The 115,343-nt window shown below is 43.9% G+C and carries 106 protein-coding genes, 5 pseudogenes and 2 riboswitches (2 of these 113 running past the window's edge); of the genes and pseudogenes, 25 read left to right on the forward strand and 86 right to left on the reverse strand.

Annotated features, from left to right (window positions below):
* The 11 genes from G9G53_RS07480 to G9G53_RS07530 all read right to left on the reverse strand — a co-directional run.
* Nucleotides 1–877 carry the 5' portion of a FecCD family ABC transporter permease gene (locus G9G53_RS07480; RefSeq protein WP_069011774.1) on the reverse strand. It extends 170 nt beyond the left edge of the window, so only the first 877 of its 1,047 coding nucleotides appear in the window; its start codon is at nucleotides 875–877; its stop codon lies beyond the left edge, outside the window.
* A gap of 1 nt (nucleotide 878) precedes the next feature.
* On the reverse strand, nucleotides 879–1,943 hold the full coding sequence (locus tag G9G53_RS07485) for a FecCD family ABC transporter permease (protein ID WP_069011772.1): 1,065 nt from the start codon (nucleotides 1,941–1,943) through the stop codon (nucleotides 879–881).
* Between the two features lie 224 nt (nucleotides 1,944–2,167).
* Complete coding sequence (locus tag G9G53_RS07490) at nucleotides 2,168–3,148, reverse strand: ABC transporter substrate-binding protein (protein ID WP_165146569.1); 981 nt, start codon at nucleotides 3,146–3,148, stop codon at nucleotides 2,168–2,170.
* 37 nt (nucleotides 3,149–3,185) lie between these two features.
* Nucleotides 3,186–4,901 carry an ABC transporter ATP-binding protein gene (locus G9G53_RS07495; protein ID WP_165146572.1) on the reverse strand — a complete coding sequence of 572 codons (1,716 nt, stop codon included), beginning with the start codon at nucleotides 4,899–4,901 and terminating at the stop codon, nucleotides 3,186–3,188.
* 37 nt (nucleotides 4,902–4,938) lie between these two features.
* Complete coding sequence (locus G9G53_RS07500; RefSeq protein ID WP_165146575.1) at nucleotides 4,939–5,946, reverse strand: ABC transporter substrate-binding protein; 1,008 nt, start codon at nucleotides 5,944–5,946, stop codon at nucleotides 4,939–4,941.
* A 220-nt stretch (nucleotides 5,947–6,166) separates the two neighbouring features.
* The gene (gene rbsB / locus G9G53_RS07505; RefSeq protein WP_165146578.1) at nucleotides 6,167–7,087 is read right to left on the reverse strand and encodes a ribose ABC transporter substrate-binding protein RbsB; all 921 of its coding nucleotides are present in this window, start codon (nucleotides 7,085–7,087) and stop codon (nucleotides 6,167–6,169) included.
* A gap of 34 nt (nucleotides 7,088–7,121) precedes the next feature.
* Nucleotides 7,122–8,090 carry an ABC transporter permease subunit gene (locus G9G53_RS07510; RefSeq protein WP_013310465.1) on the reverse strand — a complete coding sequence of 323 codons (969 nt, stop codon included), beginning with the start codon at nucleotides 8,088–8,090 and terminating at the stop codon, nucleotides 7,122–7,124.
* A 1-nt stretch (nucleotide 8,091) separates the two neighbouring features.
* Nucleotides 8,092–9,573, reverse strand: a complete 1,482-nt coding sequence (locus G9G53_RS07515) for a sugar ABC transporter ATP-binding protein (RefSeq protein ID WP_029517485.1) — start codon at nucleotides 9,571–9,573, stop codon at nucleotides 8,092–8,094.
* A gap of 30 nt (nucleotides 9,574–9,603) precedes the next feature.
* A complete protein-coding gene (gene rbsD, locus G9G53_RS07520; protein ID WP_029517484.1) occupies nucleotides 9,604–10,038 on the reverse strand; it encodes a D-ribose pyranase in 435 nt (144 codons plus the stop codon).
* A 1-nt stretch (nucleotide 10,039) separates the two neighbouring features.
* Entirely contained in the window at nucleotides 10,040–10,918 is an 879-nt protein-coding gene (rbsK, locus tag G9G53_RS07525) for a ribokinase (protein WP_029517483.1), read from the reverse strand.
* Complete coding sequence (locus G9G53_RS07530; RefSeq protein ID WP_029517482.1) at nucleotides 10,911–11,939, reverse strand: LacI family DNA-binding transcriptional regulator; 1,029 nt, start codon at nucleotides 11,937–11,939, stop codon at nucleotides 10,911–10,913. Before G9G53_RS07530 ends, rbsK begins: the two co-directional genes overlap by 8 nt.
* Nucleotides 11,940–12,151: 212 nt before the next feature.
* On the opposite strand from G9G53_RS07530, the gene G9G53_RS07535 reads away from it, so the two are divergent.
* Nucleotides 12,152–12,880, forward strand: coding sequence for a DsbA family oxidoreductase (locus G9G53_RS07535; protein WP_029517481.1), 729 nt, complete (start codon nucleotides 12,152–12,154; stop codon nucleotides 12,878–12,880).
* A 94-nt stretch (nucleotides 12,881–12,974) separates the two neighbouring features.
* Here G9G53_RS07535 and G9G53_RS07540 read toward each other — a convergent pair whose 3' ends face one another.
* Together G9G53_RS07540 and G9G53_RS07545 are read right to left on the reverse strand one after the other, a co-directional pair.
* Nucleotides 12,975–13,763, reverse strand: a complete 789-nt coding sequence (locus G9G53_RS07540; RefSeq protein WP_029517480.1) for an SDR family oxidoreductase — start codon at nucleotides 13,761–13,763, stop codon at nucleotides 12,975–12,977.
* Between the two features lie 203 nt (nucleotides 13,764–13,966).
* On the reverse strand, nucleotides 13,967–14,968 hold the full coding sequence (locus tag G9G53_RS07545; RefSeq protein ID WP_029517479.1) for a copper amine oxidase N-terminal domain-containing protein: 1,002 nt from the start codon (nucleotides 14,966–14,968) through the stop codon (nucleotides 13,967–13,969).
* A gap of 251 nt (nucleotides 14,969–15,219) precedes the next feature.
* Between G9G53_RS07545 and G9G53_RS07550 the strand changes: the two genes are divergently transcribed.
* Nucleotides 15,220–16,137 carry an AEC family transporter gene (locus tag G9G53_RS07550; protein WP_165146581.1) on the forward strand — a complete coding sequence of 306 codons (918 nt, stop codon included), beginning with the start codon at nucleotides 15,220–15,222 and terminating at the stop codon, nucleotides 16,135–16,137.
* 341 nt (nucleotides 16,138–16,478) lie between these two features.
* Here the strand turns inward: G9G53_RS07550 and G9G53_RS07555 are convergent, their stop codons facing one another.
* The 3 genes from G9G53_RS07555 to G9G53_RS07565 form a co-directional block, all read right to left on the reverse strand.
* Nucleotides 16,479–19,550: a X2-like carbohydrate binding domain-containing protein gene (locus G9G53_RS07555; RefSeq protein ID WP_165146584.1), complete on the reverse strand. Its 3,072-nt coding sequence runs from the start codon at nucleotides 19,548–19,550 to the stop codon at nucleotides 16,479–16,481.
* A gap of 448 nt (nucleotides 19,551–19,998) precedes the next feature.
* Nucleotides 19,999–21,171 (reverse strand): M20 metallopeptidase family protein, encoded by a 1,173-nt coding sequence (locus G9G53_RS07560; protein ID WP_069011749.1) that lies wholly within the window; start codon nucleotides 21,169–21,171, stop codon nucleotides 19,999–20,001.
* A gap of 169 nt (nucleotides 21,172–21,340) precedes the next feature.
* Entirely contained in the window at nucleotides 21,341–21,850 is a 510-nt protein-coding gene (locus G9G53_RS07565) for a GNAT family N-acetyltransferase (protein WP_029517475.1), read from the reverse strand.
* Nucleotides 21,851–21,966: 116 nt separating this feature from the next.
* Here G9G53_RS07565 and xerS point away from each other — a divergent pair, with 116 nt between their 5' ends.
* Nucleotides 21,967–23,067, forward strand: a complete 1,101-nt coding sequence (gene xerS, locus G9G53_RS07570) for a tyrosine recombinase XerS (protein WP_029517474.1) — start codon at nucleotides 21,967–21,969, stop codon at nucleotides 23,065–23,067.
* A gap of 4 nt (nucleotides 23,068–23,071) precedes the next feature.
* On the opposite strand, the gene mobB is transcribed toward xerS, so the two are convergent.
* The 3 genes from mobB to G9G53_RS07585 all read right to left on the reverse strand — a co-directional run bounded on the left by mobB (nucleotide 23,072) and on the right by G9G53_RS07585 (nucleotide 25,329).
* Nucleotides 23,072–23,620 carry a molybdopterin-guanine dinucleotide biosynthesis protein B gene (gene mobB / locus G9G53_RS07575; RefSeq protein ID WP_039273233.1) on the reverse strand — a complete coding sequence of 183 codons (549 nt, stop codon included), beginning with the start codon at nucleotides 23,618–23,620 and terminating at the stop codon, nucleotides 23,072–23,074.
* Nucleotides 23,617–24,894, reverse strand: a complete 1,278-nt coding sequence (locus tag G9G53_RS07580) for a molybdopterin molybdotransferase MoeA (RefSeq protein WP_165146587.1) — start codon at nucleotides 24,892–24,894, stop codon at nucleotides 23,617–23,619. The genes mobB and G9G53_RS07580 overlap by 4 nt, the downstream gene beginning before the upstream one ends.
* Before the next feature lie 195 nt (nucleotides 24,895–25,089).
* The gene (locus G9G53_RS07585; RefSeq protein WP_029517471.1) at nucleotides 25,090–25,329 is read right to left on the reverse strand and encodes a helix-turn-helix domain-containing protein; all 240 of its coding nucleotides are present in this window, start codon (nucleotides 25,327–25,329) and stop codon (nucleotides 25,090–25,092) included.
* Between the two features lie 88 nt (nucleotides 25,330–25,417).
* On the opposite strand from G9G53_RS07585, the gene G9G53_RS07590 reads away from it, so the two are divergent.
* A complete protein-coding gene (locus G9G53_RS07590; protein ID WP_016820733.1) occupies nucleotides 25,418–25,633 on the forward strand; it encodes a helix-turn-helix transcriptional regulator in 216 nt (71 codons plus the stop codon).
* A 269-nt stretch (nucleotides 25,634–25,902) separates the two neighbouring features.
* On the opposite strand, the gene G9G53_RS07595 is transcribed toward G9G53_RS07590, so the two are convergent.
* From G9G53_RS07595 to G9G53_RS07605, 4 genes are read right to left on the reverse strand one after another with little or no spacing between them, the layout of a single operon-like run.
* Complete coding sequence (locus tag G9G53_RS07595; protein ID WP_165146590.1) at nucleotides 25,903–26,637, reverse strand: hypothetical protein; 735 nt, start codon at nucleotides 26,635–26,637, stop codon at nucleotides 25,903–25,905.
* Between the two features lie 5 nt (nucleotides 26,638–26,642).
* The gene (locus G9G53_RS26715; RefSeq protein WP_256026089.1) at nucleotides 26,643–26,774 is read right to left on the reverse strand and encodes a hypothetical protein; all 132 of its coding nucleotides are present in this window, start codon (nucleotides 26,772–26,774) and stop codon (nucleotides 26,643–26,645) included.
* Nucleotides 26,747–27,295 carry an accessory gene regulator ArgB-like protein gene (locus G9G53_RS07600; RefSeq protein ID WP_029517469.1) on the reverse strand — a complete coding sequence of 183 codons (549 nt, stop codon included), beginning with the start codon at nucleotides 27,293–27,295 and terminating at the stop codon, nucleotides 26,747–26,749. Before G9G53_RS07600 ends, G9G53_RS26715 begins: the two co-directional genes overlap by 28 nt.
* Nucleotides 27,246–27,959: a hypothetical protein gene (locus tag G9G53_RS07605; RefSeq protein WP_029517468.1), complete on the reverse strand. Its 714-nt coding sequence runs from the start codon at nucleotides 27,957–27,959 to the stop codon at nucleotides 27,246–27,248. Before G9G53_RS07605 ends, G9G53_RS07600 begins: the two co-directional genes overlap by 50 nt.
* A 265-nt stretch (nucleotides 27,960–28,224) precedes the next feature.
* Here G9G53_RS07605 and G9G53_RS07610 point away from each other — a divergent pair, with 265 nt between their 5' ends.
* The gene (locus G9G53_RS07610) at nucleotides 28,225–28,452 is read left to right on the forward strand and encodes a helix-turn-helix transcriptional regulator (protein ID WP_029517467.1); all 228 of its coding nucleotides are present in this window, start codon (nucleotides 28,225–28,227) and stop codon (nucleotides 28,450–28,452) included.
* Between the two features lie 139 nt (nucleotides 28,453–28,591).
* On the opposite strand, the gene G9G53_RS07615 is transcribed toward G9G53_RS07610, so the two are convergent.
* From G9G53_RS07615 to G9G53_RS07635, 5 genes are all read right to left on the reverse strand, one after another.
* Entirely contained in the window at nucleotides 28,592–29,347 is a 756-nt protein-coding gene (locus G9G53_RS07615; protein WP_029517466.1) for a DUF4247 domain-containing protein, read from the reverse strand.
* 13 nt (nucleotides 29,348–29,360) lie between these two features.
* Nucleotides 29,361–29,867, reverse strand: a complete 507-nt coding sequence (locus tag G9G53_RS07620; RefSeq protein WP_029517465.1) for a DUF4178 domain-containing protein — start codon at nucleotides 29,865–29,867, stop codon at nucleotides 29,361–29,363.
* 24 nt (nucleotides 29,868–29,891) lie between these two features.
* Nucleotides 29,892–30,299 (reverse strand): DUF350 domain-containing protein, encoded by a 408-nt coding sequence (locus tag G9G53_RS07625; protein ID WP_013310484.1) that lies wholly within the window; start codon nucleotides 30,297–30,299, stop codon nucleotides 29,892–29,894.
* Between the two features lie 131 nt (nucleotides 30,300–30,430).
* Complete coding sequence (locus tag G9G53_RS07630) at nucleotides 30,431–31,099, reverse strand: PspA/IM30 family protein (RefSeq protein WP_010348252.1); 669 nt, start codon at nucleotides 31,097–31,099, stop codon at nucleotides 30,431–30,433.
* 88 nt (nucleotides 31,100–31,187) lie between these two features.
* A complete protein-coding gene (locus tag G9G53_RS07635; protein ID WP_029517464.1) occupies nucleotides 31,188–32,210 on the reverse strand; it encodes an NADH:flavin oxidoreductase/NADH oxidase in 1,023 nt (340 codons plus the stop codon).
* Nucleotides 32,211–32,515: 305 nt separating this feature from the next.
* Here G9G53_RS07635 and G9G53_RS07640 point away from each other — a divergent pair, with 305 nt between their 5' ends.
* The gene (locus G9G53_RS07640; protein WP_029517463.1) at nucleotides 32,516–33,322 is read left to right on the forward strand and encodes a polysaccharide deacetylase family protein; all 807 of its coding nucleotides are present in this window, start codon (nucleotides 32,516–32,518) and stop codon (nucleotides 33,320–33,322) included.
* A 193-nt stretch (nucleotides 33,323–33,515) separates the two neighbouring features.
* On the opposite strand, the gene G9G53_RS07645 is transcribed toward G9G53_RS07640, so the two are convergent.
* From G9G53_RS07645 to G9G53_RS07655, 3 genes are all read right to left on the reverse strand, one after another.
* A complete protein-coding gene (locus tag G9G53_RS07645) occupies nucleotides 33,516–34,184 on the reverse strand; it encodes a 3D domain-containing protein (RefSeq protein WP_165146593.1) in 669 nt (222 codons plus the stop codon).
* A gap of 6 nt (nucleotides 34,185–34,190) precedes the next feature.
* Nucleotides 34,191–34,359: riboswitch (cyclic di-AMP (ydaO/yuaA leader) on the reverse strand.
* A gap of 230 nt (nucleotides 34,360–34,589) precedes the next feature.
* The gene (locus tag G9G53_RS07650; RefSeq protein ID WP_029517461.1) at nucleotides 34,590–35,312 is read right to left on the reverse strand and encodes an amino acid ABC transporter ATP-binding protein; all 723 of its coding nucleotides are present in this window, start codon (nucleotides 35,310–35,312) and stop codon (nucleotides 34,590–34,592) included.
* Nucleotides 35,299–36,762, reverse strand: coding sequence for an ABC transporter substrate-binding protein/permease (locus tag G9G53_RS07655; protein ID WP_029517460.1), 1,464 nt, complete (start codon nucleotides 36,760–36,762; stop codon nucleotides 35,299–35,301). Before G9G53_RS07655 ends, G9G53_RS07650 begins: the two co-directional genes overlap by 14 nt.
* Nucleotides 36,763–36,910: 148 nt before the next feature.
* Between G9G53_RS07655 and G9G53_RS07660 the strand changes: the two genes are divergently transcribed.
* A complete protein-coding gene (locus G9G53_RS07660) occupies nucleotides 36,911–38,089 on the forward strand; it encodes a M20 family metallopeptidase (protein ID WP_165146596.1) in 1,179 nt (392 codons plus the stop codon).
* Between the two features lie 42 nt (nucleotides 38,090–38,131).
* Nucleotides 38,132–39,202, forward strand: a complete 1,071-nt coding sequence (locus G9G53_RS07665) for a hypothetical protein (RefSeq protein WP_165146599.1) — start codon at nucleotides 38,132–38,134, stop codon at nucleotides 39,200–39,202.
* 87 nt (nucleotides 39,203–39,289) lie between these two features.
* On the opposite strand, the gene glgA is transcribed toward G9G53_RS07665, so the two are convergent.
* The gene (gene glgA / locus G9G53_RS07670; protein WP_029517457.1) at nucleotides 39,290–40,732 is read right to left on the reverse strand and encodes a glycogen synthase GlgA; all 1,443 of its coding nucleotides are present in this window, start codon (nucleotides 40,730–40,732) and stop codon (nucleotides 39,290–39,292) included.
* Between the two features lie 21 nt (nucleotides 40,733–40,753).
* Nucleotides 40,754–42,676, reverse strand: coding sequence for a 1,4-alpha-glucan branching protein GlgB (gene glgB, locus G9G53_RS07675; protein WP_165146602.1), 1,923 nt, complete (start codon nucleotides 42,674–42,676; stop codon nucleotides 40,754–40,756).
* 235 nt (nucleotides 42,677–42,911) lie between these two features.
* Here glgB and G9G53_RS07680 point away from each other — a divergent pair, with 235 nt between their 5' ends.
* Nucleotides 42,912–44,138 carry a glucose-1-phosphate adenylyltransferase gene (locus tag G9G53_RS07680; protein WP_029517455.1) on the forward strand — a complete coding sequence of 409 codons (1,227 nt, stop codon included), beginning with the start codon at nucleotides 42,912–42,914 and terminating at the stop codon, nucleotides 44,136–44,138.
* 86 nt (nucleotides 44,139–44,224) lie between these two features.
* Here G9G53_RS07680 and G9G53_RS07685 read toward each other — a convergent pair whose 3' ends face one another.
* The 5 genes from G9G53_RS07685 to G9G53_RS07705 all read right to left on the reverse strand — a co-directional run bounded on the left by G9G53_RS07685 (nucleotide 44,225) and on the right by G9G53_RS07705 (nucleotide 49,642).
* Complete coding sequence (locus tag G9G53_RS07685; protein ID WP_029517454.1) at nucleotides 44,225–45,649, reverse strand: sensor histidine kinase; 1,425 nt, start codon at nucleotides 45,647–45,649, stop codon at nucleotides 44,225–44,227.
* Entirely contained in the window at nucleotides 45,646–46,344 is a 699-nt protein-coding gene (locus G9G53_RS07690; protein WP_007432526.1) for a response regulator transcription factor, read from the reverse strand. Before G9G53_RS07690 ends, G9G53_RS07685 begins: the two co-directional genes overlap by 4 nt.
* A gap of 1 nt (nucleotide 46,345) precedes the next feature.
* Nucleotides 46,346–47,680, reverse strand: a complete 1,335-nt coding sequence (locus tag G9G53_RS07695; protein WP_165146605.1) for a hypothetical protein — start codon at nucleotides 47,678–47,680, stop codon at nucleotides 46,346–46,348.
* Complete coding sequence (locus G9G53_RS07700; RefSeq protein WP_029517452.1) at nucleotides 47,677–48,402, reverse strand: phosphonate ABC transporter ATP-binding protein; 726 nt, start codon at nucleotides 48,400–48,402, stop codon at nucleotides 47,677–47,679. Before G9G53_RS07700 ends, G9G53_RS07695 begins: the two co-directional genes overlap by 4 nt.
* 82 nt (nucleotides 48,403–48,484) lie before the next feature.
* Complete coding sequence (locus G9G53_RS07705; RefSeq protein ID WP_069011733.1) at nucleotides 48,485–49,642, reverse strand: MFS transporter; 1,158 nt, start codon at nucleotides 49,640–49,642, stop codon at nucleotides 48,485–48,487.
* 440 nt (nucleotides 49,643–50,082) lie between these two features.
* Between G9G53_RS07705 and G9G53_RS07710 the strand changes: the two genes are divergently transcribed.
* Nucleotides 50,083–51,000 (forward strand): hypothetical protein, encoded by a 918-nt coding sequence (locus G9G53_RS07710; RefSeq protein WP_039273282.1) that lies wholly within the window; start codon nucleotides 50,083–50,085, stop codon nucleotides 50,998–51,000.
* Between the two features lie 66 nt (nucleotides 51,001–51,066).
* On the forward strand, nucleotides 51,067–51,831 hold the full coding sequence (locus G9G53_RS07715; protein WP_029517450.1) for an HAD family hydrolase: 765 nt from the start codon (nucleotides 51,067–51,069) through the stop codon (nucleotides 51,829–51,831).
* 31 nt (nucleotides 51,832–51,862) lie between these two features.
* Here G9G53_RS07715 and G9G53_RS07720 read toward each other — a convergent pair whose 3' ends face one another.
* The 8 genes from G9G53_RS07720 to pdhA all read right to left on the reverse strand — a co-directional run bounded on the left by G9G53_RS07720 (nucleotide 51,863) and on the right by pdhA (nucleotide 63,214).
* Nucleotides 51,863–54,187, reverse strand: a complete 2,325-nt coding sequence (locus G9G53_RS07720; protein ID WP_165146608.1) for a type IA DNA topoisomerase — start codon at nucleotides 54,185–54,187, stop codon at nucleotides 51,863–51,865.
* Between the two features lie 526 nt (nucleotides 54,188–54,713).
* Complete coding sequence (locus tag G9G53_RS07725) at nucleotides 54,714–56,201, reverse strand: glutamate synthase subunit beta (protein ID WP_069011727.1); 1,488 nt, start codon at nucleotides 56,199–56,201, stop codon at nucleotides 54,714–54,716.
* 238 nt (nucleotides 56,202–56,439) lie between these two features.
* The gene (locus G9G53_RS07730) at nucleotides 56,440–56,928 is read right to left on the reverse strand and encodes a dihydrofolate reductase (protein WP_069011722.1); all 489 of its coding nucleotides are present in this window, start codon (nucleotides 56,926–56,928) and stop codon (nucleotides 56,440–56,442) included.
* A gap of 17 nt (nucleotides 56,929–56,945) precedes the next feature.
* Nucleotides 56,946–57,740: a thymidylate synthase gene (gene thyA / locus G9G53_RS07735; RefSeq protein WP_069011721.1), complete on the reverse strand. Its 795-nt coding sequence runs from the start codon at nucleotides 57,738–57,740 to the stop codon at nucleotides 56,946–56,948.
* A 252-nt stretch (nucleotides 57,741–57,992) separates the two neighbouring features.
* Nucleotides 57,993–59,414 (reverse strand): dihydrolipoyl dehydrogenase, encoded by a 1,422-nt coding sequence (gene lpdA, locus G9G53_RS07740; protein WP_039271311.1) that lies wholly within the window; start codon nucleotides 59,412–59,414, stop codon nucleotides 57,993–57,995.
* A gap of 3 nt (nucleotides 59,415–59,417) precedes the next feature.
* Nucleotides 59,418–61,031, reverse strand: a complete 1,614-nt coding sequence (locus tag G9G53_RS07745; RefSeq protein ID WP_165146611.1) for a 2-oxo acid dehydrogenase subunit E2 — start codon at nucleotides 61,029–61,031, stop codon at nucleotides 59,418–59,420.
* A gap of 34 nt (nucleotides 61,032–61,065) precedes the next feature.
* Entirely contained in the window at nucleotides 61,066–62,046 is a 981-nt protein-coding gene (locus tag G9G53_RS07750; protein WP_013310510.1) for an alpha-ketoacid dehydrogenase subunit beta, read from the reverse strand.
* Nucleotides 62,047–62,146: 100 nt separating this feature from the next.
* Complete coding sequence (gene pdhA, locus G9G53_RS07755) at nucleotides 62,147–63,214, reverse strand: pyruvate dehydrogenase (acetyl-transferring) E1 component subunit alpha (RefSeq protein ID WP_029517443.1); 1,068 nt, start codon at nucleotides 63,212–63,214, stop codon at nucleotides 62,147–62,149.
* Between the two features lie 255 nt (nucleotides 63,215–63,469).
* Between pdhA and G9G53_RS07760 the strand changes: the two genes are divergently transcribed.
* Complete coding sequence (locus tag G9G53_RS07760) at nucleotides 63,470–64,204, forward strand: alpha/beta hydrolase (protein WP_025724149.1); 735 nt, start codon at nucleotides 63,470–63,472, stop codon at nucleotides 64,202–64,204.
* Nucleotides 64,205–64,347: 143 nt separating this feature from the next.
* Here G9G53_RS07760 and G9G53_RS07765 read toward each other — a convergent pair whose 3' ends face one another.
* On the reverse strand, nucleotides 64,348–64,812 hold the full coding sequence (locus G9G53_RS07765) for a low molecular weight protein-tyrosine-phosphatase (protein ID WP_029517442.1): 465 nt from the start codon (nucleotides 64,810–64,812) through the stop codon (nucleotides 64,348–64,350).
* Between the two features lie 148 nt (nucleotides 64,813–64,960).
* On the opposite strand from G9G53_RS07765, the gene G9G53_RS07770 reads away from it, so the two are divergent.
* Both G9G53_RS07770 and G9G53_RS07775 read left to right on the forward strand, forming a co-directional pair.
* Nucleotides 64,961–65,602: a thiamine diphosphokinase gene (locus G9G53_RS07770; RefSeq protein ID WP_029517441.1), complete on the forward strand. Its 642-nt coding sequence runs from the start codon at nucleotides 64,961–64,963 to the stop codon at nucleotides 65,600–65,602.
* Between the two features lie 279 nt (nucleotides 65,603–65,881).
* Nucleotides 65,882–66,379 carry a C40 family peptidase gene (locus tag G9G53_RS07775; protein WP_069011717.1) on the forward strand — a complete coding sequence of 166 codons (498 nt, stop codon included), beginning with the start codon at nucleotides 65,882–65,884 and terminating at the stop codon, nucleotides 66,377–66,379.
* Between the two features lie 72 nt (nucleotides 66,380–66,451).
* On the opposite strand, the gene G9G53_RS07780 is transcribed toward G9G53_RS07775, so the two are convergent.
* The 26 genes from G9G53_RS07780 to metH form a co-directional block, all read right to left on the reverse strand.
* Complete coding sequence (locus G9G53_RS07780; RefSeq protein ID WP_165146614.1) at nucleotides 66,452–67,144, reverse strand: response regulator transcription factor; 693 nt, start codon at nucleotides 67,142–67,144, stop codon at nucleotides 66,452–66,454.
* A 142-nt stretch (nucleotides 67,145–67,286) separates the two neighbouring features.
* On the reverse strand, nucleotides 67,287–68,348 hold the full coding sequence (locus G9G53_RS07785; RefSeq protein WP_165146617.1) for a ThiF family adenylyltransferase: 1,062 nt from the start codon (nucleotides 68,346–68,348) through the stop codon (nucleotides 67,287–67,289).
* Nucleotides 68,345–69,112, reverse strand: coding sequence for a thiazole synthase (locus tag G9G53_RS07790; protein WP_165146620.1), 768 nt, complete (start codon nucleotides 69,110–69,112; stop codon nucleotides 68,345–68,347). The genes G9G53_RS07785 and G9G53_RS07790 overlap by 4 nt, the downstream gene beginning before the upstream one ends.
* A 2-nt stretch (nucleotides 69,113–69,114) precedes the next feature.
* Nucleotides 69,115–69,318 carry a sulfur carrier protein ThiS gene (gene thiS, locus G9G53_RS07795; protein ID WP_029517436.1) on the reverse strand — a complete coding sequence of 68 codons (204 nt, stop codon included), beginning with the start codon at nucleotides 69,316–69,318 and terminating at the stop codon, nucleotides 69,115–69,117.
* Nucleotides 69,315–70,463 carry a glycine oxidase ThiO gene (gene thiO, locus G9G53_RS07800; RefSeq protein ID WP_165146623.1) on the reverse strand — a complete coding sequence of 383 codons (1,149 nt, stop codon included), beginning with the start codon at nucleotides 70,461–70,463 and terminating at the stop codon, nucleotides 69,315–69,317. Before thiO ends, thiS begins: the two co-directional genes overlap by 4 nt.
* A gap of 64 nt (nucleotides 70,464–70,527) precedes the next feature.
* Nucleotides 70,528–71,121, reverse strand: coding sequence for a thiamine phosphate synthase (locus tag G9G53_RS07805; RefSeq protein ID WP_029517434.1), 594 nt, complete (start codon nucleotides 71,119–71,121; stop codon nucleotides 70,528–70,530).
* Between the two features lie 264 nt (nucleotides 71,122–71,385).
* Nucleotides 71,386–71,494: riboswitch (TPP riboswitch) on the reverse strand.
* Nucleotides 71,495–71,588: 94 nt separating this feature from the next.
* The gene (locus tag G9G53_RS07810; RefSeq protein WP_029517433.1) at nucleotides 71,589–73,142 is read right to left on the reverse strand and encodes an ABC-F family ATP-binding cassette domain-containing protein; all 1,554 of its coding nucleotides are present in this window, start codon (nucleotides 73,140–73,142) and stop codon (nucleotides 71,589–71,591) included.
* A gap of 184 nt (nucleotides 73,143–73,326) precedes the next feature.
* Nucleotides 73,327–74,316 carry a hypothetical protein gene (locus tag G9G53_RS07815; RefSeq protein ID WP_165146626.1) on the reverse strand — a complete coding sequence of 330 codons (990 nt, stop codon included), beginning with the start codon at nucleotides 74,314–74,316 and terminating at the stop codon, nucleotides 73,327–73,329.
* Nucleotides 74,303–74,857, reverse strand: coding sequence for a hypothetical protein (locus tag G9G53_RS07820; protein ID WP_165146629.1), 555 nt, complete (start codon nucleotides 74,855–74,857; stop codon nucleotides 74,303–74,305). The genes G9G53_RS07815 and G9G53_RS07820 overlap by 14 nt, the downstream gene beginning before the upstream one ends.
* A gap of 1 nt (nucleotide 74,858) precedes the next feature.
* Nucleotides 74,859–75,254: a hypothetical protein gene (locus G9G53_RS07825; protein ID WP_165146632.1), complete on the reverse strand. Its 396-nt coding sequence runs from the start codon at nucleotides 75,252–75,254 to the stop codon at nucleotides 74,859–74,861.
* 40 nt (nucleotides 75,255–75,294) lie between these two features.
* On the reverse strand, nucleotides 75,295–75,774 hold the full coding sequence (locus G9G53_RS07830; protein ID WP_023988985.1) for a hypothetical protein: 480 nt from the start codon (nucleotides 75,772–75,774) through the stop codon (nucleotides 75,295–75,297).
* 51 nt (nucleotides 75,775–75,825) lie between these two features.
* On the reverse strand, nucleotides 75,826–77,910 hold the full coding sequence (locus G9G53_RS07835) for a hypothetical protein (protein WP_165146635.1): 2,085 nt from the start codon (nucleotides 77,908–77,910) through the stop codon (nucleotides 75,826–75,828).
* Nucleotides 77,900–79,735 carry an ATPase, T2SS/T4P/T4SS family gene (locus G9G53_RS07840; RefSeq protein WP_165146654.1) on the reverse strand — a complete coding sequence of 612 codons (1,836 nt, stop codon included), beginning with the start codon at nucleotides 79,733–79,735 and terminating at the stop codon, nucleotides 77,900–77,902. The genes G9G53_RS07835 and G9G53_RS07840 overlap by 11 nt, the downstream gene beginning before the upstream one ends.
* Nucleotides 79,736–80,593, reverse strand: a complete 858-nt coding sequence (locus G9G53_RS07845; protein ID WP_165146657.1) for a hypothetical protein — start codon at nucleotides 80,591–80,593, stop codon at nucleotides 79,736–79,738. It abuts the gene before it with no gap.
* A complete protein-coding gene (locus G9G53_RS07850) occupies nucleotides 80,590–81,303 on the reverse strand; it encodes a hypothetical protein (RefSeq protein WP_165146660.1) in 714 nt (237 codons plus the stop codon). The genes G9G53_RS07845 and G9G53_RS07850 overlap by 4 nt, the downstream gene beginning before the upstream one ends.
* Before the next feature lie 22 nt (nucleotides 81,304–81,325).
* On the reverse strand, nucleotides 81,326–82,312 hold the full coding sequence (locus tag G9G53_RS07855; RefSeq protein WP_165146663.1) for an SAF domain-containing protein: 987 nt from the start codon (nucleotides 82,310–82,312) through the stop codon (nucleotides 81,326–81,328).
* 42 nt (nucleotides 82,313–82,354) lie between these two features.
* Nucleotides 82,355–83,848 (reverse strand): serine/threonine-protein kinase, encoded by a 1,494-nt coding sequence (locus G9G53_RS07860; protein ID WP_165147153.1) that lies wholly within the window; start codon nucleotides 83,846–83,848, stop codon nucleotides 82,355–82,357.
* Between the two features lie 180 nt (nucleotides 83,849–84,028).
* Entirely contained in the window at nucleotides 84,029–85,087 is a 1,059-nt protein-coding gene (locus G9G53_RS07865; protein WP_165146666.1) for an SAM-dependent methyltransferase, read from the reverse strand.
* Between the two features lie 22 nt (nucleotides 85,088–85,109).
* On the reverse strand, nucleotides 85,110–85,883 hold the full coding sequence (locus G9G53_RS07870) for an ABC transporter ATP-binding protein (protein ID WP_165146684.1): 774 nt from the start codon (nucleotides 85,881–85,883) through the stop codon (nucleotides 85,110–85,112).
* Nucleotides 85,880–86,194: a thioredoxin family protein gene (locus G9G53_RS07875; RefSeq protein ID WP_029517421.1), complete on the reverse strand. Its 315-nt coding sequence runs from the start codon at nucleotides 86,192–86,194 to the stop codon at nucleotides 85,880–85,882. The genes G9G53_RS07870 and G9G53_RS07875 overlap by 4 nt, the downstream gene beginning before the upstream one ends.
* Nucleotides 86,191–86,529, reverse strand: coding sequence for a cyclic-phosphate processing receiver domain-containing protein (locus G9G53_RS07880; protein ID WP_029517420.1), 339 nt, complete (start codon nucleotides 86,527–86,529; stop codon nucleotides 86,191–86,193). Before G9G53_RS07880 ends, G9G53_RS07875 begins: the two co-directional genes overlap by 4 nt.
* A 71-nt stretch (nucleotides 86,530–86,600) precedes the next feature.
* The gene (locus G9G53_RS07885; RefSeq protein ID WP_185156338.1) at nucleotides 86,601–87,449 is read right to left on the reverse strand and encodes a deoxyribonuclease IV; all 849 of its coding nucleotides are present in this window, start codon (nucleotides 87,447–87,449) and stop codon (nucleotides 86,601–86,603) included.
* Nucleotides 87,439–88,257, reverse strand: a complete 819-nt coding sequence (locus G9G53_RS07890; protein WP_025724124.1) for an Fpg/Nei family DNA glycosylase — start codon at nucleotides 88,255–88,257, stop codon at nucleotides 87,439–87,441. The genes G9G53_RS07885 and G9G53_RS07890 overlap by 11 nt, the downstream gene beginning before the upstream one ends.
* Nucleotides 88,258–88,330: 73 nt before the next feature.
* Entirely contained in the window at nucleotides 88,331–89,179 is an 849-nt protein-coding gene (locus G9G53_RS07895; RefSeq protein WP_081317588.1) for a TIGR01457 family HAD-type hydrolase, read from the reverse strand.
* 464 nt (nucleotides 89,180–89,643) lie between these two features.
* Nucleotides 89,644–90,573 (reverse strand): ribonuclease Z, encoded by a 930-nt coding sequence (gene rnz, locus G9G53_RS07900; protein WP_165146687.1) that lies wholly within the window; start codon nucleotides 90,571–90,573, stop codon nucleotides 89,644–89,646.
* 79 nt (nucleotides 90,574–90,652) lie between these two features.
* Entirely contained in the window at nucleotides 90,653–94,093 is a 3,441-nt protein-coding gene (gene metH / locus G9G53_RS07905; protein ID WP_165146690.1) for a methionine synthase, read from the reverse strand.
* Nucleotides 94,094–94,374: 281 nt separating this feature from the next.
* On the opposite strand from metH, the gene G9G53_RS07910 reads away from it, so the two are divergent.
* A complete protein-coding gene (locus tag G9G53_RS07910; RefSeq protein ID WP_069011697.1) occupies nucleotides 94,375–94,917 on the forward strand; it encodes a 1,2-dihydroxy-3-keto-5-methylthiopentene dioxygenase in 543 nt (180 codons plus the stop codon).
* A 99-nt stretch (nucleotides 94,918–95,016) separates the two neighbouring features.
* Here the strand turns inward: G9G53_RS07910 and G9G53_RS07915 are convergent, their stop codons facing one another.
* The 4 genes from G9G53_RS07915 to G9G53_RS07930 form a co-directional block, all read right to left on the reverse strand.
* Nucleotides 95,017–95,811, reverse strand: coding sequence for an HAD family hydrolase (locus G9G53_RS07915; protein ID WP_029517414.1), 795 nt, complete (start codon nucleotides 95,809–95,811; stop codon nucleotides 95,017–95,019).
* 155 nt (nucleotides 95,812–95,966) lie between these two features.
* Nucleotides 95,967–96,476, reverse strand: a complete 510-nt coding sequence (locus G9G53_RS07920) for a hypothetical protein (RefSeq protein WP_025724118.1) — start codon at nucleotides 96,474–96,476, stop codon at nucleotides 95,967–95,969.
* A gap of 120 nt (nucleotides 96,477–96,596) precedes the next feature.
* Nucleotides 96,597–96,803: a DUF896 domain-containing protein gene (locus tag G9G53_RS07925; RefSeq protein WP_013310543.1), complete on the reverse strand. Its 207-nt coding sequence runs from the start codon at nucleotides 96,801–96,803 to the stop codon at nucleotides 96,597–96,599.
* A gap of 108 nt (nucleotides 96,804–96,911) precedes the next feature.
* Entirely contained in the window at nucleotides 96,912–97,280 is a 369-nt protein-coding gene (locus tag G9G53_RS07930) for a LysM peptidoglycan-binding domain-containing protein (protein ID WP_039271343.1), read from the reverse strand.
* Nucleotides 97,281–97,466: 186 nt separating this feature from the next.
* Between G9G53_RS07930 and lexA the strand changes: the two genes are divergently transcribed.
* From lexA to G9G53_RS07955, 5 genes and pseudogenes are all read left to right on the forward strand, one after another.
* The gene (gene lexA / locus G9G53_RS07935) at nucleotides 97,467–98,093 is read left to right on the forward strand and encodes a transcriptional repressor LexA (protein ID WP_013310545.1); all 627 of its coding nucleotides are present in this window, start codon (nucleotides 97,467–97,469) and stop codon (nucleotides 98,091–98,093) included.
* Nucleotides 98,094–98,372: 279 nt separating this feature from the next.
* Complete coding sequence (locus G9G53_RS07940) at nucleotides 98,373–98,675, forward strand: hypothetical protein (protein WP_029517411.1); 303 nt, start codon at nucleotides 98,373–98,375, stop codon at nucleotides 98,673–98,675.
* Between the two features lie 235 nt (nucleotides 98,676–98,910).
* Nucleotides 98,911–99,075, forward strand: coding sequence for a hypothetical protein (locus tag G9G53_RS07945; protein ID WP_013310546.1), 165 nt, complete (start codon nucleotides 98,911–98,913; stop codon nucleotides 99,073–99,075).
* 40 nt (nucleotides 99,076–99,115) lie between these two features.
* Nucleotides 99,116–99,256, forward strand: a complete 141-nt coding sequence (locus tag G9G53_RS07950) for a hypothetical protein (protein WP_165146693.1) — start codon at nucleotides 99,116–99,118, stop codon at nucleotides 99,254–99,256.
* Between the two features lie 229 nt (nucleotides 99,257–99,485).
* Nucleotides 99,486–100,025 (forward strand): annotated as a pseudogene (locus G9G53_RS07955) (GNAT family N-acetyltransferase).
* 221 nt (nucleotides 100,026–100,246) lie between these two features.
* Here the strand turns inward: G9G53_RS07955 and tet are convergent.
* Nucleotides 100,247–101,624 (reverse strand): annotated as a pseudogene (gene tet / locus G9G53_RS07960) (Tet(L)/Tet(K)/Tet(45) family tetracycline efflux MFS transporter).
* Between the two features lie 600 nt (nucleotides 101,625–102,224).
* On the opposite strand from tet, the gene G9G53_RS07965 reads away from it, so the two are divergent.
* Nucleotides 102,225–102,545, forward strand: a complete 321-nt coding sequence (locus G9G53_RS07965; RefSeq protein ID WP_029517409.1) for a hypothetical protein — start codon at nucleotides 102,225–102,227, stop codon at nucleotides 102,543–102,545.
* Nucleotides 102,546–103,544: 999 nt separating this feature from the next.
* Here G9G53_RS07965 and G9G53_RS26395 read toward each other — a convergent pair.
* The 6 genes and pseudogenes from G9G53_RS26395 to G9G53_RS26400 all read right to left on the reverse strand — a co-directional run.
* Nucleotides 103,545–103,649 (reverse strand): annotated as a pseudogene (locus tag G9G53_RS26395) (YjcZ family sporulation protein); the annotation flags it as partial.
* A 139-nt stretch (nucleotides 103,650–103,788) separates the two neighbouring features.
* Nucleotides 103,789–103,887: an IS3 family transposase gene (locus G9G53_RS26895; protein ID WP_416145682.1), complete on the reverse strand. Its 99-nt coding sequence runs from the start codon at nucleotides 103,885–103,887 to the stop codon at nucleotides 103,789–103,791.
* A gap of 441 nt (nucleotides 103,888–104,328) precedes the next feature.
* Nucleotides 104,329–104,718, reverse strand: coding sequence for a hypothetical protein (locus G9G53_RS07975; RefSeq protein WP_039271255.1), 390 nt, complete (start codon nucleotides 104,716–104,718; stop codon nucleotides 104,329–104,331).
* Between the two features lie 20 nt (nucleotides 104,719–104,738).
* On the reverse strand, nucleotides 104,739–105,875 hold the full coding sequence (locus tag G9G53_RS07980) for a hypothetical protein (protein ID WP_165146696.1): 1,137 nt from the start codon (nucleotides 105,873–105,875) through the stop codon (nucleotides 104,739–104,741).
* Nucleotides 105,876–106,128: 253 nt separating this feature from the next.
* Nucleotides 106,129–106,932: a discoidin domain-containing protein gene (locus G9G53_RS07985; protein ID WP_029517404.1), complete on the reverse strand. Its 804-nt coding sequence runs from the start codon at nucleotides 106,930–106,932 to the stop codon at nucleotides 106,129–106,131.
* A 170-nt stretch (nucleotides 106,933–107,102) separates the two neighbouring features.
* Nucleotides 107,103–107,237 (reverse strand): annotated as a pseudogene (locus tag G9G53_RS26400) (NucA/NucB deoxyribonuclease domain-containing protein); the annotation flags it as partial.
* Between the two features lie 36 nt (nucleotides 107,238–107,273).
* On the opposite strand from G9G53_RS26400, the gene G9G53_RS07995 reads away from it, so the two are divergent.
* Entirely contained in the window at nucleotides 107,274–107,579 is a 306-nt protein-coding gene (locus G9G53_RS07995) for a hypothetical protein (RefSeq protein WP_029517403.1), read from the forward strand.
* A 1,371-nt stretch (nucleotides 107,580–108,950) separates the two neighbouring features.
* Here the strand turns inward: G9G53_RS07995 and G9G53_RS08000 are convergent.
* Together G9G53_RS08000 and G9G53_RS08005 are read right to left on the reverse strand one after the other, a co-directional pair.
* Nucleotides 108,951–109,903, reverse strand: a pseudogene (locus G9G53_RS08000) (GH25 family lysozyme).
* The gene (locus G9G53_RS08005) at nucleotides 109,881–110,273 is read right to left on the reverse strand and encodes a phage holin family protein (protein ID WP_238794834.1); all 393 of its coding nucleotides are present in this window, start codon (nucleotides 110,271–110,273) and stop codon (nucleotides 109,881–109,883) included. Before G9G53_RS08005 ends, G9G53_RS08000 begins: the two are co-directional and overlap by 23 nt.
* 623 nt (nucleotides 110,274–110,896) lie before the next feature.
* On the opposite strand from G9G53_RS08005, the gene abc-f reads away from it, so the two are divergent.
* The 3 genes from abc-f to G9G53_RS08020 form a co-directional block, all read left to right on the forward strand.
* A complete protein-coding gene (gene abc-f / locus G9G53_RS08010) occupies nucleotides 110,897–112,384 on the forward strand; it encodes a ribosomal protection-like ABC-F family protein (protein WP_029517849.1) in 1,488 nt (495 codons plus the stop codon).
* Between the two features lie 937 nt (nucleotides 112,385–113,321).
* On the forward strand, nucleotides 113,322–114,938 hold the full coding sequence (locus tag G9G53_RS08015) for a spore germination protein (protein WP_029517851.1): 1,617 nt from the start codon (nucleotides 113,322–113,324) through the stop codon (nucleotides 114,936–114,938).
* Nucleotides 114,939–114,950: 12 nt separating this feature from the next.
* Nucleotides 114,951–115,343, forward strand: partial view of a Ger(x)C family spore germination protein gene (locus G9G53_RS08020; protein WP_029517852.1) — the beginning only. 834 nt of this gene lie beyond the right edge of the window; only the first 393 of its 1,227 coding nucleotides appear in the window; its start codon is at nucleotides 114,951–114,953; its stop codon lies beyond the right edge, outside the window.

Genomic DNA, 115,343 nt, shown 5'->3' on the forward strand with positions numbered 1-115,343 from the left:
TCGGGCCCACCAGCTTTCTCGCCAAATGTGGAGCCACCAAACCGACAAAGCCGATACCGCCACTAACCGAAACACTAGAACTGGCCAATCCAACCGCAGCAGCCAGAAGGAGAATACGTTCCTTTTCGATAGGTGTACCCAACCCCGATGCGGTCTGATCCCCCAGATTAAGCACATTCATCACATTTGCTTTGTAGTATACAAAAGGAAGTAATACAATCAGCCAAGGCAACAGAGCCATTACGAATTTCCAGTTTGAGCCCCAGATGCTTCCTGCTAACCAATTAGCTACAAACGTGTAGCTTTCAGGTGTCAGCTTAAGAGTCATAATGATCATCGCAGCACTGATACCCGCCGCTACACCAATCCCGCTCAGCAGTAGCCTTGTTGGGGAAATTCCTTCGCCTTTCTTGTAAGAAAGCGCGTAGATCAGAATAGCAGCTGCTCCTGATCCAATCAGCGCAAGAGCGGGAAGTAAAAACAATGAATTTGTAGTTTGCATTGATGGAAAAAGCAATACAAACAGCATGACCATCAGCCCGGCGCCCGCATTAATCCCCAGAATACCAGGGTCCGCTAGACCGTTACGCGAAACTCCCTGCATAATGCAGCCAGAAACAGCGAGGCCTGCACCGATTAGAAGGGAAATAACCATTCGTGGCAATCGGAATTCAAATAGGATTAATTCCTGCTGTGGAGTCCCTTGCCCAAATAAAGTTCTAAATAGCTCCATTGGCGAAAGCCGGATGGTTCCCGTATTTGCACTTATGGTGAACGCAGCAATGAGCAATATGAGCAGAATGACAACAACCATCCAATCATGGATTTTTTTACGATGACTAGCTTTGGCAATAGCCCCATTCGTAACGTTATTCATTTTACAGTGCCCTCCTTTCCATACGTGCCAGATAAAGGAAGAACGGAACCCCAATTAAGGCAATAAGTACACCCACTGGTGTCTCCTCAGGCGCATTAATCATACGGGCTGCCAGGTCGGCAAACACAATGAGTAAAGCTCCCATAATGGCCGAGCACGGAATAATCCAGCGATAATCGACGCCAACCAGCTTGCGGGTTATATGGGGAATAATCAATCCCACAAAACCTATAGAGCCAACCAATGACACTGCTGCACCCGCCAGAATCAGAACAAGAATCATCCCGACTACCTTTACCACCCCAGTTCGCTGACCAAGACTCAATGCAATTTCGTCTCCCAGACTAAGCAGCGTAATGGAGCGCGACAACATGAGAGCGCCGATAAAAGCTGCCACAACCCAAGGCAAAACTATACCGAGCTGAACCCACTTGGTTCCACTAAGCCCTCCGGCATACCAAAAAGCCAAATCCTGTCCAACATTAAAGTACAAACTGATCGCATCTCCTAAGGCAGACAGCAATGCCGTGACAGCTGCACCCGCCAATACAAGACGAACTGGCGTGAGACCTGATTTGGATATAGAACTTGTACCATATACCATCACAACAGCCAGAGCTGCACCAACGAAGGAATACAACATTAATTGTAAAAAAGAAGAACCCGGAAAAAGTGCAAAGCAAATCGCCATCGCCAAGCTGGCTCCCGAGTTCAGTCCAAGCAAGCCCGAGTCAGCAAGTGGATTTCGAGTCATTCCTTGCATAATTGCACCTGCAACGGCAAAGCAAACACCGATTAAAACCCCACCCAGAATTCGAGGTAGACGGATTTCCCAAATAATTTGATGGTTTTGCAACTCGGGTTTAAAATGAAAAACAGCGTTCCATACCTCTTCTAGCCTAATAGAGGCTGCACCAAAAGATAGGGATAGCGCGATACCGAACGCTAAAATTCCAAGCCCAACTGTCAGGATAAGCGTAGCCGCCCAAGGTCGCGAGTGGAATTGAGTCGGCGACTGGTTATGTTTACTTTGAGCGGGGCCATCTGATGATTCTGATAATTTCATAACTATTGTTCACCCTTACTGTTGAATAGTATGTAGCTATCACGAACTGTGTTGAAGATGATGTTGATAATGAGAATTATTATCACGCAATCTTTACTATTGTAAATTAATGTGGCAATAGCTTCAATAGCAAATTTCGAGGAGTGCCTAATGCTCTACCCTATTGTGAAAAAATAAAGCCCTTCGGCATAAATACCAAAGGGCTGCGAACAACACCGAAACGACTACTTCTGTGCGGCGTTCTCTTTATTCCGCTGGACGATCATATCTGCGATTTCCTCAGCTTGTCCTACAATGGCAATCGGGTCGAAGTACCAATATCGATCCTCCTGAAGCTCAAAAACCTTACCTTGCCGGACCGCATTTAGTGATTTCCATATGCTGTCTCCTTTGTAACCCCTCAAATCCTTGTTAACCGTCAGAAAGATATAAGAGCCTGCATATTGATTAATGACTTCTTTTGACACCGACTTCCATTGAGTCCCACCTAATAATTCTTTTTGGACAAGCGGCGGAGGTGTCAAATTGAGTCCTCTGTATACGGCCTGTCCTCCTCTGCCAAAATTATCACCATATACATAGTATTCTTTATCCGAAGCTTCCATTACGGTGAACGTATCCTCAGGCTGAATAATACCCTTTAGCTTGTCACGTGCAGCCTGCATCCGCTGATCGTATTGGGCAAGCCATGTTTTGGCTTCCTGTTCTTTTCCAAGTAGCTCACCAAAAGCTGTCAGTTCCTCATGCACATTTTTATACGTTCCATAAGGAATGACGATGGTCGGAGCAATTTTACTATATTTTTCATATTCAGAAGCATCTTTGGAACCAATTAGAATCAAGTCAGGCTCCAGAGTCAATACTGTTTCAATGGATACGCTGCCGCGATCTCCAATGCTTGCAATGCCCTGCACAAGCTCCTTCGAAAACGGATTATCCAGATAATATTTAACACTTCCCACAGGTTTAATCCCTAGTGCTAGTAAATCATTCTGGTACATATCTACTACAATCCGCTGAGGGTGAACCGGAATCTTAATATCTCCATGAATCGTTTTGACTGTTTTCATTTCCTCTGACTTTTGTTCACTAGAATTTTGATTCTGCTTTTCATCCGGTTGCTTCACGTTTCCACTACAGGCGGTAAGAACTAAAATGACTGACAGAAGCATCATCACAATCCACATTTTCTTTGTCAAGCCCAATCTTCCTCTCTCTATTTACGGTGTCATATCGGCCTATTTACGTTCCATATTGAGCTTGGTGCAGGCGACTATACGCTCCTTTTACTGCCAATAACTCTTCATGTCTGCCTTGCTCGGCAATTCCTTGATCTGCAACTACGATAATGCGGTCAGCATTTTTGATTGTTGCCAGACGATGGGCGATAACGAGTGTCGTGCGACCTTGGGAAAGCTCTGCCAGCGCCTGCTGAATCGCGGCTTCTGTCTCTGTATCCAACGCTGATGTCGCTTCATCTAAAATGAGAATAGGCGGATTTTTAAGGAACATCCGGGCAATAGACAAACGTTGCTTTTGACCACCGGAGAGCTTTACACCTCGCTCACCGATCATTGTACCCAGACCATCCGGATATGAGCGAACAAGGTCTTCAATCTGAGCTCGACGAGCAGCATCCCAGATTTCTTCTTCCGAAGCATCAAGCTTACCGTAAGCAATATTTTCACGAATCGTTCCATCAAAGAGGAATACATCCTGCTGTACGATACCAATCATGGATCGCAGCGAATCCAGCTTCATTTCACGGATATCCATCCCATCAATGGTAATGCTACCTTCCTCAACATCGTAGAAGCGAGGCAACAAACTGCAAAGTGTCGTTTTACCTGCTCCTGAAGGACCTACAAGTGCTACGGTTTCACCTGCATGGATAGATAGGTCTACTTTGCGTAATACCTTATCTTTGCTTTCGTAACCAAACGTTACACCTGCAAATTGAATATCTCCATTAAGATGGCTAACCGCCTTGGCCCCAGGCAGATCTTCTACATCCGATTCACTTTCCAGCAAATCCAGGTACCGTCGGAAGCCGGCAATCCCTTTCGGATACGTTTCGATGACAGAATTAATTTGTTTAATTGGCCCCAGGAATACATTAGACAGCATCACAAATGCGATAAATTCCCCGTAGGTCATCTGTCCTTCGATAACAAACCATGTTCCACACACAAGCACAAACAATGAAACCAGCTTCATTAGTATAAAACTAATCGAGGAATTCCAGGCCATAATCCGGTACGCGATCAGCTTCGTTTTACGAAAACGTCCATTATTCTCAGCAAAACGTTCCATTTCATGTGCTTCGTTGGAGAACGCTTGAACAACGCGAATCCCGCTGACATTATTTTCAATGCGAGCGTTATAATCCGCAATATCAGAAAACATACGATGGAAAGCAGCAGACATTTTACGGCTGAAATAAAGAGACAAGTAAATCATGAGGGGTACAATGATGAAAGTCAGTACAGCCAGCTTCCAGTTAATGCTAAGCATGATACCAAAGGCTCCCCCCAGTGTCATCAACGCGATGAACAAATCTTCGGGTCCGTGGTGGGCAATTTCCCCAATATCCATCAGGTCGTTGGTCATACGGGAAACGAGATGCCCTGTTTTGTTATTGTCAAAAAAGCGAAAAGATTGCTTTTGTACCCGATCAAATAGCTTTTTACGCATGTCCGATTCGATGTTAATACCCAGCTTGTGCCCCCAATAGGTAACTACGTAATTCAGCGCAGCACTTATGACATAAATACCGAGTAGAGCTAGACAGGCATATAAAATCCATTTCCAGTTCCCACTGGGTAGCAAATCATCGACCACCCGGTTGACTGCAAGCGGAAAAGCTAACTCCAGCAGTGCTGCCAGCAAGGCACAAGAGAAATCAATGATGAACAAAGTCCGGTAAGGACGGTAGTATTCAAAAAACCGTCTAAGCATAGTCATGACTTCTCCTTTCTAATTTCAATTGAACTGATCACTTCGGATCAACGGAAAACATTTTGACGGCCTCATCCAGAGATTGGTCAACGGCTAGCGGTGAGTACGTAAACCACGGATCTGCTTTGATGAAATACACTTTGTGGTTCTTGACAGCCGGAAGATTTCTCCACAGTGCACTTTGTTCAATTTGCTTAAGCATTCCGTCCTTGCTCGCTTCATCATAAACCAGCATAATAATTCGGTCTCCTGATAGTTCAGGCAGCTTTTCCATTGAAATAACATCATAAACATAATTAAATCTCGGGTCCTTCGCCAGCTTCTGGCGTATGTACTCAGGAGGATTCAATTCCAGTGAACGGTAAATAACATGTCCTACATTCCGCGCTCCGTATACCCTTAACACATTCTTATCGTAGGCCATATAAATCGTAACCGTTTCATCTTTTTTGAATTTTCCAGCCAGCTTCTTTCGACCTTCTTCAGCCTTTTTGTTGAAACTAGCGATCCACTGCTCGGCTTCCTTCTCCTTACCCAGCACGGCTGCGACATTCCGCAGTTGCTCAAATAAGTCGCCATCTCCAAACGAAACGACCACGGTTGGAGCAATTTTCTCCAGCTGCTCCTTCACTTCTGGCGTGGTATATTCTGTTGTGATGATCAGGTCCGGTTGTAACTCCAGCACCTTTTCTACATTTGTCGGGTTCCCAATATTCGCAACTCCGTCAATCTTACCTTTTAAATAGTCGCCTTCCAACAAGTGGGAAGCAGCACCTGCAGGCTTAACTCCCAAGGCCAGCATAGCATCCAAATATTGTGTCGTGACAACTCGCTGTGGATTTGCAGGGATACTGATCTTATTACCAGTAGCATCAGTATATTCGCGCATGACAACCGTTTTGGATTGTCCGGAAGGATCATTAGTGCTGGTCTTGTCATTTGTCTGGTTGTTGCTAGCTGCGTTTCCACATGCACTCAATACAACCATCAAAAGAACCACAAGACAAAGCGTGGATTCCCATTTTAATCTGTATCTTTGTTGCACAATATACGTCCTCCTTAGATATATACAATTCATAATATGATAGTGATTCTCATTATCATATAATTGTTATTCTATCTTTTACCGTCTCTTCTTACAATACAAAAATAAAAAACTTCCATTTATGTGTATGTATCGTCATCGTAGAATAGCCAAAAAAAAGAACTGATGCGCATTACAGCATCAGTCCGAATAGCTTAATATGTTGGGTCAAGCGCCCTTTTTATTTCGATTGATCCACTAACTCCAGCTTAGCGGGAATGGATGTTTTCACGGTTTTACCTTGAAGTACATCCTTGGCTGCCTGCACCGCCAATTGACCAATAAGCTCGGGTTGCTGAGCTACGGTGGCTGTCAGTTTCCCTTCCTTAATTGACTTAAGCGCATCCTCGTTACCGTCAAAACCGATGACTGGAATGTTTTTACCTGAGCTTTGGATTGCTTCGATCGCACCCAACGCCATTTCATCATTGTGGGCAAATACTGCCTGAACGTCCGGGTTGCCTTGCAGCAGATTTTCCATCACGTTCAAACCTTTCGTCCGATCAAAATCGGCCGATTGTTTAGCTATGACTTTCAGATCCTTATCTGCTACTTCATGAAATCCTTTTCCGCGTTCACGGGTAGCGGATGCTCCTGGAACACCTTCCAGCTCGATCACTTTGGCACCTTTTCCAACTTGATCAATCACATATCGGGCAGCCATTCGTCCTCCCTCTACGTTGTCTGAAGCGACAAGTGCTTTTACGTCTCCTTTGTCAGCAGAACGGTCCAGTGTAATCACCGGGATGTTCAATGCATTCGCTGATTGTACCACTGTGGAGATGGCCGACGAATCTGTCGGATTTATAAGTAACGCGTTTACTCCCTGTTGAATCAGATCATCCACGTCATTACTTTGTTTCGCCGAATCATTTTGTGCATCCACAACAATAACCTGCATTCCTTGTTTTTTGGCCTCTGTCACAACTCCGTCTTTGAGAGAAACGAAGAATGGATTATTCAGCGTTGAGATCGATAAGCCGATTTTAATGTCCTTCAGGTTTGCAGCCGTTTTAGGTTTCGCCCACTCGGGCGGTTCCAAGGAACACCCTGTCATGAGCAGGAGCAGCAAGGCAGTCATGATTAATGTAAGCTTTTTCATATTTATGTGTCTCCTTCTACGCAGATTAGGTGTATTATGCGGATTTTTTACGGTCAATCAATACAGCAATAGCGATGACGATCCCTTTTACCACCATTTGATAAAATGAGTTAACCCCCAGCAAGTTCAAGCCATTGTTTAGCGTACCGATGATAAGCACACCAATTAATGTACCTACGATTCGTCCGCGTCCTCCCGAGAGGCTTGTTCCACCTAATACGACAGCCGCAATGGCGTCCAATTCATAAGAAGTACCTGCTGTCGGTTGCGCCGAGTTCAAACGTGAAGTCAAGATAGCTCCCGCCAACGCGGAAAGCATTCCAGCCAGAGAATAAATCCAGATTTTTACACGCGGTACTTTAATACCAGATACAATTGAAGCCTTCTCGTTACCACCAATGGCATACGTTTTGCGTCCGAATGGTGTTTTATGCAAAATGATCCATAGAACAGCAAAGGTAATGAGCATCGTAATCGCTGGAACCGGAATACCGAACTGATAGCCACGTCCGAACAATTGAAATACCAGACTGTCTCCGAGTCCTGTAATAGGGTTACCGTTGGTATAAACGAGTGTCAATCCTCTGAAAATAGTCATGGTTGCTAGTGTAGCAATAAACGGTGCCATTTTACCTTTCGTAATCATCAAGCCGTTGACCATCCCCATCACGCCACCCAATGCACAACCGATGATAATCGCCAAAATAGGATCGAACCCGGCCAGCATCATATTTGCGACAAACGCACTGGATAGTGCTAATATGGAGCCGACTGACAAATCAATTCCGCCTGTGAGAATAACGAAGGTCATACCGAACGCAATCAACGCATTAATGGATACCTGGCGCAATAAGTTCAAAATATTAAGCGGTTCCAAAAAGCTGGGATTTAAGACCGATACAATGATTACCAAAATAATGAGCCCCAACAATGGGCCAAGCTTCTGTGTGATTTGTGACATTTGAAAGCCTTTGCTGCTTTTTGATTCATTCATAGTTGTCATATTACTGTCCTCCTGTAGCTAGCGTCATAATATTTTCTTGTGTGGCTTCTTCCCTGCTCAGCTCTCCGCTGATCTTTCCCTCGTGCACTACGACAATACGATCGCTCATGCCGAGTACCTCAGGGAGTTCCGAGGATACCATGATAATCGCGACTCCACGTTCGGTCAACTCGTTCATCAACTGGTAGATTTCCCGCTTGGCTCCCACATCCACACCTCTCGTCGGTTCGTCAAGGATAAGTACATTCGGACCAATACCTACCCATTTGGCAATAACCACTTTTTGCTGGTTACCACCTGACAAACTGCGAACCGTTGTTTCACCCGATTGGGTTTTAATTTGTAAGCGCTTAATTAAAGTGTTAACAAAATCCAACTCTTTTTTACCTGAAATAAATCCTTTTGAGGTAAAGCTGAAGAGATTTGGCAGCACCATATTTTCCCGAATGGAAAAATCCAGAACCAAGCCCTCATCTTTTCGGTCTTCTGTAATGAAGCCAATCCCTAGTTTCACCGCGTCATCCGGCTTGCGAATAGTCACCTTTTTTCCACGTACATGGATCTCACCACGATCCAAAGCATCCAGTCCAAATAACGCCCTCATGATCTCGGTTCGTCCCGAGCCCATCAAGCCTGAAAAACCTACAATTTCACCAGACCGCACAGTAAAATTCACATTTTCAAACAAGCCTTTATGCGTGGCATTTTTGACCTCCAGCACCACTTCTCCCAAAGCGGGCGTTCTTACCGGATAGCGTTCAGTCAGCTCTCTACCTACCATTTTCCGTACAACTTCATCAAAATTCGTATCGGGAATCGCCTGAGTATCCACCGTTTTCCCGTCACGCATGATGGTAATCCGATCACAGATCGCGAATATTTCCTCCATCCGATGTGAAATATACACGATCGAAACACCATCTTTTTTCAAAGAAGTAATAACCTCGAACAGCTTCTGAATTTCACGTTCGGTTAAGGCGGCTGTCGGCTCATCCATCACGATAACTTTAGCATCCGTCATGAGTGCTTTGGCTATTTCAATCATCTGCTGTTGACCCACTGAACACTCGCCTGCTTCACCGTTCAATGGAAGGTTTACCGAAAGCTTGCTGAATTGCTCATTTGCTAACGCTTTCATTTTAGAGCTGTCTAGTAAGCCCCATTTGGATGTCATTTCCTTGCCGATAAACAGATTTTCCAGCACGGTCATCTCCGGCCACACATTCAGTTCCTGGTGAATAAAAGCAATTCCTTTTTGCTCCGCTTCTTTGGGGTCGGCAAAATAGGTTTCCTGGCCGTCAATGATGATCGTTCCCTCATCTCGCCGATGCAGTCCGATTAAAATATTCATCAGCGTTGATTTTCCTGCACCATTTTCACCCATGAGGGCATGTACTTCTCCTTCACGAAGATCAAAGTCAACACCACTTAATACCTGATTGGTTCCAAAGGCTTTGTGAATTCCTTTCATTTGAATCTGCATGCTGTACCCTCCTTTTTATTCAACATTGATTTATCCAAAATGAACTCCTGCCTGCAAAATACAATTGGCAAATGGCTTAGCCTCTCCTGTACGAATGACCGCCTTCGCATAACGGGTCAGCTCCTTGAATTGTTCATGAGAGCAAAACTCAATGACGGCAGCCTGCTTATTAATCTGTGGATGTCCTAATTTCTCCCCTGCAAAGGTGCGCACAATATATTGTAATGCTTGTTCATTTTCTTGTTTGATTTCTTCGGCCAGCGTTACTTTTTCGATCACCATATCTGATGCAATGACATCTACGACGTCCTGAAAGGAGGGAACACCCAGTTTAAGGGCCAAATCTATTTTGGTAACGCCTTCAGGAACAGGTAAGCCGGCATCAGCCACGACAATATAGTCTGTGTGGCCGAGATCCGACAGTATTTTGGATATATGACTGTTTAGGATTCCATGTTTCTTCATATTATATTTGCTCCTCCACTTCACGACGAGTTGGCATTCCACCTTGGGCTCCAAATTTGGTAACGGACAATGACGCAGCACGATTAGCAAATTTCACACTGTCTGCCAGCGATTTTCCTTCAGCTAATGCCACTGCAAAAGCAGCGTTAAACGTATCTCCTGCACCTGTTGTATCAACGGCTTCTACTTTATAAGTAGGGACCAAGACTTCCTGTTCTCCGTCGAAGAACCGTACACCGTTGCTGCCCTCAGTCACAAACAGCTTGTTGGGATATTTGCGCAGCGCTTCTTGAAGGCTCATATCCTTAAACATTATGGCAGCTTCATGCTCATTAGGCGTAATGTAGGTCGCATTCGCAATTACGCTGTCATCCACCTCACGAGCCGGAGCTGGATTCAGCAACAAGGGAACCTGATACTTCGCACAAATTTCGCTTACATAAACAACCGTTTCCGACGGTATTTCCTGTTGAATTAACACAATGTCCGAACTTCGAATGACGTCAAGCGCTTCTTCCACATAGGCGGGTGTCACTTCATTATTTGCTGCTTTTACCACGACAATACTGTTATCACCTTCAGCTAGTACAATATGCGCTGTACCACTTTCCATATGTGTAACCGGTTTCACATAGCCAGTATGAACATGATTTTCTTCAAAATTACTTAAAATCTGGTCCCCAAAATGGTCATCCCCTACTCGTCCAATCATCGTAACGTCGGCTCCGAGTCGTGCTGCGGCTACTGCCTGATTGGCTCCTTTACCTCCAGGTACGGTTGTGAAGCTTTCACCCAATACCGTTTCACCAGCACCGGGACGTTTGGACGAAGTAACTACGAGATCCATAGAACTGCTTCCGATAATCGAAATTTTAGCCATCATTATCCACCCTTCTCGTTGTATCCCGTTCTATAAATTTGACGGGCAATTGTATGCTTGAATAGGTAAGTACTTTCGAATGAAGATTAGGTACACTTGACTTCGTTACTTGCGACTGCTCAATCAACTGAATGAGTAGTCCTGCTGCTTCCCAGCCCATTTCATAAGCAGGCTGTCGGATCGTTGACAAAGGCGGGAATAACAAACTACTTAATGGTATATCATCAAACCCGATAATTTGAACATCATCCGGGATTTTCTTTCCTAATCTATGTGCCTCATGCATCACCGCTGTAGCCACGATATCATTACTTGCGATAACTCCGTCCGTATCGGGATACTTGCTAAACAGCTCTTTGGCCCACGACTCGGCCTCCTTGAACGAAAAGGACGTTGTCTCGACCACATGGTAAGCAATTCCGGATTGCTGAAGCTCTTCAACCGCCCCGCGAAAACGATCTTGTGCTGGACGAATATGTGCAGGGCCCTGCATGACTGTAATTTGCTTGCTGCCGCGTGCAACCATTTCTTGAGCAGCCAAGCAACCGCCATGGGCTCCATCTGCATATACGGAGAGGCTGTCACTGGAAGTTCGATCGAGAAAAACGACCGGGATCTTCAGTTTGGCGTAACAATCGGCATCGGGATCATTGGTAGAAGAAATAACACCAACGACATTATTTTGAACAAAAGTATCCATGTAATCCAATTCTTTTTGGCGATCTTCATCACTATTACCGAAAATAATCCGAAAGTCATTTTCCTGCATTCGATCCTCCACCCCACGAGCTAACAAGGGAAAGTAAGGGTTCGTAATATCCGGCAGCAAAAGACCGATTAATCTAGATTTCTTTTTATACAAAGAACGTGCAACTTCATTAGGCTTGTAATTTAACTGCTTCACAGCAGCCTCAACCTTTCGCCGTGTATCCTCATGCACATATCCAGTTTCATTGATAACTCTGGAAACGGTTGCTACGGAAACCCCTGCAAAGCTGGCGACTTCTTTAATTGTTGTCATAGTGTAGGTTCAACTCCAATGTGTAACCGGTTACACATATAAAATATCACAGCATTAATTTTTTGACAAGCATTAATTATTTGCACGTTAAATCCTTTAGCTTTATAATTCTTATTGTAACTAGTGAAGTTCCACCTTTATACACATTCTAAAGTGAGGAGCAATGCTCCCGGTTACACAATAAAATACGTATACATGGAGGCTTATCCCTGATGAATATTGAAGTTTGGTCTGATTATATGTGTCCGTTCTGTTATATTGGTAAACGCCGTTTGGAGCAAGTGTTACAGAAATTTCCACATCACGATGAGGTGCAATTGACATTTAAGAGTTTCGAATTGAACCCGGGTGCTGTGAGAGATAGTGGTAAAACGATCAATGAAGAACTAGCCGCTAAATATGGGGTCAGTCTGCAAGAGGCTCAGGCTATGAATGATCGAATGAACGAAAATGCACGCTCTGCGGGTCTTGAGTATAATATTCATGCCATGGTGCCGACAAACTCTCTTGATGCTCACCGCTTAACACTTTGGGCTCAAACACAAGGCAAAATGCTGGAGCTGAGCGAGCGCTTATTCCATGCTGTTTTCATCGAAGGCAAGCATACAGGGGATCATGAAGTGCTGGCAGCGCTGGCTACTGAAGTTGGTCTAGATCAAAAGGAAGCGGCTGCTATATTAGCCAGTGACCGTTTTACCGACGAAGTTAGAGCTGATGAAGCCGAAGGCGCTGAGTTGGGTGTTCAGGGTGTACCATTCTTTGTATTTGATCGAAAATTTGCCGTTTCTGGTGCCCAGCCGGAGGAAGTATTTCATGACGCACTTCAAAAAGCATGGGATGAACGCTCACCTTTCACTATGATAAGTGGCAGCTCGTCCAAACAGGATGCAGGTGGTGTATGTACGGATGAGGGTTGTGAACTTCCAGGCCGCGAGAGCTGAACAGTCCTTGAATGAACATTTCCAACTCCCTAAATAAATTTTAAAAAAGCGTGCCAGCCCCCTATTAAACCTGAGGCTGGCACGCTTCTTTATTTTATAACGATTTAATCATTCCGCCATCCACAAGGATGGTGCTCCCTGTCAAATAGGATGAAGCTGAAGACGCCAGAAAAGCAACAACTTTACCGAACTCTTCAGGCTCTCCATACCGCCCCAATGGAATGCCCTCTTCTGCTTGTTTTCGAACCTGATCCGTCGTTTGCTGGGTTTTCTCAGCTCGATGCTCGTCCAAGCTACGCACGCGATCGGTTGCAATTCTCCCCGGTGCTACAGTATGTACCAGAATATTATGAGGAGCCAATTCCAGAGACAATGTTTTCGCCAATCCAGCGACTCCAGTACGTAGCGTATTTGAAATGATTAGTCCCGGAATTGGCTGCTTAACTGAGGAAGAAGCAATATTTAATATCCTACCGCTTTGTTGTTTTTTCATATAGGGTAACACCTCACGGATCAACCGGATATGACTAAGTAAATTTTGTTCAAAGGCCTGCATCCACACTTCATCAGTAAAATCATCAAAGGTACCTGCAGGAGGCCCACCCGCATTGTTAACCAAAATATCAACGGTGCCAAACAAATCAGCTGTACGGCGGATGGCCTGGGAGATATCTTCTGGTTTTGTTACATCGCAAACTACATATTCAACGCGGCCACTCGCTGTTTCCAGTAATTCCGCCTGCGTCCGCTGAAGCTCTGCTTCGTTCCGTCCTGAAATGATGACATTCGCACCCTCGCGTGCCAGCTCCCGTGCGCTTGCCTTGCCGAGTCCTTTACTGGAACCTGCAACAAAGGCTGCTTTTCCCGTTAATCCTAAATCCATCTATAACACTCCCTTTTGTCAGTGTTCTCTATTTAATTGTACACATGACCAGCACATAATGCGAATAGCTTGGTAGTATCATGAAGGCTATCTATCCTCTCACCATTAAAAAGAATACGGAATCATTCATTGCAAGGTAAAACAAAAAGGCCTGACATTTAGTCAGGGGCCCTTTTTGTTTACAAAATATTTGTTACAGCACGTTATGATGTTGATGCAGGTGTTGTTGGCTGCTCGTATACAACAACGGACTGGCTCTCAGGCTCCCATTTAACATTTGTCCCCAAGGCCTCTCCGATTACCCTTACAGGTACCATTGTCGTCCCATCCACTATGGATGCTGGCTGCTCGATAGAATACGGCTGACCGTTAATATATGCTTTCGGACTGTTAACAAATAATTTGACGGACACGCCGTTACGGGTGACAGTAACAGCCTTTTCTTTCGGATCCCAGGAAACCTTTGCATCCAAAGCTTCGGAAGCTGTTCTAAACGGAACAAGTGTGGTCCCATTGCGGTTAATCGGTTTGGCGTCGTATTCTTCACCATTCACGAACAGCTTCATACCCGACGGCCGTCCGGCCTTCTTCGAGAATTCACCCAGCTTTTTGTAGCTGTCCAGATCGGACACATTAGCCAGTACCGCCTCCTCCTGCATGTAAACGGCATCTGTCACATTTCCGTTTTCAGCCAGTAGCTCAGCTGCCTCAGTCAGTGCTTTACCAGAATTCCGGATCAATTCAAGTTCAGCAACCTGCTCCGAAGTCAAACGGTCCGGGTATTTCGTAAGCAGCAGATTCGCAATAACCGCTCCTGCCGGCTTATCCTTCGTATTTTCTACCGCGTGAAGCAGACCCTTGTAACCGTTGCGTCCCTTGTGACCATTATGGTCTTTGGACCCCCCGTATGTATCATCCGTTACTGCAACAGGTTCAGTTTTTCTGATTTCTGCGTGTTTGTCTTTTTTACTGTTTTCATCCTTTTTACCGGATGCTTTGTCCTTTTGTTTTTTGGACTGATCATTGTCTGAGTCATGGGGATTGATTAGCTCTTCCCCGCTCTTTTCATTCCCGTCTTTAACAGACGTCTTTGCTTCCTGTTTGTTCCCCTGATCATTTCCGCGTCCCTGCTTTGCTTCAGCGGTTCCCGCTGCCAATCCCAAGACCAGTATACACGCTAGTAAAGCTGTCCAAGTGTTTTTCATGATGCGATTCCTCCTTATAGTAAACACCGGGCTCAATCGTCCCTAGATGTATTAACGGTTTCTCTAAGCTGATTTTTTATCTTTTTTTATTTAATGTGTGAGACACCACTATAGCTGCAGTCCAGATTACCAAAACCACTATAAAATTTTATTATACGCCTAACCTATTTACACAGTATAATGAGAAAATGCCCATGCATTTATAAGAAACAGCCTTTACATTCGCATAATAGAAAGAAGATGAAACAGACATGTTCGGCACCATTCTTTTGGACGTTGTTTTACCTATTTTTGTACTTATCGGTTTTGGTTGTATCATGCAATATTATTTTCGACTGGATTTGTATACCTTAGCTAAAATCAATTTTTATTATATCACCCCCGCAGTTGTGTTTACGGGTCTATATCACTCGGAAATTTCTTTAATGCTCATGGGTGAGGTTTCACTTTTTTATGCCTTGTACATAGCTATTCTGTACGTAATCAGTACTACCGTCGCCAGATCGCTGAAATACAGCCCTGGAATGCGTGGAGCTTTTACAAACAGTGTAATGCTAGATAATTCAGGAAATTATGGTCTACCAATCAATCAGTTAGTGTTCAAAGGTGATCCGCTAGCCATTTCCGTTCAGGCTCTGATTATGACCTTTCAAAGCTTTGTTACATTTACATACGGTACTTTTGTTGTACAGAACGGTAAGGCTAACACTCGAAAAATTTTAATTAATTTTTTGAAAATGCCTGTACCTTATGCACTTGCACTAGGTTTGCTCCTAAATCTGTTGCATAGTCCGTTGCCTAATTTACTGGCTGAACCTTTGAAATATATTAGTCAGTCGATGGTTGCCGTGGCTCTGCTTACTTTGGGAGCACAAATTGTGCAATATCCCTTTCGCTTGCGCCGTACAGCCGTGTACATCAGTATGGTACTACGCCTGATTGCTGGTCCAATAGTCGGTTTTATGCTTGTCTTGCTGCTGGGTCTTAAGGGGATTCCCGCTCAAGCCTTGCTCATTGCATCGGGTATGCCTACCGGAGTTAATACAAGTATTTTGGCGGAAGAATATAAAAATGAACCCGATTTTGCCGCACAAACAGTATTACTTTCAACGATTATGAATGTCATTACGATGACACTGTTAATTTCAGTATCCCGGCATCTTGTTTGAGGTGTATGATAATATAAAAAATGGATTAGAGACGCTTTTTGTCTAAGGACAGGAGCGTTTCTTTTTCGAGATAAAAGAACATACGTTCCTGTTTGTGCTTCTTTTTTCTACTTAAGGTGGTGTGTTTGTTTTGTGGAGATCGTATGCGAGAAAGAGTTTTTTTCTATTGTTAATTTTTCATATAGTGAAATAATTATATTATCTAATTTGAATCTCTATTAGTTGCTGTTTTCAACTTGTCGTTGCTTTTTCCTAAAAAAAGAATGCGGGACAACAAGGTCATCAAAATAAAGCCAGCTCACTCATTAGAGTGGCTGACTTAGGATTATTCTTATTAAGGTTTAGGGCTCAATTCCCCATTGCTTGCTTCCAGACAGATAAGCGGTTATTTTAGCAGAATCTTGTAAACTGTTTGCTGTAGGATTAAATGAATAATCATCGGTCTGTGTGTAACTACTCCAGTCCTCTTTGGATATCCGGGTTTGCAAATCCACACTTTGACCAGGCTCTAAAGAACCCGCAGCCGATTTAAACCCAATTTCTGCATAAGAGTCTGCCCCTGGCTTCGCATTGGATAATGTTTTGAAGCTAGCAATCACATTCCCTGTACCGACGCTCGACCAATCCGTGAAGAAATTTTGTGTTTTCTCCCCGTTAATGGTGTAATAATAACGCAATGTCACATCTGCTAGGGAAATGGATGAGGTTCCCGTATTGGTTATTTTAAATTTGGAACTGATTGTATTGCTTGTGGTGGATACATTCCCATTGAAGGTTTGCACCTTCAGAACGCCCTCGCCTGTTCCTGGCTCACTTGGCGTATCCCCTTTCACCGTAATCGTAAACAACGCATCATTGCCTGTACTAAAATGGAAGTTTAGTGCTGTCTCTCCTTTAGGAAGTTTAGATAAATACTTGTTGGAAAGAACGACTGTATCCTCACTAAGCGTATAATCTTCACCTTTGTTCAACACCACACTCCCCTGCTTGATCGCTTCCAGCGTATTGCCGTTAAGTGTTAGCTTGACAGTAATATCTGTATTGTTGTTATTCCCTCCATAGGTTGCAGTCGTTGGTGTAATACTTGCTTGCCCGGTAGATGGCTGATCACCACCCACACGATCTGCCACCAGAATGCCGCGGCCATTCGTTCCCAGATAAGCACGTCCATAAACCCGCGGGTCCCCAATAATTTTGGTCACTCGAGCATATTGATGTTTGTCATCATTAATGCGCGCCCAGTTTGCACCAGCATCGTCCGATCGGTAAAATCCACGTGTACCATCTATTTTACCAACGATAAATACCGCTGCATACGTGCGGTTCGGCGCTGCCTTACCAAAGCCTACAAAATCCGCTTCCTGCACATTAGAGAGCTTGGTGAACGTAGCGCCGGAATCGTTGGAATGCCATAAACCATATGGCCCCCCATCCTCGGTGCCTCCGGCGAACCACACATCTCCTTCTGCTCCTCGTACAGCATCAATATCAGCATTGCCTGCTGTCGGTAAGCCAGTTACCGCTGAAGGCGTAAAGGATACGCCACCATTGGTGCTCACATATATTTTCCCGGAGGCAAATGCGTAATATTTATTAGGGTTCACTCGGTCAGAGACGATCTTTGCATTCGCTGGAATCCCTGTGCTTGCTGTCCATGAGTTGCCACCAGTTTTGGAGTAGAACACACCTTTGTCTGAGGTACTCCACAGCAAGCCATTACCATCTGCTGCTACAGCGATGCTGCCCCCTCCTGCTGTACCAGAAGGCTCGCTATTTGCCTTATACCAGTTGGCTCCACCATCATTGGAAATACCGATGGATTTGGCATTTGGATCTTTTTTATAATCCGCTTTACCTACCCGAGCCATAAAAGAAGGATTCAGCTCGGCATAATCAATACTTTCGCTGCTTGTAAAAGTCGGATTATCCAGCATTTTAGCTGGAGCCTTGAATAAATCGTCATGTCTGAATCCAGAGACATCACCTACTGCGCTCACCAAAGGCGCGCCGGTTGGAGGGCTCACCAGATCCAAAATCGCCGTTTCCTCTACCCCTTTAGCGGCTACTGAAATATCCAGCTTTCCGCCTTTATCCCAATTGGTTAGATTTTTAGAGCCATAAATCGTAGCTCCGGTGCCGTACAACATATGGTCTGAATTAAATGGATCTATCTCCAGATCACCGATCATCCACCCCAGCTTGGGCGATACTTCCGGTGGAGCCGGGTTGGCATTGAAAGTCAGCCAAGGTGCACCGCTTATATCCAGATTATATTTCAGCTTGCGAGACGGATAACCATCAAATTCCCAAATAGGACTCCAGGTTGCCCCACTGTCCGTGCTGCGGTAAATCGTTTCATCCGGCCACCAGGCATTCAACGTAGCAACCATAAGTGTACCTGGCTTCTGGGCATCCACCGTCAGTCCACCATATCCAAAATGATTGTCCGCGCTACTGCTACCTATGGGGCTAATGTTAGTCCACTGCCCGCTGGCTGTATTCAATTTCCACAGTTCACCCTTTGTTCCGTCATATGGACCGGCTCCATCGCTATAAGAAATATATAGATTGCTGTCCGTTGATAACACACCGTGATGTGGCAAATAGCCCGTAGGCTGTCCCGCTATAGCAGACCAGGTTGTCCCGCCATCTGTACTGCGATAGACACTTTGCTTTTTATCTGCTACACCTACATAGATCGTCTGCGTTGCTTTACTCGAAGAGCCTGTTTTTTTGTCAAAGGTGATCCAGGCTAAACCGACAATGTCGCTGGTATATTCATTGGAAGGGTCCTGTACATACGTCCCTGGATTTGGGAAACTGCTCACCTTGCTCCAAGTTGCTCCAAAATCAGAGCTTTTCCATAGTCCATTACCACTTCGAGCTCCAAAGAACAAAATATTATTCCTATTTGGATCAATCGTCAGACGTTCCCCCATCGAGCGCCCCGGCATATTGCCCCCCACCTTAAAAGGAAGCTTGGTCGTCTGCCACGTATTGCCCCTGTCGGTGGAACGCATAATTTGCCCGTTTTGTTTATCCCATGAATTAGTATACGTACCTGTAGCTATATATACACGGTTTGGATCAACAGGATCAGTTGCTAGTGCATCGACACCATTTTTGTTCCAATCCTCCCAGCCCACAGAATCCGTCAGCGGAATCCAGCTCTCATTGGCAGCATTCCACCGGTAAGCCCCTCCAATATCTGTACGTGCATAGATCAGGTCTTTTTCCGTTTCATTAAAAATAATGCCAGGTACAAAACCACCACCTCCACCCGTAACGACACTTTTCCAACTGTAATCGTCACTTGAAGCAGCATGAGTCGGCGCTATCATTCCTGTCCAGGAAGCACCCGCTACCACAAGCGCCAAACAAGCAATCTTCAACCTGTTTTTTGCCTTAGTCAATGAATTCAACCTCCTTCTTCATAATCATTTGAATATACGAATTCGTTCCTATCGTTATCGTTGCTTCTCACAATTCTGACAAATGTTCTCTTAGACTCACCCCCATTCATCCCAATAAATATAGTGCAACACCCAATTTGTTATCGCTTACACTGTTGTCATGCTCAATAGATTCGTCATCTTTTTTTCATTTCCTTGTACGAAAAATCAAGATCATGCGATATTATCTCCTGCTCCGCAGCTTATAGTATGAGGTTTAGACTTCCTTCAGAGTTAACACCTTTTATTTATTTCTATTATGAATTTTTCACATAGTGAATTAATTACTTTATTTTCATTCTTTATGGGTGTCAAAATACTTGGATTTACAACAAAAAAACCGCGCTATGCGCGGTTCCAGCTTCCGTTACTTCCGTTAATACTGGCTTTAGTCATAAACAAATGCATATTATTGCAAGTATTCAAGCGCCAGAGCTAAAAAAATATGCCCTGAGACGAGCAATGCCCGCTCATCAAAATCAAAGTGAGGATGGTGATGAGCAAAATGCGTTCGTTCATCCTCATTACGGGCACCTACATGAATGAAGGCTCCCGGTCGTTGCTCCAAATAATAGGCAAAATCCTCTGCTCCCATGACCGGCTTCAAATCCAAAAAAGCGTCTGCTCCATACAGTCTGCCGATGAGCTCGCGTACACGCTCCGTTTCGGCTTCGGCATTCACCAAAGAAGGATAGCCATTCAAATAGTCCATTTCGTATCCGGCATGATAAGCCTCAGTCAACCCCTTGACGATACTGCGAATTTCATTCTCGACTTCCTTACGCACTTCCTTATTAAACGTACGTACAGTCCCTTCAATTTTGGCCTTATCTGCAATCACATTAAAGGCAGTTCCAGCTTGAAATACCCCAATTGTTAACACTGCTGATTCAATAGGGTCCACCCTGCGACTAACCACCTGCTGCAACCCGTTCACAATTTGACTGCCGATAACAATAGAGTCTACCGTCTGGTGCGGTCGTGCGCCATGCCCGCCTTTACCGTTGATCTGGATCGTAAACGCGTCGACAGCCGCCATCGCAGGCCCACTCTTTAATCCAATTTTACCAAAAGGAATTTCAGACGCGAGGTGAATACCGTATACCGCCTCTACCCCTTCCAGACAGCCATCCTCAATCATAAACTTGGCTCCGCCAGGCGGTTTTTCTTCTGCATGTTGAAAAATAAACACAAGCTTTCCCTTCAGCGCCTCACGGTTATGGCTCAACACGCGTGCCACTCCAAGTAATGCAGCCGTGTGACCATCATGCCCGCAGGCATGCATAACACCCGGAACGGTCGATTTATAAGGCACTTCCTTTTCATCCTGAATAGGAAGTGCATCAAAATCAGCACGAAATGCAATCGTTCTACCTGGCTGACCGCCTTCTAAAAACCCGAGCACACCGTTTCCACCCACATTCGTTCTTACCTCAATACCAAAAGAGCGCAATTGATCGGCGATAAAAGCAGATGTATTCGTTTCTTCAAAAGAAAGCTCGGGATGCTGATGTAGATGTCTTCTCCACGCAATCAGCTCTTGTTCACCATCTTTTAATTCCTGAACCCATTTTTCTAGCATAATACCCTCTTTTCCTATTGAATTTATATGCTTCTATCCTTATCTTACCATGAACAGCCTGTAGAATGTAGCTCTCTTATCATAGAAGACTTGAATTTACAACAAAAAAGAGCCGATAGGATACTCTCCCCAACTCTTTTTCATTACTAACTTATCTATTTAGAATTTTTCAGGTATTGAAAAACTGACTAATGTTTCCTCTTACGGGATGTGTCTGTTCCCTGTACTCACCTTTCGTATAGCTTCCAATCACCTTACGCCAAAAGGATTGTGCCGGCCTATTCGTACTCATCTGGGTCACCTTCCAGCGTCCGTTAAAACGTCCAAACAGCTCATGAGCCGCCCAAGTCCCAACCCCATTATGCCGATAAGGACGAAGTACAAAGAACTCAGCCATGTAGTAGTCAGCTTCTCGATTGCTGGACATTCGGTCAACGAGTGCAAAGCCCACAGGAACATCCTGTCTCCAAATCAGAAAAGGCAACTTCTGTTCGCCGCTCGTCCAATATTGATACAAGTCTGGATAAGCCGGGAATGTCCCCTTCTCAGTGACATCAATTCGCAGATAGGCTGTAAAATCGTATAAATAAAATTGCATGAGCTGTACAATAATGTCCTTTTGCGACTCCGGTACACTCTTAATAGACAGCTTCAGTTCCGATTTGATATTATACCCCATACTTTCACCTCTCTTGGCGGTTCAATCCGTTCTTTAACTTCGAATTACATCCCATCCAGTGCTGTTCAAAATATGCTAAAATACATATATATTATGACCGGACGAGGTGGAACCCAATGAATATACAAAAGATCATCGACCGGCGCAAACTAGATGAAAAAATGCCGGGATTACCATGGTACGTGCAGCAATTTATGGATTATAAGCTGCCCGACCTGTCCCCTTCCACACTACTAGAATATGTGCGGGATTACGAAGCTTTCTTTTCATGGCTTCGCTCGGAAGGCTTGTCTGCCGGAGAAACGAATGCCCAAGTTACACTTGAAGAGTTGGAGACACTTCACATGGACAGTATTACAGGCTTTCGATTATTTCTGTCTACTAAGCTCGAAGGCTCCAACTCCCGTATAACCATTTCACGTAAGCTGTCGTCTCTGCGTTCGCTTTTTCATTATTTAAGTCAGATCGCTGAGGATGAAAATTTTTATCCATTGCTCAAACGCAACATTATGGCCAAGGTCGAAATCAAGCGTATACATAAACCCAAGGATACGGCGGCCAAGCTTAAAGGTAAAATACTGGAAGAGGAAGAATTGCTTGAATTCATCGGCTATATTTATGAAGGCTATGGTCAGGATTTGGCCGATAATAAGCAGGCGCTATACTCCTATGAACTAAATAAGGAACGGGATGCCTGCATCGCCAGCCTCATTTTGAACTCAGGCCTGCGCGTATCTGAAATCGTCAATCTGAATCTGGATGATTTAGACATAAACAATAAATTATTATATGTGTATCGCAAAGGCAATAACGACGAAACCTTTAAAACGCCGGTGTATTTCCGCGAGCAATCCAAAGATGATCTCGTACTTTATTTGTCCCTGAGACATACCCGTTACCGCGCTCCAAAAAAAGAAAAGGCTCTCTTTGTCACACGTCCTAACGGGAGTACAGAAGGCAAACGGATGACCAAAAGAGCGATTCAGGCAATGATCATAAAGTACGCCAAGCGTTTCGGTAAGCCTTACCTTACCGTGCATAAGCTTCGTCATTCCTTTGCTACTGATTATTATTTACAAAATGATATTTACAAAACAAAGGAACAACTGGGGCACGCTTCGACAGAAACAACAGAAGTGTATGCCCACCTGACTGACAAAACCATGTCCCAGGCGATCGAACGGCGGGTAGAGACTCTAAGCGACTCAGCCGATTGATGTCTCACCCCTGCTTATTCCTCATTCCTTCTATCTGCTTTTGAATCTGTTCGAGTAGCCAGCGGCCTGCGGGTCCGTTGGCCTCAGCAGGAAATATTTGTATCATTTCATCTGAGTAGTGACGTTGAGCCCAATCCATTTGATGCTCCCAAACCGCTACCCCCTGTACATTTGTCAGCTTAACGGTAAGCTGAGCATCCGATTGTTCCTTAACCATGACCAGCTTCGGATAATCCTCCTGCTTGAAGCCTTCCAGCAACACACAATCATAGGCCTGAAAATGCCGTATCAGACTGGTGACAGGCTGACTATTCTCCTCTAAAATAGCTGTTCTTCCAGCCGAAACAATAGCTACGCCTTCAGCACCCGCCTGTCGGTGCTTATACGTATCAGTACCCTCATGATCCATTTCAAATTCATGTCCATCATGCTTGATCACTGCTACGCGTAGACCTGACTTCTGCACATAACGAATTAACCCTCCGAGAAAGGTCGTTTTCCCCGTATTTTTGAATCCGACGATTTGACATACAAATGGATGTTTCGTATTCACGTTACCTGTCCACCTTGTAATACCAGTACGCGCACCTCTTCACCTTTGCGTAATCCTTCTGTTGTAGGAGGAATCACGATCAGACAGTCGCTGTCCTTAATGGTCACCATGACACTAGATTCATCTGCTCGCGCAGGAATCGCGTATACTTGTCCACCACGTATCTCCAAAGAGCTGCGTACAAAGCGTGTATAGTTGTTTACCTTCGTATAATCTGCGCCTAACTTCGCCGTCCAGGTTTGTAAATATGGATGTGCCGAAGATAACATCATTTGGATCGTCGGCCGTACAAACAGCTCACAGCCTACAAAGCACGCACCGGGGTTGCCTGAAAGCGCAAATAACAGCTTGCCGTCAATCACTGCGGCTGTGGTCACACTTCCTGGACGCATCGTAACTTTGTTGAACAGCATATTCACATCTTCCTGTCGTACCAGGTCACCCATAATATCAAAATCCCCCACCGATACTCCTCCACTCGTGACCACGATATCATAGGCAGCTATGGCTTTACGTACAGAGATACGGGCAAGACTCAAATCATCATGAATGGCTTGTAAAATGAACGGCTCTCCTCCTGCCTCTCTGATTTGAGAAGCCAGCATATATGTATTACTGTTTCGAATTTTTCCCGGTTGTAACGGCTCATCCACTGCGAGCAATTCTGACCCTGTGGAAAAGACAGCCACCCTTGGCTTCCTGTAAACAGGCACCCGATGTACACCAAAAGTAGCCAGTACTGAGACATGCCCCGCTCCCACGCAAGTTCCCTTACTGAGCAAAAGCTGACCTTCCTTAATCTCATGACCAATTTGTGTCACATTTTTGCCAACTTCCATACGCTTCTTCAAGCCAACATATGTCTGTCCATTTTCCTCACGCAGCTGTGTCGCCTCCAGCATAACCACCGTGTCCGCTCCTTCAGGTAGTTGTGCTCCTGTCATGATGCGGGCTGCCATTCCCGTCTCCACCCGCTTGTCCGATACAGTGCCACAAGGAATTTCATCAATCACGTGTAGCCAGATTTCCTGACCGGTCGAACAGACTTCAGTGTCCGAGGCAAGGATCGCATAGCCGTCCATACCAGAACGACGAAAGCGGGGATACGGATGTGGCGCAGTCAAATCCATCGCCAGATAGCGACCATGTGCTTGCTCAAGCCCTACGTCCTCCCTTTCACCCTGTTTAACATGACTAGCTATCCTGCTTTGTGCCTCTTCCACCTGAACTGCTTTACGCTGGAATTTTTCTGCGTTTAATGATGTATGATTCATATTTTCACTCCGTTCTTCTTAAATGCCCTCTTTCTGTTATAACGCTAAAACCGTTATCTGGCAAATCCAAACGGTATTTATTGAATTGCTCCAAGTCTTTATCCGCCAAAAAACAGCCTGGATATCATATCGCGGCTGTTTTTGGTAGATTTCAGTTTTTAATTTTGCGTATCATCCGGTCATTTCTCTATTTTATTAGTTTATATTAATTTTTCCGAAATAGATTGAATCTATTGAAACCTCATATAACGAGGACATTTGCTGTGCTCGAGCTATTGTTAAATCGGATGAATCTTCCTCTATATGTTTTAATTCATTCATTGACATACCAAGTATATTGCAAGCTATTAACTCACTATATCCTGAAGCGAGTCGTGCCATCTTTATTGTATAAAAGCTAGTGCAAGTTACATTTTCATTTTTATCTGCAACCATCCAATCAACTCCACAATATAATTGATAAAAAAGTAATTTACCTGTATACTCTGAACGAAACACTTTTCCCCTGTTAGGAGCAAGTAAGGTGCAAAAACTTACTCGGGGGAAATGCCTTTTGAAAGAGGAACTCAAATCTCATGGACGCACTCAATCATGGCTCGCCCGACGAACTGGATATTCGCGGCAACAAATATCCAACTGGATCGCGGGACGTGACAAAATGTCATTCGAGGCGGCAGTCCTCATTTCTAGGATATTGGAGTGTAAAGCTGAGGACTTATATGAGTGGGAACTTGCCTGACAAACAGGCATTTCCTTCGGGGCATTTGTACATGCCGGCATTTACAATATATATCCCGCTTTCACCCTCCTTTTCTTATATGTAGATTGTTTTCACCTTTATTTAAAAGATTGTTATTTTTTTCATAATCAATTTTATCACATGGAAAATGATTAAAAACGGGAAATATGTCGAATTAAATCGAACCCGTCCGGCTTATCCTAGTCTAACTGATTATTGACTTATTCATTTAAATCTGGTAACAAAAATGACCCCTGAATTTTCATGGGTCATTTCCACAGTTTTTTAAGCGCTTTAAGTTTATTATGAGACATCGAGCAAGTGAAGTCAGATCCTTCGAATCGTACCAGCCCTCCAAATGCGTTAGACTCAATTTCACAAACCAAGTCAAGATTTATCAGGGTATCTTTATAAGCTGGATATAGATACGGAAAAGCTTCCCTGCAAGCCTGTGCGGTTAGCCCGATTGTATAAGAACGATCTCCAGAGTTGAAACGCGGGACATAATAATTTTTTTTAGGTTCCCACATATCCACACTATGCATATTCATTACCTTAAAAAAACCGCTCACTGCTGCCTTACCCACTACCTTAATTTCCGATCCGAAAATATAACGAAATTCTCTATCGGCATTCATTGCATCTGCATATATTTGTTTCCACCGAGATAAATTTGCTGAATTTATACTTTCCTTAATATCATGATTTTTAAAAACAACCTGCCCCCCTCCATAATCTCCCGTAATGATCTTGTCCACTTGTGTGATGTTAACCAAATTAGATCCGTCCAAATTGCAAAAAGTGGGTAAGCCTACGGAACATTCATGGAGGGTGGTGGGAACTGTAAATCTTCCATGAGAAGTATGAAAAAGCGGAATGTGATAATTGCTTTTAGGCTTCCACAATTCAATCGCAACTAGGTGATTCTCACAAAAAAAAGAGCAATCTCCAAGTGAATTGTCATCAAGCAATGGAGTGGCTAGGATTCGCTTTCCCTCTTCCATTAAATTCAGTTCTTTTCTGTTTTCTTCAGCTCAGCTGGTACAGGTTTAGCGCCAAAAATTGTTTTTTCTTTTTTCGTAGACTCGTTAGCGTATTTACCAAGGCTTATACTTAAAGCTCTCGCCAATTTCTTATCCATTTTCGCTCACCTCCTTTCCATAAAGGAAGAATACTGAATGCTTGTATAATTAAAGCTAAACATATTATGTGAGATTGTATAAAAAAATTTAATATGCAAACTAAAATACATATCGTTTTATAATATTTGTGATGTTTGGTCTTATTAATATAGATAAAATGATTGGGAGCATATAGTACAAACACTAATAATGAACAAGCGTTAATTATCAAAATCGTTGCTAAACTTAAAGAGACAAAAGGTATAGTTACACATATGGCCGTTGTAAAGAAGACACAAAGTGTAAGGTTGCTGAAGTGTACCCCTCCTGAAAATCTCCTTACAAACATGATCGTAGCCAGAGCTAGTAATGCCCCCCAAAAATGTCCTGTTATCCATCCTATAACTGCGACCATGAGCACTGCTGAAATTTCGGTAATTTTTATACCAATCGCATACTCCATCACTTCAACACTTGTGGGTCCATCAGGATCAGCTTTCTTTATTTCTGATGCGATGTGCCTCGATAGCGTTTCTAGCATCCTCGTAATCTCCTTTCTCTGATAAGAAGTACGATATTCCAAAAGTTAGTAATGAGATGGAAAGTAATCCTATCGTATTGGAGTTATAGAGCATATACAAAGTAACAAAAATAGTGACAAATGATATTAGGGACCCTATAATGAACATTTTATTTAGAGATGCTAGGTAATTTTCACCTTTCAAAAAATCATGTGGGGGTTGAATGATAAATGAGAATCCAAAGTTATATTTACCCATCACAAAAGAAATAAAGTACGCAGTAAGGATGGAAGACAACTGTATAACGTATATAGAAGAGCCAGCTGTATCACTTATAACACCTGGCTGTGCTACTCCGAAAAAGTTTGCAAATATATATACAAATAGCTGTAGGTTAATGTAAGCTGTAAGACCGGAACCAGCAGAAAAAGCCGCAAGATATGTTTTGATCCCTAAACCAAATCTTAAAAAGAGAACCATTAACAAATACTGAAGCGGAAAATCTAATTTAGGCATGCCTATTACTTCTCTCATGAGAAAGGAAAACAAAGTTATGCCAATTGCATAGAGAAGTATTTTTCTTCGATTTTCCCACACGGGGAGCATATAAATCTTCAAGACCAAAGTAACTGCCGCTAAAGCATCGAAAAAACCAAGTAAAATATATAAAAAAGCAGATAACACAGTTACACCATCCTCCTATTTCGCCTGATGTAATTGTATATTTTACTAATAGATGTGGCAATGAAATAATCTAGTAAATTGGATTTTTTTGTATAAATATGAGGTGAATTTTCTTCCCCTGGCTTTCTTCTTCAAACTCGACACCCATTTATACTAACAAAAAAAGTCACCCCAAGTGAGCGACGTTGCTTTTGCTAATGTATTATGTTGGTTTTTTTTCGATATCAAGGTTATAATCTACTTAATTTAGGGTGGAGGGATTATAGTGGCTTTAAGTGACAATTTTAAAAAATTACGTATAAAATATCATTTGACTCAACAAGAACTTGCTGAGATCGCTGGGGTTACCAATAAAGCAATTTCAGCTTGGGAGAGCGGACTTTCTGAACCACGGATGGGTGCTATAGAAAAGATAGCTCGTCATTTCCATATCAAAAAAAGCAACATTATTGAAGACGATGGTATTGAACACATAAGCTCTGATCAAGTGTAGGTCAAAATAGACGGCAATAAAATCGAAGCAAAGGAGCACCGTTCAATTCACTTTAGGTTATATCAAACTACAAAAAAGGAACTGTGCAACAGCTCCACAGTTCCGCAAACAACTTTAGAAGAAAATAAAATTTTACCCATTATCGTCGACTTCGTCGGCTGATTTTACCTGAACCGCTACGTGTTTTGGGCTTACTATAAGATTTACGCGGCGAATCAAATATGCTGGAACCGCCGCTGTCGCTCCGGTCACGTGAAATCGAGCCTCTGCTCGGTGAACTGCTGGACCCTCTGTCGAACAAACTTCCGCTTGATCCAACGCTAGAATCCGAGTTCTTCCCTCTACGGGTAACCGAACCTTTCCGCTCCACCGTAATCGGCGGAATCGCCTTTTTCTCCTGCACTGTAGGAGCACGATATTGGCCCTGAGAAGGTCGGTATACATCTCTGCTGGAGTAGCCCCGATAGGAGCCTGAACCACGTAAGGAATCAAACAGAGCATCCAGCACAGTTGCGGTTAAGTATCCTTTTAAAAAGCTTGAACTGTAATTTTGTTCTACATACTTTTTACTGTCAATTTCAATGAGTGTATCTTCCTTCTTAGCTGGATCTTGCTGCAAATGGTACCACTCATCGCTATATACCAGAAACATCCGCTCATTGCTCTGCGGTGACATTTGTTCCGGTGTACGCTGTTCTTTCAATTCCTCCGCTACTTCCGGGACTGTCTTGCCAGCTGCCCGGTATACATACGAGGTTGAATTTCCGCTGCCACTAACCGATTCCAGCGGATACGTATCCTTTACACTTGGCGCGCCGCAACCGCTTAACACGGATACGAACAAGCTCAGCGCCACAAAGACCTTTAATGCATACTGCCAGGTGCGTTTGCTCATGTGTAACCCTCTCCTAGCTTGCCCGAATAACCTTGACGTCTCCGGTAATCACTTCTTCTCCTTCATAAAGCATAAAGCGACCGTCCTGCCACTCTACCCGCAACAAATGGTAATTATCAGACTGGTACTGCCAAACATGCTGCTCTCCACCCTGTCGGAAAGGAGCACGGCCCATGACGGTAACTTGCCCAGAATATTGCTCCTCCAAATGATACGTTGTATCATCCAGCTCTAAAATGGTCGGCACTTCCTCAGGGTTGTCAAGTCTGCCGTCGATGGCCTGATATAGTCCGAATTGCAGTGTTTCCCGTTCCTCTATATGAAGATAACTGATTTGATTACCATCCTGAAGTGTCAAAACAACGGCATTCCGGGCACGATTATGTACACGACCTACCACTTCATAGGTGACAAGCGAAACTTCACAGATATCACCTGGATTTAAGTGAAGCATGCTTTTCTCTGCTTTTGGCGGCTCCGGCTTAGCAAATAGATTTGAAATTCGTTTCCAAACACCCATGGTTATATTCCTGCCTTTCTTAGCCTAGAAGCATGCTGTAATGATCAAGGCGCCAACCAGATGCAGCGCTCCTGAAAACAGGCCGAAACCAATTTTACCTTCCTGTGTACCTTTATCCAGATCAAACTGGGCCCAGTACCGCAACAGCAGACGTACAATAACTTCCAAAACAAGCAGGATGACAAAAGCGATCACAGAATACACAAGCGCTTCGAGCAAATTATTAGCTGTAGCGATAGAGCCTGACAAAATATAGCCTTGTGCAACCAGCTTCATAATCATTCGTACCGTTACGGCCATATTTCCAGCTTTCACTTCGGCAAAATCCTTATACTTCGTGAATAAAGAGTCGACATACATTAATGCGAAGATCAAAATAGCTCCCGCACCAGTCCATACAAGCATTGCTTTCATCGTTTCTAAAAAATGCATTTCATACCATCCTCCACATCTTCTTGACCTTCATATAATGTTTTACGCCTGCGGGCAGGGAAAAGCGAAGGAGAAAACGTTTCTCCTTCGCTTCCTGAGCAATCAAACTTGGCGGCACTGCTTAAATGTTCTTATTTATTTTCGTATTGCTTCAACAAAGCGGCAAGCTCATCGTCCACGGCGCTTTTCTTATCCAGCTCTTTGAACTCCTCATCCAACGATTTTTCCTTAGAAGACATTTCGTTGCTCGCTTCGGCACGTGCTTCTGCTTGCAGCATTTTTTCCTCCATACGCTTCAATCCGGCAGTTGCCGTATCAGAGCTAAAACCGTTCATAGCTTTGTTAATTTCAGTTTGCGCTTTAGCTGCGTTATAACGGGCAACCAGTGTCTCGCGCTTGTTTTTCATTTCTGTCAGCTGTCTGCGCATTTCATCCAGCTTGCCACGCAGGTTATCGGCCGCAGCTTTGTTCTGTTCGTAACCAGCTTTGAACTCGTTCATTTTTTGTTCAGCAGATTTCTTTTCTTCCAGCGCGCGACGGGCCAGATCTACATTTTGTGCTTTTGCAGCGGTATGTGCCTGTTCTTCGCGTTTCTTTACCAAAGCAGCCTGTTCTTCGTATTGCTGTTTGAATCTCTTTTCAATAGCAATTTGAGCGGCTACCGCTTTCTCTGCATCTTCCAGGTCCTCTTGCATATCACGAATGTATTGGTCCGTCATTTTAACTGGATCTTCTGCCTTGTCAATAATGGCGTTAATGTTGGACATCGTAAGATCTCTTAATCGTTTGAAAATAGACATGTGAAGTTCCTCCTAGAGTTGAATGCTTAAATTTTAAGCTCTGTACACATGTTTACGCAAGCTTTGCAAAGAGGGTTTCAAAAATTATCTAAAAGCCGCGCAAGTAAGGCTCTGGGATGTCGGCCTGTACTTTTAGCTCCCGCGATGCATGCAACGCCCAATAGGGATCACGCAGCATGGCGCGGCCTATTGCTACCAGATCAGCTTCTTTTTGCTGAACAACCCGACGGGCGTCCTCATAATCATCCAGTAATCCAACAGCAATTACAGGTACATTCAGCTTTTCACGGACGGTATGAGCTAAATCCACCTGATAGCCAGCACGCGCAGACGGCCCTCCGCCAGAACCAATTGGACCCTCGCCACCAGAAGAGATATGGAAAATGTCCACACCTGCATCACGATATCGTTCCCCTACACCTGTTATGTATTCCACATTATATCCATCCTCGACGTATTCTTTGGCAGATATCCGCATAAGCACAGGCATATCAGCAGGAAGAACCTCTTTAACAGCATGTATAACCTCAACACCGAACAGTGACAGATCCTGGCCATATTCATCTTCTCTCGTATTTGTTAAAGGCGAATGAAATTGATGGATCAGATAGCCGTGAGCGCCATGTATCTCAACCGTATCAAAACCGGCTTCCACCGCGCGGCGCGCGCCTTCTTTGTATGCCTGAACCAGTTCCCTGACTTCTGCTGTCTTTAAGGCGTGCGGCTTTTTAAGGCGTTCGCTAAAAGGAATCGAAGAAGGACCCACAGGTTGCTCAGCATCTTCGGCCTTGCGTCCAGCGTGGCCTAGTTGAATGCCAATTTTGGCACCATACTTGTGAACTTCCTCTACAATCTTACGATATGCAGGAATATGTTCGTCACTCCAAATACCTAAATCACGATCCGTAATACGTCCATCAGGATGAACCGCTGTCATTTCCACAATAATAAGACCAGCACCTCCTACTGCTCGGCTCACATAATGGACATGATGCCAATCCGTCGGATTTCCATCCTCGGCCTCCACACTGAATTGGCACATCGGGGGCATAACAATCCGATTTTTTAAAGAAAGCCCCTTTAATTGATAAGGAGTAAACAAGTCGGTCACTTTTATCCTTCCTTCCTTCAATTCCATGTCTGTATAATTATGAATTGCAACCCCATTATACACCAGCTGTCACGGGATACCGAATCCGTTGTAAGGCTAAAACTTGCGAAAATGCTCTTGTTTTCGGTCATGTTTAAGAGAATATGTACGTTTAGCTCCATCATCTTCATTGATAATCATTTCATCGCGAACTTCTTTCCAGACGTTTATGAGCCTAACTTGGTAACCAGCATATTTTTAATAGGACAGGTACATAATAGTCGAGAGCACCACTAGGTACCACTGCACGAAAAGGGGGGATACATATGCCGTACAGGGGAGTGTTGCCATGCTTGGCACTGTTACTAGCATTTTCAAGTTTACCCGTTCACGCGGATGCGCCTCCCAAGATCGGAACGCCCCATCCCAAGGAAGCAGCTGTTGCTTCTTCTGTACATCTGAGTACAGATCGAGCTACTCCTACATTAGCAATGTTGCGTAAAAAACATGCGGACATTTTTAAAATGTGCGGCCCACACACCCGCCAAATTGCCTTAACCTTTGATGATGTGCCCGATTCTAGGTATACGCCGCAGGTTTTGGACGTATTACACGCCAACGGCATCAAAGCCACCTTTTTCATCGTCGGTCACCGTGCGGAAAAGCATCCGGGGATTATACGTCGTATTATCCGTGAAGGCCATGCTATAGGAAATCATTCCTATACTCATCCGGATTTTAGGAAGGCTACACCAGAACGCTTTCGCAACCAGATTACAAAAACAGAACGTATTTTACAAGCCAGCGCAGGTTTTCGCCCCAAGTTGATTCGTCCACCCTACGGTGAAATTACAGAGCCTCAAATAAAGTGGGCACGTCGTCATGGCTACATGATTGTCAACTGGAATGTAGACTCTCTCGACTGGAAGGGACTAAGTAAAACACAAATTCAGCGAAATGTGATTCCAGCTACAGGGCCTGGCTCTATTATTTTAATGCACGCTGGTGGAGGTCAAAGTTCCAACTTGCAAGGCACTGTCCAAGCTTTGCCGGGTCTAATTCACTCTCTAAAAGCTAAGGGCTACAAATTTGTGACAGTCCCCCGGCTACTCCACACATCGGAACGAAAATAACAGTATGTTTATAATTGAGGTCCAAGCTAAAGCAACGTAAAAAGGCTGTCTTACCAGCAGAAGTATTCTGCTCGTCAAGACAGCCTTTTTACGGATAGGACCTGATAAGAGTCCGACCTAGATATATACGGATATAGGCGTTATGTTTACATAATATATATTATGTTTAATTAAACTGTATATACGTACAATGCTATTTATCAATAACGTACAGCTTCACATTTTGAAATCCAAATTCGTTCACAAATGATTTGTTGCCTGGAATAAAGATATCAATCCGCTTTCCTGTAATGGCGCTGCCCTGATCGCGAGCGACAGCTACAAAAGAATGATCCGGCAAACCTGGATGGGAGTAGCCTGTAACCAGTACTTTCGTGCCCATCGGAATGACGTTAGGATCTACCGCAATTGTACCTAGTTTAAGCGGATTGCCGTAGTAGTCCACTGCGCCCCATTTACCATTCTCATCGGCTGCGGCAGAATACGCTGAAGCCTTAACGTCAACTATTTTGCTATAGTTGAATGTTTTACCCCAAGCTTCAATCGTTGGCGCCTCATTCGCTGCTGCTTTCTCCGTAAGAAGCTGCGGCTTCGATTCCGAAGCTGCCTTTACACTTTTTTCGCCAGGCACCTTAATTTGCAGACCTGCATATATATTGCTGGAGGCAATGTTTGGGTTAGCCTTTGTTAGCTCGTCTACCGATACTCCATAACGTTGAGCAAGCAAAAAGAAGGTATCGCCCTCTTTGGCAGTGTGAAGCGAGGCAGCATCCGCTATTCCAGCTGTCTGTGCCAACCCTGCAATAGCTGCGGCAAGCACCGCAATTTTCATCGTTTTACCAATATGTTTTAAATGTTTCAAAGATATGTACCTCCTCTTTTATGCCTGCGAAGTTAGCTGTCGGATTCGGACTCAGGAGAAGCCCTATGCTTGTGCAATTCACCCCTAGGCATATTCCTCATCGTCTTATGACGTATCGGAATGGCTGCCGTTGTTACGTCCCCCGCACTTCCCATAGTTTGGGCCAGCATTTCAGCGCTTGTCTAACCGCATGCTGTCCCGGTAAGTTTTGGCTTACTGCATAATATCACAATTTTGTAACCTTATCCGCATGAAAATGTTGGGAACCCTGAACATCATACTACACTCGTTACAATTTTGTCATTAAGAAATCGATATTTGTTACGAAAGTATGGGGAAATGGTGACAAAATAAGAAAAGCCCTCCGTCAACGGAGAGCTTTTTTATGATTAGACCAGCACTTTCTTACAATACTTTGGCAAGAAAATCACGAGTGCGATCATGGCTTGGAGTGCCAAATACCTGGTCTGGTGCACCCTGCTCCACAATTTGACCGTTATCCATAAAGATAATTCGATCGCCTACCTCGCGGGCAAAGCCCATTTCATGCGTTACAATTACCATTGTCATACCGCCTTCGGCGAGCTTCTTCATTACATCCAGAACCTCTCCAACCATTTCAGGGTCCAATGCAGAAGTCGGCTCATCGAACAGCATTACGTGCGGCTGCATGGCCAAAGCACGCGCAATCGCAATACGTTGCTTCTGACCACCGGATAGCTGGTTCGGATAGGTATTCTTCTTATCCTCGAGCCCCACGGTACGCAGGAGTTCTAATGCAATTTTTTCCGCTTCCTTACCTGACTGTTTTCTAACCTGCGTCGGTGCAAGCGTCAGGTTCTGCAACACTGTTTTGTGTGGGAACAGATTAAAATGCTGGAACACCATCCCCATTTTTTCCCGGGTTACATTAATATTATGACCACGAGCTGTAATCGGCTCGCCCTCAAATAAAATCTCCCCATCCGTCGGCTGTTCTAACAGATTCATACAACGCAAAAACGTACTCTTCCCCGAACCGCTGGGACCGATGATAACGACAACTTCTCCTTTGGCGATATCTATATCAATGCCTTTTAAAATCTCATTCTTGCCGAACGATTTACGCAATTGTTTAACGGTGATCACTGGCTCTCAACTTCCTTTCCCATAAACCAAGCAGCTTAGACAAGCTGAATGTCATTACAAAATAAATAGCGGCTGTGATTATGAACGGACTTAATCCTTCGTAGGTAATATTCTTAATGACCTGGGCTTGATACATAATATCCACCATACCAATAGTCGAAATAATGGAGGATTCTTTAATAATTGTAATAAACTCATTACCTATAGCAGGCAAAATAGATTTAAACGCTTGTGGCAAAATGACGTGACGCATAGCTTTGCCTCGTCCCATACCCAATGAGCGTGCGGCCTCCATCTGTCCACGGTCTACTGCCTGGATACCTGCACGGAAAATTTCAGCCAGATATGCCGAGCTATTCAGAGACAATGTGATTATACCGGACTGGAGTGGAGTAAAATTGACACCCAGCGTCAAAGCAATCCCGTAGTGAATGATCATGAGCTGCACCAGCATAGGTGTGCCACGCAGGATCTCCACATATGTGGTACCTAACCACTCAATGATGCGTATACCACTCATCCGCAACAAGGATACGATCAGACCAATGATAAATCCAAACAGTACTCCGAGTGCAGACAGCAACAGAGTGTAACCAATACCCGTAGCGTAAAGACTGCGGTATTTCCAAAAAATATCTACGATGTTATTAGAAGAAACCTGTCGATCTGCCGAGAGTGCACTCGCTTCTGTAGAAAACTTTTCAATCGACCCGTCCGCTTTCAGGCGAGCCAACGTTTTATTTACAGAGGCAAGCAATTCTGCGTTCCCCTTGCGTATACCTACAGCAGTTTCTGCTCCGGCATCCTCAGGTATCGCTTTGGCAAGTGTTACGGTCCCATCTAACGTGTACCCTTTAGCAACCGTATCTTCGATCACAACAGCGTTGATACGCTGGGTCCGCAGCTGGAGTACCAGATCGGATATTTTGTCCAGTGAGGTTACAGAGGCATTGGGTACTTTTTGAGCAATTTCTTCCTGAATACTCCCCTTTTGCGCGCCAATCTTCTCGCCTTTCAAAGCAGCCATCGTAGGATATTTGTCTTTATCCTCTGGGCGTACCATAATGACTTGCTTGGAGCGATAATATACATCTGAAAAATCAATGCTTTTTCTACGCTCATCCGTCGGTGTCATACCGGACAGTACCAAGTCTACGCGACCACTTTGCAGAGCAGGTAGCAAAGAGTCAAAACTCATGTCCTCAGGGACCATCTCCGCACCCAAATCTTTGGCGATTTCCTTCGCGATTTCCACATCGAAGCCAACAATAGTATCCTTACCGTTAATAACTTTATGAAACTCATACGGCGGAAAGTCGGCACTCATGCCCACTACAAGTTTTTTCTGTGGCTTTGCTTCCGTTCCGTATGCATTGAGCATGGGAAGACCCGTCAACAGCAAGATAACCGCCGTCAAAACCAGGGCGGTAAAACGATATGCCTTTTTCAATCTTTTTTTCTCTCCTTAAATTCTTTATAATAAATAAGATTGTGTCATTATAAATGAATATGCATGATTATGCAATGAATGTTATAGTACAATTTCAGCATACCTAGCGCAGTACCTACATTACAGCTTATATAAAGGAGTTTTCAGCATGAATTTTAAACAGACCATTCAAAAGACAATTGAGCAGCATGCCCCACGCTTTAAGGACATTTCGTTATATATTGGGGCAAATCCTGAACTTGGAAACGAGGAATTTCTGGCCGCTGCCCGTTTAAAAGAAGAACTCATTTTTCACGGTTTTGAGGTCCAGGCACCCGTATTGGGCATAGAAACAGCCTTTATTGCAACTTACAAAGCTGAAAAATCCGGGCCGGTTGTCGCTTTTCTGGCAGAATATGACGCTCTGAAAGGTTTAGGACACGCCTGTGGGCACCATCTGATATGCATGATGAGTACCGGTGCTGCCGTTGGCCTCAAGTCGATCATCAACGAAACTGGTGGAGAAGTACGGGTATACGGCACACCTGCCGAAGAAACTCGTGGTGCTAAGGTCCCTATGGCCGCTGCCGGTTTGTTTGATGATTGCGACATAGCACTTATGACGCATCCTTATGATCGTTACGAAAAATCAGGCAAATCGCTGGCGATTGATGCTGTACAATTCGAATTTTTTGGTCAATCCGCTCACGCGGCTGCCAGCCCGCACGAAGGCATTAACGCGCTGGACGCTGTGATTCAAACGTTCAATGGCATCAATGCGTTCCGTCAACAAGTAAAAAGCACAGTGCGTATCCATGGGATCATTAATCAGGGTGGCCAAGCAGCCAATATTATTCCTGATTACGCCTCAGCGCAATTTTATGTAAGGGCCGCTACACGTCAAGAACTGAACCCGCTGACTCGCCGTGTTATTCAAATTGCTGAAGGAGCTGCTTTACAGGCCGGGTGTCGTTTGGAGACCTCCAATTATGAGACTTCTTATGATGAAATGGTCACGAACCGTGTACTTTCCGATGCGTTTACCGCAAATTTGGTACAGGCTGGCATTTCGCAAGAAGATATAACGGAAGGCGAAGATCATGGCTCTATGGATATCGGAAATGTATCGCTTCATTGCCCTGCTATCCATCCTTACATTCAAGTTATTGACGAGAAGCATGCCTTGCATACACCAGAATTCCGCGATTTGGCGATGCAGGACCGAGCCATGGAAGGAATGCTGCTGGCTGCGAGAACTTTGGCATGGACTGCTTGCGATGTAATCACGAATCCTGAACTGCTAGCCCAGATAAAAAAAGAATTCGCTCTGCTGAATAACGAACGCTAAATCTTAATTCCGTGTTATTTCAGAAAGGAGTAGCCAGCCATCATGGATAGTATGAGTAGCTTTTGGACGTTGTTTATTGTGATAGACCTCATCATTTTTTGGTTTATATTCCGTGCAATACGCAGGAACCGGGGAAACAGAAAAACACGGCGCCGGAATGCTTTTTTCCTCAGCTCCCCTTCTCCTTCTTCCCTTTCGCAGGAGCGTCATCCAGAGATTACGGAGCTGATGCAGCTATTGGAGCAATCCATTCCCGTCTCCTATGCTCATAGCGTAAGGAATCGTGTAATGGAAGCCCACCCAGAGATTACGGAGCAAGAATATGATTGGCGTTGGCATGAGCTAAAACGATATTTTATGCTATGCGCGATTATGAATCGTGTGCCTATGTTCAGTAGTGATGTGGATGAATTATGGCACGAAATGTTGATGTTTACCCGCGAATATCAGCAATTCTCGGAAGCTTTTTTTGGTCGTATGCTTCACCATGCGCCCCATTCTGGCGGCTCTCAGCCGATGCCGGAGGAGCGTGCGTGGTTTGATTGGTTGTATGTGGAATGCTTTGGCTGGAACCGCTATAGCGCCAGTTTGTGGGGGACTTTTTTTAATCATCCATTACCGAACGACGAGCTTTCACACTATTACAAACTCACAACTTCGGCGCAGCCAGCAGGTAACCGTTGGAATACTCAGGAGAATATAGCCATTTCACAGCAAGCCCAACAAACGGTTCATAAGATTGTACAACATCTGCGCGAGCGGGTGAATAAAGCGGTGGATGATCCTGAGGGTAAGCAATTGCCTAAGGTCAACTATTTACAGGTCGACTATCTGTTATTAGCTGTTGTATGGTATTCATGGTATCAACCTGAACAATTTGCCATACACATGCACCCGGATGCTACAGGCAATGCCGGGTTAGCTAGCTCATCTGGTTGTAGCTCGGCAAGCGGCTGCTCGAACTGGGATACGCATCACTCGCATCATCATTCCTCCCATGACAGTTCTCATCATGGAGGCTCTTCTCACCATGATTCAGGCGATTCTGGTAGCCATTCTTCGTGTAGCAGCGGCTCTTCATGTGGAAGCAGCTGTGGTGGCGGGGGCGACTGATCATAGCAAAAAAGGGAATTCCTCAGCCAAACACTGGCTAAAGGGATTCCCTTTTTCATTAATATGAATATGGTGTTCCTACTCCGTTCAGTCCGTCTTTGTGAGCAAATGGTAAATATCCATATACGCTTCGGCTGAAACATCCCAACTATATTCTCCTGCGAAAGCCGTCTGTGTAAGCTTCGACCAATGCTCAGATTGGCGATAAAAATGAACAGCACGACGAATGGTGTTCAGCATATCATGTGCATTGTAGTTCGTGAAGCTAAATCCATTTCCTTCCCCTGTAGACTCATTGTAAGCCTGCACGGTATCGTTAAGGCCCCCAGTTTCTCGCACAATAGGGATACTTCCATAACGAAGCGCTAGCAGTTGGCTGATCCCGCAAGGCTCAAACCTTGATGGCATAAGATACATATCGCTTGCCGCATATATTTTTCGTGACAGAGGTTCGCTAAAAGCAAGCTGCGCCGACATTTTCAGTGGATAGCGTCCCGCTGCCTCACGGAACCAATGCTCAAAAGCCGGATCCCCTGTTCCCAAAACGACAAACTGGATATCATCATAATACAAGATTTCATCAAGCACTCTCGTTACCAGATCTAGCCCCTTCATATCTACAAGTCGGGTTACCATGGCAATCATAGGTACGTCCGGCCGTACCGGCAGACCCAGCTCCTTTTGCAGACCAATTTTGTTTTCCTTTTTCTTTGTCAGACTCGTTCGGTACTTCGTATAAATACGATTGTCCGTAGCAGGATTATAGCTTTTGGTGTCAATTCCGTTCACAATCCCTGTTAAGCGACCCTGATCTCCCAATTTACGAAGCAGACCCTCAAGCCCATATCCGTAAAATTCCGTTTGAATCTCCTCTGCATAGGTCGGACTCACGGTCGTGACATGATCCGAGTACGTAAGCCCACCTTTCATAAAATTCAGTCTGCCATGATACTCCACACCCTCGGAGGTGAAATAGCTCCCATCCAGGTTGAGCAGCTCAGTTAAGACCTCATACGGAAAATCCCCCTGATACAGCAGATTATGTATGGTAAACACCGTGCGAATATCGCTGTAGAAGGGCAAATGTCGATAATCGGCATTCAGAAGCAGCGGAACCATTGCTGTATGCCAATCATGACAATGCAAAATATCCGGCCGAAAGTTCAGTTCAGGCAGCATTTCTAAAATCGCTCGGTTAAAAAAGGAAAAGCGTTCGCCATCATCCATATAACCGTAAATACCGTCACGACCGAAGTAATACTCATTGTCTATAAAATAAACCTTGATTCCGTCTAATGTCAGTTCCTCTATTCCACAATATTGATTACGCCAGCCTACGGCTACTTGCTTTACCGCTACCGGACGTAGAGACTTTTTATAAGTATCGGGAATCCCCGCATATTTAGGCAAAATGATTCGGACGTCGCACCCCGCCTGACGAAGTGCCTTCGGCAGTGCGCCAATGACATCAGCCAACCCGCCTGTTTTAATAAATGGATGTGCTTCTGCTGCCGCAAACAAAATGTTCATATATGCTTCCTCCTTATGTGGTTAATCTGCTTTTTTAGGCCTCCGAGGCGCTTTCTTGAGTATAACGATGCTCAGGGGTGGTATAGTCACCTCCAAGCTGTGAAGCTGACCGTGGCAAGGAATACGGGCGGTCCGTATCATTCCGGTATTTAGCTGGCCACTTCCCCCAAAGTCCTTATGATCACTGTTCAGCAGTTCGATATAACTCCCGGCCTTTTCCAGCCCAATTCGGTAGTTCTCTCTCGGTACGGGCTGAAAGTTAATAAGCACGACCAATGTATCTCCTGGCTTTTTACTTTTACGTAAATACGTAATTACGCTCTGCCCACGGTCCTCCGCCTCAATCCACTGATATCCATCCCACGAATGATCCAGTTCCCATAGTGCCTTTTCCTGAATATACAAATGATTCAGCGCTTTCGTAAAAGCGTGCAGCGAACGGTGACTGTCATAATCCAGCAGAAACCAGTCAAGCTGCTCCTCATCCTTCCATTCGATGAATTGGCCGAATTCCCCTCCCATAAATAATAGCTTTTTGCCCGGCGAGGTGAGTTGGTAACCGAGAAGCGCTCGAAGCCCGGCAAATTTTTGCTCATAGTTACCTGGCATTTTATCAAGCAGCGACTTCTTACCATGAACAACCTCATCGTGCGACAATGGCAGTGTAAAATTTTCGCTGTACGCATAAGCTATGGGGAATGTCAGCAAATTATGGCGCTCCGGTCTCTGATCGAAATTCGTTTCGATATAATCAAGCGTATCGTTCATCCAGCCCATATTCCATTTGTAATTAAAACCGAGTCCTCCATCGCTTACCGGGGAAGTTACCATAGGCCAGGCACTGGACTCCTCTGCCATCATCAGAGCATACGGATAATAGCGGAATACTGTTTCATTCAGTTGTTGAAGGAAGGCAATAGCCTCCTCATTTTCAATACCTCCCTTAGAGTTAAAACGATATTGACCGTCCTGCTTTTCAAAATCCAGCCGTAGCATACTCGTCACAGCATCTACGCGCAGGCCGTCAATATGGTACATATCCATCCAAAATAACGCATTAGATATCAGGAAAGAACGCACCTCCGGTTTGCTGTAATCAAACGTCAGCGTTCCCCAGCCGGGCTTTTCCGCAATCAGCGGATCCGCATATTCGAACAGGGGCGATCCGTCAAACAGCCTTAATCCATGAGCATCTTTTGCAAAATGGGCTGGGACCCAATCCATCAGCACTCCAATTCCCGCCTGATGGCAACGATCCACCAAATACATAAAATCATACGGTTCTCCATAACGGCTTGTGAGTGCAAAATATCCAGTAAGTTGGTAGCCCCAGGAAAGATCATACGGATGTTCACTCAGCGGCATCAGTTCAATATGTGTATACCCCATATCAGTCACATAAGGCACAAGAAGCTCAGCTATTTCCCTGTATGTATAAAACGTACCATCTTCTTTTTGCTTCCAAGTGCCCAGATGAAGCTCATATATGTGTAGAGGCTTTCCATACGGTGCTCTACGTTTTCGGCGCCAAATCGCATCGTTCCAAGTATAACCATCTATAGAAGCTACCACAGAAGCCGTTGCCGGTCTCACTTCAGCACGTACCGCGTAAGGGTCTGCTTTCAGAAATCGTTCACCGTTTGCACCCGTAATGTCGTATTTGTAAAAAGTTCCTTGGGATATCCCCGGAAAAAAACGACTCCAAAAACCGGATTTGGGAACCCTATATAAGGAATCCTGTTCCCCATTCCAGTTGTTGCGATCTGTAGCAAGCCCGACATGGAGAGCATGAGGAGCCCAGACCGTAAAACGGACGCCCTGTTCTCCGTTCTCCACAGTAAGGTGGGAACCCAAAGATCGGTAGCTGTGATAAAGCGTTCCTTCATGAAACAAATAAATATCTTCCGATGAAATAGCCTGTTGCGGAAGAGTTTGGTCTGTCATCACGTCACCACCCTTATATGTTTGTAAGTAAAAATGTATGAATCGGTAATGCATTCGCTTTTGGCTCAAAGCTGACTTGAGTTATTACCCCATTCTAGCCACAATGAACAGAAAAATGACTAGGAAAAAAATAAACCTTAGTTTTTGGGGAATCTTATATACCTAATGGTTTCAAGAGTACCCCATACCGTTTATGTATGTACTACACTGACAACTAAACCGGGAGGGAAACGAAATGTTTAATAAAGAATGCATTGCCATGCTGCTGGCAGGCGGAGAGGGACGCCGTCTTGCTCCCCTTACTTCAACGATTGCAAAACCCGCCGTACCTTTTGGCGGTCATTACCGAATCATCGATTTTCCTCTCAGTAACTGCGTAAATTCAGACATTGATACTGTAGGTGTACTGACGCAATATGAGGCAGAATCCTTGCACGAACATATCGGGGATGGAACACCATGGGGTCTTACAAAAACAGATGACAAAGGAATTACCCTGCTTCCATCTTACAACACAGGTAACGCTGAATACTTAGGAACGGCAGATGCTATTCATAAGAATATTGAATATATTGACAGCCAAAATCCGGAGCATGTGCTTATTTTATCCGGTGATCATATCTACTATATGAATTATCGCGAAATGCTGAACCACCATAAGGAAAAAGGAGCTGCGGCTACCATTTCTGTCATGGAGGTACCTTGGGATGAAGCACACCGTTTTGGTGTTATGAGTGCGGATGAAGATCTACGTGTCACAGAATTTGCAGAGAAACCTGAGAAACCGGAAAGTAATTTGGCCTCTATGGGTATTTATCTTTTCAAATGGGATTACTTGAGAAACTACCTGTTAGAAGACGCACAGGATGCTCAATCCAGTCATGATTTTGGTAAAGATATCATACCTAAAATGTTAGCGGATCAAGAATCCTTGTACGTTTATGAATTCCAGGGCTATTGGAAGGACGTAGGTACCGTTAAAAGCCTGTGGGATTCACACATGGATTTGTTACACGAGAATTGTGCGATCGACCTTCAACGTAAGGATTGGCCGATGTATACACGTGAACGCCGCACAAGGTTGAGCGCACAAAAGGTACCTAACCGTCAAACGCAGCCATTGGGCAGCTTGTTGCATGATTCCTGTCAAGTAGAGGGCCGAATTGAACGCTCCGTTGTATTTAGTGGTGTCGAGGTAGGTAAAGGATCAGCCATCAAAGAAAGTATCGTTATGCCGGACACACGCATTGGACGTAACGTCCATATTGAACATGCGATTATCGGTGAAGGTGCTGTGATTCGCGATGGTGCTGTCATTAAAGGCAGTCCGGGCGAAATTATGGTCATCGGACCCAATGAAGTGGTATTTGGTAAAATGGCGGTACGGCCGCAAACTACACGTATGCTGAAAGAAGCTTACGAGCGCAATACACGCTTGCGTGCCGAAGGTTTTACTTCATAACGTTACCCCAAATCAAAAACAGCCAGCCCTCCCGATTTAAGAGGACTGGCTGTTTTTCTAATTGCACCTATAAGTAGGCTTTAAATCTATTCTTCAGTGAGTTGTGGTGGTTCCACGGATTGCTCTGCTTGCAGAGCAGGTAATGAAACCGTAATAGTGGTGCCAGCCCCCAGTTCACTTCTGATGAGCATCTGACCATGATGGCGCTCGACAAACTGTTGTGAGATTGCCAATCCCAGTCCAGTACCACCGTTTTGGTGGTCTACCTGGAAAAAGCGGTCTCTTACTCTGGCAAGATTTTCAGCACTAATTCCAATTCCTGTATCTTGTACGGATATCTCGATATTGCCATCAACCCGTTGAAGCGACAGAAAAATAATTGAGCTTTCATGCGAAAACTTGATAGCATTATCCACAATGTTCAAAAATACCTGTTTTAGACGGTTACCGTCTCCATGGACGAAATATGCCGCTTCTTCCGAATCAAGCTGAAGTTTTATTTGCTTCATTTCTGCTTTGGCCCATACGTTCAGCATAATTTCCTGCAAAAGCTCCCGAAGATCTACCGTTCCCATTACAAGCTTCATGGCATTTTGCTCCAGCTTGGAAAAATCGAGAATTTCCTCCACCAAGCCAATCAGCCGATCCGTCTCTTTAGAGATAATCTTCATCCCGATTTTCGTCTCTTCGGGGTCATAGCCGCCAGAATTTAACGTTTCACTCCAACCCTTAATAGATGTAAGCGGAGTACGCAATTCATGAGATATAGATGAAATAAAATCATCCTTGATTTGATTTGTTCTGACAATTTCCTGTGCCATATAGTTCAGTGTCGAAGCCAGTTCACCCAACTCATACCGATAATCGCCTTCAATGCGTGTATCAAACCTTCCCTGAGCCATCTGAGCAGATACATCGCGGATATTATTAATCGGTCTAACAATGGAATTCGCGAGCCCTGTACTGACCACAAATACAATAACCAGTACAGCTGCCATGATGCCAAGAGAAAACAGCGTAATCGTAAACAGCTTATCATTTACCAATTCCAGCGAGGTTGTATACCGAATAACGTACACCTGGTCTCCGACGATATTGTCCAGTTTTTGAGATACCGCCATCACCTGCTGCCCCGTGCTCGGTTGCTTTCCGATCCATTTGCCCGTATCCCCAGCTAATGCTTGTGTCACATCACTTGTTTGCACACTTAGATCTGCTGCAAAATTCGTTGAGTTATCAATTACATTTCCCTGTTCATCGAGCAACTGCAGTTCAGTAAAGGGCAGAGAAAATGTATTTAACAAATACGATTGCAAAGACTGTTCCGGCTCTTTAAATTTGGGTGCAAATTCACTTACCGATTCGATACGGCTTTCGATATGTTTGTAAATGGAATCGTAATAGTACGACCGGAGTGCAAACATAAAAATGACTTCTACTAACAGAAGCGCTAAGAACACTACGAAAAAATAGTGAAGCACAATCTGTCGGCGAATTCCCTTTTTGATCATTGAGACTGACCTTTCCATTTATATCCATGTCCCCAAACTGTTTGTAAAAAAGCCGGCTCGGATGGATTGTTTTCAATTTTCTGCCGAAGACGTCGGATATTCACATCTACAATTTTCGGATCGCCCATATACTCTTTGCCCCATACGTGATCAAGTAGAACATCTCGGCTGAGCGGCGTGTTCTCTTTTTCCAGAAAAAATTGAATCAGGGAAAACTCAGTCGGTGTCAGCTCAATCAGCTGCCCGTTCTTCTTAAATTGCTTAGCAATCAAATCTAGGGTGAACGGTCCAGACTGGAAGGACACTTTGGCTGCTGTTTCACGATGAACATTCACCCGACGCAATAACGATTGAATACGTGCAATCAGCTCCGTTGGGCTAAAAGGCTTGCTCACATGATCATCGGCCCCTACAGACAAGGCATAAACCTTATCCTGCTCCTGTACCTTCGCTGTGAGAAAGATAATGCCGATGCGCTCATTCGTCTCCCGGATTCTCCGACAGACTTCAAAACCATCCATACCGGGCACCATTACGTCAAGCAGTGCAATATCAATATCCCGCACCGTGTTCAAAATATTCAGAGCCTCATGCCCTTCCGACGCCTCCAGCACCTCAAAACCGTTACGTTTCAAATTAATGACGATAAAGCTGCGAATGGATTCCTCGTCTTCCATGATTAAAACTTTACTCACTCTACTCTACCTGCCTTTCCCCCAGCTTGTTTTTAATGGTTTTACGCGGTTCCAGCTCACTGGATCGCTTAATGCCAATGACCTGCGCATTCGTTCGCCACAGTTGGCTATACCCTTCGTTGTTTCGCTCCCATTGTGACAACGAGAAAAATTTAATTTCCGCTATCGTTTTGTCTGTATCATCCAAAATAAAGCGCAAATAGCTGTCCTTCTTCGAAACTTTCGGATCAATCGTCACCTTGCCATGCAGCTCTTTCGGTAATCTGAAGTAGACCTGTTCATTAGAATCACGATACTGCTGCTGCTTAAAAATCGTTCCTTTCGCCCCGTCCCACTGATAGAACGACACAAAATATGGAACCTCATCCAGCGGCTTGTTACTCCAACCTTTAGGCTTCTCCAAATTACCAAATTCCAGAATACCGTCACCATCCACATCACCACTGGCGATGGTCGCATCCTTGAAGGTGACATCCATAAGATTAAGCTTCCTAAGCTTGCCGTGATCCATCACAATAACATTGGAAACGGTAGTGGTCTGGGCAATTTTGGTGTCTATAATAACCCCCTGCCTACCCTCGGCTACCTTGCCAGCAACGACATTATAGACATCTAAGACCTGACTGTCCAAATCCAACGATCCGATTTCCTTAAAGGTTCCCCCACTGAATTGGAATGTTTTAACTGTAAAGAATTCATTACGTCGCAGCGTGATAATCGTCAAATCATTCAATTTATCCCCGTTTAAGTCCATCTTGTTATGCTTAAAATCATCTACGACGAAGTCCGTATAACCTGTAGCATATATTTTCTCCAGAGTTCCTCCGGTATAGGAATACACGATGAGTCCCTTCTGGTCCCCGCCATCGCCACTATCTCCGCTGGAAAAACCCGCTACAATATCGAGTGTTCCATCATTCGTTAAATCCACGAGCTTAAATGACTCCAGCACAGTGCCTTCCCCATCAAACGTCAGCTTCTTTACCCACGTTCCGCCCTGATCTTCAAACAAGGCACCATGTATTTTTACGCTCTCATCTGGCGTTTCATAAAAGAGCACTGCTTCGTCTGTGCCATCATTGTTCAAATCACCCGTTCGAATTGGCGTCGGGTCATCTGGATCATTCGGCCTTAAAGGCTGTACCGCCCCTAGTTGCGTATTCACTGCACCATTCAGTTCCTGCTTCTCGTCAGACATCGTCGGTGTCTCCATCAGCGAAATGGGATCGCTAATAACATTACAGCCGCTTAAAAATCCAGCAAGGAGCAGCAAGGAACAGCAGCCAGCCACCATTCTCAACAGCATTATTTTCACTTCTCTTGCCGTCCCCTTCACAATTTGTTCTTTTCCGCTTGTGTCAATCGTCTTCCCTGAATATCAAACACCAATTCACCATCATTCAACCCCCATATACGGGAAGCAAAGCGTTCAGCCATTTCCAACGGCAGTACAGTCATGATCGTCACCCGCTCGTCAGAACACAGCTTGCGAAAAGTCTCCAATACATGCGCTGCCGAAGCTGGATCAAGTCCATTTACAGGCTCATCCGCTAAAATAACTTTAGCTCCGTGCACGAGAGCACGCGCAGTCGCTACCCGCTGCCGCTCGCCACCGCTGAGCTTGTCGCATTTATCATGCGCCTTATCCAGCAGACCCAGATCCTCCAGTACGTCCATCGCTCCCATATAATCGTCGGAACGCACCATACCGGTCACCATTCTCCACATTGGAGTTTGACCGGATCTGCCAATGAGCACATTTTTAAGAGCGGTTCGATTCATATTTAGATGCGGGTTTTGCTCCAGGTATGCCCATTCCCGCTTTATTTTCATCTTTCCAGTCCAACCGGATTTCAGCACATCATTGCCACCTACAATTAAACTGCCTTCATCCCATGGCTCTTGTAAAGCAAGACAGCGAAGCAGCGTCGTTTTGCCGCTTCCACTTGGCCCCACTATGGCTATGAATTCGCCTTGATGAATTTCAGCATCAATTCCTCGAAGTAGCTGGGTCCGTTCAGGTCCCACTTGTTTGGTCAGCTTCCGAATTTTAATCATCTAAGTGATTCCCCTTTGCGCACCATCAATACTGTTTATATTTTATAGTAAATGTGAAACAAATACCATGCAAACCGCAGTTTTAAACCGCCGTTACTCTTTTTCTGGAAAACAAACCTAACAATCCGAAAACAATGTAACTACCACCAAGGACAAGAAACATGCTGCCTTGAGTTCCAAAGTCCAGCAACCCTCCGCTAATATTAGGTCCGATCACACTTCCCAGATTAAAATGAAAGGATGCCAGTACATTCGCGGCTGCTAAAAATGATTTGGGCAACAGATCAGCGGCGTAGGCCAAACCGAGAGAGAAAAAGGAGCCTACTAAACCACCTGCTAAGGTCAGCAATATCAAAGTGAACATAAAATGATTGCCGCTCCATGGTAGCAACATAAAGGTCATTCCCCCTGCTATGCCTACGCTCATTAGCACCTTTTTACGTCCCCAACGGTCACTCAATATCCCTAGCGGCAGCTGCAGAACTAACCCTCCCAAACTGACGAACGGCAGCAAGGCGGCGATTTCATCGGTATGAAAGCCAATACGCAGGCCATAGACTGGAAAGTTACTGTTCAGGCTCGCTTCCATATAGCCGTATAGAAATGCAGGCAAAAGAGCGTACCATGCCCAGCTGTAACTGCGACGAAATCTTTGAGTGGGACGCGCCTCGGACTCCAGCTTCTCTGGTCTGGAGTCCGGCAGCTTAATTAACACCAACAGCAAAACAAGCAAGCACAATAAGGCCAACGCAGCAAATGGAACCAGCATTCCATAATCAAGTAGCCATAATCCCAATGGTCCTAATGCAAAACCCAGACCATATGACATACCATAAAAGGAAATGTTGCGGCCTCGCTTCTCTGCTGGAGTCACCAGCAATATCCATAGCTGCGCAGAGTAGTGCAATGCACTGTCACCAATACCTACTAGCAGACGCAGTATGAACCATACTCGAATATCAGGGATTAGCGGAAACAGCAGCAGCGTAATGAGCACTAGCACAAGCCCACCGGCCATCAGCTTTTTAAACCCTAACCAGCCCAATGTCCGTTCTGCCACCAACGTCATTGCGAATGAACCAATATACAGAGCAGCCGCATTCATTCCATTTAGTGAAGATGAAACTCCCATTTGTTCCAACGAGATAGACAGAATAGGTAATAATAAACCTTGGCATAATCCGGCAACAATAATAACAGCAATTAAAATAAAATAATGAACCCGTAACGACGACGACATCCTAGCTCCTCCTGATCGAACAAATAAAATAATTAAAATCAATGTTAAGAAATGATTTGCATTTGATTCCATAATCAATAATAATTCTTATCACTATGTATTCCATGCCGTCCTGCAAAACCGGCAAATCACATATACAAATTCAGGTGTAATTAGTGTATTAAAGAATAGAAGAAAAAAATCGCCATCTGAGATGACGATTTTACGGAAAGAGCTTGTCTGGTATGTATCCGACTCCTTCGGTTAAGGAGCCTCGTATGTTCAATCCGAACCCATTCACGTCACAACGCACTATTTCATATTATAGTGGACAATCCCTGGCAGAACAAGCCATAATAAATAAGTGAGCAATCATTAAAATGCTCATGTTTTGCTTATGGACGGGCTTAATTACGTTCACCGCTCTGGGCTAGAAGACAGAATAGGAGGCATTGGGTTCCATGAGTTATCAAATTAAAATAGACACTTCTCCAATTTATGAATTGCTCGGCAGCTTCATGGCCTATGTGACTAAAAAGTGGGTTCAAGATATGGACTTGGGCCATGAATGGATCGACAAGGTAGATGCACGACTACAACATGAAGTTCGTACTGAGCTGGCTACAGCTCAGGATTGCCCTTTTAGCGATTATGACGCACTCTATGCTTGGGCGTTACTTCGTCCGGAATCAGATGAAATATCTGATTATATCTCTTATTTGGACCACGGTCCGGATAAAGATATGTTTGAGTTGCTCGTTCCGCATATCCCTTTTTTAACCTTTGAAGAATCTTTACGCATTCGTAAGGTATACGCACCACTCCTCAAATTGTGGGATCGTGATTATTTTCGGGCCCTGGAAGGCGAACTGCGTGTGTTGGCAGAAGAAGACGCTGCGGAAAAGCGCATGCTGCTGAGTAAAATGGAACCGGAAGCACTGGTTGAATATGCGACAGCTGGACTAGTCGTGCCACACATGGAAGACCTGGATACAGTAGTCCTATTTCCAGTTGTCCATAATCGCCCGATTAATTCATACTGTTTTTATACCCGCACACTGCTGATCCAGTATCCAGTAGATATCCCCGAGGAGAGCGAGGAAGAACCGCCTACGCTTCTGCTACGGCTCACTCGTGCGGTTAATGATCCGCAGCGGCTACGAATTCTGCGTTATGTAGCTCAAGGTCCTAAGTCTCTCGAAGATATGCGCCATGATTTGAGCCGTTTGGAAGATACACTCATGTCTGATATGATGATTTTACGAGTCGCTGGTCTGCTCCGAATTCACATCGGACGTTATCATAAGGAAAGATTCAGCATCCGTCCCGATGGCGCGGCTGATTTACAGGTATTTTTGGAATCCTATATTGGATTGTAATTTGAATTGTACTTTTAGTTATAACCGAAGCAACGTTAAAGCTTTGGCTTGGAAGGAGTATGCATCATGTCGTATCCGAAGCAGCACATTTTATTTGATCTTGATGACACCTTAGTCCACTGCAACAAGTATTTTGACCTGATCCTCAACCACTTTTTCGATTTGCTTCAGGAATGGTTTGCAACTCATAACCTAACGAAAAATACGATTCGTGAAAAACAAATCGAAATTGATGTGGCTGGAGTTCATCAAGTAGGCTTTGCCAGCGAGCATTTCCCACAATCTTTGATAGATACGTACCAATTTTTCTCGGAACAATTCGGACGCCGTCTCGATTCTCGGGAAGAGCAGGAGCTTCGCTCTCTTGGCCGAAGTGTGTACGAACAGGAAATCGAACCATATCCAGGCATGGTCGAAACGCTGAACTCCCTCCAAAAAGCAGGGCATTCCCTCCATCTGTATACTGGCGGTGAGCAGATCATTCAAGAAAGAAAGATTGAACAAATGAAACTGGCTACCTACTTTGATGACCGCATCTACATTCGCCAGCATAAAAATGTCGAAGCCCTAGAAGAAATCATCCAGATGAATCGCTTGGACCGAAGCATCACCTGGATGATCGGGAATTCTCTGCGCACTGATGTTTCTCCAGCCCTTGCCGCAGGTATTCATGCTGTATATCTCAAGCAGCCTAAGGAATGGATTTACAATATGGTTGAACTGCAAAAAAACGTGAACTCCGTGATGTATACGATACAGAAGCTAACGGAAGTACCACGGGTTATCCACGAAAGCATACAATTGCACCAACAAAAAAGGACCCTCGGATAGGGTCCTTTTTTGTATTGGTCTAAACCCTGTCTCAGGATTCCTCTCGAACGCTAAGTTGTCCTGTACCAGGTTCATTCAGAACAATTCGCGCTTTGACGGTCGATCCATCTTTACGCTTAAAAGACAACAATTGCGTCTGTCCCCTCGTCAACAAGGACTTGAGCATCGTTTCGGTAATCTGCTTTCCAGCATATTCCTTCCAGACGACAAAGCCACAACCCTGCTTGTAGTGGCTGCACCCATACCCTTTACGCCCTTCAATAATGCTTCCGCCGCAATTAGAGCGTGGACAGCTACCTAAAGCTTGCCTTTGGCTTCCTGAAATGCCTGAGGATCCGTCGGAAGAGCTGCGTGCTGGTGGTGCTGCTTGCTCTAGCGTTGCGCTTCCAGCGCTGCCACCGCGTCCTGATGTAGCACGCCCCACCCCTTTGGCGGCGGTGCGTCCGCTCGCACGCGCACTACTTGCGCCTTCTTTTCCAACCGCACGCTTCCCCCTTGCTTCCTCACCAAAGGCATTTGCCGGAGCCGGCGGCTGCTGCCTCACCTTATCAATGATGGACAACGTAAATCTTTTAACGTTCTCCATAAACTTCTCTTGAGCCGCCTCACCCTTGGAAATTTGATGTAGGCGACGTTCCCATTGACCTGTCATCTCCGGGGAGGCTAATAGATCAACCCCAGCATGACGGATCAGGTCAATAGCCATCTTTCCTTTTTCCGTAATAAGAATCTTTTTACCCTTCATTTCAATATAGCCAACCTTTTTCAATCGTTCAATTGTGGCGGCCCGCGTCGCAGGTGTGCCTAAACCGGCATCCTTCATGACCTCACGCAATTCCTCATTCTCCATCTGTTTACCCGCGCTTTCCATCGCCTTAAGCAATGTACCCTCCGTGTAGCTTTTAGGGGGCTGAGTTGCCTTTTCTTTCATCTCGGCGCGAACACAATCCACGGGACGCCCCGCATCAATCTCAAACTTCTTGTCCGTCCACTCGTCCGTTTCCTCTTCATCTTCTTTTTTCGGTGATTTGCTCTTTTTACCTTTATCCTGATCAACCTTACTTAAAACTACTTTCCACCCCAAGGAAAGAAGCTCTTTAATATTTGTTTTAAACAGATGCTTGTCCACCTGTGTCATTACGGTATGCATTTTGTATTCAGCAGGCGGAAAAAAATGCGACAAAAACCTGCGAATAACCAGGTCATATACATTTTGCTCTTCTTTGCTTAGTGTTCCTGGCCTTTTTAATGTCGGCAAAATAGCATGGTGATCCTCAACACGAGATGGATTGCAGACCGATTTATTCTGTTTATGAACCAAATTGGGGTTGGCTTGTTGGACCATATCAGCATAAGGACCTGTGCCCAGCATCCGTAGTGCCTTGTGCATGCCGTCTATATTTTGCTCTGTCACATAGTTAGAATTGGTACGCGGATAGGAAATGACCTTGTGGCGCTCATAAAGCGCTTGTGCCACATCCAGTGTTTTTTTGGCCGAATAACCGTACTTGGCATTCGCCTCGCGTTGAAGCAACGTTAAATCGTACAATTTAAAAGGATACTCTTTTGTCTGCTTGGTGTCATATTTGGTGATTTTACCTATTTTTCCGCGAACAGCCGCAGCGATTTCCTCAGCTTCCTCTGGCTTCGTCAGCCTATCCCCCTGCCACGCACCTTTGTACTTGATCTGATCTTGCTTAAATTCTGCCCACACGTCATAGAAGGTTTGAGACTGAAATGCCTCAATTTCTTTTTCCCGGTCATGAATCAGTGCCAGCACGGGAGTCTGCACCCGTCCTACCGACAGCAGTGTGTTATGTCGTGTTGTGAACGCTCTGGAAGCGTTCATGCCGATCAGCCAGTCCGCTTCACTTCGTGCCCGCGCAGCTTGAGTCAGAAATTCAAACTCCGAAGCATCTCGCAATCGTTCAAAGCCTGTCGCAATACTTTCCGCTGTCAAGTCTGAAATCCACAGTCGCTTAACTGGCTGACGCAACTTTAATTGCTGTTGGATCAACGCAAAAATATATTGCCCTTCCCGTCCAGCATCACAAGCATTTACGATGGCATCGCAGCGTTTGGCCAGTTCACCAATCATTTTCAGCTGATCTTTTGTTTTCGGATTCGGTACAATTTTGAACTGCTCAGGGATAATAGGAAGATCCTTAATGTTCCATCGCTTGTACTTAGCATCGTATGCATCCGGCTCAGCCAAACCCAGTAAATGCCCGATCGCCCAGGTTACAATGTATTTCTCCCCTTCCAAATAGGTACGGTTATTTTTAGCCCGCGGCTCCATAACAGCGGCAATCGTCCGTCCCATATCCGGTTTCTCAGCAATAATCAACGTCTTCATTCATACTCCATTCCTTCCTGACGGCCTTCTGTTTCTCCTCCATGAATCATACATATACATGGATATTAAAGAAAACACAGGTATCCCGGCCTCATGCAAAAGGAGCCTTCTCCCGACGAAAGCTCCTTTGTAAATTCATTTAGTCAAACGCTTCAACAATATACGTGTATTATACCATAGATACCATGGTTCTCTCAGGTCATGATTTTAAATAGTCAACGAAAGTTATGTATATGTTAATTTACATCACATATATATCAGATTTTATCAAATTTTCTTGTGAAATAATTCTTTTTTCTATAAAAAAGCTACACTAAACACTCTTTTTTATGTTATGATCAATTTAGATAAGAAATATATGGTGATACGATTAAATTTAAGTTATATTATATAACATATATTTCACAATGTTTCACAGCTCAATAATCATTTATTCATTTTTCGCTTCTGGGAGACTCAGCTTGAAATACAATAAAGCCCCATCCGAAGATGGAGCTTTGACTGATCCGTAACATAAAATTTATAATTACACCAAAACGGTAGCGCCCATGAGGTATTTATCAACTTCACGCGCAGCTTCTCGACCTTCATTAATAGCCCACACAACAAGACTTTGTCCGCGACGCATATCACCTGCAGCAAAAACCTTATCCACATTAGTAACATATTTTCCATAACGTGCTTTAACGTTGGAACGACGATCCGTCTCCAAGCCAATTTGCTCTACAATCGTTTGCTCAGGACCATCAAATCCAATGGCAATAAGAGCAATTTGTGCAGGGAATACGCGCTCCGTACCTGGAATCGGTTGATAGATTTTGCGCCCTGTTTCATCAACAATCCGTTGAATTTGAATGGTGTGCAGCTCTTTCAGATTACCGTTTTCATCACCTACAAATTTGGTCGTCATGATGGAGAACTCACGTGGATCTTCTCCGAACAACGCCTTAGCTTCTTCCTGTGCATAATCAAGAGAATACACGTTTGGAAATTGTGGCCAAGGATTGGCAATCGGGTCACGCTCCATAGGTGCTTTGGTATGTGTGCCAAATTGAGTGACACTCCGACAACCATGACGCAAAGAAGTAGCTACACAGTCCGAACCCGTATCACCGCCACCGATTACAATAACGTCCTTACCTTGGGAAGACAAATAGTTTCCATCTTCCAGATTGGAGTCCAAGTAACTTTTGATGGTACCATTCAGATAATCCATCGCATAATGAACACCCTTCAAATCGCTACCTTCAATGTTGAATTCTCTTGGCTTCGTAGAACCACCGCATAGAACAACAGCATCATATTCACCAATCAACTGATCGGTAGGGATATCTTTGCCGATTTCCGTATTGGTGATGAATTGAATACCTTCAGCCTCCAGCAAATCCACACGCCGCTGAACAACCTTTTTATCCAATTTCATGGACGGTATGCCATACATCAATAATCCACCCACACGATCTGCACGCTCATACACAGTCACGCTGTGCCCTGCTTTGTTAAGCTGAGCCGCTGCAGCCAAACCTGCCGGACCCGAACCGACAACAGCCACTCGTTTGCCTGTACGCTTTTCTGGCGGATTAGGGACAACCCAGCCTTCCTCAAAACCCTTTTCGATAATAGCTTCCTCAATGGTTTTAATTGTAACAGACTGTCCGATCAGTCCCACAGTACATGAACCCTCACATGGCGCAGGACAAACACGACCTGTGAATTCTGGGAAGTTATTCGTTTTGTGCAGCCGCTCTAGCGCTTCCTTCCACAAACCACGATATACGAGATTGTTCCATTCCGGAATGAGATTATGAACCGGGCAGCCTAAAGTTGCTCCCATGATATCCATCCCCGTATGACAATAAGGGGTTCCGCAGTCCATACAACGCGCCCCTTGGGTACGCAGCTCTTCCTCAGACATATGCTTATGGAATTCTTCCCAATCCTTTATACGCTCTGCCGGGTCCCGGTCTGTAGGAAGCTGTCGTGTGTATTCCATAAATCCAGTTGGTGTAGACATGTTACGTTCCCCCATCTCTTCGCTTATGAACCCCGATCATCCATTCAGAATTTAAGTCAAATTCGAATTTGTCTATTTGTATTATGAAAGGGTCTGTTCTCATTGAATTTGATTTATTGTATCACAATACAGCGTAAAAGTGATGAAAACTTATGCAACTTTCTGCATCAACAGCCAAAAGGATTTTTTATATGGTTTATTAATTTTTCAAATGAGTGGGGTCGGATATAGTCTATTCTTATTCGGTTCTCTCGTAAACAACAAAACGATACTCATAGGGATTTTTGTCATCCTTGATACCTGGGGTCTCACTAACTATATTCCAGCCGTTCCAATCCAGCTCAGGGAAGGTTGTATCGCCTTCAAAAACCTCCTCAATCCGAGTCACAATCAGCCGATCAGCATGTGGCCAAAACAGTGAATAAATCTCTGCTCCTCCGATGACCATTAACTCTTCCTGCTTTGCTAATTGGAGTCCTTCTTCCATTGAATGAATTACTTCCGCACCTTCCGTCTGATAGCGCAGATCTCGGGTCAAGACAACGTTACGCCGGTTTGGCAGGCTTTTTCCTCCAAAGGATTCCCACGTTTTGCGTCCCATGAGTACCGTTTTATTAATCGTCTGCTCTTTGAAAAAGGCCATGTCTCTAGGGAGGCGCCAGGGAAGTTTGTTATCTCGGCCGATCACACCATTTTGTGCCATAGCCCATATCATTGAAATGCCCATTTTCCCACCTCCTCTAATCAAATGGCGACAGGCGCCTTAATCCCTGGATGATATTCGTAATTTTCAAAAGCAAAATCGTCGTAGGTATAATCAAAAATCGAATCCGGCTTGCGCAGAATTTTCAACTGAGGCAACGGATAAGGATCACGTTCCAACTGTGTATGCACTTGTTGCATATGATTTGAATAAATATGCACATCGCCGCCTGACCAAATAAATTCGCCGGGCTCCAAACCGCACTGCTGTGCAACCATATGCGTTAGTAATGCATAACTTGCGATATTAAACGGCAACCCTAAAAAGGTATCCACAGAACGCATCGTTAGCATACAGGAAAGCTTCCCTCCAGCTACATAGAACTGAAATACAAAGTGACAAGGCGGCAACTTCATCGATTCGATTTCAGCCACATTCCAAGCACTGACAATGTGTCGACGTGAATCCGGATTTTTTTTAATAGCTTCAATGACATTCGCAATTTGGTCAATATGTTGTCCGTCTGTTGTTTCCCACGAGCGCCATTGCGACCCATATACAGGCCCCAGATTCCCCTGCTCGTCTGCCCACTCATCCCAAATGGTAACTCCGTTCTCCTTGAGATAAGAAATGTTGGTATCTCCCCGCAAAAACCATAACAGCTCATGAATAACGGATTTCAAATGTACTCTTTTGGTGGTCACCAAGGGGAAGCCCTTGGCCAGGTCAAAACGGAGTTGCCTTCCGAAAACAGATAGTGTACCTGTTCCTGTACGATCCTCTTTTTTTACTCCATTCTCTAAAATATCCTCCAGCAGTTCCAAATAGTTACGCACGTTATTCCTCTCCTTTGAGCATGAATAAAAACCTGGCATCGCCAGATTCTAATCTTTAAAATTCTTTTCTGCACCCATATCTATAGTTAGTTTATCATGTACGGTACTTCGTTGACCATGTACTGTGTGAATTTTCATGGTAGTCCTGAAAATCCTAAAGTTTGAAAAAAAAGAGACAAAGAGCGCAGATATAGCGCTCCTTGCCTCTCTTTGTCATGTATGAAAACGAGAACGAGATAATGAAAAATGGTATTAGCGACGTGGTGCCAATGCGTGGATCGGATGACCCAGCACGACTTCCGCTGCTTCCATAACGATCTCGCCCAGTGTAGGGTGAGCATGAATAGTCAAGGAGATATCTTCGAGTGTAGCACCCATTTCAATCGCCAGACCCAGCTCAGCAATAAGGTTGGAAGCTTCCAGACCTACGATTTGCGTACCCAGTACCAAACCTGTGTCAGCGTCAGCAACGATTTTCACAAAACCTTCAGCAGCGTTCAGGGAAACCGCACGACCGTTTGCTCCATAAGAGAACTTGCCAACTTTGACATTGTAGCCTTTTTCTTTGGCTTGTGACTCTGTGTAGCCTACGCTGGAGCATTCTGGATCCGTGAAAACGACAGCCGGCATACACTTGTAATCTACTACAGACGGCTCGCCTGCAATTGCTTCAGCAGCTACTTTACCTTCGTAAGAAGCTTTGTGCGCCAGAGCAAGACCAGCTACGATATCGCCGATTGCAAAGATGTGAGGAATGCTAGTACGTCCTTGGTGATCAACTTTCACCATTCCGCGCTCATCCAGTTCTAGGCCGATCAGATCCAGACCCAGTTCACCGTCTGTGTTTGGACGACGTCCAACAGTTACAAGCAGATAATCAGCAGTTACTTCTTTGCTTTCGCCGTTAACGGAGAATTTCACTGTTACGTCTTTATCTGTTTGCTCTGCACTTTCCGCTTTAGCGCCAGTGAAGATTTCGATGCCCGTTTTCTTCATGCTTTTCGCAACGATCGAAGTCATATCTTTGTCGAAACCAGGAAGCACTGTATCCATACCTTCAATAATCGTTACTTTGGAACCGAATTTCGAGTACATTTGTCCGAGCTCTGCACCAATGTATCCACCACCGATTACGATCAGGCTTTTCGGAATTTCAGGCAGGTTCAATGCTTCTGTAGAAGACAGAATGCGTCCACCAAAAGGGAATGGTTTCAGTTCGATTGGACGGGAACCTGTTGCGATAATTGCATTTTTAAAACGGTAACGTGGTGATTCATGTTCGTTGAATACACGCGCTTCGTTTTCGTTGATGAACATGCACTCGCCATTGAAAACTTCAACTTTGTTGCCTTTGAGCAAGCCACTTACGCCGCCTGTCATTTTCTTAACAACGCCGTTTTTGAATTCTTGTGTTTTAGCGAAGTCTACTTTTACATTTTCAGCCGAAATACCGAAAGACTCGCCATGTTTAGCCGCTTCGTATTGATGAGCTGCAGAGATCAAAGCTTTAGATGGAATACATCCACGGTTCAGACAGACACCGCCCAGCTCAGATTTGTCAACGATCAATACGCTTTGTCCTAATTGTGCGGCACGGATGGCAGCTACATAGCCGCCAGGACCCGCACCGATAACCAATGTGTCAATATCCAGAGAAGCGTCTCCTACTACCATTGATTACACCTCCATAACAAGCAACTCAGGGTTAGCGAGCAGCTGTTTGATATAGTTCATGAAGTTTTGAGCAGTTGCACCGTCAATAATACGGTGGTCAAAGCTCAGAGAAAGAGCCATTACTGGAGCGGCAACAATCTCACCGTTTTTCACGACTGCTTTTTCACTGATGCGTCCAGTACCCAAAATCGCAACTTCAGGGAAGTTAATGATTGGAGTAAAGAACATACCGCCTGCGGAACCGATGTTAGTGATGGAGATTGTGCTTCCTCTCATCTCATTTGCTGCCAATTTTCCATCACGACCGCGCACAGCCAGATCACGAATGGAATCAGCAATCATCCAGATACTCTTACGATCAGCATCTTTGATAACAGGAACGATCAAACCGTTGTCTGTATCTGTAGCGATACCGATGTTGTAGTATTTTTTGTAGACAATTTCGTTTGCTTCTTCGTCGATTGAGGCATTCAGAGCCGGGAATTGACGGGAAGCAGCAACCAAAGCTTTTACGATGAATGGCAGGTATGTTACTTTTGTGCCTTTCTTCTCAGCAATTGGTTTGATACGAGTACGGAAAGCAACCAGTTCAGTTACATCTACTTCATCCATAATCGTAACGTGCGGAGCCGTATAAGCCGATTTAACCATAGCATTGGAAATAGCCTTGCGGATACCTTTAAATGGTACGCGCTCTTCCTCAGCACGTGGATCTGCTGCTGGTGCGGATGCTGCTGCAGCTTTCGCTTCTTTCTTAGCAGGCTCTTGTGCTTTTGCAGCTTCTTTCGCTACTGGTGCAGCCGCTTGGCCTCCACCATTTTTGAAAGCTTCTACATCTTCTTTGGTGATTTTACCATTTTTGCCGGAGCCACTCACTTGAGCGATGTTTACACCTTGCTCACGAGCAAATTTGCGGACGCTAGGTGTAGCTAGTACATCTTTGTTAGAAGCAACAGGAGTTGCAGCTGGTTTAGTGTTAGCTCCGCCTTGTGCAGCATCCTGTTCTTGTTTAGCAGCAGCTGGTGCTTCTTCTTGTTCAGGAAGTTCACCCTCTGCAGCGATTACAGCTACGACTTGACCTACGTTAAAGATGTCGCCGTCTTTGGCAAATACCTCTTGTACTGTGCCATTGACCGGACAAGGAACTTCAACTACAGCCTTATCGTTTTGTACTTCCATGATGATATCTTCATCGGTTACTTTGTCGCCGGCCTTGATGTGCATCTTGATGATTTCACCTTCGTGAAGACCTTCACCCAGCTCTGGGAATTTATATTCAAATCTAGCTGTATCTGCAGCTCCGCTTTGTGCAGCAGCACTTGGCTCAGGGCTAGCAGCTGGTGCTTCTGGTGCATCTTCCTGTTCAGGAAGTTCACCTTCTGCATCAATTACAGCTACAACTTGACCTACGTTAAAGATGTCGCCGTCTTTGGCAAATACTTCTTGTACTGTACCATTAACCGGACAAGGAACTTCAACTACTGCCTTATCGTTTTGTACTTCCATGATGATATCTTCATCTGTTACTTTGTCGCCGGGCTTAATGTGCATCTTGATGATTTCGCCTTCGTGAAGACCTTCACCTAGCTCCGGGAATTTATATTCAAATTTAGCCACGTTTAAAACCTCCCAAATTTACGGTGTGCTTTAATTAAAATTCCAATACTTTATTAACCGCATCAATGATACGTGTTGGCGTTGGCAACCAAGTATCTTCAATTTGAGCAAAAGGATAAACGGTATCCGGACCTGCTACACGCAGAACGGGTGCTTCCAGATGCAGGATTGCTTTTTCGTTAATTTGTGCAATAACTTCAGCAGCTACACCGGAGCTCTTTTGCGCTTCTTGAACAACGATGGCACGATTGGTTTTTTGAATAGAAGCAACAACGGTATCAATGTCAATCGGGCTAATGGTACGCAAATCAATGATTTCTACTTTGATACCTTTTGTTTTTTCCAGCTCATCCGCAGCTTTAATCGAAGTGTGTACCATCATACCGTAAGTAATGATCGTCACATCGGAACCTTCGCGAACTACATTAGCTTTGCCCAGTTCAACTGTGTAATCATTCTCAGGAACTTCAGCGCGGAATGCATGATACAAGTTCAAATGCTCCATGAAAAACACAGGATCGTTGTCGCGAATAGACGCAATCATAAGACCTTTTGCATCATAAGGGTTGGATGGAACAACAACCTTGATACCAGGTGTTTGAGCCAGCAGACCTTCCAAGGAATCTGTATGCAGCTCGGCTGCCTTAACACCGCCACCAAAAGGTGTACGGAATACGATTGGAGAATTGTAACGTCCACCGGAACGGTAACGCATACGGGATGCTTGAATTGCCATTTGATCAAGCGCTTCAAAGATAAAGCCTACGAACTGGATTTCAGCTACAGGGCGGAAGCCTTGAATACCCAAACCGACAGCAAGACCCCCGATTGCGGATTCCGCCAGCGGAGTATCGAATACACGTTCTTCGCCAAATTCTTTTTGCAGACCTTCTGTAGCGCGGAATACGCCACCTACATGACCTACGTCTTCACCGAAAAGCAGGACGTTAGGGTCGCGTTTCAACTCTACGCGCAGTGCGTCACGAATCGCTTCTTTCATGTTCATTTGTGCCATTTGCTTCATTTCCTCCTTAAACATTGACAGATCAATTTCAGTTCAGGTCAATCGAAAAGCAGACCGGATCGGGTTACGGCCCGGTCTCTTTCAAGTTCAATTATTTAAAATCAGCTTTTTGTTCTTCCAAGTGCTTAGGCGTTGTTTCGAACATGCTATCGATCAGGCCAGGAATTGTCATTTTCTCTGTTTTCTCGGCTTTTTTGATCTCTTCGTTCACTTTTGCCTTAGCTTCTTCTTTTACGCGAGCTGTATCTTCTTCAGTCCAAAGGCCTTTTTTCTCAAGGTATTTCGCAAAGCGGGCAATTGGATCTTTCGCATTCCATTCGCCTTCTTCTTCTTTAGAACGATATTTTGTTGCATCATCAGAAAGGGAATGCGGACGGAAACGGTACGTTACGGCTTCAATCAAAGTAGCACCTTCACCATTACGTCCACGCTCTGCAGCTTCTTGAACGGCTTTAATAACTGCAAGCACGTCCATGCCGTCAATTTTCACGCCTTTAATACCAGCAGCTACTGCTTTATGAGCGATCGAAAGAGCAGCCGTTTGTTTTGAGAATGGAGTCGTGATCGCGTAACCATTGTTTTGCACAAAGAAAATAACTGGCAACTTGTATACACCAGCATAGTTCAGGCCTTCGTAGAAATCACCTTCGGAAGAACCGCCGTCACCTGTATATGTAATGGCGACTTGTTTTTGTTTTTTCAGCTTGTAACCCATAGCAATACCCATAGCATGCAAAATTTGCGCGCCAATGATGATTTGCGGCATCAGTACATTAACACCGTCCGGCACTTGGCCGCCGTGTTGATGACCACGGGAATACAAGAAAGCTTGGTATAATGGCAGGCCATGCCAAACGATTTGCGGAATATCGCGGTAGCCTGGAGCAATAAAGTCTTCTTTTTGGAGCGCATATTCGCTACCAACCATGGTTGCTTCTTGTCCGGATACCGGAGCATAGAAACCGAGACGCCCTTGACGGCCTAAGTTAACGGCACGGTCATCCCAAGTACGTGTAAATACCATTCGATACATAATTTCTTTCAATTGATCATCTGTGAGTTTAGGCAACATATCTTTATTGATAATTTCACCATCCGGAGAAAGTACGGACAGCGCCTCAACTTCCTCTGTGTAAACTTCATAAGGAACCTTGCTCATTTTCTTCACCTCAACAAAAAAATTTGAATATCAAGTTCCGCTGTTATAGGATTATTATACACCTGTTATATCGCTCGCGTCAAAGATTTAGTTATTTTTTTTGAGTTTGTCACATTTTTGTGTGTGTAACAGGGTATGTTTTTTACTGTAACAGCGTAGTACATGATTGAAATTTTAAACATCTATTGCAATCAGGGTAATCTTAACTTATTGTGATCCCGAATGCAAAATAATACCCAAGAAAGGTGACGAAAAATGACGGATTCTCGGTATTTAAAACGAACCATCCTTAAAGACGAAGTAGACAGCCGCTTTCTTGGCGAGACCAGAACTCTCCGGATTTATTTGCCGCCCGGCTATAATGAAATATTGAGCTACCCGGTCGTGTACTGTCAGGACGGAGAAGAATTTTTCAATTTTGGCCGCATTGCAACTCATGCCAACCGCCTCATTCTAGATGAGGGCGTCGAACCCTTCATTATTGTAGGTGTGGAAGTGAATACAAAAATTCGAACGCAGGAGTATGCTCCCTTTGGCAATCGTTTTGAGGCGTATACCGCCTGTTTTGCAGAAGAGATTATTCCCTATGTAGAGCAAAAGTATCCTATAAGAAAAGATGCAGCGTCCCGTATTTTGGCGGGGGATTCACTGGGAGGCAGTGTGTCTCTGCATTTGGCTTTGATGTATCCTCAGTTGTTCAACCGCATTATCAGCCTCTCAGGTGCTTACTATGAAGCTTCGCAGGAAATCATCGCCCGTGAGAAAGATCTGTCTCATTTGCGGGTGTGGATGACGGTTGGCCTTCAGGAAGATGCATTTGAGAGTGATACTGGCATTTACAACTTTGTAGAGCTTAACCGTCAATGCGCAGATTTGCTGCGCGAACGGAACGCTGAAGTTTCTTACCGTGAAAAGGATGGCAAACATTTGTGGGGCTTTTGGCAAAACGAGTTGCCTGACGCGCTAATGTATTTTTTGGATCGCGCCTGAGTAAATTCTCCAAGGTAACTAAAAGGGAATGGAGCATTTGACCTACTAGGTTATAAAGCTCCTTCTTCTTTTGCATGGTTTGGTTGCGCTTTCAAAAATGTATAACGAAAAACGGCAATGATTGCCGTCATCTGTCGTTCACATTATAGCTTTTCTTCTACGATCTTGTCCAGCAAGGCGTCGCAACCTGCGTCCATTAATCGATAGGTCTCTTCAAAATTCCCTGTAAAATATGGGTCGGGTACTTCTCTTAATTTTTCTTGAGGGAGCAAATCCATAAATTTTAGAATATCTGCCTCCGCTCCACCTGCAATCTTTCGCATGTTTCGTTCATTAGAGTCATCCATGCACACAATATAATCAAACGCGTCAAAATCACGGCCCGTTATTTGCCGCGCCTGTATGCCTTGTTCGCTGATTCCATGCAGTTTAAGTTGCTTTAGTGTTCCCTCATGCGGAGGATTTCCGATGTGCCAGTCGCCTGTCCCGGCCGAGTCTACCCCGATTTCTGCACCCAATCCCCGTTCCTGCGCTTTATGTCTCAGTATTGCCTCCCCCATCGGAGAGCGGCAAATATTGCCCAAACACACAAACAAAACGTTAATCATTTCGTTCTCCTTCCTATTACACGTTACACTTCCTTTTTTCTGTTTCATTGTAGCCATGTCCTCCAAAATTGTGCAAGCCATATTTAACGCGGTATACTTAAAAACGATGGTATATATAGGATCGTATCAGAAAGAAAGGATGTTGATTATGACAAAAAAACGAGCGATTGTATTTTCAGGTGGTCGTCTTAATGAAGAAGATTTACATCAAATACAGCCCGATGATTTTATTATAGGTGCAGATAAAGGTGCTCTTTTCCTGATCGAGCACGGTATCACACCACATATCTCTGTAGGAGATTTTGATTCAATCACACCAGAGGAAAAAGAAAAGGTAGAATCAGCAAGCCAACGTATGATTGCGTGCGATCCAGTACTTAAAGACTTAACAGATACTGAGCTTGCTTTAGAAATCGCTATGGACGAACAGGCAGATCAAGTACTGATGCTTGGTGTGACTGGCACCCGGATGGACCACACATTGGCTAATGTTCAAATATTGGTACGTGCAATGCAGCATCATATTAGCTGCGCTATTATGGACGCACATAATTATATTGAGCTCACCGGATCAACGCTTGAAATCCAACCTATGGGCTATACATATACATCGCTGCTTCCTATGACCGCCGAAGTAACTGGCATACAACTAGAAGGATTTATGTATCCGTTACATAATGCCACCCTCAAAATGGGACAATCACGTGCTGTCAGTAATAAGCTAACGGCTTCAAAAGGTACGATTTCCATCAAAAGCGGTCTGCTACTCGTTATTCAAAGCAAGGATTAATTATGACATTATTGTAACCATTATATAAATTGTTTTTCACTCAAAACCCTTGATGAACAAGGGTTTTTCCGTTTATAGAGATCAATGAATCGATATATTTTTTACAAATTGTAATTTTTAATCGTTTTTTAATAATCGCTGTGTAAGTCTTGTCCCTCAAGCATTTGAGCGTTCTTTTCCAACTATTAGGCGGCTTCAAAACTGTTATACTCAACGCTGTCAGTTAGTTAGCAACTCAGCAAAATATTGCACAAATCAATTTTTGGAGGTATTTACAACATGAATATGCAGAAAATCATAAAAAAGGTAATTATAGCAGGGGTCGCAGCCACGATCGGCTTTGGCACTTTTGCAATTGAGGGAACAAATACGGCACAAGCCGCCACTACGACTTCGGTAGGCCAAAAAGTAATTAACTACGGTGAAAAATATATGGGAACTCCTTATAAGTTTGGAGCTTCCACAAGCACTACACGTAATTTTGACTGTTCTTCTTTCATGAAGCACATATTCAAGAAATACGGAGTAAATTTGCCGCGTACTTCTGTTCAACAGTCTAAAGTTGGACATGCCGTATCCAAGTCCAATTTGAAAAAAGGCGACTTAGTTTTCTTTTCAAGCGGTAGTCGTGCTACAGGACGCAACATTACCCACGTAGCAGTCTATATGGGCGGGGGTAAAATTTTGCACACTTACGGCGGACCTGGCGTGACCATCTCCGATTTGAACTCTGGCAACTGGAAAAGAACATACATTAAAGCACGCCGCGTGCTGTAGTGCTGTAGCATGAAACTCATTTTGAAATATGCGAGCCGGGACGAAAAGTTCCGGCTTTTTTTATACCTAATACTATTCTGATACGGTAGGTGTTCTGAGTGAATAACCAATACCTCGTTCCGTACGGATCATTTTAAACTTATACCCCTTATCTACTTTAACCCTCAAATGTCTGATATAGACATCTACTACGTTCGTATCAACGATATAGTCATGTTTCCAAACATCCTTCAGAATTTGCTGCCTGCTACAAACTTGGTTAAGATGTATCGCCAGATGAAGCAAAAGATCGAATTCCTTCGGAGTTAATTCCAGCTTTTGTCCCCCTCTGCTCACCATTCTGCTTGCATTGTCTATATGTAAATCACCCGCCTCGATTGCCCTTTTCACATCACGTTCAATACCAAAAATCCGTAATAAATTAGCCACTCTAGCCTGAAGAACTCTAGGATAAAAGGGCAGAACGATCACATCATGTGCTCCTTGTTCAAAACAGGAAACAATATGGTCCTCCTCATCTGATGAAGTCATTGCTAATAGCGGGACATGAGGATGGTATTGCTGCAATATGCGAAGCAAGCCTTGCGAAACCGTCTGTTCATCTTCTATATTGAGCAGCAGCAAATCCACAGGATTATGGGCTACATAAGAGCTTGCATCCGTCGTATTGCTAACATGAACCACCTGATAACCTTCCTGCTCCAATGGACGAACAATTACGGGAGACGCTTCATTTACATCCACAAGCAAAATTAACGGGCTCACCTTTTCACCCACCTGGTTTGGACATAGCATTACATATTGGATACGAACAAGTTTGTGTTATAAGCCATTAAAGCATATTAATATTATTGTAACAAAAAAGCAGAAAATCATTCTCCAAAGAATGGCTTTCTACTTTTATGGTTTAACCCAAATAGCGATGATACAGACTTCTTGCTTTTGCCACGTCCTTTGTCCCATGGATCAGCGCTCTGCCATCTGCAAAAACAACCAAGCGATGCTCGCTTGTACTAAAGGAAACCAAAAACGGATTTCGCTCTACTTTTCCTTCTCCCAAAGAAGCAAATCTATCTGCCGTTTCTGCAAGATTCAGATGGATCGGGTTTGCTGGTCTAATTTGAACGGTATCCCTACCGCACAAAACATCTGTTTTCTGCCGATGAGAGGCCGACAAATAGGGATACGTCGGTTGACTGCCGCAAGAAGGACAGTTCTCCTTTTTAACGCTATCTACTGCTATCGCTACGTACTCATTTTTCCACAAATCAAACGAAAGTAACTTCCCTCTCAAATCTTCCGGATATCCGCCAAGAAGTTTGAAAGCTTCCGTAGTTTGGTTAGCCGTGACCATCTGTACAGCCTGCGGAATAATCCCGGCGGTATCACAGGTTTCCCCACCAAACGGTATAGTTCCCAGCAGACAGTGAAGACAAGGCGTTTGACCCGGTAAAATGGTGTAGGTTACACCATAGCTGCCTACACATCCCCCATAAATCCAAGGTATCCGATGCTTGAGTGCCATGTCGTTCATAAGAAGTCGGGTATCGAAATTATCGGTTGCATCCATCAAGAGATCTACCCCTTGGATCAACTCTTCCAGCTCTTCCACCCCAACATCCAGTACATGTGCATGTATAACCGTTTCCGAATTAATATCCTTTAATCTTCGCTGAGCAGCTACTACTTTGGGATATCTTTGCGCAGCATCACTTTCCTGAAAAAGCTGCTGGCGCTGCAAATTGCTCCATTCCACATAATCCCGGTCTACGAGGCTCACTGTACCTACACCCCCGCGAACGAGCGTTTCCGCAATACCTGTACCTAACGCTCCGGCACCTATGATTAGTACGTGGGAAGAGGCAAGCCGACGTTGTCCTGTCGGTCCAAAGGGCGCGAATCTTTCCTGTCTGGAATAACGGTCACTTGAATGTGTTCCTCCTGCACCGGATTTGTCAGTTACCTTCATGCCTGAACCATACCTTCTATCGGACTGCTTGCTGAAGCGTAACGTTTTACAGGAATCATCCCCGCCTCAAAACCATATCTTCCAGCACGAACAGCCAGTTTCATGGCCTCGGCCATTTTTACCGGGTCCTTCGCTCCTGATACGGCTGTATTCAACAAAACAGCATCTGCCCCTAACTGCATCGCCATTGCCGCGTCACCGGGTGAGCGAATACCCGCATCGACAATAACCGGAACCTCCGCCTGTTCAATAATTAGACCTAATGAAAACGGATTAAGCAAACCATGTCCTGTACCAATCGGTGAAGCTCCAGGCATAACGGCATGTACTCCAAGCTCTTGTAGCCTCTTTGCTAGAATCACATCGTCCGATATGTAGGGCAGCACGATAAAGCCTTCTTCTAACAGCTTTTCGCTAGCTTTCAACGTTTCAAATGGGTCCGGCAGCAGTGTCTTGCTATCCCCAATGACCTCCACTTTAATCATATCGCACAGGCCGGAGGCTTTTGCCAATTGGGCAATACGAATCGCCTCCTCTGCTGTTGTAGCCCCTGCTGTGTTGGGAAGAAGTGTATACCGGCTCAAATCCAGCATATCGAGAAAATGCTGCTTATCCCGTTCCTCCAAGTTCAATCTCCGTACAGCAAACGTCAATATTTCCGTCTCAGCAGCCTCTACTGCTTGGGATTGGATATCCAGATCAGAGAATTTTCCTGTTCCCAACAATAACCTCGAGGTAAAAGATGCTTTTCCAATGGTTAACATAATCAACCGCCTCCCACAAAATGTACAATCTCTAGGCAATCTCCATCTTTCAGTACCGCTTCATCATGATCTTCACGGGTCAATATATGCCGATTCAGCTCCACCACTACGGTTTTCACCTTTACATCAAGCTCATGTAGCAATTGATTCACATGAGTGATTCGATTAGAAAAGGTCAGGCTCTGGCCGTTAATCGTCAGCTTCATAAGCTTTTCTCCTTGAGGAGCTCAGAAGAAAAACTACTTATCCCAAGTTCTGCTGCACAAGCCCCATTAAGCATAGCTGCCATCGCACGCCCGGTAGCATCACTCAGCAGGACACCGTTGCGATAATGCCCGACTGCAGCATATACGCCCTCGACCCCAGGAACAATGCCTATAAAAGGATGACCTGATACAGCCTGCGGACGTAAGCCCGCCCAAGCACGTATAAAAGAAGCTTCACGGACGCGCGGCAGCCAGGCAGAGGCACGTGCCAGCAACCCCTCCAAGCCTCCTACGGTTACTTCTTCGTCATATTGATGCGAAAGGCTCGTTGCCCCAATCCAAAGCTCGTTATTCTGTTTAGGCACGAGGTAAATATCATCAGCATAAATGGTGTATTCTAACGGGTGATCCTTCAAGGAGACCGCTACCGCTTCGCCCTTGACCGGATAAAGTGGATATTCAAACCCAACCTGCGCTAGCAATTTCATGCTATCCAAGCCTCCGGCAATAATGACCTGATCGCAGGAAAAAAAACCACTATCTGTACGGACACCGCAAATTCGACCATCCTGTATGACCAGTTGCTCTGCCTGTGTACCAGACCATACCGTTGCTCCCAGCACCGCAGCAGCACCTGCATAAGCACGGCAAAGCTGGACAGGAGCCACTTGTGTCTCCTTTGAACGATATATTGCCCCGATCGCTTGTTCATCCAAACCTGGAATTCGTCGGGCCAATTCTTTCGCATCCCACCAGATAGGACAATCACCCTCTCGCGTTTTAGCAGCTTTCCAGCGTTTTTGGCCTTCAGTCTCCGTACGGAAAGGGGTCACAAACCCTTCAGTACGGAATTCCACCGAAATACCTGACAAACGCTCTAGATCACAGACAAGCTCAGGGAATGCATCTCGACTTATGCGAGCAAATCGTGATAGCTCAGAGCCGGTGAACTCTTCACTTTCCGCTGCCAGCATTCCAACCGCTGCTCCTGAGGCTCCCTCACCCGGGATCAATCGTTCCAGCATAATCGTACTTCTTCCCTCCTTGGCCACATGATAAGCAATGGAACTGCCGATGACACCTCCACCTATGACCAAGCATTCAGCGTGTCCAATCACTCTTTCCTCTGTGTGTATCTTTAGCATTTGTTCCGTATCTCCTCTCCATAAACCCTTCTGCTTTCAGCTTGCCTCTACTCTCGTTTTCTCGCTACAGGCTGTGAACTACAAGGTCTGCCATTCGCCTATACTCCATTGCAGCTGCAACGGGCGACTCAGCCTCCCATATACCAGACATCACCGCAATTCCGCTTGCTCCGGCCCTATAAAGCTCCGGGATATGATGCGGTTGTATGCCGCCTAGCGCAATCACCGGAATGTTCGACAGCCTGCAAATATGTTCAAGCTGAGCTAAACCCCGCGGTACAATACCGGGCTTACAATGGGTCTCATATACGTGACCATAAAGTACATAGTCCGCTCCTGCCCGCTCAGCAATTTGCATCTCCTCCAAGGAATGTACAGACACTCCACAGCGTGTACCCTTTGGAAGTAGGCTTTTCACATCCACAACAGGTAATCCATTAGCTGGTAATTGAACGGCTCCAACCAAAGTAAGTAAAGCTACATCCACACGATCATTTACTACAATTTGTTGCAAAGGAACTTCCTGCTCCACCAGGCTGCGAGTCAAAGAAAGCAATGCAGAGGCACCATTCTGTTTTAAACGTGCGTGTACATAATGAACATACGGACAAATCACAGCAGCCACTTGGGCGGCTTGTGCAAAAGTGCCCTTTTCCATCGAAATTGCGTGTAATTCGATTTTGTCTTCACCTCACATTGGACTAAAGGATCTAAGCTTAGCCAGCCACGTCTACCAGCAGGAATGAAAGGGGATTATATGTGAATCGTCTACGGAAGCTCGAACTACTTAAAATGAACGAAACGCAAAAAAACCACTTCCCCAAGGAAGTGGTTTAACGAACGTCCAATAATCGAACGGACCATGAATCCGTATACGTGTATCGTCCCACGCACAAACAAAAATAAAGATGGTGTTGCCTTGTTTGTACGGCGCTCACTTCCCTACGCTGGCATAACCCAGATCAGGTGCAAAGGGTCCGAAATCCATTTATTCCGTCTCAGCCGCATGGGCGGCTCCCCTAGTGTGACTATTTTATTGTATAAGCTAAAGATAGCTTAGCATATTTTTCTAATTCTGCAAACCCCACTTCGTGTGAAATTTGATGGAACTGGATTTAGCTGATTTTAGTTAACTTTACTTGACCACTCTTCCACATTCCACGTTTTGGTTACCCAATCCTCGTAAAAGTCCGGTTCGTGAGATACAAGCAATACGGTCCCTTTGTATTCCTTCAAGGCACGTTTCAGCTCATCCTTTGCTTTAACATCCAAGTGGTTGGTAGGCTCATCGAACAGTACCCAGTTGCTTTCACGCATTAACAGTTTGCAAAGACGGACTTTAGCCTGTTCTCCACCACTGAGCGCAGATAGCGGACGCGTGATATGCTCATTTTTCAAACCGCAACGCGCCAAATGCGCTCGTACTTCATGCTGGTTCAAATGCGGAAATTCATTCCACACATCGTCAATCGGTGTAATTTTCTCGGCCTTTACTTCCTGCTCAAAATAAGCGGGCTGCAAAAAATCACCTTGATAAGTTTTTCCACTGATTGGCGGAATTTTTCCCAATATGGTTTTGAGCAATGTCGATTTACCGACACCATTGTAGCCGACAATTGCAATCTTTTCGCCACGTTCAATCGTCATGGACATTTTAGGCAAAAGGGCATGTGTATAACCAATCTCAAAATCAATACCCTCAAATACCGTCTTTCCGCTTGCACGTGCCTCTTTGAATTGAAAGGTTGGTTTTGCGGCTTCTTCAGGCTTATCAATACGTTCGATCCGATCAAGCTGCTTTTCACGGCTCTTTGCTCGGCCTGAGGTAGAGGCACGCGCTTTATTACGCTGAATAAAATCTTCCTGTTTCTTAATAAAATCCTGTTGCTTCTCATAAGCATCAATATGCTGGGCTTTGTTCAGATCCGCCATTTCGAGAAACTTTTCATAATTAGCTGAATAACGGGTCATCTTGGCAAATTCAAGATGGTAAATAACATTAACGACCTGGTTCATAAATTCAGTATCATGTGAAATAAGAATAAAAGCATAAGGATAATCCTTCAAATAGCGCGTAAGCCATTCAATATGCTCTACATCCAAATAGTTGGTAGGTTCATCCAGCAACAGGACGTTCGGCTTTTCCAACAGCAACTTAGCAAGAAGAACCTTTGTCCGTTGCCCGCCGCTAAGTGCGGATACATCCCGATCCAGTCCTATCGCCGACAGACCTAGTCCATTCGCCATCTCTTCAACCTTTACATCAATGAGGTAAAAATCCCCCATATCCAGTTGCTCCTGAATTTCACCCATCTGTTCCAGCAACACTTCCAACTCATCAGGAGAAGCATCCCCCATTTTGTCAGTAATCTGCATCATTTCCTTTTCCAATTCCAACAAAGGAAGAAAAGCATCCTTCAATACATCACGTACCGTTTTGCCCGGTGTCAGCTTGGTATGCTGATCCAGATAGCCGTAACGCACACGTGGAGTCCATTCCACTTTACCCTCATCCTTAAGCAATTTTCCAGTGAGAATGTTCATGAGTGTCGATTTACCAACACCGTTAGCTCCTACCAAACCTACACGTTCCCCCGCAAGCAATCGAAAGGAAACATTTTTAAATAATGCGCGGTCCCCAAAGTTGTGGGATACATTTTCTACAGTCAATAAACTCATAAGCTGTTTTTGGCTCCTTATTGTCATCGGCATTGCCGACTGTTCTTATTTCATATGCATTTCGTTTCTCTCAAAGCTTTATTGTAGCACATTCTGCAACCATATCGGAATATTGAAAACAGTGAATTTTAAGGTTTTTTGGTATGGATCTGCCTAAAAAAAGAAAAACCACCCATGAGGGTGATTATTTTAAGCCATTATAACATTTGTACTCAAAGTAACCCGCAGCTGCTGCAGATTTTTCATCCGTGAAACGTTCACTCGCTTTAAAGGGAGCTGGACATGAATCTCTATAAAAATACTTTATTCCAGTATCTGGTTCTATGCCACCGATAATGTCTTGCTTTCTAACGACTCTCCCACCACCAAATCCATAGTTATTGTAATACCTGTCTCCAACCGGAATGCCTTGGATAAACGCGATCAGCCCCACATCATCTACCGTGTTGTACCACTCCTCTTGCGGAATGATCGGTAGCGTGAACGAATAAGTTATGCCGTTACGTGCTGCTTTTTCGTTATGGACATTAATAATTCGCGCCAAGTTCTCTTGAACGCTGCGAACAATGGTGGAACGACGTATTTGCTCAAAAGTTTCTGAATTTTTCAGCAAAGATATAGCGGTCTGATCCTGAAGTTCCTTTTGAAAGCCCTCTACCCACCTGTGATTTCGAGCATCGTATGCGTGCACATAATTATCCAAGGTGAACCCCACACTGTTGCCTACTGAATCAACATAGGCATATGGCTTTTTTTCGCTCCATTTGTGGCCAATAGCAGCTTGTCCATGCTCGTCTGTATAGGCTTCTGAGGTGAACGCATAATAACCGTCATAATCCAGAATTACAATAGCCGGTATGTAATCCAATAATGCACGTTGTGCTACTATATCCCCATCAATGCCTACATTAAGAAAAAGGGTGTGCAGGAACGTGTTCAGCGCTGCTTCTTTATCTACCCGAAAAAACTTATCCGATCCGTATCCGGCCTCGCGTTCCTGACGTTCATTCTGTGAGAGCACAACCCCTGCATCCTGAACTGCGGTACGGAGAGCCGACGTATATTTCATTTCTAGCTGCTGCACTTCACGCTGATTCTGCACCCGTAAGTCACTAACTACACCAAAGGGCAAAAACAAAAGTATAAATATGACCGCAAAATCAGTAATCCTCATTCAGAACCATGCCCCCGTAAGAAGCTGTAACTGCTGGCTTGCCGCTATCTGCCCCACCAAGAAGCCATGATTTGTACAAGTCCGCAGGAGTCCGATTCGTATTATGTACCCGGACCGTAAAATAATCCCCGGCCATCAAGGTATATCGACGCGTCTGATCTGATTTTGGCTGCTGATTGTCAGGAAACAGTACAGGAAAAATTTGCGAATTATAGTACCCATCATATACAGCTTCATAATTGCCCAGAAAACTGTCTGGCTTCGCGGCATCTGCATAGTCCGGTACATACTTTTTGTGCATATGCTCCAAGTCAACTTCGTACGTATTGCCTGTCAATTCCAGATCACGCATAAAATCGTTATACATCGTCGGTGTAATGTAACCCTTGGTTCTTACCATATCAACAAAACGTACAGTTGCATGATATGTATTTAACCCGGATATATCATCCTGCCGTTCAGCAGCTTGAGCTGCGGGTACGATGTACAAAAGCAATACAGCGAGCAGCGCCCCCAACAGCTTCGATATTGTTTGAACCACTTCAGTCTTCCCCCAATTTCTCAAAACGTACAGATGTTATGTCCCCATTCCCATTACGCTGGGGGTACATGGAATATAATGAGGAAGCATCCAGGGTCGATACATCAGGCTCAAACGGTTCAGAAAATACATCATACTCTGTCCCGTCGACTTGAATCGAAATCCCCTCCTGTAAGTTCATGCGAATTGCCTGTATGACCTGAGTTCCTTTAATCCGCTCCGGCAACCCCACCCCAGCAGTATGGGCTATTCGCCCTTCAGAATGCTCCTCTTGCTGTGATCTTAATTCCAGTGCACCATCCAGCTGCCTGGACAAGTCTGCTGCCGTTACACATGCGGTTATGAACAGAATAACTGACACACCAAGCCGCAGCATACTTGAAGCGTGATCAGACATACTCTCATCCCCTTTATGATTATTATCTCTGCTGTAGTGCTTAGGACTGGGTAAACAACAACCCACGTACCACGTTCGATTTGTCTTTGACGATTTCAGCTTTAAATTTACCACTCGGATTTACGTATTCATTCTCTTTCTCATTAAGTGTATTCGTGATTTTCCCTGTCTTATCACTGCCACCATTCACGGCGCCATACTGTTCACTGTCTGGGCTAATGTTCAGAGCATTACCGTACCACTGGCCTGCCATATTTTTGCCGGTTTTAATCTGAATGCCGAATTGGTCCTTCCCCTGAAACTTCCGCAGCGCATTGGTCACCTGGGAACCGCTAATCGTTGTGCCGTCATATACCGTAAAAGAGGCTTGAGACAATTCGGTCTGAATATCAGCAAAATTGTTTTGTGCCGTTTTAGTCGCCTCCTGGGCTGAAATAAATAGTATAACTACAATCGTAATTAGAGCGATGGTCAAAAATATCCCAGCGGCTACCTTTAAAGCTGTTGATGCGTTATTCATTTATTTTTCTCTCCTAGCTTGTTATTTTGTATTAGTCATAGGTTAACTTTCTTACTGAATTTTTTGTATTTGTTCATAATAGTTATCCATCTGAACAAAGCTCATGCCGATCAACGGAATCACCAAATATAAAAAGATAAGACCATACATCGGGGCAAAACCAATCATCCTTCCCCAGATAGCCTTACTGTCTATTATTTTTTCATACTCCTGTTTTCTTTGTTCGAAATAGTAGGACATATGGGATTCCAAATCATCAAAGGCCTCTCGAATCGTAATTTTACCTAAAGACAAATGAAGCTTATCCACGAGACGTTGAAATTCCGGCAAAGGCGCTTCTTCTTTTAGCAAGTCGAGAGCTGCCTCTGGCCCATGTTCATAATGAAGCAAACATTTTTGCAGAGGTCTTTTGAATATAACTGAAAATCTGTTCAGCCACTCCAATATTTCCTCGACAGACATTCGTTCCATAACCCGTAAAATGGAAATAACTGTTTGAAATTGATACACCTCATGCCTCATATCCAACCGACGCATTTTTCGTTGCAAATATAATAAAAGCATAGGCATTTGATAGGCTGCGTACCCAACAATCAAACTAATCAGCACTTCCCACCACTTGATGTATTCATCATTCCAATCTTTTAGCTTTTGGAGGATACGCCAAGTATTTGTGGATAACTGTTCAGGAGTAGCAGTTCCATTAGCATTATGCTCTAAAGCAGCGTACATCTGTTCGTATGTGCTGTTTGACCTCATGTTCAGCGAATGCATGATTTTGCGATCAATCTCACTCTGCTTCAAAGCTTCTTTTTGCTCCACCGGACTTAAACGTCCAAACATTTGACCCGATTGCACTGGTGCGTGAAGGATATGCGTTTTCTCAGCTTCATGTAAAAAAAATATCGTACTGATACTGAGCACCAATCCTATAATACAAAGAGCCATTCTGCGTATGTAGAGCCACTCCAGCCTAATCTCCGCACCACTTTCCTTTAATAAGCGGGTTATTTGAAAATAAGAAGACATATGCTGTCGCGGAATTAAAGAATCCACCACATTACGAATGATAGGAAAACGGTATAGCTTCTGCTCCCAAACCCTCCGTCCTCTACCCGCACGATATCCTGTCTCGTCGGTCTGTTGTAGCTTCTGTAACAGGAAATAAGATACGATTATCACAATATAAACGGATAATTTTGTGATATAACCCAATTTTCCCTGATAAAACTCATCCATGGAGGGAAAGCTGGACCTCGCCCATGTCTCGATTGGGGTGGTAAAGAAAACTGGTGCTAGTGCGATCACGTTTAGACTTTTTAACAGATAGTCCAGTTTATTTCTTCGCAGCAACTCCAACTGGATTTCGCGTGCGAGACTGCCGAGCCCCTTCAAGTAAATGGAGCCACCCTCCTCAACCCGATCACCAAACTCCATTACCATATACGAGATACCGGCAAAAGCTTTTAAAAATCGATTAGGAGCCGATTCATAGTATCTTTCCAATGCTTCGTGCGGATCAACATCTGTTAGCGCCTCATGGATGAGTCGTGCGTGTCTCCCGGCCTCTGCCTCCGCCAAATCGGCCGCTTCGGATATAGCTTCCTCCACCATACCGTGCTGATGGTAATAGTGACGCACATTGGCGAATAATTCGATCATCTGTGCAAGTAGCCTTTTTTCCATCCGGCTAATGGCCATATCCAAAATAAGACTGTTGATTACCACTCCGCATAAAACGGCTAATATAGCAAACTCTATTCCTGGCTTCATCATGACCAGCACAACACCACTGCAAGCAAAAGCTCCCCAGATGAACAGTGTCATCTTCATCGTCTGTAGGCGAAGCTTGTACTCATCGTAGGCATGCTGACCAGCTAGTCGCTTACGTATACTCATGATGTATCCGGACAAGAAAGGGACCTTCATACACAGCGTGTACAACTTATGCAGTAAGGCTTGCAGCTCACGTTGCAGTACCGCTTTTCCCTTGCGCCCTTCCTTCACAGAATAAATTCGTCCTCTGCGAACTGCATGACTACTGCGCTTACGCAACCCCCATAAAGCTATATATAGAAGCGTAAAGCCCCCACCTGATATAAGTAAAATCCATAATAAAATTTCTTTAAGACTCATAGTCTTCCTCCCAATAGCGGGTCAAAAAACTGCGGAAATCTCTGGCATCATTTACATTCATCTGCTCATACATTTCTTGTACACTTTTGGCTGTTAAGGGCTCCATCGGTATATAGCTTCCGTTCCGATATTCCATAACGTGGCGATAACTGTAGCTCGTTGAAGCATTGGAGCCTGCATCCGTATGATCTGGGTCACGCGGCACACATTCTGTGATCCGTTCGATGTAGCGTCGCCCTTCCGCATCACGTTTGAGATGCACATCAAAGTTAATGACATGAACTACCTGTTCCTCAGCAATGCCTTCATGCTGAAATACTCCTGTTTTGAGCAATGAATTACGAAGTGAAAACACGAGATCACGAAATGTTTTGGCATGATGAGTAAAAATGGTGAACAGACTGGCAACCTGCGACATTTGAATCATCCAAGCAGCTACTTCATCACTTGCTACTTCGCCTAGTATATTGACGGTTCCATCTGTTTTTTTCTGTAAGTCAAGCCCTTGTTGTCCTGAAATATGATCCGTTTCTCGAAAGCTAAGAATATTACGGCGACTGTAGATGCTGCGTAGATGCAGTTCAAAAGCCATTTCCTGAACGCGAAGCGTATACGAAGCATAAATGTGCTTGACCATCGCCATTAACAACGTCGTCTTACCTGAGCCCTGCGCGCCTGTGATAGCAGTAATCCGGCTGCCTTTCATTAAATAAGAAAGTAGCTGGATTGGAAAATCAGCATTTTGTCCCTTAATTAACTGTTCCAGCGATGCGCTTTGAATATCAAATTTACGGACAAAGAAAGCCCACGATTCTGAGAAAGGAGGTCGTACCACCACTACCCGTGACCCATCCTTCATTTCATTGACCTTATAACCATTTGCTTCGGAAAGCTGTCCCGGGTAATTGTATTTGTAAATATTTTGGCACACCCTTTTAAGTTCACGCTCAGATCCGAAGGAAAGGAATGAAAGATGGATCGTTTTACCTTTATAAAAAATCCATACGCTCTCATAACTATTGGCAGTAGGCATAGTTGTTTGTTCAAATACATACCCATCGGAAGGCCAGTCTGATGATGCAGGAATCCCACCTTCCGGCATACCACTGACGCCCCCACTTACACCGTCGATCCGCTGGTCACGAATATCATCAATGACGGAAAAACCTTTATAATGCTGATAAATCCGCTGGACAATAATATCCACCTTCTCCAAAAAGGAAAGGGGCCGGTACTCACAATCATAGATATAACGAATGTCCTCTGCGGTAACGAGATAACTTCCATCTTCTTCACCTTGCTGTGAATATCTCATTTCGGCCAAGTCATAAGTATCCAGTAAACGTGATAGTGCATCAGCGCCAAACTTCTGCTGGTATTGGTAAAATATAATTTCGAATTGATCCTGTATGCTAAACAACTCAGGTCTGGAGAATGGCATAACAGTATCGACGATTTTCTCGTTCAAGCCGTAACCGTGAATCAGAAGCTCAGCCATCAGATTTTTAACAAAACGTTTATCTCCACTGCTACCATTGGCACAGTCCTTTAATGCCCTGCGTAGTTCCGCCCTTTGATGGATACGCCGTCTATATTCCTCTTCATGCAATCCGGCATCCGCCATCTGGCTATGACTTAGTTCATGAAGTGCATTTTTGATATACTCTATTAATGTTTCGAATGTGGCATCTTCATTCTTTTTTTCTACTCGAAGGGTTGAATGTCGCGAGTGAAAATTCCCTCGATATTTAACAATAATCAGTACGATGCACATCAATACTATACAGGTAAGAATCAATCCGTTGATCATTTGAGCGGACAGCATTTAAGCGCCCCTCTCCAAAGCCTTGAGCCGAAGATCGGACTCTGCCGCCTCCAGAATAGCTTTGCTGATATGACGTATACTCTGCGCCCATCCTACAGTCATAAAAAGCTTGCGAGGCTGCCCTTTTCCACTTCGTACCTCACGCTGCACATGGCCGATCACATCCCTGCGGTTCCATGCGTCCATAAATCCGGTGTTATAAGGGACTGTATACAGAGCACCTTTGTAGCCATATCTCCTGCGAATATTCGCTTCATTCACTTGAGAATGCACATCATATTTTCCAAGTACTATTAATAAGGGTAACGATGAGTAGGTAGATAACGGAGACACGGATTCAAAATAAGCGTCTAACTCTCGCATATTCTGAGTGAGTGAAAGAACAGCCAGTTTGGCTCGTGCACATGCTTCATGCTGTACAGCCCCCCATCCTGCTCCACTTCCTGCATCAATTAGCGTTAAATCATAATATTGGTTCGCTGTATCTATTACTGCCCGTACAAGCCCTGGAGACAGTAACGGCGGTGCAGCTCCAAAGCTGGAGGTTCCCTCAAGTACATCCAAAGTATGTTCGAGTACAGGTGTCGTATAATTACGAATATTTTCTTTAGACAGTGTCCCTCGCAGAACTAAACGTGCGGCAGCATCCCAGCCCCCTTCCTGAAGCTGTAGGGTTGGATCATCCATACCATACTCTTGTATAGGTAATCCTGATTCAATACCAGTATGTCTACGACCCAAATGAGTCAATAATAGTCTTCCTCTATATAGATTGCCTATGGTAATTGCTATTGCTGCCGCCAAAGAGCTACTTCCACTAGCCCCCTTAATGGGGCTCCAAAACAAAATGGTACTCATGCTCTACTCCTTTCCGCACGCTTTAGCGCACGACGAATCACCTTTAATTCCCAACTCATCCATTCCCCAATACAACGGCATAGTTCTTTCTTATACATTCTGGATAGCGGTTTTAGTATTAGCTGTTTTTTATGCTCATTTTCCAGTTTCAGAGCAAGCAACCCCTCATCCCATGGCAGTATATATGGCTCTTGCTGCCAAGATGCCGGGAAATGATTCATGTATTCCCACAGATACGGCTCCTCCAGACCACAATCCACGGCCTGTAAAAATAGCTTGTGAAATACAAGATCTTTGGGGAATTCAGGTTGACTGAATAAATGCTGAAGCCAATTCTGTCCGTTATGCATTAGCATGCGGCTATAATCACTGACCCAAACTCGCAGTTCTGCCCTTTTCCAAACAGAAATTGGACAAAAATCAAGTAACTCTACATCTAAAATAACAATGTCATAAACCTGCTCTGCCTTCTGATCAGCCCTCATACCTATATGCAGGTCTTCCCATGCTGTAAATCCAATTGCTACATCAAAACCACTAAACTGCGTAATGGGAAGTGGTTTGTCAAGCATCCCTATGCTATACAGATACCGTCCCCGCAGCGTAGCATCTACAAGCAGTACTCGTTGGCCAGAAGCTGCTAATATGCTGCTGATGTATAACAAGGTATCGCTTTTGTCACAAAGCCCGGCAAATATCCATGTTTTCATACTTCCGTTCCTTTTCTCTCATTTATTTGGCATACGGGTCAGAGCTTCCACCCTGCGTCAGAATCTTTGTTTGTTCTTGATGATCCTGCTCATTCTCATATTCATTTCTTGTAACATCAATCCCGCTTGTTGGGTTTTCTATAGTAGCACCCGCATGTTGAGCTGCAATTTCCTCACTCAGACTTCTTTCCACGGGTGTTGAAATTACACTGTTTGATGAATTAATTGCATTTTCAAGGGAACCCCGCAGCTGCTTAGACAGCTTTTGTTCAGCAATGTGTATCAAATTCGGATCACTATTCATTAACGCTAATACCTGCGCATTAGGCGGATAGGTCGGGATTGCCTTGGGCTGAAATTGGGGATCCACATATGTCAGAGCATAAATGGATGCTTTATGCAGGTAGGCATCAACAATCGCGCTCGAAAGCGATAATATTTCCTGCTCATTCAAAGTGACCCAGACAATTGGACCTTCCAGTCGGGAAATCTTCTTTTTGGATAATAGAATGTAATCCTGACCTGTTGGAAATTGTATGCGGATATCTACTTCGTCCCCCGACTTTAGACTGTTGGGTAGTACCACCACCTTTAGCTCACGGTTGCGTAAATCTTTAGGTGTGGGTTCATCAGCAGTAATCATAGACGATGTAAGCACAGATCCTTTTTTAAGCTCAATCTTGGCTGTGGTTCCGGAAACTTCACTTTTATTTGCCAGCAAATTTGATGGAGCCTGAGAACCGGGAACTTTAATTCCCTTCAAATCATTAGATGCAATCTGTTCACCTGGAGAAATATCACGGACAACCGCCCAGCCTTTTTTCGCGGTTCGTTGCTCTTGTTCATACACTTTCCATTTCAGTTCTGCCTCTACCTCAGCCTGTTTCCTGACCTCATTCATTTGATGGATATTAACCATAAGGTAGCCGGCAAAGATAATGCCAACAATCCCAGCGCCAATGCAACCGGCATACAGTTTTTGTTTACTGCTCTTTCTTAGCTTGGACACACAACTTCTCCCCTGCCTCTTTTTGATATATACTTTTTCTATTTAGCGCCGTCGCTTAAGGAATGCGAAGCGTCTTCTCCGGGTGTCTGGAATAACTCCGCGAAACAGCTCGTCCAGCACCTGATCCATCTCATCATCCCGTTCGAAGGGGTCTGAGTGGAACGGTAGAGCAAATACTTTATCGTGATCCAGCTCCTTACGAAGCCTGCGAACCGCCTCCGAAGTTGCCAATGGCAAGCAGTAATTCCATTTGTGCTGTGGGTGGCGCTGAAGAGATCGGGCTAGCCCTGCTATATCCTGAACCCTCCATTCGGCCCCTGAGCCAACGACGAGCGGATAATCGGCTCTCAAGAATTCTTCCAGACGTTCATTATCCTGCCCACTCCCCAGGTCCAGTACGATAAATCTGTAAGAACCACCCAACAAAGAAATGACATCCGCACGCGATGTTTGTCGCCAGTAATGTACTCCATCGACTTCAAAACGCCGACTTGAACTCATTTGTCCAACGGATGTGCCTTCTACGACTTCTTGAAGTCGGGCAAATGCTTTGGCTGTGCTGTGCAGCTCAACCAAAGCTACGGAGCGGGATCTTCGAGCCAGATAGTGGCTCACCGTAATTGCTGTATGCGTAGCACCGGAGCCGGCAGATACACCCAGTACAGCCACTACCCTTGTGCCTGCATAATCCATTGAGGCATCATTAACGGATATTTCTTGTTGAGCAGGTTGAAAATCAGCACTGCGACGCAGTTCTCCAATGACCTCCCCGGCGGATTGAAATCGTTCCTCAGGATTCTGACGCAGCAGTTTTCGAATTACTGGAATCAAATGACGAGACAATTCCCCGCGTATATATCCTTCTACTCCCGCAGTCCACTCGCTATATTTGCCTCCTGTACAGAGATACAATAGTAGCGCTCCCAAACTGTATAAGTCTGAACGAGCATCCGTCTGACCTGCTCCATATTGCTCCGGGGCAGCGAAGCCCACTGTGCCCAGCTTTACCGTATCTTGATCCAGCTCAGCCTTGTAGCTCCTCGCTATTCCAAAATCAATCAGTATAAATTCCATTTCCGGTGTCAGCATAATATTCGTTGGTTTCAGATCCCGGTAAATGACTGGTGGTTGACGGGTATGCAAATAATCCAACACATCCAGTACCTGCAAAGCGAATGGGACGATTTGCTCCTGTGGAATATAGCCTTGGTAGCCCTTCATATATGCTTCCAGCGTAATTCCTTCGATGTAATCCATAACCAGGTATACCGCTCCAGATGGGGGATGCTCAAAAAAATCAACAATTCTTGGTAAACGTGGATGGCTTAGTGAAATCAGCATCTCTGCCTCCGTGCGTACAAGCTTCATCACTTGTGGCTCGGCAACCGACTCCTTCACTGCCCATTGCTTGCCTGGCAGTTTTAAATCCTCTGCCATGAACACGCGGCTCATTCCTCCCGAACCCAATGTGCGCACAATACGGTAACGTTCACCAACAATTGATCCGAATTCCAACTGTGATGGTTGCTTCATTATTCTCCTACCTCCTTTCTTAAGCAGACAACGCAAAAAAGGGAAAGCTGCCGCAAAATCAAATTTCCATGTCGCCATGAAAACCGTTTTCGCGGGATGCTTTCCCTTGATTTAAACATCATTATTATTTTTAAGGAACAATTTGGATTTATTATATAGCACACCTGTATCTATTGTAAAGTGTTATTTTCCATACTTAATCATGTACAGGGTAATCTCATCTCGATTATGGAATAGCTGCTTAGCTCGCTGAATCTGCATGCCGGACTCCTCAAATGAAGCAATTACATCATGAATGAGCGCCAAGGGCTTTTTATGCATTAGCTTGACCGTAACGATAGCAGTACCACCGCTTCGCAAACTATATAGTAAATCAGTAACGAGCCTTGCCATTTGCTTAGGACTCCAGCTCATATCACAAACCAGCAGATCGAACGAATTCTCTTTAAATTTGACTTCACTTGCATTTTTACGCAAAAAAGTCAGATTGGCGTACTTCATCAGTGATGGCTCCATCTTTGCCGGATCAACCGCAGTAACTTTCAGTCCCCGCTCCAGTAAGAAGGAAGTCCATCCACCCGGTGCTGCCCCAATATCCAGTCCCTGATGGAAAGCGCCAAAATCTATGCCGAACGTTACTTCTGCTTCCAATAGCTTGAATTTGGCACGGGAAATTTGTCCGTCTTCTTTCTGAAAACGAACCGCACCTCCGCTCCAATCCGATAGGTTGTCCTCAGGACGTGATACACCTGCATACCACGTATCTGTATCTGCAAAAACGGACACAATAACATCGGCGCCTTGTACTGTTTGCTCCATAGGTAGATCACTTAATTGTTCACTCAAAGCCTGCTTAAGTGCACCTGCGCTTTCAGTCCAGCTGCTATTAGATCCTTTGCGCACCTGTAAAGAAACACGTTGATCCATCAGTTCCTTGCGGTTACGGATGAATGCAACCAGACGCTCCTGCACCTGAACCAGATCCGTTCCTTCTTCCTGAAAATGAACAGGAAACAAGTGACGTAAAAACATCGGCGGCTGACCTGTAATTGTCCTCACTGCCTCAATTTCTTCCGCAGGTAATGTAGCCAGAAAAATTTCACCAGGTAAAAGCATCGTACTTTTCACAGAGCCAAATATTCTTCTAAGCTCCTCTTGAGCATAGGGTGCAAAACCGTGATTGGCCGTACAAATAAATCTTGATGATGACAAAGTAGATTCACTTTGTTCATCTGTACTCATATATAGTTCCTCCAAAATAACATTACCCTCCAGCGCACACCCGAATCCAGGGACGTTCTCCATCCCAATCCAGCTCAACCGAAACTTCATATGTGTGCATAATCAATTCTTTCGTTAAAACTTCTTTTTTCGGTCCAGCTGCTGCAACCTTACCATCACGAATCAATGCAACATGTGTAAATAGGGGGACAATCTCCTCAATGTGATGAGTCACATAGACCACTGATAAGTCCCGCTTGCGGAGCCGATCAATCTCGACCAGCATTTTTTCCCGCTCAAATAGATCCAACCCAGCACAAGGCTCGTCCATAATTAGCAGACGGGGTTCCGCCATCAGTGAGCGGGCCAACATCACCTTTTTACGTTCTCCTTGAGATAACGTCCCCAGCGGATGATGAATCAAGTCACCTAAATTCATACCCTCCAGCAAAGATATGGCCTTTTCTTTTGCCTCTGTTGGAATTTCCAGATAAAAGCGCAAAAAAGCATACGCACCTGTAGCGACTACTTCCCAAACTGGATCTTTTAGCGCCAGCTTTTCCAATAAGGTCTGACTGATATATCCGATCTGCTTGCGGACCTCCCGCACATCACATTGACCATACATTTGCCCAAGCACTTCAACCGTACCACGACTTGGAAACATATACCCTGTCATCATTTCCAGCAAAGTTGTTTTACCGGAACCATTGCGACCCAGAATAGCCCAATGTTGACCTTCTCGTATATCCAGGCTTACATCGTCCAATATCCGTCTTTCTTCCCGCTGCAACGTAATGCTCTTCATGGATATCATTCCATCACGCTCCTTATTTTGCTCAGCAAGTGTTCTACAGATTCCATTTTGTAGATGATTTCAGGATTATTGTTTTCACCATTATATATAAGAAGCGCGGGAACGCTGGATATCCGGTACTCCTGTACCAGTTCAGGAATATAGTTAATGTTGCTCTGCACCACTGCTCCTTCGGGGAGCAAATGCTCTGCTACCTCCAGCATCTTACGGGCAGCCGCGCATGTTCCGCACATGGGAGTGTACACAAACAAAGCCAGCTTGCATCCCTCCCATATGGCACGGCGCGCGTCTTTTTGTCCGATCTCTTTCATTGTTCAGACCCTTTTCTGATCTCTCGCATACGCTCCTCGGGTATGGGCCCATTATGCACGGTGACTCCCTCTGGCTTATTCGCATAGAGCAGCTCATACATGGCTCGCCGCCCCTCTGGACTGGAGGAATGCAAGTAAATTTCACGCGGATATAACCGTTTCCCTGCGATAGCAGCAGCCACATCTTTTCCCGTGGGTTGACCTGAACCCAAATCATAATCTAGCGATAGTATCGTAATAGGATATTCATGAAGCAGCAGCAGACACTCTTCCGCATCTCTTGCCAGCTTAAAGCCCGGAGGACAAGGCCGATAATCGTCCATAAACAAATACATCAACTTCTCCTCCTTTTCCCATATATGCAAGCTCACATGCCTCAAAGATAGTTATTATCAATCAGATTGATTTACTCCCAGCTTAGAATCATTTGAATATCCTCCTGATGTGTTCCATCAGGTCCCGTCTCACTCTCCAAAACGATAGGAATGCCTCTTACAGCCTCCTGATCTGTCATCCAGCGCATGCCCTCAGTACCAATGTAACCTTGCCCCACACGAGCGTGTCTGTCTTTTTTAGAGCCATACGGGTATTTAGAATCGTTCAAGTGAACTCCGCATAGAGCTGACCAATAGCCGAGACGGTTTCCTTTATCAATCAAAGCCTCGTCCATTCCACCGTTCCACAATCCTGCTGCATACGCATGACAAGTGTCCAAGCAAAAGCCGATACTGTCAGGATACCGGCACAACTGACGGATTTGCACCATTTCCTCAAGCGTGGTTCCCATAGGTCCATGATCCCCCGCCTGATTTTCAATCAATATTTTAGCATTTCCCTGCCAGCCTTCCAGCACATCATTAAAACAGTTAATGATGTTACGATAGCCCTCTAGAGGGTCTAACGAATGCATGTGACCAAAATGAACGACAATCCCTTTTGACCCACAGGCTTCAGCAATATCCAGATCATTGCGTAATGAAGCAATCGTCAGCTCATAAAGTTCCTGACCACGCTCAGACCCATGAGCCGGATTAACGGGATATGGCGAATGAGCAATGGATTGAAGCTGGTGCTCTACACAGTAAGCGTTGCAAGCAGCAGCATCAGTAGCACTCCATTCCTTCAGTCTCAGACTACGAGGATTTTTCGGGAAATATTGAAATGAACGCCCCTCCTGCTCTCGCGCACGCATAGCGGCTTTGAAAAAGCCACCACGCGTACTCACATGGGAGCCGATGAGCAATTTAGGCATCATGCTGCTGTACCGGGCAATAAAATGCTTTTTTCCCCGCCAGTTCAACCCTTACAATTTTTCCGCCACTTGGAGATTCTTCTCCTTCGCGGTCATATACTCGACACTGATGATCAAATCCACCTGTTAGCGTGTCTCCCTCCATTAGAGGCATTTCCATGTACCCGCCTTCCGCAGTAGCTTCACGTAGTACGGATTGAGTGGCATGGTATAGCTTTTCCACTTTTTCTGGCGACTGCACAATGTTTTGTACTTTGGAACCCGGTGTAAATCCGGCGATATAAGCAATTTCGTCCGAATAACAATTGCCAATACCTGAAAAAATCTGCTGATTCACCAGTGTTGTTTTTAAAATCCCCCGGCGTCCCTTCAGCCGTGCTGTAAACTTTTCCAACGTCATGCGGCGGTCTAACGGGTCAGGTCCCAGGTCTGACAAAGCCTCCTCTGTTTCTTTAGCCGTCAGCAAGTGCAGATAACCTAAGCGCAGTCCGATAAAATAAAGCTTTACTCCACTAAAATCTAATTCGATCTGAACTGTACGATCTGGACGCTGCTCCTCCGTTCCCAGAAATAACAGCCCTCCCAACATCAGATGAAGTACGAGCCGTCCGCCCGTGTTTAAATGAAAAATCAAATGCTTGCCTCGACGCTCTAAATATACAACGGTCGTTCCGAGCAATTGCTTCTCAAACGTTTCCACTTCAGTATTAATGGACTTTTCACGGCTAACCGTCACTCCAGTAATCGGAATGTCCAAAATTTGTTTGGATAATAAGATTCTGTAGTTTTCCATTTCAGGAAGTTCCGGCATATCAACATCTTTCCTTTCGTAGCTACATAGCTTTTAATGCTCGCAAGTTTTCTAAGGCATATACTTTTTTCTATTATCTCAGCTCTTCTTTCATCCAGTCCTGCAATTCAGCGAGATTTTCAAACATCAGGTCAGGTTTTACTCCAACGGTACGCACATGCTCGTCCATATTAGCGCGGGTCGTCACGCCCGACAGGATCAGAGCTGTTTTACAACCTGCTGCTGCACCTGCCGCAATATCTGTAAGCATATTATCGCCCACAACCAGAGCTTCATCCGCCCTAATGTTTAAGCGGTTCAGTGCATAATTCATCAATACGCTTGAAGGCTTACCGATGACAATAGGCTTTACCTGTGAAGCCGCTTCAATTGCTGCTCCAATCGTACCTGCTCCTGGCGTTAGCCCATCATGTGAAGGCAATTGGAGATCCGGGTTTGTCAAAATAAAAGTGGCTCCTTCCCGAATCCAACGCATGGCAGCGGCCAGCGCATCATATGTAAATTGACGATCTATCCCCTGCACCACATAATCAGGATGGTTCTCAACAAGCTGCAAACCGGCTCCTGTGAGTGCATCACGTAATCCTGTCTCACCAATACAATATACACGAGCTCCAGGACTTTGCTGTGCTACATATTGTGCAGCTGCTAACGCCGAAGTATATACTTCATGGCTGGCCGCTTTAATTCCCATACCAACCAAATGCTCAGCCACCGATTCGGGTGTGCGTGAAGCATTGTTTGTAACATAAGCATAAGGTATCTGGTCTGTACGCAATCGGGATATGAACAGATCCGCACCCTTGATCATCCGATTTCCATGATAAAGGGTTCCATCCAGATCAATTAGTAACGATTTTATCGCAATCCCCTCCCCCACTTCAAATCCATTCACATCATAGCATTGAAAATTATAATTCATCCTATGAACGATGTTCTCCTTCTTATTTAACCACCTTAATGATTCAGGTTATAAAATAATCGGCTGTCTCCATTCATCCCATCTATCTTAAGTCAAAAATGCTTATGAAGTCCATGAATTGCTGGTAAACCGTGCAAAATAGCGCCATTCCTCGCTAAAAGCCGTCGCTTTCACATGACATAAGTTCACATCTTCGTCGAAATCCATCGAAGGCGCTATTTCCTCAAAGGAAATCTTCTGTATTTCCTGATCATGCTCAAGACATAAAATCCTTTAAATTCGATATATAGAAACGCGAATATGACATACCTCCATATGTGGTAGAACAAATTCATCCCCACCACCGTGTACGGGTTCTCATCTCTTGTCGCATCCTGCGCTTTCCCGGAAAATAATTTCGGTGAAAAACAAAGGCACCGGAGCAAGCCCCGGTACCCATGCACATATCTTTCTCCAATCGTTTATTAACCGATATCGGGTACCGGTAACAACACATGCTGCTCCGCAAGCAATGAATTGGGAAATATGCTTCGCGCTTCCTCCAGCAATGGCTGAAGCTGCTCCTGATCTTTATACCTAGAACTAAAATGTGTCATGATTAGCTGACCCGCACCTGCGGCTTTTGCAGCCTCCGCTGCCTGAAGCGCCGTACTATGATGATACTCGTACGCTGTATCTACCAGTTCATGCAGAAAAGTGGCTTCATGAACGACGACAGTTGCATCTTGAGCCAGCACTACCGTATTCGGGCAAGGTCTCGTATCCCCCAAAATCGTGATGATACGCCCCTTTTTCGGCGAACCCAAAACATCCTGAGGGTGCAAAATAACTCCACCCTCTACCTCCACGCTTTCCCCACGCTTTAACTTACCGTACACCGGGCCGGGCTTGATTCCATATCGCTCCAACAGTTCTTGGTTAAGCTTACCGGGCTTATCCATCTCTACAACTCGGTAGCCATAGCTGTCGATCCGATGATCCAGCAAAGCTGACTCTACCCGGAATTGTCCGTCATCAAACAGAACCCCGCCCGTATGCTCCACAATATGTAGTTGGTAATTGATACGCGATTGGCTGATCCCTAAAGATAGCTCAATATATTGCTGGATTCCAGGCGGTCCATATACCGTCAGTGGTGTCGTTCCCCCCTGGTACGCTCTGCTCGACAGCAGCCCCGGCAGACCAAAAAGATGATCCCCATGCAAATGGGTGATAAATATTTTTTCAAGTCTGCTTAGTTTGAGCGGCGAACGCAATACCTCTTGTTGAGTGCCTTCACCGCAGTCGAACAGCCACATGCTTCTTCGTTCTTCCAGCAAACGAAGAGCGATGGACGTTACATTTCGCTGAATCGTAGGCACCCCTGCATTTGTACCGAGAAAATAAAATTCCATAACATTAACCTTCTTCCTGCTGACCAGCAAAAAACCTCCGAAGCTCGGAGGGTATTTGCTATCCCATCTGATAAAGGTGTTAAACCTTTTCGACGTTAAAATACTGCGCCTGAGGGTGGCTGAACACCATGGCTGATACAGAAGCCTCCGGTTCCATCATAAACCCTTCCGTCAGCTCAACGCCAATATCCTCAGGTTTTAACAACTGGAACAACGGCCCCTGTTCCTCCAGATCTGGACATGCAGGGTAGCCAAAGGATACCCGAATGCCTTGATATCTGGCACCGTGCCGCTGTTTCATTGTCATATCGGCAGGGTCCGGAAAACCCCAGCTATCCCTGATAATATGGTGAAGCCGTTCCGCTAACCCTTCTGCTACTTCGAGTGCTACCGCTTGAAGTGCATGCGAGCGCAGATAATCCCCTTTATCTTTCCACTGGGTAGATATCTGCTGAATCCCATGACCAGCTGTAACGACCATGAAACCCACATAGTCCATAACTCCGGATTCCACTGATTTCAAGAAATCAGCCAGACACAGATAAGGCTCTACCTGCTGGCGCGGAAATGTAAATGTGTGCAGTACCTTGCTCACATCCGACGGATCATAGATCAGAATTTGATTCCCTTGCGACTGCGCTGGAAAGAAACGATACATGGCATGTGCCTGGATGATTCCGTCTGTCACAGCTTCAAACATGATGCTGTCCACGGTTTCCTTCAACTGAATCGCTTTCGGATCTTCCGAAGCCAGCAGCTGCTCAACATTGCCTTTTAAACCAAGATGATGCCCCATTAGCATCTGCATATTCACGTAAGGCAAAATATAATTCAGTGGATAGTTACGCAGTACATGGCGATCCGTATCTGGTGGAATATAGACGGGCAGATCCTGAGCAATGTTAGAGCGCACAGCTCGAGTGAGTTTAGGGAGCGGCTTGGCTTCCACGACGATTGCCGCTTCAGCTTCTCGCTCAGCCTCCATCTCCTCGGCCATTTTTTTACGGGACTCAGGATTCATAAGCTTATTGGCAATATCTAGGCCATCCATAGCATCCTTTGCATAGGCAACCAGACCATCATACTCAGGACGGATACGATTTTTAGTGAACTTACGTGTTAAAGCAGCTCCACCCACCATTATTGGAATATCAATATTCGCATTTTTCAAATCCTGTGCGGTCAGCACCATTTGTTGTGCCGATTTAACAAGCAACCCGGATAAGCCAATCATGTCGGCCTTTTCTTCACGGTAAGCCTCAATAATGCGTTCTGGTGGTACTTTTATACCCAGATTCACAATATGGTAACCATTGTTGGATAGAATAATCTCCACCAGATTCTTACCAATGTCATGCACATCACCTTTGACTGTAGCCAACAAAATCTTACCTTTTACTGAGGATTCATTCTTCTCCATGAACGGCTCTAAATAAGCCACGGACGCCTTCATCACTTCAGCGCTTTGCAGCACCTCTGCTACAATCAATTCGTTATTGTTAAACAGTCGTCCTACTTCCTCCATCCCCTTCATCAGCGGGCCGTTAATAATCTCCAGCGAAGAATATTTCACAAGCGCTTGCTCCAGATCCGGAATGAGTCCCTCCTTACTTCCCTCCACTACGTAGGAAGCCAGTCTTTCTTCGAGCGAAAGGTTTGATATCTTTTCTTTTTTCTCCACTTTCTTGTTACGAAAAGCTGCTACAAAAGCGGATAAAGTATCGTCATTTGTTTTATAGATCAAGTCTTCCGCAAGTTTCCGCTCATGCTCTGGAATGGATGCATAACGCTCAAGCTTCTCAGTGTTTACAATCGCATAGTCCAGACCTGCTTTGGTACATTCATATAAGTAGACGGAATTGAGCACTTCACGACCCGCTTCCGGCAAACCAAAAGAAACGTTACTGATGCCCAAGATAGTATGCACTCCGGGAAGCGCCTCTTTAATAATGCGAATACCCTCAATCGTTTCCTTAGCTGAACCGATATATTGCTCATCACCTGTTCCTACTGGAAATACAAGCGTATCAAAAATTAGATCCTCCGCTGCCAAACCGTAACGGTTCACCAACAGATCATAAGAACGTTTAGCTACCTCAAGCTTATCCTCACGTGAAATAGCCTGTCCGCGTTCATCAATCGTACCAACAACAACAGCGGCGCCGTACTTATGAATAAGAGGAGCCATGTTCTCAAATTTCTCTTCACCATCCTCCAAATTAATGGAGTTAATAATTGCCTTACCTTGCGAATATTGAAGTGCTTTATCAATGACTTTTATATCCGTGGTATCAATCACCAAAGGTACTTTTACCTTGTTTACAACCAGTTTCAAGAACGCTTCCATATCCGTCATTTCATCGCGATCCGGGTCCTGCACACAAATATCAATGACATGCGCTCCGCTTTTTACCTGAGCGCGGGCAATTTCAGATGCCTCTTCATATTTGCCTTCCACGATCAAACGCTTGAATTTGCGGGAGCCCAGAACATTCGTTCGCTCACCAACCATATACGGACGATTGTCCTGTTCAATATATACAGGCTCAATGCCTGATACGGCAGGAGGATGATGACCTACCAGCGGACGTGGCTCAAACTGCGCCATACTTTCACTCATAACTCGAATATGCTCAGGCGTGGTACCACAACAACCCCCAGCAATATTCAGCCAGCCTTTTTCAGCGAAAGCAGCCATTTTACGTGCTAATGAATCAGGCGATTCATGGTATTGGCCATTTTCATCGGGCAAGCCCGCATTTGGATAACAGCTAATAGCTGCAGAGGACATTTCAGACAGAGAGCGAATATGATCACGCATAAACTCTGGACCTGTAGCACAATTCAATCCAATCGAAATGGGATGTAAGTGTTCAAGTGATATGCAAAAGGATTCGATATTTTGTCCGGCCAACGTCGTTCCCATAGGCTCAATCGTGCCTGAAATCATTAGCGGAAGCTCGATACCTGTCTGCTCAAAAGCCTGCCGAATTCCGATGCTTCCAGCCTTGACGTTAAGCGTATCCTGTGAGGTCTCCAAAAGGAGTACATCCACGCCGCCTTCAATAAGCGCCAAGGCCTGCTCTTGATAGCTGTCAATCAGCTCAGCAAATGTAACACCACCTGTGACAGACAAGGTTTTCGTGGTTGGGCCCATAGCTCCTACTACAAAACGAGGCTTGTCCGCAGTGCTGTATTTATCCACCGCGTTACGCGCCAGTTTGGCCGCCACCAGATTAATTTCACGGGCACGTTCCTGTATATCGTAATCCGCCAAAACGACGGATGTTGCTCCAAATGTATTCGTTTCAATTAGGTCTGCCCCAGCCTTCAAGTAGGCTTCATGAATCCCTTGAATGACATCCGGTCTCGTTAAGACCAGCATTTCATTACAGCCCTCCAGCTCTTCCCCACCAAAATCATCGGGGGAAAGGTCTTCCTGTTGAATCATGGTGCCCATGGCCCCATCAAGAAGGAGTATTCTTCGTTGTAATGCATCCTGCAAGCTAACTTTATCCAAATTTCTTCACCCCCGCAAAACGTTAAATCCTAGTTTAGCAGAAACCGTATCATTTAGATAGATTGAAGTAAAAACATACGTTTTATACAGGTTGTTCTTTGTAAAAATGACTTCTCTAATCCATTTTTATAGTTTGTAGCATTTTAGAACGTACTTAACCCTGTATCCTTTAGCTATAGCCATTTGCATTATAAAATGTTGAAATCCTGTATTGTACAACGTTTCAAGACATGGTATTCTTTATATAACATTAATCCAAGTGGAAAAGAGGGAATAGATACATGGCCGAAATCTTAATACGTAATACGAATGAAAGAATTAACGGTGAAGAACAAGTACGTGAATTTCTGGAGAGTCACGAGATATTGTATGAACATTGGGATGCTTCCAAATTGTCCGGGGAGCTGCAAGAGAACTTTACCTTAACAGATGATCAAAAGGCCGCTGTTCTCAAAACATTTGAACCCGAAATCAAGGATTTAGCCGCACGTCGCGGATATAAAATATGGGACGTTATCACTCTATCTGAAGCAACGCCGAATTTGGACGAGCTGCTGGCCAAGTTTGAGCAAATTCACACCCATACCGAGGATGAAATCCGTGCCATTGTCGCTGGTAAAGGCATCTTTATCATTAAAGGACCTGAAGAGATCGGCTATTTTAACGTAGAGCTTTCACCGGGGGACGTTATCTCCGTACCCGAAAATATACCTCACTTCTTCACTTTAATGGAGAATCAAAAGATCGTGGCAGTCCGCTTGTTCATTGAAGAAAATGGCTGGATTGCGGAACCGTTCGAAGATCCAACCTTCATTAAAGCATAATTACGAATTTATCCTTGTGTAAATAAAAAACTCCCTCTGCTCTGTGACAATCGAGCGAAGGGAGTTTTCTTAATACTCGTTTCTAAAGGTGTAGATTTCTTACTTTAACGACTGAATAATTCCATCCAATTCAGACAGATGCTTGATTTGAAACTTCGGCTTGATCTCTGTGGTATTGGTTTTGGCGTTTCGGTTCACCCACACCGAGTGAACACCTGCTGCCAACGCTCCTTGAATATCAGTCGTCAGCTTATCTCCTACCATTAAAGCATGTTCGGGCTCAATACCAAGAAGCCCCAACGCATGCTGGAATATAGACGGATCCGGCTTGCCTCGACCAAATGAACCTGAAATGACCACATGATCAAAGAAAGGAGCTAATTGAGGAACTCCATCCAGTTTCTCCTGTTGTAAATCAGGGGAACCGTTTGTCAACAATAACAGCTTGTACTGTCCCTTCAATTGTTCTAGAATTTCAAACGTTTCTTCATATACATGGGGACGCGCGCGTCTTTCCGAAGCAAATTGGGTAGCCAGCTTTTCCGCCAACTTCTCATTATCTATCCCTAGTTGCTGGAGTCCTCTGCGCCATGATTCCTTTCGATAAACAGGGGCCAACTGTTCCAATTGACGGAATTCAGGCTGCTCACCTGCTGTAAAATTCGCCCACAATCCTTCAAACGGATTAATGCCGATCATTTGAGTAAAACTAAAGGTTTCATAGGATTCATACAAAGCGCGTGCTTCTTTACGTACGGCTTCCTCCAGAGCTTTTGGATCAACACCTGCTTCACGGGAGCCTGTTTGACACGCTGCATCAAATGCCTCTTCTACACTACGTTCATCCCACAAAAGGGTATCATCAAGATCAAACATTACCGCCTGAATCGTCATCTGAATTATCCACTCTCTTTCCACAGTATATGTACGCCTATTTGCTTGATTAAGCATTTGAATCGTTATGTGTGCCCATATTAAGCAAGCGGCCGCAGCATGTTATATGAAATAACATCATACGGCCTTTGTTACAGAGCTACAGGCTAAATCAGTTATTTCTTGTCAACCTGTATCTGATTGGATAGCGCAAACTTCTCAAGTCGCTCTGCAATGGCATCCGTGTCATAGCGACCTAATGATTTTGTGAAAATAAAATTACCACCCTTACCTTTTCTTTCAACGGTTACGTAACCCTTTTCAATCTTGATGGCTTTCATGTCCCCTGCCGTCATTGGACGTTCTCTACCACCTTTCAGCATATAGAGAGTATCCTTTCCCACTTTCAGATAAGGACGACGGATAAAAAAGATAACAGCCAACATCAAGTACAGGCCGAATACAAGCCAATCCATCCCTCGCATACCGGTCTTAGTCAAAAAGTAACTCATAAGCATGTACAATACAGAAAGACCAGCCAGCATAATTGGCACAGTAATGTTACGGCCACGGAAAATATCCATTGCAGAACCTGCGCCGCTAATGGTTTGAATACCTTGCTTTTTGCGCGATTTATTTAAATGCGCTGTGTTTTTGCGTACTTTTCTTTCAAATGATCGGGCCATCTCTCAATTCCTTCCCAGATATATTACATTAAAACAATTGCCTCAAAGCTGATCTATATAGATACCATGAGAGGTACCTAAAACAAAAGGCAAATTGCAGGCTTGGGCGCTTTAACAACATTAATGCTTCAGCCCGTCATTTCCCTTCGATGTATCATCGTCCACAAATTCAATCGTTTCAAGCTGCTGCCGAAAATTACGGCGAATGTTACCTAAATAAATTTCTCGAAGATTGGCGCGCTCTGTGGCTTCCTCTTCCGTCAAACCCTCGGATTTTGCTTTGCGCGCTAATTCATTAATGCGCTGTACCAAGCTGTCTATATCCAAATTGTGTCCCCTCCATAAAAGCAAAGATATAATACACTTTGACATGTAGAAAAGAGCTTGTCAAGGCTCCCGCATTACGCTCCCTGACAAGCTCTAATAGTCAATAGATCATAAGTCAGGAAGCTTGAGTACCTGACCTGCCTGCACTCCCCGATCCTCTAAACCGTTAATCCGCACAATTCCTTCTATATATACCCGTGTATCCATTCGTTCCGGTTTATGATTCGCGGCAATCTGCCACAACGTATCCCCAGGTTGTACCGTCAGTTTAGTCACTTCTTCCTTGGAAGCTGAAGGAGCCGCGAAAACCGTAAGTACACCTGCTCCTGCAATCCAAGCAACAATCACTATAATAAGAAGCTTAAGTAAAAGAGTATGGGTAATAATCTGCATAAAACGCGCCCTACCCTCTTTTCGGGTCTCCTGTAAATTTTCTATATTCATTGGAAAAATACTTTGATAGGTGCTATATTTCATCATGGCTGTGTCCTCCAAACGTTTGTTCTTATGTTTTCACAATATAACACGAACGTTTGTTTTGTTCAATAGAAAAGAGAACAAAAGTTCGCAATTTTTTTAGGGATTATTTAGAACTTATGTTTGTACGAACGGAGGTTCTATGCTATAATTTTCCCAAACGTTACTAAATGGGGTTGATACGGTATGTCTAAGATTTCGAGCCGCCAGCAGGCCATTCTTGAATTTATCCGCAATGAAGTGCGTCTAAAGGGATACCCCCCTTCTGTACGCGAAATAGGCGAGGCTGTCGGATTGGCCTCCAGTTCTACGGTTCACGGTCATTTGGATCGCTTAGAGAAAAAAGGACTCATTCGCCGCGATCCTACAAAACCACGGGCTATTGAGTTACTCGGTCAAGACGAATCGGATAACAGCAACTTGATTAATTACTCCATTAGTCGTGTCCCCGTCGTCGGCAAAGTAACCGCTGGTCTTCCTATTACGGCGACAGAAAATATTGAAGATTACTTTCCTCTTCCCCAACACTTTGTTGGTGAGGATAAAATATTCATGTTATCTGTTGTAGGCGAAAGCATGATTGAGGCTGGGATTGCTAACGGAGACTATGTAATCGTACGTCAGCAGCAGACCGCTGATAATGGCGATATTGTTGTAGCTATGACAGATGAAGACGAAGCTACAGTTAAAACCTTCTACAAAGAAAAAGATCATATCCGGCTTCAACCTGAAAATCCAGCCTTTGAACCGCTTCGTCTGACACACGTCAGTATTTTGGGCAAAGTTGTAGGACTCTTCCGGGACTTCCACTGATTTCTCGTTCTTCCTTCCCCGTTATTCTATCCCCTAATACAAAACCGGCTGCCTAGGGCAAGCCGGTTTTGTATTGTTATTATGCTTACTATGTATCTCACAACTATTCTTTCCTTTTTGCAACCTATTCCTATTGTATCTACTATAAAATCAGCCTCATCATCTCAAATAATCCCCCACTGATCTTGAACAGCTATACTGTTATGGGAAAAACTAATAGATCTTTCTTTTAGCTAAATATGGTATATTAATTACTCATAGCTCTGTAGGAGGAATTAAATGAAAAAAATAATAATTTCAGCGTTTGTTATGATATTTATCGTCGTAAGCTGTGCAGTTCCAACAATGGATCATTTGTATGCAGAAGAGAAATCACACATAACAACCTACGATCGTATTCAGTACATACAAATACTCATCCATTTCAGGTATTTAGAAAAGCAACTTGAAGCTGTAATTTCCGAAAGAAATAATTACCCAGAGGCCAGCCAAGAATATAAACAGCTCTCAGAACAACTGAATCATATTCTTGCCCAAGAGGCATACTACGAAAAAAAACTTAACACCCTTAATAGTAAATAATTTTCATACAAACTGCATATTATCTTTATTCTACACATTAGACTCATGCCGACCTGCCTGTAACATCTCCTGCAACGTAAAGTTGAAAAGGCGAAGACAGGTTCGCATGAGTTTTTTTGTTAACCTTTAGGGATATAGGTACTAGCTTCTTTTTGCTTCTAATAGATTTATGCTGATACATTACTATCACAATTGACATATATATATAGCAGAACTAAGCAAAGGAGATATGCAGATGATCAGAAATAGAGTTAAAACGTATAAGCATCGCATCGGGAAAAACAGATATCTGGTCGTTAAAGTCTTTCAAGCCGCAGCTGCTAAAACAGGAAGCGGAAATGCACTAGCAACCAATGCCTTGAATATCAAAATTTCCAAGCGTAAGCATAAACGCCACTAAGATTCAACCGCACCTTCATTTCTTGAAGGGAGGTGATATTATGAGCAGAAGACATTGCAGACGTGATTTAAGAAGAAGAAGATTGAACATCCGTTCCAATCAAAGAGCCACTGCGCGTGCAAGAGGTAACGCACTGGCTGTTAATTTGTTTAGCGTAAACGATAGACAACGCAGACGTTAATAATTGTTTCCATGCAAAAAGCGGGAGGAATTCTTCCTGCTTTTTTGTGTTAAATAGCACACCTAACTACTGCTATGAATCATTTAAGCAAGCGGAGGGGGATCTAAAATATCACACATAGTTGAACAGTCGCTACTATTTTACTCTTTTATAAATCTAACAGACAGGAAAAAGTGGTTCTCTTTTAGAATAATGTGCATAGAGAAATTAAACCAGAAGGAGACAAGCCATGATAATTAAAATGTCACTTTCAAATATGGGGGATTTTAAAAAGTCAAATGAGAATAACGGCTTTATTGTGTCAGGAAAAATTATACCTAAATACGAGAACAACATTTGGTCATATATATAAGAAAGTTTTCCCGAACCATATTTTAAACAGTATGAGGATGATGACGTCGATATCAGTTATATTAATGAACAAGGAAAATCTATTTTTTTATATTATGATGAGAACGACTGTGTTGGGAAAATTAAACTTTGTACTTATTGGAATGGCTATGCTCTAATTGAGGATATTGCCGTTGCTAAAGACTCGAGACACAAGGGAATCGGAGCAGCCTTATTGAGTAAAGCAACCGAGTGGGCTAAGCAGAATAATCTTGTTGGCCTTATGCTTGAAACACAGGATGTGAATATTTTAGCTTGTCGATTCTATGCTAAAAATAACTTTGTAATCGGCGGAGTTGATACTATGCTATATTCTAACTTTTCCACAGCCCATGAGAAAGCGATTTTTTGGTATTATAAGTTTAAGTATTCAAATTAGCCTATCCTTCTGTAATAAGGCCGAATTTAAAAACAATACCATCTTGTACGCACACTTTGCATTGCTACTTTTCCCGTATCTAGTAAAATCAAACTGATCAGCACACAAAACTCTGCCGACCAATTAAGGTTAGCAGAGCTTTTGATTTATTTTTAGAGTATTCACTTACTTCAAACGTGAGGATGCGATCATTTTCAGCATGTAATCCTTTTTTGCTCTTATCAGGAATCTGAAACTGAACGTTTATATACAATAACAGATAAAATCCCGCTAATTATAATGACCACTGAAAAAATCAATAACATATTGCTATATAAATAAGCAGATGGAAAATTAATGATTGGTATAAATTTTTGATGAATAAGACGTATTGACAATAAGCCTCCTACAACTGAAATCCCCGTTCCTTCTGATAAAAAGCTTATAAAATTAAGCAAGCTCATTCCTGCGCCAGCTTCTTCTTGTTTTAAACTACTTGAAACAATAGTGGATATTACTGTTTTAATAAAAGAAAGACCACCGAAAACAAAGACTAGAATAATAGACATCAGCCAAGGTGTCATTTCAATAAAGAAAGCAGCTACCAAAAAACTGACGGCAAGAAATGCAACGCCGACTGCTAGCACATGTAAGGAACCTTTCTTATCAACAAGTGCTCCTCCAAGAAAACCAAAGAAAATAACACTCATCGTTCCAGGAAAAATAATTCCACTGCCAATCATTGCGGTACTTAAGTGGTGAACGTCTTTCATCATATAAGGGACCATAGAAACAAATCCAGCTACGGTACCAAACATAAGCCCCCCACAAAGGATTCCTATCATAAATGCAGTATTTTCCCCCAATGAAGAATCAACAAAAGGATTGGTTACTTGTCTGATATGTTTTAAAAAGATCAAGAAAAATAGAACACTTATCACCAGAAAAGAAATTCTGTAAGAAGTTGTATACAACATAAACAATACAATACCTAGAGATATAAGCACGATTCCTGCAATGTCAAACGAGCCCTTTGAAATGACTTCCTTTTTCAATAATTTTATCAGGAAGGGAACAGTTACAAAAGTTAAAACAGGAAGAAGCAGTAAATAAGACCAATGAATATAATGAGCAATCACCCCACCAATAGCCGGTCCTATCCCTTCACCCATTGCTACGATAGACCCGATGAGGCCATATTGCCTTTCCCCTGTTTTCTTTTGGGATATAGCGAGCAACTACGACCATCACAAGTGAAGGAAATGCAGCTGCACCAATCCCTTGTATAAATCGTCCCAAGATAAGTGTTGGAAAAAAAGTATGTCCCACAAATCCAATTAATGATCCTATGCAATTCACTATGATTCCAAACAGGAGCAACCTTTTAATACCTAACTGATCAGATAACTTTCCGTATATAGCTGTTCCTATAGAAAAACTTAGCATAAAGGCAGTATTCACCCAATTTGTAATGGCTGGTGTCTTATTGAATTCATCAGCAATATCAGGTAAAGAGATATTAAGAACCATTTCATTTAACACACTAAAAAACGAAAGAACACAAAGCCACATTAAAATTTGGTTATAGCTCAAAACGGACTGTGAATAAGGGGTTTTCACTTTTGACCCTCCAGAAATAAGATACATTCAAGACATGAGTGTATCCTTGCTCCATATCATTGGAGGTTTAATACAGCGCCTATTTCCATACGAGAAAATGTAATGATCTTTTGGTCACCATCCCAGCCCCCTATGATTACAATATAGAGCGTATATCGCTCTTGTGGTCCCCTCTTCCAAAACCAGCAGACGCGCCTTTATGTCCATTACACTGCTACCTGTTCTTATCTCCAGTCCTTCATGTTGGACCACGTCATTGCTCAGTAGAATAATTGTACAGTATTGGTAATAGCGTTTTGATATAACAAAGCGTTCAGCTTCTTTATTACCTGTCGATTTCCGTATACTGTACAGATCAGAACAATGAACGATAAAAGCGGATACAACTATTGTGCAACAATAGCGGAATTAGACGGTTGCCAAAGTGACACTGAACTTTTACAGATGTTTATGATGGTGTACGTGAAGCCAAGGAGAAGAATATGGGGGCGATATTCCTGTGCCAGTAGGATAAGACAAGAACCTAATTAAGCGTACAATCGCAGCACGTTAGATACATTTAAACTAATCAGGAAATTATCCAAGTAGGAGGGAATAACCATGGCATTTGAAGGTTATAGAGAAGACAAGCGAGGACAATGGTTTGACTGGCCATTCCCCTTGTCGGTATCAATACTGTATGTGGATGCGGATGTAGATGAAACAGAAACGAAATGGTACCTCATTATCGAACAAGAAAAACATTTGATCCGAATTAGGGATGAAAAGCAAATTGAACTGCTTCATCACTGCATGTATGGAATCTTGTTAAATGACGAGAATATCAACTGGATTATTGATAAAAATGGCGGTAGATTTACCTATCACGACAGTGTGCAAGATTTCATCAAATTCCAGAAAGAATACCTGGATATATTTTAAAAACCGTGAACAGTTAAAAGCTCTGCCGACCAATTAAGGTAACAGAGCTTTTCGATTTATTTAGAGTATTCACTTACTTAAATACACTTTTGGAATCAAGCCGACTTTAGAGCAGTGGAAAAGGCTACGATCCGGCGTGGATCAATCGTCGTCAAGTGGTTTGCCGACCGTTAATAGCAGTTTCATAGTCTTAACTTTCACTCGCTAGGTACTAACTTCTCCATATGTATTAGTTGTGATTTCGTACTGGCAAGGTCATTATTGTGAGTTATTGGTACTTTTTGGGCAATTAGTTAAAGCTAAAGCTCACGTATCGTCACAATACATGTATGGACTTTGGCTAGATTTTTTAGAACCCCCACCGTTGTCGTGAAATTCACTATTCTGTACCGTTACGTCGGAAAATCCTTTTATATGGAGCCCCATATTTGTATTTTTAATCTCTATGTTCTTTCTCAAAGAGTACCTTATCGTTCACATAGCTACTACCTTCCAACAGAATACCATAATTTGTAATGCTAACATAACTTGGCACTTTATCAGGCTCGGTTGTTGCTACACCATGCACTGTTAAATTTTTAATAATTACATTCAATGCCCGGTTTGAATTGTTCGAAGTTAAAGCTCCATTATCCCTAGTTAGCATCAATTTGCAGCACTGTAGCCCCCTTACCCACTGTGGTAATAGTAACATTACTCTTTAGATATATTGGTTTTTTGATGCTGCAATTACATTTGTTTACTTCAACCTTCATCCTACCACCTCTTTGAGAATTTTATCTAACAGAAGCCTGATAAGCCAGCAGTGGTCTTGACTCGCTACTGAAAAGATAAAATGAAATACAATAAGCGCAAAACTATTATGGCAGGAATCCACCAAGTATTTGCCGAAAGAGAAGCGAATACGGTGGCTATTGCCAAATAGCTTATGCGCTCAATGGGCTCAACTATTGAATATCCATGAGTGAAATGATATTTTCCAACAGTTCTTTTTACAAACTAAACCCAAAGTGATTTAGTGATGATAACTAAGAGAATAAAGAGCACTAAAATTGCCGCTGTAGAAGTCCATACACCGCCGCCACCTGTATTTTCATAGGCACCCCTCTCTTTTAACCTCCTTTATTTGTCGTTACCTTAATATATGTTTAAATACGTTCTATGATAGGGCATGCAGGTAAATAAAAAAACACTAGCTTAGCTAGTGGTCAAGTCCCCATTTTATAGACACGGAAAAAAGCCCCTAGACTATAAGCTGCTTTCGATATTCTTTCGGAGGCAACTTATTTAACTTTCGTTGTGATCGACTTTGATTATAAAATCGAATATAGTAGCCAGTTATGTGAGTCCTTCATTACTTGTAATTAAAGGAGATGGGAAGATATCTTTCGAATACATCGCTTTAAACATCAATATATCGGTCTATATATCCTGTCCGTATCTGTATCAATCACGAAACCAACCTCTGTGTCATCTTCAAAACGTAATCGATCAAAATTATGAAGTCGACAAAATATATCAGGTAAATCTCTAATATTAAGACTCAGCATTTTTGCTTGTATATACTTTTGATATAGTTCTTCTTGTGTGCATAGGGGACCAGTAATCAAATTCTGAAAAAAGAAACCTTCAATTTTAATAATCATAATATCACCACTGGTGGTAACCATTCTTTATAAATTTAAAATACTTACATAACAATAGCTCAACTAAAGCGCATGTTAAGTTAACCTTTGTGAACAAGTTAAATCTCCCTTGCTACCACATTTGTTTATGATAGCTTCTATTTTTCCGTTAATTTATTAAATATCTCTCTATCTTCGGAAGTAAAGTCAGAAATCCGTTTCTTTTTCACGTATGTGTTGGTACTTGAATCCAATTTGATGAAGCCATTTTCCCCAACCATATATACGATATTTTTTTTTATCTTATATGACACAATATTATCAACAGCTTTTTCCGTTGGAGCAGCAAGATGATTATAAAGTATTAAACAGTTGTCCCGCCCCCCTCTCAAAATTTGAAAAGTCCCGTCACCAAAATATTCTACGGTATCTTTTCCATCTGGGTATTTATAGTTCGTATTATCCGCAAAATTTACTAGAAAAATTATAGTAGTAGTTATAACTAGTAGAGAGACCAAGATCAAAATAAAGATATATCTAAACTTCATCTGCAATTCATACCTCACTTCTAGGCTTTTCTTGTATCAGTTACTGTTACATAAGACGTATACTCATTGAGTGTTCCCCATGATTCCATTATATTTGTTAGATTGGCCGCAGCCCAACCGAGTTTGTTGTTCCCAGTAAACATTCGTTTAAAATTAAACTCGAAATTATATTTATCATAATATATTGTAGTAATTTTCCATTGCCCGTTAACGTAATCCCCATTTATTTCATAATACATGTTGTGAAAAGCATTATATAAATCTCTATCACTTTCTAATTGCGCAGATCCATTATAAGAAAAACTTTTAACTTTTTTACCATTAGCTTTTTTGACTTCATCATTAACTATTGCGATGTGCTCTTTAGATTTTTTAACTTGCTGCGCCTCATATGACCACTCGTTAAAGTGTAAATTTCCTGGTTTGTAGTCAAGTGAATGTTGAAGTAAATGGGCTGTGATGTCTCCGTACTTCTTTCGAGCTATAGGAACAGCTACTAATGTAAATGCTTTACGATCAGGATAATGTATTACAGTATCTGTCGAATCTTTTACCTTCTCTACGCCTCGTACCCAAGTCTTTTCTAGTTCTACCATAGGATTTTCAAACGGAAAAGTAATATTTCCTGCATACACTAACATATTCTTACTATATGCACCTTCCAGTACTTTTTGCGAGACATCAGACTGATCCTTTTCTCTTGTTTCCTTAGGTTCTAACTGAGGACTGTATTGAATTTTTCCCAATTGATCTTCTTTTTGTTTTAGAACGAGTTCAAACTCAAGGATCTCTTTGCTGGTATCAATCTGTTCTTGATACTTTACTACATAAGCGTGTGTAAACGTAATATCTCGGATTGTGTTTTCATTTCTAACGATTTGGATATTACATTTGCGATAGTAATCCTCACTATCAGGTTTATATTCTGTATTTGCCCATGTATACAGCATGTTGGAATTATCCGCATTGTCTATAACTGAAGGAAGCGAATGAAGCGGAATTTTGCTTCCAATATGTAGCGAATGAGCCAAGTTTGGAGACTTAGCTGAAAGGTTTATGGAACTATTATTCTTATAAGTAAAGCCAGTGATTTCACCTTTTACAAACTCAATTGGCTCACCACCGGATTTGCGTTCTATTCTTAATGAAATACTCATTAAAATAATCTCCTTTGTTAAATTAATCTGGTTTTGCAGGAAAAATTTATGAAGACTAATTTCCAAATATTAATATATACGAAAAATATTAAATAGTAAACATATTTTCAACGTGATAAAGGACATCAATTGAGTTTCGTAACCTCGGCAAATTATATGAAGAAGCTAAAACGAAATATAATTCAGCCTAACACAGACCTGTTAGAAACGTTAAAAGCTCTGCCGACCAATTAAGGTTAGCAGAGCTTTTTATTTATTTAGAGTATTCACTTACTTCAAACGTTAGGATACGATCATATAGCATGTAATCCTTACGGCTACTGAATGGGCCTTTATTGTTATCGTGCTTATTGATAGCATATGATGCTGATCCAGAACCAGCCTGCTTGCTTTCGTACCAGGCAATAAAGTCATTGACTTCTTTCATGCTTAGGTCGAATTCCTTTTCCAAACCAGTTGTCATGGTAACTACCAGAATTGTACGATCCCCGTTTGGAGTCGGTTCCTCTGTTCCTGGGTTAGGAGTGGAACTTGATACCTTAGACATCATCTCTAATTCGCCAAGAGTTATATACTGACTTCCATTGTTTGCTGTAATATTAATTCTATAGTCCTTGTATGAATTAGAATTAGAAAAAGTGAATTTTTTTGGAGTGCTATCTACCCATTCAGTGATATTTGACTGAGTGTCAAGCGCGTTCCAAGTAACCCCATCATTTGATCCTTCAAAAGTCCAATCTTTAGGGGCCCGGTCGGTTGCCGTTGTCTGTGGATATATAACGTATTGTTCAATAACTTCAGGTTTAGGAAAGTCATATCTTAACCATGCAGTATTTTCATTAGATCCCCAAGCACTAGAGATAGTAGCAAAATCCCCGTCAAAAGATCTATATGCGTATGAAAATTCGTTGCTCGCACTTGCCACGCCAGATGGCAAATTGTTAGATGTCATTTTAGGAATTAAATTTTCTGAGTACTCTGCTTCAGCTGCAAAGACATTCGATAAGGGTAGAGATAAAAGAACTAAAAATAAAATCGTTATACATGCTTTCTTCATTAAATGATCCTCCAATATGTTTAATAGAACTAAGAATAATTTAATTGAGGAAATGTGTCTAAACATAAACTTGCTTATCTATAAATATGTTCTATATTTTTGCATATTTATTTTTTATTGGGTATTAAAAAGAACTCATTCCAGCTTCTATACTGGTTGAGTCCTTGTTTTTATTTCACGATAAACCTCACTTTGATTCCATCAGCATACTTTTCTAACTGATGACTTACCCATGATCCTGCTCCCCGGTTATCACTAGGGGTTATGTATCTGATATCAGCACCTACGCCACCTTCTCCACACATTCTATCGTCACACTAAAAAAAGAGAAAACAACTTCAATGTCCAGCAGTAATGATAAGCTGCTCCTCATAACCACTCGTTTCATTAATCACGGCAATCCCGAGTATAGTCTGGTTGATATTGCAACAGGTAAGCGCACCAAAATAAAGTTGCCTATTTTATCCCGCCAATTTGTCTATATGTCCCCGGACGGCAAGGGTATCTATTATTTGGGTAGCGCCTCTGAGAAAAATGAGGAGGACGGACGAGGCGTATATTATTATGATTTCACATCGAAAATTCAAACCCCCATTTTCATACAAAAAGAGGGTTTTATCCATAACTTCATACTGCTGAACAAGTAATTATTCTGTTGAACTATGCCAAAAATCCGGAAAGAAGTTTACGCTTTCTCTCCGGCTTTCTTTATCTGATTCCAATCACTAAACCTATTGCGTAACTTCTCCCACAGTCGCACCTTTGAGCACTCTTCTCTTACTAGCTTGGCCAGTAGAGCTTTTAGTGTTTACTTTGAAATTGTATCCGATTAGTCTATTCGGTAGTAACAGTCATTTGATCGGGTGTTTTTGGCGCAGTAATAGGGGCAGGAGCAGGGCTTATTGCACAAATCCTTAAAAACCAAGATAAGGGCAAAGGAATTACGATTAACTTGATGCGTACAGGATATTCCATCACAAACAACTCTTAATTCCCATCTTTAACAGCCCCCATCGGAGTACAAGATAGGCATAATGAGTAAAGGGAGCTGATATTATCTATAATTCATTCACTTCAATATTTTTCGTTGTACTTGCTATAATAATTACAATACGAAAATTGGAGCCTCGGATAAGTAAAAGCACAATGTTGAAAGTGAGAATTGCAATAACAACAACAGTCCTGCTTGTCGGAGTCGTGTTGTATATAATTGACCCTCAGTGGTGGATCGTGATTGCTTTTGCAATATTTTTCTGTATACTGCTTGTTATGCTTTTTGTGATTTTTTTGAAAAGACGTAGTAAATCACATTGATTTATGATTTGCATGCTCAGCGTTTAACAAGAGCCTTCCTTAAATGGAGGGCTTTTATATTACATACCAAATCTTATGGGTACATCCTATATGAGCAAAAACAAAAAAAGCCCCACCAGCCGAAACCAGCAGGGCATTAGTTTTTTAGATTTACTCCGTAATGACTGGAGTTTGTACGGAATCTACTAATGCAGAAATAGGCTCGGGTGCAGATTGAACCTGAGCGTCTGGCATTACCTCAGCCGTAGCCTGTGCCAAGAAATCATTAAGCTTTGCAGCCAGATCCGATACAGCTTCCTTAGCTGCTACTTGTGCCGCTTCCTCATTTGGCTGTGCTTCATAGCGAGTACCGCTTTTGTTTTAGCCTTATACTCCAGATATGCCTTCTCAATTGCTGCTTGTAACTCCGTAGACGATACACAATGCCCTGTTCCGTAAGCCGTAAGGATGCATACTGTAAAGCCTCATGCATCTTATGAACCCCACCAGCATCTTTAAACGTAGTCTGAGCAAATGCAAAAGCCTCTCCTGCTACTTTATGGATTACCTCACGTTGTGCTGCCGTTGTACGCGCTTCTAGCCACACGTTAACCTTAGTCTTGAGTTTATTCAGACCTCCTAAAACAAATGCTGTAAGCACACCCGCAGCGGCTGTGACAATGGTATTTACATAGGCTGTACAGTTTCGATAATTGTTTGCATGATTACTTTTCCCCTTTCGTTTTCAACGATGCGATTTTATTTTTTGAATCCCAGGACACTACAGCACCGTATGCCGCCGCAACGGGTCTGAGCTGCACGTATGCCACTCCTTCGACCAGTTGGATAAATTGCAGCTTGGCTCCATTTAAATAAGCGACCTTGAGACTGGTGTCCCAATGACACGATAAGCCTAACACAGTAGCAAGCACACGCAGCGGAACATACGTCCTGCCACTATAGAGCAGCGTCTTCCCTACACCTGTTTGCCATTTACGACGAACGTACCGGACGTGACTGTCTCCGGCTGCTCAGGGCGCTTTGTGAAACGTTCACGCAGCTCGTCCGCCGTACCATCATACTCATTCATATCCACGTTCCCTTTTATCCCTGCTACCTTGCCGCTGTCGCTGTATTGCCAAATATCCCAACGTTTCCACGTCACTGTGTCGCTTGGGACACGAGTATCACTGTACCGAGCTATCCATAATGGGTAACCACCCAAAGAGGCGTTAAAATTCGCTGCAAATGCATTACCTGTATAGACAATGGGCTTGCGTCCTGTAAGTCGCTCCAGTTCGAGAAGAAAAGCCAAAGCTACAGCGCTAATAAGCGTTTTGGACAGGTTACCGGGATTATTTTCATAATCCATTACAGGCGGCAAGTCTAGCGTTTTCCCACCACCTACCTGTTCCAATACTTCGGCAAAATGCCGCGCTTCCGCTTTAGCTGCCTCAACAGTGGTGGCATCTAAAAAGTGGTATGCACCCGGCAATACCCCGACTGCTCTGGCTCCTTTTGCATTCGTGGTGAATGTAGGATCAACGTAACGTTGCCCCTGGCTGGCGTTAATAAAAGCAAAAGATATACCATCTGCCTTGACCGCCTTCCAATCAATCTTTCCTTGATAACGGGATACGTCGATCCCTCTTGCATTACGGCTGTTTCGTCGTTGCATCCTCTTTCTCTCCTTCCTTACCACCTTTACTTTTCAAAACTTCTACGGCCTGTCGGATCACAGGCGGGATAGGAGCGCCGAGTCTGCCGCCATTCTCCAAAATGGACAGCAGTTCATTTGCCATATAAAAATAGGCGACCGCATCCCGGAAAAGGTGCGAATCGCCTAAGACTCCATTGATTAGATGAGATACAGCAACTATTGTAAAAATAAATACCTCTCGAGCGATACCGATAAGACCAATCTTGCTTTTTAAGCCGGGTCCGGTTCCCTTCTTACCTTCTGCGCCAGCGGCAAATAATCTGGTCACATAATCAATAATGACCAGCGCGAGCAACACCCCCAATACTATATACAATCCTTTAAGTATTTTTCTTTCCGGCGTGCTGGCTGTGAAGCAATGACAGCAGAAATGACTAACAGTCAATTCTTCAACTGGTCTTGTTAAATCCAGTTGTATATATCCATGTTGACTTTATTTTTGCCATGGGTTTCATCACCTCCTCAAGACGCAAAATAAGGCCCTGAGTTATCAGAGACTTCCATACTTAAATATTAAATTGGTTCTGCTGCTATAACGCTAGGTATTTTAAAAACCCATATGTTATCAACCTAATACGAACGAGCAGGATAGTTGAATAACAGGAATTGATCTAAGGAGCATGTCGAACTACGCGAGGCTTCAGCCTAACAGGGCTACGCAGGTTGTAGTTAAATTACTATTGTGATAAACTGGATGTAATTTGATGACGGGAGTTGAACGGATACATGTAGAACTTTCTTGCTTTGAGATCACGAAAAGAACGGACTCAGCGATCGGCTGTGGTCGTTTTATTCATCTCTGCAAGAAAGGTCTACGTTTCGTTTGCGCTCCCTCTCCGGACAGTCATACGGCCCCTTGAAATGGGGCCGTATTTCCTCGTATGGATTAGAGCCGCAAGATAGCACCTTTCTTGCGGCTCTTTTTTATTTCCAAACGAAAGGATGACTGCCATGCCCGCCATTCAGGTAACCAATCTTACTTTTGCCTATCCAGGCAGCTATGACCCCATATTCGAAAATGTTCATTTTCAAATTGATACAGACTGGAAGTTGGGCTTTACGGGGCGAAACGGTCGGGGGAAAACGACATTCTTAAACCTGTTGCAGGAGAAATACGAATACAGCGGTACGATCTCCACACCAGTCGTCTTTGATTATTTTCCGTTTCCCGTCGAGCACCCGGAGTATTTGACCTTAGACGTCGTCGAAGAGATCGTGCCAAGCTATGAGAGCTGGAAGTTGATGCGCGAACTGAACCTGCTTAAGATTTCAGAAGACGTGTTGTACCGGCCATTCGAATCGCTGTCCCAAGGGGAACAGACGAAGGTATTGCTGGCCGTGCTATTCATCCAAGACAATCGATTTCTGCTCATCGACGAACCGACCAATCATCTCGACTTGCACGCACGCAAGCTTGTCGCCGATTATCTGAATACGAAGCGCGGTTTTATTCTTGTTTCACACGACCGGGCTTTTCTCGACCGCTGCGTGGATCATATTCTATCGATCAACAAAACGAATATCGAAATCCAAAAAGGCAACTTCTCCAGTTGGTGGACGAACAAAACTCGCCAAGATACGTTCGAAATGGCACAAAACGAAAAGCTGTACAAAGACATACAGCGTTTATCTGCTTCTGCTAAACGTACTAGCGGCTGGTCTTTCGAGACCGAAAAATCGAAGAACGGCACACGAAACTCCGGCTCCAAGCTTGACAAGGGATACGTCGGGCATAAGGCAGCGAAAATGATGAAACGCTCGAAATCCATCGAACAGCGGCAACACGCCGCTTTAGAGGAAAAATCGAAATTGCTCCGAAATATCGAACAGTCAGAAAGCCTTGCGATCTCTCAGCTCGTGTATCCCAAATCGGAACTGGCTATGCTGGATCACGTCACGATTTACTACGGGGAAAGAGCGGTTTGCAAGAACATTTGTCTGACGATCGAACCAGGAGATCGGATTGCAATTTCAGGTCCAAATGGTTCAGGTAAGTCTAGCTTGCTTCGCCTGCTGAACGATGAGACGCTACATTATACAGGTACGTTTCAGCGGGAGCCGCAGCTTCGCGTTTCCTATGTATCCCAGAATACTTCTCATCTGCGAGGAACGCTTTCCGATTATGCAGCAGAGCACAGAATTGACGAAAGCTTATTTAAGGCCGTGTTACGTAAGCTAGATTTCGCCCGCATCCAGTTTGAGAAGGATATATCGGCGTTTAGCGGCGGGCAGAAGAAGAAGGTTCTAATCGCGAGAAGCCTATGTGAGGAGGCTCATCTGCATATTTGGGACGAACCGCTCAACTTTATCGACGTGATTTCCCGGATGCAAATTGAGGAGCTGTTGCTTGAGTACACGCCGACCATTGTATTCGTGGAACATGATCGGGAATTTCATGACCGTGTCGCCACGAAAACGATTGAACTCGGTGGAGATTAGAAATTTACAAAGTGACTTGGAGTAAGACATGATTTAAACGGCAGAAAGCTTTGCACAACAACTTTTATGAAAAGGGAAGCGATTGAACTTAAGGGACACGAGAGTTCAATAGAACATCGGCAGTCTAGGATTTTATTTTATTTTCTTATCCATGGCTGCCGATTCTTTCTATTGGGGGCATTCTAATAGTTATTTCACTAAGACTGAGAGCTATATTATTCTACAGCGGGTTTTGCTTCCATAATATCGTCTCCCCTTATAAAAGAGTAAAAACCTCTCCAAACTGAAGCGACCCCTGTCAAGTGGATAGCTATCAAAAAGCAATATTTAAGTGCTCTGCCTCCCTCACGGTAGCCAACGAAAAATGACATCTGGCAAGAATATCTTTAAATGGTGATTTCCGGAGGACTTTTTTGTGCTTTAAATAACTTCGCAAGTGCTCCTCTTATGAGCCAGATGCTTCATTTGATTTTAATTCATTCTTTGCAACATGTATTAGAGCAGCCAACGATGTGAAAATCCACTTTTCCCGATGCCAGAGCATTTGCGCAGAAAATGATATATCCGGTAAATCCTATGGTAAAGCAACCAAATTTGTTCTCTGTGAAAGTCATCAACAATCAATGAGGAACGAGATGCCAGCAGATGATCTGGAGATACCACCATTCGAAATGACTCATCTTTTAAAAACTCTGAATGAAGGTCTTTGGCTACAACGAATCCATCCAATACAAAAACGACATCCGCAAGCCCTTCTCTTAGACTGTGTCTATACCGGCCAACAATTTTTGCCGTATGCCACTAAAAAAGCTTCTACTATTGTAAACATAGTTGAAATAAATTGATATAAAAACATCTTTTGGAAGGTGTGTACATATAAATCGTGGAATAGCAACATATTACAGTTAACCGCTATCTAGAAGGGAACTGTATTGCTATGGTTGACAAGTTAAAAAAATGGCTGTTTAAGCAGCCTTCACGATCTAAAAATGGCACGAGCTCTGAACCAGTTAATGATAAAAAATCGACTGAGTTATCCAAGGAACTGAGTGGCACGCTTAAGGACAACGTGACCTTGCTGAAGCAGGAAATAGGACATAGCACGGATTTCATTCTTCGTTGTTTGAACGATAAACAGGGCAATCCGGTTCTCGCTGTAGGTTTTCTTCAAGGCCTGATTGATCAGCAAATTTTAACGACACTGCTGGAGGAACTTACTGCAGGTATTCGAAATGGGGATCTCTCCGATCGTAATGTTGAAAGTTGGTTGATGGATCGTATTCCTATTGGGGGCATCACTTGCCTTAAAAATGAGAAAGCACTTATCCATGCCGTTCTTTATGGACAGGTGGTTCTCCTTGTCGAAGGCAGCACCAAGGCCTTTGCTGCTTCTATGAGCGGGGGGGCTAAAAGAGCGGTTGAGGAGCCAACATCGCAGACAGTAATTCGCGGTCCTAAAGAGGGGTTTACAGAGGATATATCCACCAATATCGCACTCCTCCGGAGAAGGATCAAATCAACTGAACTCCACTTTGATTCTCGAATTATCGGATCATACACGCAGACGAAGGTATCGGTGGCATATATTCGAGGCATTGCAGATCCAGAGGTGGTTAAGGAAATCTCCAGACGATTAGATTCCATTAACACGGACAGTATTCTCGAAAGTGGATATATCGAGGAATTTATTCAAGATGGGGTATGGACCCCCTTTCCAACCATATATAACACTGAGCGCCCGGATACTGTAGCAGGCAGCTTGCTTGAGGGGTTAGTAGCGATATTGGTTGATGGGACTCCATTTGTATTGATTGCTCCTGTAACCTTTTTTCGGTTCATCGCATCCAGTGAAGACTACTACCAACGTTATGATCTGGCATCTTTTCTTCGAATCGTTCGAATGGCATCCTTTTTCTTGGCATTGCTATTACCCTCATTCTTTATTGCAACAACAACGTTTCACCAGGAAATGCTACCTACAACAATGCTCATCACTTTGGCTGCGCAGAGAGAGAATACACCATTGCCAGCCCTGCTTGAAGCAATGCTAATGGAGCTGACCTTTGAGGTTATTCGCGAAGCAGGAGTACGAATGCCGCGCGCCGTAGGGCCTGCAATCTCTATCGTTGGGGCATTGGTTCTTGGACAAGCTGCTGTACAGGCGGGATTGGTTTCTGCAGCTATGGTGATTGTGGTTTCATTCACAGCTATCTGCAACTTTGTACTACCTGCGATCAATATGGCGGGGGCTGTTCGTTTGCTCAGATTTGGACTAATGCTGTTAGCGGGTTTATTTGGATTATACGGCGTTTTGGCGGGCTTGGTTCCCATCCTCGTTCGATTAGTATCTGTGAATTCGTTCGGCGTTCCTTATATGATGCCGCTCGCACCTTTCTATACGAGCAATATGAAAGACCTGTTTGTGCGTGTACCTTGGTGGAAGATGAAGAAACGGCCGAAAATGATTGGGGATGTCAATCCAGTAAGACAGGCAACGGAACAGGAATCATTTGCAGAACAAGCGGGGGAACACAGCCGAGATCCCATGGCGTAAGGAGGAACCGATATGTCCCAATTAGGTAGATTTATTTTGGCCTTGGTCATATTATTCATTTTGGCGGGTTGCTGGAACCGAGTCGAACTGAATGAGCTGTGGGTAACTGCGGCTACAGGAGTAGATATGATGGACGACGGACAGTGGATGATGTCCTATCAGATTATTATTCCCTCCGCCCTTGCAAGTGGTACCGGAGGAGGAACGGGAGGGTCTTCTCAACCGGCATCCCATGTATTCTCAGTAAAGTCCAAAACCTATAACCAGGCGTTATCGTACAGCAATTTAAAAACATCAAGACAAATCTACATAGCACATAATCGTGTTGTATTTATCGGTAAGAGAGCGGCTGAGAAAGGAATGGACCGTTTAATTGATTTTTATCTTCGTAATACGGAAGCAAGG

The organism is Paenibacillus sp. EKM206P (assembly GCF_011066155.1).
GTDB classification, from domain to species: Bacteria; Bacillota; Bacilli; order Paenibacillales; family Paenibacillaceae; genus Paenibacillus; species Paenibacillus polymyxa_D.

Bases quoted from the DNA above. Each gene is read 5' to 3' on its own strand.
- G9G53_RS07485 (WP_069011772.1), bottom strand. From the start codon at position 1,943: ATGAAATTATCAGAATCATCAGATGGCCCCGCTCAAAGTAAACATAAC.
- G9G53_RS07495 (WP_165146572.1), bottom strand. From the start codon at position 4,901: ATGCTTAGACGGTTTTTTGAATACTACCGTCCTTACCGGACTTTGTTC.
- rbsB (WP_165146578.1), bottom strand. From the start codon at position 7,087: ATGAAAAAGCTTACATTAATCATGACTGCCTTGCTGCTCCTGCTCATG.
- G9G53_RS07510 (WP_013310465.1), bottom strand. From the start codon at position 8,090: ATGACAACTATGAATGAATCAAAAAGCAGCAAAGGCTTTCAAATGTCA.
- G9G53_RS07515 (WP_029517485.1), bottom strand. From the start codon at position 9,573: ATGCAGATTCAAATGAAAGGAATTCACAAAGCCTTTGGAACCAATCAG.
- rbsD (WP_029517484.1), bottom strand. From the start codon at position 10,038: ATGAAGAAACATGGAATCCTAAACAGTCATATATCCAAAATACTGTCG.
- rbsK (WP_029517483.1), bottom strand. From the start codon at position 10,918: ATGGCTAAAATTTCGATTATCGGAAGCAGTTCTATGGATCTCGTAGTT.
- G9G53_RS07530 (WP_029517482.1), bottom strand. From the start codon at position 11,939: ATGACAACAATTAAAGAAGTCGCCAGCTTTGCAGGGGTTTCCGTAGCA.
- G9G53_RS07535 (WP_029517481.1), top strand. From the start codon at position 12,152: ATGAATATTGAAGTTTGGTCTGATTATATGTGTCCGTTCTGTTATATT.
- G9G53_RS07540 (WP_029517480.1), bottom strand. From the start codon at position 13,763: ATGGATTTAGGATTAACGGGAAAAGCAGCCTTTGTTGCAGGTTCCAGT.
- G9G53_RS07545 (WP_029517479.1), bottom strand. From the start codon at position 14,968: ATGAAAAACACTTGGACAGCTTTACTAGCGTGTATACTGGTCTTGGGA.
- G9G53_RS07550 (WP_165146581.1), top strand. From the start codon at position 15,220: ATGTTCGGCACCATTCTTTTGGACGTTGTTTTACCTATTTTTGTACTT.
- G9G53_RS07560 (WP_069011749.1), bottom strand. From the start codon at position 21,171: ATGCTAGAAAAATGGGTTCAGGAATTAAAAGATGGTGAACAAGAGCTG.
- G9G53_RS07565 (WP_029517475.1), bottom strand. From the start codon at position 21,850: ATGGGGTATAATATCAAATCGGAACTGAAGCTGTCTATTAAGAGTGTA.
- xerS (WP_029517474.1), top strand. From the start codon at position 21,967: ATGAATATACAAAAGATCATCGACCGGCGCAAACTAGATGAAAAAATG.
- G9G53_RS07580 (WP_165146587.1), bottom strand. From the start codon at position 24,894: ATGAATCATACATCATTAAACGCAGAAAAATTCCAGCGTAAAGCAGTT.
- G9G53_RS07585 (WP_029517471.1), bottom strand. From the start codon at position 25,329: ATGGTTGCAGATAAAAATGAAAATGTAACTTGCACTAGCTTTTATACA.
- G9G53_RS07595 (WP_165146590.1), bottom strand. From the start codon at position 26,637: ATGGAAGAGGGAAAGCGAATCCTAGCCACTCCATTGCTTGATGACAAT.
- G9G53_RS26715 (WP_256026089.1), bottom strand. From the start codon at position 26,774: ATGGATAAGAAATTGGCGAGAGCTTTAAGTATAAGCCTTGGTAAATAC.
- G9G53_RS07600 (WP_029517469.1), bottom strand. From the start codon at position 27,295: ATGCTAGAAACGCTATCGAGGCACATCGCATCAGAAATAAAGAAAGCT.
- G9G53_RS07615 (WP_029517466.1), bottom strand. From the start codon at position 29,347: ATGAGCAAACGCACCTGGCAGTATGCATTAAAGGTCTTTGTGGCGCTG.
- G9G53_RS07620 (WP_029517465.1), bottom strand. From the start codon at position 29,867: ATGGGTGTTTGGAAACGAATTTCAAATCTATTTGCTAAGCCGGAGCCG.
- G9G53_RS07625 (WP_013310484.1), bottom strand. From the start codon at position 30,299: ATGCATTTTTTAGAAACGATGAAAGCAATGCTTGTATGGACTGGTGCG.
- G9G53_RS07630 (WP_010348252.1), bottom strand. From the start codon at position 31,099: ATGTCTATTTTCAAACGATTAAGAGATCTTACGATGTCCAACATTAAC.
- G9G53_RS07640 (WP_029517463.1), top strand. From the start codon at position 32,516: ATGCCGTACAGGGGAGTGTTGCCATGCTTGGCACTGTTACTAGCATTT.
- G9G53_RS07660 (WP_165146596.1), top strand. From the start codon at position 36,911: ATGAATTTTAAACAGACCATTCAAAAGACAATTGAGCAGCATGCCCCA.
- G9G53_RS07665 (WP_165146599.1), top strand. From the start codon at position 38,132: ATGGATAGTATGAGTAGCTTTTGGACGTTGTTTATTGTGATAGACCTC.
- glgA (WP_029517457.1), bottom strand. From the start codon at position 40,732: ATGAACATTTTGTTTGCGGCAGCAGAAGCACATCCATTTATTAAAACA.
- glgB (WP_165146602.1), bottom strand. From the start codon at position 42,676: ATGACAGACCAAACTCTTCCGCAACAGGCTATTTCATCGGAAGATATT.
- G9G53_RS07680 (WP_029517455.1), top strand. From the start codon at position 42,912: ATGTTTAATAAAGAATGCATTGCCATGCTGCTGGCAGGCGGAGAGGGA.
- G9G53_RS07685 (WP_029517454.1), bottom strand. From the start codon at position 45,649: ATGATCAAAAAGGGAATTCGCCGACAGATTGTGCTTCACTATTTTTTC.
- G9G53_RS07700 (WP_029517452.1), bottom strand. From the start codon at position 48,402: ATGATTAAAATTCGGAAGCTGACCAAACAAGTGGGACCTGAACGGACC.
- G9G53_RS07705 (WP_069011733.1), bottom strand. From the start codon at position 49,642: ATGTCGTCGTCGTTACGGGTTCATTATTTTATTTTAATTGCTGTTATT.
- G9G53_RS07710 (WP_039273282.1), top strand. From the start codon at position 50,083: ATGAGTTATCAAATTAAAATAGACACTTCTCCAATTTATGAATTGCTC.
- G9G53_RS07715 (WP_029517450.1), top strand. From the start codon at position 51,067: ATGTCGTATCCGAAGCAGCACATTTTATTTGATCTTGATGACACCTTA.
- G9G53_RS07720 (WP_165146608.1), bottom strand. From the start codon at position 54,187: ATGAAGACGTTGATTATTGCTGAGAAACCGGATATGGGACGGACGATT.
- G9G53_RS07725 (WP_069011727.1), bottom strand. From the start codon at position 56,201: ATGTCTACACCAACTGGATTTATGGAATACACACGACAGCTTCCTACA.
- G9G53_RS07730 (WP_069011722.1), bottom strand. From the start codon at position 56,928: ATGGGCATTTCAATGATATGGGCTATGGCACAAAATGGTGTGATCGGC.
- lpdA (WP_039271311.1), bottom strand. From the start codon at position 59,414: ATGGTAGTAGGAGACGCTTCTCTGGATATTGACACATTGGTTATCGGT.
- G9G53_RS07750 (WP_013310510.1), bottom strand. From the start codon at position 62,046: ATGGCACAAATGAACATGAAAGAAGCGATTCGTGACGCACTGCGCGTA.
- pdhA (WP_029517443.1), bottom strand. From the start codon at position 63,214: ATGAGCAAGGTTCCTTATGAAGTTTACACAGAGGAAGTTGAGGCGCTG.
- G9G53_RS07760 (WP_025724149.1), top strand. From the start codon at position 63,470: ATGACGGATTCTCGGTATTTAAAACGAACCATCCTTAAAGACGAAGTA.
- G9G53_RS07765 (WP_029517442.1), bottom strand. From the start codon at position 64,812: ATGATTAACGTTTTGTTTGTGTGTTTGGGCAATATTTGCCGCTCTCCG.
- G9G53_RS07770 (WP_029517441.1), top strand. From the start codon at position 64,961: ATGACAAAAAAACGAGCGATTGTATTTTCAGGTGGTCGTCTTAATGAA.
- G9G53_RS07775 (WP_069011717.1), top strand. From the start codon at position 65,882: ATGAATATGCAGAAAATCATAAAAAAGGTAATTATAGCAGGGGTCGCA.
- G9G53_RS07785 (WP_165146617.1), bottom strand. From the start codon at position 68,348: ATGAAGGTAACTGACAAATCCGGTGCAGGAGGAACACATTCAAGTGAC.
- G9G53_RS07790 (WP_165146620.1), bottom strand. From the start codon at position 69,112: ATGTTAACCATTGGAAAAGCATCTTTTACCTCGAGGTTATTGTTGGGA.
- thiS (WP_029517436.1), bottom strand. From the start codon at position 69,318: ATGAAGCTGACGATTAACGGCCAGAGCCTGACCTTTTCTAATCGAATC.
- thiO (WP_165146623.1), bottom strand. From the start codon at position 70,463: ATGCTAAAGATACACACAGAGGAAAGAGTGATTGGACACGCTGAATGC.
- G9G53_RS07805 (WP_029517434.1), bottom strand. From the start codon at position 71,121: ATGGAAAAGGGCACTTTTGCACAAGCCGCCCAAGTGGCTGCTGTGATT.
- G9G53_RS07810 (WP_029517433.1), bottom strand. From the start codon at position 73,142: ATGAGTTTATTGACTGTAGAAAATGTATCCCACAACTTTGGGGACCGC.
- G9G53_RS07815 (WP_165146626.1), bottom strand. From the start codon at position 74,316: ATGAGGATTACTGATTTTGCGGTCATATTTATACTTTTGTTTTTGCCC.
- G9G53_RS07825 (WP_165146632.1), bottom strand. From the start codon at position 75,254: ATGTCTGATCACGCTTCAAGTATGCTGCGGCTTGGTGTGTCAGTTATT.
- G9G53_RS07830 (WP_023988985.1), bottom strand. From the start codon at position 75,774: ATGAATAACGCATCAACAGCTTTAAAGGTAGCCGCTGGGATATTTTTG.
- G9G53_RS07835 (WP_165146635.1), bottom strand. From the start codon at position 77,910: ATGAGTCTTAAAGAAATTTTATTATGGATTTTACTTATATCAGGTGGG.
- G9G53_RS07840 (WP_165146654.1), bottom strand. From the start codon at position 79,735: ATGCTGTCCGCTCAAATGATCAACGGATTGATTCTTACCTGTATAGTA.
- G9G53_RS07845 (WP_165146657.1), bottom strand. From the start codon at position 80,593: ATGAGTACCATTTTGTTTTGGAGCCCCATTAAGGGGGCTAGTGGAAGT.
- G9G53_RS07850 (WP_165146660.1), bottom strand. From the start codon at position 81,303: ATGAAAACATGGATATTTGCCGGGCTTTGTGACAAAAGCGATACCTTG.
- G9G53_RS07865 (WP_165146666.1), bottom strand. From the start codon at position 85,087: ATGAGTACAGATGAACAAAGTGAATCTACTTTGTCATCATCAAGATTT.
- G9G53_RS07870 (WP_165146684.1), bottom strand. From the start codon at position 85,883: ATGATATCCATGAAGAGCATTACGTTGCAGCGGGAAGAAAGACGGATA.
- G9G53_RS07875 (WP_029517421.1), bottom strand. From the start codon at position 86,194: ATGAAAGAGATCGGACAAAAAGACGCGCGCCGTGCCATATGGGAGGGA.
- G9G53_RS07880 (WP_029517420.1), bottom strand. From the start codon at position 86,529: ATGTATTTGTTTATGGACGATTATCGGCCTTGTCCTCCGGGCTTTAAG.
- G9G53_RS07885 (WP_185156338.1), bottom strand. From the start codon at position 87,449: ATGATGCCTAAATTGCTCATCGGCTCCCATGTGAGTACGCGTGGTGGC.
- G9G53_RS07890 (WP_025724124.1), bottom strand. From the start codon at position 88,257: ATGCCGGAACTTCCTGAAATGGAAAACTACAGAATCTTATTATCCAAA.
- G9G53_RS07895 (WP_081317588.1), bottom strand. From the start codon at position 89,179: ATGAATTATAATTTTCAATGCTATGATGTGAATGGATTTGAAGTGGGG.
- rnz (WP_165146687.1), bottom strand. From the start codon at position 90,573: ATGGAATTTTATTTTCTCGGTACAAATGCAGGGGTGCCTACGATTCAG.
- G9G53_RS07910 (WP_069011697.1), top strand. From the start codon at position 94,375: ATGGCCGAAATCTTAATACGTAATACGAATGAAAGAATTAACGGTGAA.
- G9G53_RS07915 (WP_029517414.1), bottom strand. From the start codon at position 95,811: ATGACGATTCAGGCGGTAATGTTTGATCTTGATGATACCCTTTTGTGG.
- G9G53_RS07920 (WP_025724118.1), bottom strand. From the start codon at position 96,476: ATGGCCCGATCATTTGAAAGAAAAGTACGCAAAAACACAGCGCATTTA.
- G9G53_RS07930 (WP_039271343.1), bottom strand. From the start codon at position 97,280: ATGAAATATAGCACCTATCAAAGTATTTTTCCAATGAATATAGAAAAT.
- lexA (WP_013310545.1), top strand. From the start codon at position 97,467: ATGTCTAAGATTTCGAGCCGCCAGCAGGCCATTCTTGAATTTATCCGC.
- G9G53_RS07940 (WP_029517411.1), top strand. From the start codon at position 98,373: ATGAAAAAAATAATAATTTCAGCGTTTGTTATGATATTTATCGTCGTA.
- G9G53_RS07945 (WP_013310546.1), top strand. From the start codon at position 98,911: ATGATCAGAAATAGAGTTAAAACGTATAAGCATCGCATCGGGAAAAAC.
- G9G53_RS07950 (WP_165146693.1), top strand. From the start codon at position 99,116: ATGAGCAGAAGACATTGCAGACGTGATTTAAGAAGAAGAAGATTGAAC.
- G9G53_RS07965 (WP_029517409.1), top strand. From the start codon at position 102,225: ATGGCATTTGAAGGTTATAGAGAAGACAAGCGAGGACAATGGTTTGAC.
- G9G53_RS07975 (WP_039271255.1), bottom strand. From the start codon at position 104,718: ATGAAGTTTAGATATATCTTTATTTTGATCTTGGTCTCTCTACTAGTT.
- G9G53_RS07980 (WP_165146696.1), bottom strand. From the start codon at position 105,875: ATGAGTATTTCATTAAGAATAGAACGCAAATCCGGTGGTGAGCCAATT.
- G9G53_RS07985 (WP_029517404.1), bottom strand. From the start codon at position 106,932: ATGAAGAAAGCATGTATAACGATTTTATTTTTAGTTCTTTTATCTCTA.
- G9G53_RS07995 (WP_029517403.1), top strand. From the start codon at position 107,274: ATGTCCAGCAGTAATGATAAGCTGCTCCTCATAACCACTCGTTTCATT.
- abc-f (WP_029517849.1), top strand. From the start codon at position 110,897: ATGCCCGCCATTCAGGTAACCAATCTTACTTTTGCCTATCCAGGCAGC.
- G9G53_RS08015 (WP_029517851.1), top strand. From the start codon at position 113,322: ATGGTTGACAAGTTAAAAAAATGGCTGTTTAAGCAGCCTTCACGATCT.